The following is a 110384-nucleotide window of genomic DNA, read 5'->3' as shown; positions in this document are numbered from 1 at the left end:
GAGGAAAGCGCGTATGCGGATCCTGTTACTGTGGAGCGTTGCCTGGGCCCTGACCGGGTGCACCGGCTCAACAACCTACGTTGAAGGCGCAGACCCCTGCGCGCGCCCGGTGTCGCTGCCAGCCGGGTATCTGAACGATCGCCAGGTCGAGCTACTGTGGTCACGTGATCGCAAGGCGCTTCTGGATTGCGGCGATAAGGTCGAGGTCCTGAGCGGACGAGAAGTCAATTCAGATCCCGAGTGACGGGATGCGCGGCGGGTCGCTCACCCGTCTCTGATTTAGAAAGGAGAGCCCTTCTGAATCAGTGTTTCACGCTCCTAACTGGCCCCGCTTCGGCGGGGTCTTTTTTGTCGAGTGGGTGTCACGCGGCCCTATTTGCGCGTGACACTTTTCCCGATTTGTCTATTAAAAACAACGGCTTAGTTTTTTGGTGGTAGGCCCGGAGGGACTCGAACCCCCAACCAAAGCGTTATGAGCGCTCTGCTCTAACCAATTGAGCTACAGGCCCGACCTGAGGCTTTCGTAAGCACGCAGTCCCGGGGCGTCAAGGCTTTCAGATTGCACCGGGCAGGGGGATCGTCTAACGGAGTGGCGAATTCATCTGGAGGGCCCGAGATGACCGAGCGCAGGACTGGGATTACATATGCCGATGCCGGTGTGGATATCGATGCGGGCAACGCGCTTGTGGACCGGATCAAGCCTGCGGCCAAACGCACCAACCGCGCCGGTGTGATGGCTGGTCTTGGCGGGTTCGGTGGGCTGTTCGATCTGAAGGCAGCCGGCTACAACGATCCGATCCTTGTGGCTGCAACAGATGGCGTGGGCACCAAGCTGCGCATCGCGATCGATACCGGCAATGTGGATGGCGTGGGGATCGACCTTGTGGCGATGTGTGTCAACGATCTGGTGTGTCAGGGCGCCGAGCCGCTGTTCTTCCTGGATTATTTTGCCACTGGCAAGCTGGAGACGGACAAGGCCGCGCGCATTGTCGAGGGGATTGCCGAGGGCTGTGTGCGGTCGGGCTGTGCGCTGATCGGGGGAGAGACCGCCGAGATGCCGGGCATGTACCCGGAGGGGGATTTCGATCTGGCGGGCTTTGCCGTGGGTGCTATGGAGCGCGGCGCGGACCTTCCGGCGGGCGTCGCCGAGGGCGATGTTCTGCTGGGGCTGGCGAGCGATGGCATTCATTCCAACGGCTACAGCCTTGTGCGCAAGCTGGTCGAGCTGTCGGGTCTGGGCTGGCAAGATGCCTGCCCCTGGGCCGAGGGCACGATGGGAGAGGTTCTGCTGACTCCGACGCGACTTTATGTGAGGCAGGCGCTGGCAGCGGTGCGGGCCGGGGGCGTGCATGCGCTGGCGCATATCACCGGTGGCGGGCTGACCGAGAACGTGCCGCGTTTCTTGCCCGAGGGTCTGGGCGTCGAGATGGATCTGGACGCATGGGCGCTGCCGCCGGTCTTCGAGTGGTTGCGCGAGCAAGGCGGCATGGAGCAGGCCGAGATCCTCAAGACCTTCAATTGCGGGATCGGGATGGTGCTGGCGGTCGAGGCGGACCGGGCCGAGGCGCTGAGCGCGCTGCTGCGCGAAGAGGGTGAGACTGTTTATCAGCTGGGCCGCGTCACCGCGACCGAAGGGGTGGCCTATACGGGGCGTCTTGGGTGACCAAACGCGTCGCGATCCTGATTTCCAGGGGCGGCTCCAACATGGTGTCGCTGGTTGACAGCATGACCGGCGATCACCCCGCGCGCCCGGTGCTGGTGCTTGCCAATAGCGCAGATGCCGGGGGGCTGGAGAAGGCCCGCGCGCGCGGCGTGCCGACCGCAATTGTCGATCATCGGCCCTTCAAGGGCGACCGGTTTGGGTTCGAGGCGGCGTTGCAGGAAGAGCTTGAGCGACACGCGCCGGATATCATCTGCCTTGCGGGCTTCATGCGGGTGTTGACCGAAAGCTTTGTGCGTCGGTGGCAGGGCCGGATGCTGAATATTCACCCCTCGCTTTTGCCCAAGTATCGGGGGCTGAACACCCATGCCCGCGCGCTCGAGGCGGGCGATGTGCAAGCAGGATGCACGGTGCATGAGGTGACGGCGGAACTGGACGATGGTCCGGTGCTGGGACAGGCGCGGGTCGAGGTGCTGCCGGACGACACGCCCGAGACGCTGGCAGCCCGGGTTCTGCAGATGGAGCACGCACTTTATCCGGCCGTGCTGCGCCGGTTCGCGGGTGGCGACCGCCGACCCGTCATGATGCCCTGACAGATGCAAGGGCATTTCATTTTCCCCCGGCTTTGTCTTATACCGGACGAACGGCCCGGAGCAGGAGCAGATAAGATTTCATGAAAACGCTGACGACAACCGAGCAACTCGAACAATTCTGCACCCGCGCCCGCCAGTTTGACTATGTCACCGTGGATACCGAGTTTCTGCGCGAGCGCACCTATTATTCCAAGCTGTGCCTTGTGCAGCTTGCCGTGCCGGGCACTGGTGCGGAGGATGCGGTGCTGGTGGACCCGCTGGCAGGCGATCTGTCGATGGCGCCGCTTTACGATCTTTTCCGCGACGAGTCCGTGGTGAAGGTGTTTCACGCGGCGCGGCAGGATCTGGAGATTTTCTTTGTGGATGCCGGTGTCATTCCTGCGCCCCTGTTCGATACGCAAGTGACCGCGATGGTCTGCGGATTCGGCGAGCAGGTGGGCTATGAGACACTGGTGCGCAAGATCGCCAAGGAACAGTTGGACAAGACCTCGCGCTTCACCGACTGGTCGCGCCGCCCGTTGACCGATGCGCAGAAGAAATACGCGCTGGCGGATGTGACCCATCTGCGCGACATCTATGAGTTTCTGGCACGCAAGCTGGCCCAGTCGGACCGGCAGAAATGGGTGACCGAGGAATTGCAGGTGCTGACCGCGCCGGAAACCTATCGGGTGAGCCCCGACGAGGCATGGAAGCGGGTCAAGACGCGCAACGCTTCGGGACGATTTCTGGCCATCGTGCGAGAGTTGGCGCGCTTCCGGGAGGAATACGCGCAGGCCCGCGACGTGCCGCGCAGCCGGGTCTACAAGGACGATGCGCTGGTCGAGCTTGCCTCGACCAAGCCTGCGACGCATGAGGATTTGTCCCGGTCTCGGCTGCTGTTGCGGGAGGCCCGCAAGGGCGAGATCGCGGATGGAATCCTCAAGGCGGTGCAGGCCGGGCTGAATTGCCCGCCCGAAGAGATGCCGAAGCTCGACAATTCGGCGGCCAAGATGCAGGTCAACCCAGCCTTGGCGGATCTGCTGCGGGTTCTGCTGAAGGCCAAGAGCGAAAGCTTTGGCGTGGCCTCGAAGTTGATCGCAAGCGCGTCCGATCTTGACATGATCGCGGCGGGCGAGCGCGATGTTCCGGCGCTGAGCGGGTGGCGGGCCGATGTGTTCGGTCTGGATGCGATACGGCTGTGCGAAGGCAAGATCGCCCTTGCGGCCAAGGGCAATGATATCTGCACTGTCGAGCTGTGAGGGTGGGGGGCGCTAGCGCCCGGTGGTCATCACGTTGCGCGCACCGATCACCCGGATGGTGGTGATCGCTTCTAGATCCGTGGCCGATAGCGCGCGCCCGGTCGTGACCGTCCGTGACCGTTCAGGGCCTTGCGGCGTGTCGTCGGGCTGGAGCGCTGCGAGGGTCAGTTCCAGAACGCCGTTCACAGGCTCGCCTTCGGTCTCCGAAGTCAGGCGCACGTCATAGGCGCCTTGGCGCAGGGTCACGCCTTCGACGCGAATGATGGCGCCGATGCTGGTGCGTTCGACGGTGAGCGCGGTGATCTGATCGACGGGTGTGCCGTCATACACCTCTTCGACAGCGCGGCGCCGGAAGATACTATTGGTCTGCTCGGGGATCAGCGGATTGGTCTGGGCCGGGCTTTCGGACACAGGCTCGGACCGGCTGTTGCCGAACCAGTTGGAGGGGTTGACGCGCGAGTCGCGCCAGCCGCCACATGCCGACAGGGTCATCGAAACGATCACAAGACCTGCAAGAGATTTCCGCATCACAACCGCCCTTCTGTCTTTCTTCCCGGTTATCCTATCCGGGCTGCGTTGAAAAGGTGCAAGCTGGGTCTGGACCTTGCCGGCCTGTCTGCCTAGGTCTTGGGCGACAGGATTGGAGCAGGTCATGGCAGCTGAAGCTTTTGAGGATATCGTTGCGGATTTCGAGTTTCTCGACGATTGGGAGGACAGATACCGCTATGTGATCGACCGGGGCCGGTCGATGGAGGCGCTGGACGATGCGTTGAAGGTGCCGGCCACCAAGGTGGATGGCTGCGCAAGCCAGGTCTGGCTGCATCCGAAGATCGAGGACGGGCGGTTCAGTTTCGAGGGTGACAGCGACGCGATGATCGTTCGCGGCCTGATCGCGGTGCTCAAGGCGCTCTATAACGATATGCTGGTGGTGGAGGTGACCAAGGTCGACGCCCCCGCGGAATTGGCGCGACTGGGGTTGAACGACCATTTGTCGGCGCAAAGATCCAACGGCTTGCGGGCAATGATCGAGCGTATTCGCAGCGTCGCCGCCGAGGCGGCGTGATCGCGCGGGTCAGGCGCCTGTCGCCTGACGCTGCAATGCCGTGGCAAGATCGCCATATCCCGTGAACCGGTACTCAAACTCGAGCCCCAGCCGATCCGCGCAGGCGCGCGCCTTGGCGAGAAGGGCCGGGTCTTCGGTCTGGGCCTGATAGACCAGCTTGGTGTAATTGCCGAACAGCATGTCGCGCAGCTCGGGGTGGCGGTCCAGCCCCATGGGTTTCCACACGAAGGCGTCGAACTGCTTGACGAGAAAATCGGTGAGGTAGAAGGCGGTGATCTCGTCCTCGGCATGGGCGGCGAAGGCCTCATTACCCTCCAAGAACGCATAGCAATGCGGGCCGGGGATCATCTCGACCCCCAGAGCGTCGCACCGCGCCTGCAAGAGGCCGCCCGTGCCGCAATCGGCATAGACCACGAAAATCAGGTCATAGCGGTCGCGGTTGCGGCTGACCGCGTCGTCCACGGCGGACACGATGCGGTCGGGATAAAGATGCAGCTTGGCGGGCAGGCATTGCAGGTCGAGGTGCTCCCAGCCGTTGATCCGGATCAGGGCGAGGATCTCACGCGCGAGGGCACCGCAGGCGATCAGCAGGATGCGACCCGCGCCGCGCCGCAGATCGGCGCCGGTTTCGGTCAGGGTCGTGTCATCAGGCAGATCGGTCATGGCATCCCCCCTAAACGGCGAACGGCCCGCGCGAGGGGCGGGCCGGTGCCATCGATGGTTCGGCGCGCCAGCACGCTCAGGCGGTGGCGGCCTGATTGTGCTTGCGCTTGACGTATTCCTTGGCAGTTTCCACAGCCACGGCGGCATCCCGGCAATAGGCGTCCGCGCCGATCGCCTTGCCGAATTCCTCGTTCAGCGGAGCGCCGCCCACAAGAACGATATAGTCGTCGCGCTTGCCCTGTTCGACCAGCGTGTCGATCACCACTTTCATGTAGGGCATGGTGGTGGTCAGCAGCGCCGACATGCCCAGGATGTCCGGCTTGTGCTCATCCAGCGCCGCGAGATAGTTTTCCACCGGGTTGTTGATCCCGAGATCGACCACTTCGAAACCCGCGCCTTCCATCATCATCGACACGAGGTTCTTGCCGATATCGTGGATGTCGCCCTTGACGGTGCCGATCACCATCGACCCCATGCGAGGAGCGCCGGTTTCGGCCAGCAGCGGCTTGAGGATGAACATCCCGCCTTTCATGGCGTTGGCAGCCAGCAGCACTTCGGGCACGAAGAGGATGCCGTCCCGGAAATCCTTGCCGACGATGGTCATGCCCCCCACCAGAGCCTCGGTCAGGACGCGGTACGGCGCCCAGCCACGCTCCAGAAGGATATTGACGCCTTCCTCGATCTCTTCCTTGAGGCCGTCATAAAGATCGTCCCACATCTGTTCGACGAGCTCCTCGTCGCTGAGATCCGCCAGGATGATTTCGTCTTGGTCTTCCGACATGGCCGGTTTCCTTGCTCTGGTGGCGCTTGCGCGCACGATTGGCTATTGTCTGGGCGCAGCTATCGTCAATTTGTCGCATATGGACTTTCCGAATTGCGACACTGGCCGCCCTTGTACCGACCTATAGCCGGGAATTGGAGGCTTTGGTCTTGAAAACTTGTCATGAACTATATGCTGTTGTTGCAAATGTTCCCCATATGTTCCATTTTCTGGCGATGGAGCGAGAGACCAGCATCAATCCGGGCCAAAGGGTGATCGGACGGGGCGCCACGGACAATGCCGCGGGGCGTCATGAACGGCATGTTCGGGTCTTTGACAGCGACGGATGGGAGCCGCGGGCGCAGGACGAGGATACTTCGGTGCTGCGCACCGAAATACGCGCAGAGCTGCCGCGGCGGATCATCACCTACAACCGCTCACCCGATCTGCCGTTCGACCGCTCGATCAACCCTTATCGCGGTTGCGAGCATGGCTGTGTTTATTGCTTTGCCCGGCCCAGCCATGCCTGGCTGGGCCTGTCGCCGGGGCTGGATTTCGAGACGCGGCTGGTGGCGCGGCCCGAGGCGCCGCGCGTTCTGGTGCAGGAATTGCGCAGCCGGTCCTACAAGGTGGCGCCGATCGCCATCGGCACGAATACCGATCCCTATCAGCCGATCGAAAAGGAGCAGCGTATCACGCGCGCCTGTCTGGAGGTTCTGGCGGAGTGCGGTCATCCGGTGGCGATCGTGACGCGCGGCACGCTGATCGAGCGCGATATCGACATTTTGTCGGTCATGGCGGCGCGGGGACTGGTGCGGGTGGGCGTGTCGGTGACCACGCTGGATGCGGGCCTTGCACGCCGGATGGAGCCGCGTGCACCGTCGCCCACACGGCGTCTGGCCACGATCTCCCGGCTGAGTGCGGCGGGTATTCCGGTGCGGATCATGGCCGCCCCGATGGTGCCGGGGCTGAGCGATCACGAGCTTGAGGCGATCTTGCAGGCGGGCGGGCAGGCGGGGGCGCAAGCGGCAACCTGGATCATGCTGCGTCTGCCGCTGGAGGTGGCGCCGATGTTCCGGCACTGGCTCGAGGCGCAATACCCGGACCGTGCGGCACGCGTCATGGGGTTGGTGCGCGAGATGCATGGGGGGCGCGACTATGACCCTGCATGGGGGCGCCGTATGCGTGGCACGGGGGCTTATGCGCAGATGGTTGCGCAGCGGTTTCGCGTTGCGGCAAGGCGGCTTGGACTAGACCGGCCACAGCCTGACTTGCGCTGCGATCTCTTCCGGCCGCCGGAGCGGCCGGGGGATCAACTGGCGCTGTTCTGAGTCGGGTCAGCCGCGACGGCGGCCACGCCGTTCGCGCTTGGGCCCGTCATCGTCATCGCCGGTGCCGTCAGCCGCGGATGAGAACGGACCGAGTGCTTCGGTGATCTGCTCGAGGGTGGGGCGTTCGCCGCGCGGGCGGGTCGACAGGGCCTCGTGCATCTTTTCAAGATGCTCGGCTGTGGTGCCGCAGCAGCCGCCGATGATGGTGGCGCCGCTGTCGCGCGCCAGAACCGCGTAATCGGCCATCAGCTCGGGCGTGCCGTCGTAATGGATGTGCCCGTCGTGATATTTCGGGATCCCTGCATTGCCCTTGGCGATGATCGGGCGGTCGGTGCCTTGGGCTGCAAAGCCGAGAACGGTGCGCAGAAGGTCGGACGCGCCTACGCCGCAATTGGCGCCATAGCCGAGTGGCGGATTGGCCAGACCTTCGACGACGTTGACCATGTCAGCCGAGGTTAGGCCCATCATGGTGCGCCCGGCGGTATCGAAGCTCATCGTGCCGCACCACGGCATGCCGGCCAGCTTGAACGCCTCGGCGGCGGCCTTGTATTCCTCGGGGGCGGAAATTGTTTCGAGCCACAGCACGTCTGCGCCGCCCTCTTTCAGCCCTTCGGCCTGTTCATGGAAGATCTCGACCGCCAGTTCATGGGTCAGGGCGCCCATAGGGGCCATGATCTCGCCGGTAGGGCCGACCGAGCCCGCGACGATCACGGTGCGGTCGCGCTTGTCGGCGACCTCGCGGCCGATTTCGGCGGAGATGCGCGACAATTCGCGGGCGCGTTTTTCGGCGCCGTGCAGCTTGAGACGCGCGGCATTGCCACCGAAGGAATTGGTGAGGAAGATGTCGCTGCCCGCATCCACCGCCATCGTGTAAAGCCGCGTGATCCGGTCGGGATGTTCGTCATTCCACATCTCGGGCGCGTCGCCGGATTCGAGCCCCATGTTGAACAGATTGGTTCCCGTCGCACCGTCGGCCAGAAGCCAGTCACGGGTTTTCAGCAATTTGGACAGGGCATTGGTCATCGATGGGGCTCCTTGATAAAGCGTTTCGCGAAAAACCTGACTTACTGGTTTTCGTGAACTGCACTGCTCCGTTCAATCGTTGTCGGCGCTCCGTCTTTGGCTGATGCCTCAGGTTAAAGGCGGAACGCTTCAGGTTGCGCGTGGATGTCTCATGTTTGGCAGATATGCGCAAATTCATTTTGCTCAACTCGGACCTGAGCGGCAGTCCGATTGGCAGGGCGATTGAAGGGAATGGCGCACAAAGAAAAACGGGCGCGCCCTGTGTGGCGGGCGGCCCGTCGGGAACTTTTAAGGCATGAGAAAGCGGTCAGACCTCTTTCATCAGCTGGTCTTTGGCGATGAGCATAAGCTGGTCCATCTTGCCGCGGATCGTGTCGGCATCGGCCAGATCACCCAGATCACCGGCGACCTTGCGCACGACATCCTCGTGGCCGGCTTCTTCGAAATCGGACAGCACGACTTCTTTGGCATAGGCGTCGGCATCCGCGCCGGTCTTGCCCAGAAGCTCGGCGGCCCACAGGCCCAGAAGCTTGTTGCGCCGCGCCTCGGCGCGGAATTTCATTTCCTCGTCATGGGCGAATTTGTTCTCGAATGCGTTTTCGCGATCGTCGAAAGTGCTCATTGGCGGGTTTCCTCAGCAGGCGTTGGCGTTTGCCAAGGTATGCAACTCAATCCGCGCAAGGGCAAGGGCCGAACGCGTTCTTGCGACAATCGGAGGCATAGACTAAGACAGCGCTGAGATCAGTGGGGAGTCGGCCCCGGTCCAGAGATGGAGGCTGCATGGCGCGGCGCAAGAAAATCTACGAAGGCAAGGCCAAAACGCTCTATGAGGGTCCCGAACCGGGAACCATCGTCCAGTATTTCAAGGATGACGCGACCGCCTTCAACGCCGAGAAACGGGCCGTGATCGAGGGCAAGGGTGTGCTGAACAACCTGCTGTCGGAATATTTCATGCTCGGATTGTCCAATATCGGCATCCCCAACCATTTCCTGAAGCGGCTGAATATGCGCGAACAGCTGGTACGGGCCTGCGAGATCGTGCCGCTCGAGATCATCGTACGCAACTATGCCGCGGGCACCATGGCCAAGCGTCTTGGCATGGACGAGGGCACGCAACTGCCGCGTCCGATCGTGGAATATTGCCTGAAGGACGACAAGCTGGGCGATCCTCTGGTCACCGAGGAACATATCGCCGCCTTCGGCTGGGCCAGCCAGCAGGACATGGATGACATCCTGAGCCTTGCGCTGCGCGTCAATGATTTCCTGTCGGGTGTCATGTATGGCGTGGGCATTCGTCTGGTGGACTTCAAGATCGAGATCGGCCGCGTCTATGAGGGCGATTTCCAGCGGCTTATCGTGGCTGACGAGATCAGCCCAGACAGCTGCCGGCTTTGGGATATCGAGACTGGTCAGAAGCTGGACAAGGATGTGTTCCGCCGCGATCTGGGCAGTCTGACGGATGCCTATACCGAAGTGGCCAACCGGCTTGGCGTGATGCCGAAAGGGGCCACGCCGATGAACCGACCGACGCTGATCAACTGATCGCGCGGCCAAACTGGCGGCGGCGCGGGGCGCTGCCCGAAGAGACGGGAAGACGACGATGAAGGCACGAGTGCATGTGATGCTGAAGAACGGTGTTCTGGACCCACAGGGCGAGGCCGTGCGGCACGCGCTTGGCCAGCTTGGGTTCGACGGTGTGGAGGCGGTTCGGCAAGGCAAGGTGATCGAACTGGATCTTGCCGAGACCGATGCCGAGGCGGCCCGCGCCAGCGTCACCGAGATGTGCGAGAAGCTGCTCGCGAATACCGTGATCGAAAGCTACAGCGTGGAGATCGCCTGATGCACGCGGCTGTCATCGTCTTTCCGGGATCGAACTGCGACCGGGACATGGCCGTCGCCTTCGAGAAGGCCGGGGCCAAGGTGTCGATGGTCTGGCACAAGGATACCGCGCTGCCGAAAGATGTGGATATCATCGGTGTTCCGGGTGGCTTTTCCTTCGGCGATTACCTGCGGTGCGGGGCGATCGCGGCCAATTCGCCGATTTGCCAGTCGGTCGTGGCCCATGCCGAAAGGGGCGGTTATGTCCTTGGCATTTGCAATGGGTTTCAGGTGTTGACGGAAACGGGCCTGCTGCCGGGCGTGCTGCTGCGCAACGTGAACCTCAAATACATCTGCAAGCCGGTGCGCCTTCGGGTCGAGACCGCCGACAGCGCCTTTACGGCAGGCTATCAGTCGGGGCAGGAGATCACGGTGCCGATCGCGCATCATGACGGCAATTATTTCGCCGATGGCGAGACGCTGAAGCGTCTTCATGGCGAGGCGCGCGTGGCCTTCACCTATTGCGACAATCCGAACGGGTCGGTCGACGATATCGCGGGCGTGCTGTCTCAGAACCGCCGGGTTCTCGGCATGATGCCGCATCCCGAACGCATGGCCGAACCGTTGCAGGGCGGAACCGATGGCGCGGCGATGTTCCGTACGCTTGTGGACCAGCTTGCCGAGGCATGACCGCTTGAGCGAAGTCGCGCTGCGTCGTAGACTGCGGCAATGAGCAAAAAACGACCGTCGGCCCGTCTCAAGGTGTCAAATACCACCACCTGGCGTCTGCGCCTGGTGTTCATTGTGTTGGTCGCGCTGGCGGTGGCGGTGGTGTTCGTCACCAACCGTCTGCTGACCGACAGGTTCACCGAATCCACGCGCAACCGCGCGGAATTGCGGCTGGTGCTCTATTCCGGCAACCTGCTGAGCGAGCTGCGCCAGAATGCCATCGTCCCGCAATTGCTGGCACGCGACCCGTCGCTGATCCTTGCGCTGGAATCGGGTGATTTCAGCCAGTCGAGCCAGCGGCTTATTTCCTTTCTTGACGAGATCGGCGCGGCGTCGCTGACGCTGCTGGACAGGGACGGTCGGGCGGTGGCGGTGACGGACCGGAACCTGTTGGGCAAGAACCATCGGCAAGCGCCTTATTACGTGGACGCCTTGCGCTCGAGAGATACGGTTTTCAAGGTACTTGAGGACGAAACGGGCGCGTATCGGTTCACCTATTCGCGGCGCGTGGAACGCCAGAACCAGGTTCTTGGCGTGATCGTGGTCGAGGTGGATCTGGCCAAGTATGAGCGTGCCTGGTCGGGTATATCTGATGCGGTTCTGGTGACCGACAGCGAGGGGCGGATCATTCTTGCGACAGAGCCGCGCTGGCGCGGGCTGAGCGAGGAAGAGGCGCTGCGCCGAGAGCCGGTGGACACTGCGATAGAGCGGGCCATCCAGGCGACTGCAGGCTGGACCGCGCTGCCTGCGGATGCCTATGTGCGAGGCGAGGCGGTGATGCGGGTCGAGGGCAGGGTGGCGTTTCGTGGCTGGAGGATCGCCAGCTTCACCACCTATGCCAGTGTACGCGAGAAGGTGAACGGGTTTCTGGCGCTCGAGATCATGGGATTCGCGATTCTTCTGGCGCTTGCGTTCTGGGTCCTGAACCGCCGCACGACGCTGCGCATGGCATTGTTCCAGCGAGAGTCGGCAGAGCTTCGCGCATTGAACGTGCGCCTGCAGCGGGAAATCGCCGAACGCGAACGCGTGCAGGAGAACCTTGCCGTGGCCGAACAGACCCTTGCGCAAAGCTCGAAACTGGCGGCCTTGGGAGAGATGTCCGCCGCCGTCAGCCACGAGTTGAACCAGCCCCTGGCGGCGATGAAGACCTATCTTGCGGGCGCGCGGTTGCTGCTCAACCGGAACCGGCCGGACGAGGCGCTGTCGTCGTTCCAGAGGATCGACGATCTGATCGAGAGGATGGGGTCGATCACGCGGCAGTTGAAATCCTATGCCCGTCAGAGCGGTGACACGTTCGCGCCTGTAAATCTTGGTGATGCGCTGTCTTCGGCGCTGTCGATGATGGAGCCGCAGCTGCGCCAGCGGCATGTCAATATCACCCGGACCCTGCCTGAAGAGCCGGTGCTCGTGATGGCCGATAGGGTGCGGGTGGAGCAGGTGATGATCAACCTGTTGCGCAATGCGATGGATGCCACGGAAGGCACCGACGATGCCTCGATCGACATTCTGCTGGCTGCCGGTGAAACGGCGGTTCTGACGGTGCGCGATAACGGGCACGGGATCGAGGATTTCGACAATCTCTTCGAGCCGTTCTACACCACCAAGCAGCCCGGTGACGGGGTCGGCTTGGGGCTTGCCATTTCCTCGGGTATCGTGAACGACCTTGGGGGTCGCCTGACGGCGAGAAATGCGTCGGGCGGGGGGGCTGTATTCGAGGTGCAGCTTCCTATCTTGACCGAAGAGACCCGTGCAGCGGAGTAACGTTACATGCCGAGCGCAATGAAAATCGCGATCATCGACGACGAAAAGGACATGCGGCAGTCGATTAGCCAGTGGCTGGCGCTGTCTGGATACGACACAGAGGCCTTCCCGAGCGCCGAGGAGGCGTTGAAGGTGCTTGGGCCGGATTATCCGGGGATCGTGGTGACAGACATCAAGATGCCGGGCATGGACGGGATGCAGTTTCTCAAGAAGCTGATGGGCAACGATTCCAGCCTGCCGGTCATCATGATCACAGGCCATGGGGATGTGCCCATGGCAGTCGAGGCGATGCGCATGGGCGCCTATGATTTCCTGGAAAAGCCGTTCAACCCCGACCGGATGAGCCAGTTGGCCAAGAAAGCCACGACCGCGCGGCGCATGACGCTGGACAGTCGCGCGCTGCGTCGCGAGTTGTCGGATGGTGGCCAGCTGATGAAAAAGCTGATCGGCGCGAGCCCGGTAATGGCGCGCCTGAAGGAGGATATCCTCGATCTGGGGCAGGCGGATGGCCATGTGCTGATCGAGGGCGAAACCGGGACCGGCAAGACGCTGGTGGCGCATGCCCTGCACGCGGTCGGATCGAGGGCGGGCAAGAAATTCGTTTTGGTGTCATGCTCGGCCCATGAGGAAGAGGCGCTGATGAAGCGGCTTTTCGGCCCGGTGCAACCCGAGGACAGCCGCCTGCCGGCGGTCGAGGAGGCACGGGGCGGCACGCTGGTGCTCGAGGATATCGAGGCGCTGAGCGAGGCCGCGCAGTCGCGGCTCTTGACCTTCATCAACGATGAGGGCACGCCGCCCGAGACGCGGATCGTGGCGATCTCGAACATGCAGGAACAAGACCGCACCTGTGAGGACGCGATGCGCCCCGATCTGTTCTATCGCTTGGCCAGCCTGCGGATCACCGTACCGCCGTTGCGCCAACGGGGTGAGGATATCCTGACGCTGTTTACCCGTTTTTCCGAACAATTCGCTGATGATTATGGCTGCGAGGCGCCGCAGGTCTCGGCGCAGGAGGCGGCACAGCTGTTGCAGGCGCCCTGGCCCGGCAATGTGCGCCAGCTTTTCAATGTGGCCGAACGCGCCGTGCTGCAGGAGCGCCGCGGTAGCGGCACCATTGCATCGCTGCTGATGTCGGATCATCAGGACATGCAGCCGGTGATGACTACCGAGGGAAAGCCGCTCAAGGAATATGTCGAGGCGTTCGAGCGGATGTTGATCGACAACACGATGCGGCGTCACAAGGGATCGATTGCCTCGGTGATGGACGAATTGTGCCTGCCGCGCAGAACGCTGAACGAGAAGATGGCCAAATACGGTCTGCAGCGCTCCGATTACCTGAGTTGACGGGGCAGGCGGGATGATCCGTCAAAATTTCGACATATCGTCTTTCGGCCTTGGATACCCCGTGAATGAGGGTTTCGTCGTTCGAATTTACCAATGGCTGAGTGTGGCTTGAACGATTAGCCATTGTCACTTGGGGTCAAATACCTCTATCTAGAGGGTAGGATATCCGCCGTCGTCAGATTGCGGATCCTGACAACAGAGTTTCGCTGTTTGAGGCTGAGCGGTATGTGACATCGTCCGCCGTCCCGACAGACCGATCAGGCCCCGCTTTGTCGGGCCGCATACAAGCCTGCCCGGCGATACGCCGGATCGACAGGCGCAGAGTTGGCCCTGTTTCGGGCCGGAGACCAAGAACCGCGATGCAACGCGCACAACGGACATATCACAGAGCAGGCCCCGCAAGTGGCGCCTCAGCCCGTGTGACCGTCATCGCCCCCAACATATACCCGCCGCAGACGTCCGCCCCGCCGGGGCGCGATGCCATGCGCGGAGCAAACGGAAAACATGGCCAAGAAAATGCTTATCGATGCCACCCACGCGGAAGAAACCCGCGTCGTGGTGGTGGACGGAAACAAGGTTGAGGAATTCGATTTTGAGTCCGAAAACAAACGGCAGCTCGCCGGAAACATCTACCTCGCAAAGGTAACACGGGTCGAACCGTCGCTGCAGGCGGCCTTCGTCGATTACGGCGGAAACCGCCACGGGTTCCTGGCGTTCGCGGAAATTCATCCGGATTACTACCAAATCCCGGTGGCTGACCGCGAAAAGCTGATGGAGGAAGAGCGCGCCTATGCCGAGGCGATGCGCGCCAAGGAAGACGACGACGAAAAGCCCAAGTCGCGGCGGCGCAGCCGGTCACGTTCCAAGGCTGAGGCGGTCGAGGACAAGGATGCCGTGATCCGCGACACGAGCGGCGACGTTGCCGGCATGGAGACCATCGATCTCGACGACGAGGTGCCCGAGGGCACCTCGCCGATGGAGATCGTCGGCGAAACGCCTGTCGAAGAACCCCAGGACAGCGCCGATCTGTCCGAGGATGACGATCACCATGACGACGAGGACGAGCGCCGCTCGGATGCGTCTTTCAAGGACGATTCGATTGAGTCGGTGGCCGATGACGACGACCACGAGGATATCCGCCCGCAGCACAAGCCGCGGCCGCGGAAATACAAGATTCAGGAAGTCATCAAGGTGCGTCAGATCCTTCTGGTGCAGGTGGTCAAGGAAGAGCGCGGCAACAAGGGTGCTGCGCTGACGACATATCTGTCTCTGGCGGGCCGCTATTGCGTTCTGATGCCCAACACCGCGCGCGGCGGCGGCATTTCGCGCAAGATCACCAATGCTGTAGACCGCAAGAAACTCAAGGAAATCGCCAACGAGATCGACGTGCCGCAGGGCGCGGGCCTGATCGTTCGCACGGCGGGTGCCAAACGCACCAAATCCGAGATCAAGCGCGATTACGAATATCTGCAGCGACTTTGGGAACAGATCCGCGAGTTGACGCTGAAATCCATCGCGCCGGCGAAGATCTATGAAGAGGGCGACCTCATCAAGCGGTCGATCCGGGATCTGTACAACCGCGATATCGACGAGGTTCTGGTCGAGGGCGAGCAGGGATACCGCATCGCCAAGGACTTCATGAAAATGATCATGCCGTCCCACGCCAAGAACGTGAAGCATTACGCCGACACAATGCCGCTTTTCGCGCGGTTCCAGGTGGAAAGCTATCTCAGCTCGATGTTCAACCCGACGGTGCAGCTGCGCTCGGGCGGGTATATCGTGATCGGGGTGACCGAGGCGCTTGTGGCGATCGACGTGAACTCGGGCCGGGCCACCAAGGAAGGCTCGATCGAGGAAACCGCGCTGAAGACCAATCTCGAGGCAGCCGAGGAAGTGGCCCGTCAGTTGCGGTTGCGCGATTTGGCGGGTCTGATCGTGATCGATTTCATCGACATGGACGAGCGCCGCAACAACGCAGCGGTCGAAAAGCGGTTCAAGGACAAGCTGAAGTCGGATCGCGCGCGCATTCAGGTGGGCCGCATCTCGGGGTTCGGCCTGCTGGAAATGTCGCGCCAGCGTCTGCGTCCCGGCATGATCGAAGCCACGACACAGCCCTGTCCTGCCTGTCATGGCACAGGCTTGATCCGGTCGGATGACAACCTGTCGCTGTCGATCCTGCGCCAGATCGAGGAAGAAGGCGTACGCCGCCGGTCGCGCGAGGTGCTGGTCAAGTGCCCGGTGGCCGTGGCCAATTACCTGATGAACCAGAAACGCGAGCATGTGGCGCAGATCGAGCTGCGCTATGGCCTGTCGGTGCGGATCGAAGGCGATCCTATGCTCATCAGCCCGGATTTCTCGTTGGAGAAGTTCAAGACGGCCACCCGCAGCGTGCCCGAGGCCGTGGCGCCGGTGGTGTCGGTCGACAGTTCGTTGATGGATGATGTGGACGACGCGATCGAGGACGAGATCGACGACGATGTCGAGGCCGATACCGTCAGCGATGCTGACGGCGATCGGACACAGGACGACGATCAGGAAAACGGCGAGGGAAAGCCCAAGAAGCGGCGTCGCCGCCGTCGTCGCAGCCGCTCGAAATCCAAGGGCAATGGCGAGAACGCGGCCGCCAACGGTGACGAGGCCGAGGATCAGGGTGCGGATGATGCGCCCTCCGAGGCGGCGAAGCCTGCGGATGAGGGTGCCGCCGAAGTTGTCGCGGGTTCCGATGAGGTGAAGGCGGATCAGCCTGCCGAGGAGGACGCGCCGCAAGCCGAGGCCAAGCCGAAATCCCGTTCGCGCTCGCGCAGCAAGAAGAAGGACGCGCCTGTTTCGGAGCGTGCCGAGGCGGCTGAGCCTGTAGCTGAGACGGCCACAACGGCTCAGGCAGAGCCTGCAGGCGAGGCGGAGCCCGAGGCCGAGGCAAAGCCTGTGGCCGAGAAACCCAAGAGGGCCCCGCGCAAGCCATCGACCCGCAAGAAACCTGAGGCTGCAAAGGCCGAGGCTGTTGCGGAGGCAGAGGCCGAGGTGCCTGCCGCAGAGGCCGACGCGCCGGTGGCAGAGGAAAAAAAGAAGCCTGCCCGAAAGCCCGCTGCGAAGAAAACCAAGGTGGTGACCGAGGAGCCGGCCACTGTTGCGCAGGACGAGCCGACCCAAGCGGCGGAGCCAGCCGACAGCGTCGAGACGGTCGAAAAAGCCCCGGCCATGGCTGGCGGCGACGAGACGTCAGAGCAAAAGGCCGAGGCTGCACCCAAGCCCAAGCGCCGCGGCTGGTGGTCGATCGGCCGCTGACGGAGCTATCCTGAAGATGAAAGCACCGCGCCCCTGTGGGGGTGCGGTGTTTTTGTTTTGGGGTCAGGCCGCAGGATTTGCAGCGCGATTCACGCCTTGGCCGCCTTGCGCACCAGATAGACCTGCACGCCATCGCGGGTGTCGGTCGAGACAAGCTCATGCCCTGCCTCGGCGCAGAAATGCGGCACGTCGATCACGGCGGCGGGATCGTCTGCCAGCATCTCGATGCACTGGCCCGGAGCAAGCGCCCCGATCCGCTTGCGCAGTTTCAGGACGGGCAGGGGACAGAGCAGCCCGGTGGCGTCGATATGGTCCTGTATCTCCATGTGCTGCGACATAGTCGCCTTGTTACAGCCTGTCCACAAGGATGTGACATCGCGTGGCGTGACGCGGTGCGCGCGATTGTCTATGTCTCGGTTATGTTCGGATTCGAAATCATAGATGCGGCCCTGATCCCGGCTATGGCCATTGCGCTGTTTGCCGGTGTTATCTCGTTTCTCAGCCCATGTGTGCTGCCGATCGTGCCGCCGTATCTGGCCTATATCAGCGGTATTGCATTGTCGGATCTGACCGACGAGCGGACGGCGCGCGCGCGTGCTGTCATGCCTGCGCTGTTCTTCGTGATGGGGCTGTCGACGGTGTTCCTGTTTCTGGGTTTCACTGCGTCGGCCATAGGAAGCCTGTTCCTGCAGTATCAGGGATGGTTCAACACCTTTGCCGGGATCATCGTGATGATTTTCGGGGCGCATTTCGTCGGTGTGTTCCGGATCGGATTTCTGGACCGCGAGGCGCGTATGGATGTGGGCGACCGAGGCGGGTCGTCCTTTGGCGCCTATGTGCTGGGGCTGGCCTTTGCCTTTGGTTGGACGCCCTGTATCGGCCCGCAACTGGGGGCGATCCTGTCGCTGGCGGCCTCGGAGGCCAATGTGGCGCGCGGTACTCTGCTGCTGGCGGTCTACGCGGTGGGTCTGGGCGTGCCTTTTTTGCTGGTGGCGGCGTTCCTGCCGCGGCTTGGTGGGTTGATGGGCTGGATGAAGCGCCACATGGAGCGGATCGAGCGCGTCATGGGGCTTTTGCTGTGGACCATCGGCCTTTTGATGCTGACGGGCGGGTTTTCCGACCTGTCCTTCTGGCTGCTCGAAACCTTTCCGTCACTGGCGGTCCTTGGTTAGGACTTACTCTTGCCAAACCTCTGGGCTATCGTATCACGCCACATGACGTGAGGGTTCGACAGTTTGACCAGTGATCCGGTTCATCGCAGGCGCGTGTTTTATGTACCGGGCTATGATCCGGTCCATGCGCGGAAATATCGCGAGATGTACCGCAAGGAGGGCGCTGAACAGGCGGCCATCTGCGGCTATGAGATCGCCTTGTCGCCGGGCAGGACAAAGGGCCGTTTCGGCTGGCATGTCGAGGCGCGGATCGATGGCGCCGAGGTGCAGGCGGATGTCGAGGTTTTGGTCTGGTCCGATATCGTGCGCGGTAGCATGGCGCAGGGCGTTCTGGCGACCTATGGCCAATTGCTGCAGACCGCCTGGGTCTATATCGCATCGGGCGCGTTGTTTCCGCTGATAGGCCTGCGAAAAGGCCCATTTCTGGCCGTGCTCTATCCTGTCGGGTTCCTGTTGCTGCAATTGGTGCTGGCGGTGCTGGCGGCGTTTGGGCTGGGGTCGGTGCTGGGGTTGATCCATCCCTGGCTCGCTTGGGGCGGGCTGATCGCGCTGCCGGTCGTGCTGGAATGGTTTCGGCGCAATGACAACCGCTTTCTGGTCTATTACCTTATGCATGATTACGCCTATTCGGCGCGGTATCGCGGGGCCAATCCGCCCGAGCTTGAAGCGCGGATGGCCGAATTCGGCGATCTGATCGCGCAGGCCCTGTCGGAGGATGTGCAGGAGGTTCTGGTGGTCGGTCATTCTTCGGGGGTGCATCTGGCGGTGTCGATCCTGTCCGACCTCATCCGGGCGGGGAGGGTACCCGCGAATGGGCCGGCTCTGGCGTTTCTGTCGCTTGGACAGGTGGTGCCAATGGTCTCCTTTCTGCCCAAAGCCAGCAGGCTTCGGGGAGATCTGCGCTATCTCAGTACCCGGGACGAGCTGACTTGGGTGGATGTGAGCGCACCGGGCGATGGTTGTGCCTTTGCACTTTGTGATCCGGTGGCTGTAACCGGGGTCGCCCCAGAGGGCAAGCGCTGGCCGCTGGTTCTGTCCGCGGCGTTCCGGCATACGCTCAGCCCTGAGCGGTGGAAGCTGCTGCGGCGGCAGTATTTTCGGCTGCATTTCCAGTATATGTGCGCCTTCGATTATCCGGGCGATTACGATTACTTCCGCATCACCGCCGGGCCGCAGACTCTGGCCGCGCGATACCGGGGGCGTACCCCGTCCCCCAGCCGGATCGAACGGCCGGTTTCAAGATATACCGGGGTCTCGACATGACCCTTCCGCCGAAGCCCCCGGCGCGCGAAGAGGGCAGGGTGTCCCTGTGGCGGTATACGCGGCTGTTTCGGCAGGATATCCTGTCGGCGCAGCCCGCCCGGCTTTATCGCGCGTGGATGGCAGAGTTTCGCACGCCGTTCTTTCGATCGTACCTGTGCAACCAGCCCGATCTGGTCGATCTGGTTCTGAAGCAGCGCCCCGATGATTTTCCGAAATCCGACCGGATCCGCGAGGGTTTGGCGCCTCTACTGGGCAATTCGGTCTTCGTCACCAATGGCGAGACTTGGAAGCGGCAGCGCCGGATCATCGATCCCTCTTTCGAAGGCGGACGGCTGCGCGACACGTTCCCCGCCATGCTGGCCGCCGGTCAGGGCGCGGTGGCACGCCTGCAGGGCAAGGCGGATGGAGAGCCGATCGAGATCGAGGCAGAGGCCAGCCATGCCGCCGCAGATGTGATCTTTCGCACGCTGTTTTCCATTCCGATCGAAGATGAGGTCGCAAGCGCGGTGTTCCACAAGTTCCGAGAGCATCAGCGCGCCCAACCAGTGCTGAACCTTGGTGCTCTGGTGCCTTTGCCGCGTTGGTTCCCGAGGTTTCACCGCCGCGGCGCGCGGCGGACCGCCAAGGAAATCCGTGCGTTGATTACCCGGCTGACCGCCCATCGCATGACCGAGATCAAGGCTGCACGCGCACCGGATGATCTGGCGACGAAGATCATGACAACCGCCGATCCGCTCACGGGCGAACGCTTCGACACCGAAGAGATGGTGGATCAGGTGGCGATTTTCTTTCTCGCCGGTCATGAGACCAGCGCTTCGGCTCTTGCATGGGCGCTGTATCTGCTCGCGCTTTATCCGGAATGGCAGGATCGGGTCGCTGTCGAAGTGCTGGCTGCAATCGGGCAAGAGGCGCCGGACTTCTCGGATATCGCCCGGTTGCGGCAGACCCGCGATGTGTTCCGCGAAACTCTGAGGCTTTACCCGCCCGTGCCGATGATGGTGCGCGAGACGACTTGCCCCGAGCGATTGCGTGATCGCGATGTGCCGCCGCGCGCCCAGATCGTGTTGAGCCCATGGCATCAGCACCGGCACGAAAGGCTGTGGGACAAGCCTGATGCGTTCGATCCCGAGCGCTTTGACACGCCCGACGGGCGAGAGGCTTTGCGCTGTGCCTATATGCCTTTCTCCGCGGGACAGAGGGTGTGTCCGGGGGCCGGGTTCGCGATGATCGAGGGCGTGCTTTTGCTGGCGCTTCTGGTGCGCGCCTATCGCTTCGACATCGTGCCCGATCGCCCGGCGATGCCCGTGGCGCATCTGACGGTGCGGGGGCGCGATGGGATCTGGCTGCGGATCACGCCTCGCGGCCGTGCTGCTTGAGTCGGGCGTGAAGCGCGGCAGCAACCGGTGCGCCAGCCTCGAGCGCGAAGACATAGGCATGGGTCAGGAAGAAACAGGACGCATCCACATCGTTCACGCTGTCGGCGGCTTCCGCGTAGAGCTCGATCAGCGCAGCCCGGTCCTGCGCCGCGTGGGCGCAGAGCATTCGGGCGTGCAGATCCTTGGTCATTCGGCGGCCTTTGCCTTGGCCCGGTGGATTTCGACCTTGTCGGCAACCCAATGATGAAAACAATGGGTCGGGCTGTCCATCACCGGTGAGAAGCGGCCACCGTCGAATTGCGCGGCATGGCGGCCCTTCTGCATGCCTTCGACCACGAAAATGTCTTCTTCGAATACGGTCTTCCAAAGCTGACTGTTGCGCATCCGCAGCCCTTCGTCGCTGTCAGGCACGGAATAGTACAGATGCACATGCTCGACCGTGCGTTCGGGGCCTTTGGGTTCGAGGATGATGGCAAAGGCGTGATCGCGATGTGTGCCCAGAAGGACATTGGGATAAACGGCGATATATTCGGCCCTTTCGTTCCAGCGGCTGCCCACCTCTTCGAAATCGGGGAATGTGTCGCCATTCTCGTTAGACAATTGCCGGTAGACCAATGTGCCCTGACCGGAATATTCTCCGGGCTTTTCGATATTGTAGTGATCTTCGAGTCGGGAATAGCTGTTCAGCCCGGGATGGACCCAGGGCAGGTGATAGCTTTCGCAGTAGTTTTCGATCGCGAGTTTCCAGTTGGTGTTCACGTCCAGTGTAAACCGGCTGTCGTGGCCGCCATGATAAAGTGGCAGCTCGAATTCGCGCCAACGCTGCATCGCGTCCGACATCGCATCCTCGAAAGCAGGCGCATCGCCGGAGATGTTGATCCAGACGACATCGCGCCACACATGGCTGCGCACTTCGATCAGGCCGAGTTCGTTGCGCTTGATCGCATCATGGGTGTTCTGACCCGGTCCGCCCACATGCGGGGTCGCCACCAGATCGCCCTTGGTTGAATAACACCACGAATGATAGGGGCAGCGGATCGCGCCTTCGATCTTGCGGGGGGTCTCGACAAGGATCATGCCGCGATGGCGACAGATATTCTGAAACACCCGCACATCGCCATCCTTGTCCCGGATCAGCAGAAGCGGCATCCCGACGAATTCCAGAGGCACGGCATCGCCCGGTTCGGGAACATCCGCCGCGACCGCAAGCCCGGCCCATTGCGAAAACAGCAGGGCCTGCTTTTCCTCGTCATAGATGACGGGGTCGATGTAATGGGCATTGGGCAGCCCGTTCGCGCGGCTGACATCTGCGCGCACGTTGGACAGGTCTGTTACGGTCTGCGTCATTGCGGGTCTCCGTTCTCTGATCCCTCTTGCTCAGAACAGGAAATCCCCGTCCTGGACCGACAATTCGCGACCAGAATTTGCCCAAGGCGACACGCTTACCTGAATTCCTCCTCGAGGCGTAGGAGGTTGATGTGATAGGCTGGAAGCTCGGACGCTGTGGCAAGCCCGGCCTGTCTGGCAGTTTCGAGGATCAGGGTCCGATTGCTTCCAAGATGTTCGTAGATCATGCGCGTGGCACGACGTCCTGTCATCCTTTCGGGGACAGTGCGGGTGGCGTAGCCTTCCCATAGTCCATGCTGGAAGGTGCGTTCTGGCGTCAGGAAGTTGAACGAGCTTGAATGCGAGCCGCGATGCGCAACGATTGCCATGACGCCGTCCTGCTGGCGCATCACGACACCGCGAAACTCGCGTTCGCTCGGCCCCATCGAAATGCCCTGATGGCGTAGGGCGCTGCGTGGTTCGTACCCGCGCAGGAATGTATATCCTGCTTGTCGGCTGACATGGACCAGACCCACGGCAAACAGGTCCTGATTCATGAAGCTTCGCCGGATGAAGCGGAAAAACCCCGAAGGAAAAACGGATTGCGGCACGTCGGTCGGCGCCCGGCCGAAAAACTCCTGGACCATCGGGTGATCGAGCAGTCCTGTATCCCTACGATTCAGGCTTTCGACAGGCTCCAGCAGGACGCGCGCATCCACCGCGAAGAAGAGGCATATCCGGTGCAGGACATCCGGTCTGGGAAAGCTTTCGCCGGATAGATACCGGTTGAATTGCGTTCGATTGATCCCAAGCTCTCGGCACAGGGCCGCTATAGACGCATACGGCGCACTCAATAGTCGCAGGTTCCGACCGAAGATCCCGCGCAGCATGGCGGGATCAAGCTCTGAATGATTTTGTCGCAACGTGACCCAACTTGTAAAACCGCGGTTCCGCACAAGGCTGTTGGCCTTTTATGCGATCTTGACAGGAAATCTGGTCTAAATTCTGCAGATTGCCAAGACACATGGCCAAGCCTGACGCCAAATAGCGTCAGAACTGTTGCAAATTGATACAAGTTTGCGGCTTGCGTCCTGTCAGTTTGCGTGTCCTGCTAAGGGTATTGTGACGCAGCAGTAAAGCGGTTCGAAGAGGTTGTGACATGTACGGAGTGGTTTTGTGGAAAGACATCGAGGGTAGTCGCGCCGTAATCTGGTGTGAGGACCAGGGTGATCTAGCGTTTCTGTCGGCGGAGGAGGGGATGCACTCGGGCGCTGATCTGGACGCGGGCGACCTGATCCATTTCGATGTCATGTGGGACGGCGCATTGCGACGGGCCAACAATGCCAAGCTTGTGGCGTCACATGCGTTTCCCACATTGCCGAAAGACCTGGTCGCTTGTTCTGCCACCCTGCTGAAATCCGAGGGTCAGGCCGGGGCCTGTGATGGCCCAAACGTGGTGTCTTTTCCCGCGACGAGACAGGTCGAGACACCACGCCATGAGGCGGCCCCGCCGGTCGAGGCCGGGCGCAAGGCGGTTTAGACGTCGGTTACGCTGCCGCGGCGCAGGGCTGCGACACCGGTACGGGCGATTTCGACAAGGCCGAGGGGGCGCATCAGGTCAGCGAAGGCGTCGATCTTGTCGGGCGTGCCGGTGATCTCGAACACGAAGCTGTTCAACGTGCTGTCCACAGCGTTGGCGCGGAATATGTCTGCAAGGCGCAGGGCCTCGACCCGCTTGTCGCCGGATCCCTCAACCTTGAGCAGGGCCAGTTCCCGCTCGACCGCCTTGCCTTCCACCGTGAGGTCATGGACTTCGTGGACAGGCACGATGCGACCCAATTGGGCCTTGATCTGTTCGATTACCTGCGGGGTGCCGGTGGTGACGATGGTGATGCGGCTGGTATGGCCGGTATGATCGACCTCGGCCACGGTCAGGCTGTCGATATTGTAGCCACGGCCCGAAAACAGCCCAATGACCCGGGCCAGCACGCCGGGTTCGTTGTCAACGATCACCGCCAATGTGTGCGATTCCACCTCGTCCGAGAAGGTCGGGCGCAGGTTATAGGCCGAATGCTTGGATGAGCCTTTTTTGATTTGTAGAGGCGACATGACGTTTCCTTGGTGATGACCGTGCCACGCGGCACGTCTTGCAGTTCAGGCGGAGGGCGCGAGGGCAGGGCACGCGCGCCCTCATGCGGTCAGACCAGCACCGCGCCTTTTGATCCGATGGCGTCTTTGGTCGAGGCGTTCTGCCCCAGAAGCATCTTGTTATGTGGCTCGCCCGACGGGATCATCGGGAAGCAGTTCTCGTGCTTTTCGACGAGGCAATCGAAGATCACCGGCCCATCATAGTTCAACATCTCCATGATCGCGTCGTCGAGATCTGCGGGGTCCGAGCAAAGGATACCCTTGGCGCCAAACGCCTCGGCGAGTTTCACGAAATCAGGCAGTGCCTCGGACCAGCTGGAGGAATAGCGCTCGCCGTGGAGAAGTTCCTGCCACTGGCGCACCATGCCCAGACGTTCATTGTTCAGGATGAACTGCTTGACCGGCAGGCGATATTGCACGGCGGTGCCCATCTCCTGCATGTTCATCAGCCAGCTTGCCTCGCCCGCGACATTGATGACCAATGCATCGGGATGGGCCATCTGCACGCCGATCGACGCCGGGAAGCCATAGCCCATGGTGCCAAGGCCGCCCGAGGTCATCCAACGGTTGGGATCGTTGAAGCCCAGATATTGAGCCGCCCACATCTGATGCTGGCCGACTTCGGTGCAGATGTAGCGGTCATGATCCTTGGTCAGCGCTTCGAGCCGTTCCAGCGCATATTGTGGCTTGATCGACTTGCCCTCCTGTTTGAAGGAAAGACAATCGACCTTGCGCCACGTCTCGATCTTGGACCACCATTTCTTGATCGCGTCGCGGTTCACCTTGCGGCCACGCGACTTCCAGACATTGAGCACGTCTTCGAGCACATGGGCGATATCGCCGATGATCGGAATATCGGTCTTGATCACCTTGTTGATGGATGACGGGTCGATGTCGATATGCGCCTTTTTCGAGCCGGGGCTGAACGCGTCCAGACGCCCGGTGATCCGGTCGTCGAAGCGCGCGCCGATGTTGATCATCAGGTCGCAGCCATGCATTGCCATGTTGGCCTCGTAGAGGCCGTGCATCCCCAGCATCCCCAGCCAGTGCTGCCCATTGGCCGGATATGCGCCCAGTCCCATCAGGGTCGAGGTGATGGGGATACCGCTGGCTTCGACCAGCTCGCGCAGAAGCTGGCTGGCGGCGGGACCGGAATTGATGACGCCGCCGCCGGTGTAGAAAATCGGACGCTCAGCCACTTCCAGGGCCTCGACCAGTTCGATGATCGTGGCCATGTCGCCCTTGACCTGCGGCTGGTAATGGCTTGTCTTGGCCTTTTGCGGCGGGGTGTATTCGGCTGAAGCGAATTGCACATCCTTGGGAATATCCACAAGAACCGGGCCAGGACGCCCCGCGGTGCAGACGTGAAACGCCTGATGCAGGATCTCGGAGAGGTTCTTGGTGTCGCTCACCAGCCAGTTATGCTTCGTGCAGGGGCGCGTGATGCCGACGGTATCGGCCTCCTGGAAGGCGTCGTTGCCGATCATGAAGGTCGGCACCTGACCGGTCAGCACGATGATCGGGATGGAATCCATAAGCGCATCGGTGAGGCCGGTCACCGCATTGGTGGCGCCGGGGCCGGATGTCACCAGAACCACACCCGGTTTGCCGGTGGAGCGGGCATAGCCTTCGGCGGCATGGACCGCACCCTGCTCGTGCCGGACAAGAACATGGCGGATGTCGTTTTGCTGAAAGATCTCGTCATAGATCGGTAGCACCGCACCGCCGGGATATCCGAATACGACGTCCACGCCCTGATCCTTGAGGGCCTGAACCACCATTTTCGCTCCGGTCATCTGACGTGTCATCGCTTTGCTCCGTTCATGACGTCAATTCACTGTTCTAAGCATAAAAAAGCCCCCGGTATTCCGGGGGCGCATGGGGACCATTATGGCGTCCGTTACCGGCCCATGCGCCTGTTGCCTACGATTACGACTAGCGGTGCCATTCAAGGCGACTCCCTTACTGCGTGGGCGGGACATTAGGTTGCACTGAGGGGGGCGTCAACCACATTTCAAAGAAAAGATTTCGTGAAGCCGGGGGGATTCTTTCCATTTGTTGCGCCCGGAGGCGGCTGCCCGCAATCGGACCGTGACAATGACGGGTTTTCTGTCACAGCCGTGCCATTGTGCCGCCCTGCAGCACACCGTGCTCCAGCGCATAGCGCGTTAACCCCGCGGTCGAGCTGATGCCGAGCTTGCGCTTGATGTTCTTGCGGTGAGTTTCGACGGTGCGCACCGAGATATCGAGCGTGTGCGCCACGTCCTTGTTCGACTTGCCTTGTGCCAGCTGCAAAAGGATCGTCTGTTCGCGGTTGGTCAGCTGCTCGCGACCGGGCCGCTGATAGGGTTCAAGCGAGCCTTTGGCGCCCGTGCAGAGATAACGCTGGCCGGTCATCACCGCATCGATCGCATGTTTGATCTCTTCGGTCGGCACATCCTTGAGCACATAGCCCACCGCGCCGTGACTGAGCGCCGACGTGATATATTCCGGACTGTCATGCATGGACAGGATCAGGATGCGCGTCTCGGGGCGCCGTTCAAGGATGATTTCTGCCGTGGACAGTCCGCCGATGCCTGGCATGTTGAGATCGAGAAGGATCACATCGGGTTGCAGTGCCTCGACCCGCTCGATGATCGCCTCGCCGCTCGACAATGAGGCAATCACCTCGATGTCGTCATAGCTTTCCAGGATGGTACGCAGGCCTTGCGCGACCATCGGATGATCGTCGACGATTGCGATGCGGATGGGGGCAGGCTGTGGGTCTGTCATGCGGTGGCTCTTGTCTCTTCACCAATGCGATCCTGTGGGGGCAGAAGATGGGTGAGGGGCACATTGGCCTCGATCAGGGTGCCGCCGTTTCGCGACGACTGAATACGCAGCGTGCCGTTCAATTGCTCGACCCGTTCCTGCATGTTGCGAAGGCCCAAACCTGTGCCATGGGCGTTGGCCGGATCATCGGGGTGAATGCCGCGGCCATTGTCGGAGATCCTCAAGGTGGCGCCCCGGCTGTGGCCGCGCAGGTCGATCGCCACATGGGTCGCACCGGAATGACGCTCGATATTGGTCATGGCTTCCTGGGCGACGCGGTAGAGAGCGATCTTTGCCTCTTCATCAAGGCGGTTGCGGAACACGACAGTATCGAACGAAACCTCGATTCCGGTGCGCTGACCGAAATCTTCCGACAAAGTCCGGATCGCGGGGCCAAGCCCCAGATCGTCCAGCACCCCGGGGCGCAGATCGCGGCTTATGCGGCGCACTTCCTGAATCGCGCCGGACAGGTGTTCTATGCCTTGTCCAAGGTTGTCGCTGCCGGCACTGTCCCCATTGGCCAGCCGACGTTTTGCGATTTCCAGCGAAAAGCGCACACCAACGAGGATCTGGCTGATCCCGTCATGCAATTCCCGCGCAACCCGACGGCGTTCCTCTTCCTGTGCGTCGAACACGCGTTGAGTAAGTTTCTTGAGCTTCGCATCGGCCAAGCGCCTGTCACGGATGTTGATGAACAACCCGCTGGTGAACACGAGCAGCAACGCAGCCAGCGTAATCCCCCCGATATAGAGAAATGTCCGCTGCACCCGGGTTTCCACCTGTTCGCGGGACGCGGCCACGGTGGCCACCACATCGTCGATGAAGACGCCCGTGCCGATGGCCCAACGCCAGTCCTGAAAGCCGATCACATAAACCGCCATGCGAGCGATCTCGCCGGTCGAGGGCTTGGGCCAGTCATAGGTGTGATAGCCGCCGCCCGTGCGTGCCAGACGGATCAATTCGTTGGTGATCTCGATCCCGTTTGGATCGGTCATTCCGCTCCAGTTGGCGCCGATCAGATCGGTCTTTCGGGGGCTGACAAGGTTGTTGCCGTCATAATCGAAGACAAAGAAATATCCGTCTTGACCATAGAGCATCGCTGCGAGGGTGCGCGTTACTTCAAGCTTGGCCGCAGCGTCGTCGGGACCCGCGCGGCCATAGATGTTGATGACGGCATTACGGGCCAGCGACAGGTAGTTCTTCAATTCGGCCCGTTTGGCCGCGATCAGCTGCTCTTCGAGTTGCCGGATTTCGCGCTCGGCGAGCTGGCGGGACTGCAGCGTGACCAGAACCGATATCGCGACTGCCGCCAGGATCAACGGCAGTGTTGCGGTAAGAAAGAGTTTTTGGCCGTAATTCATGCAGGCACTGTCAATCAGGGACGTTTACGCGCCCGGTTAGCTTGAATTGACGGAAAATCCTAGTCCGCACTTATGCTCCGTGTGTGCAGAGGCGTCCGGGCGGCGGGTCTCATTTTTTGGCCTTTTTGATGCAATCTACGCATTAGTTGGTATTTGCGTCCGTCGCATCACACGCTAGGTTCCTGCTACTTTAACCGAGTCTTGCGCCGACGGAGGATTTGGCAAAGGCTCATATCCAGGAGGAGATACCTATGGATCGTCGTTCATTTCTGAAGAATTCCGCGCTTGGCGGCACTGCAGCCGCCGCTGCTGGTCTGGCCGCCCCTGCCTATGCGCAGGGCAAGCGCACCCTTACATTGGTGACCACCTGGGGGCGCGGCCTGGCTGGGGTCCATGACAGCGCGCAATATTGTGCCGATGCGATCACCGCGATGAGCGACGGTCAGTTGACCGTGGATCTGAAAGCCGCGGGCGAACTGGTCGGCGCCTTCGAGGTATTCGATGCCGTGACCGCCGGACAGGCCGACCTGTTCCACGGTGTGGATTACTATTTCCTCAGCCAGCACCCTGCGCTGTCGTTCTTCAGCCAGGTGCCTTTCGGGATGACGTTCCAGGAATTCAACAACTGGTTCGATCACGATGGCGGCCGTGAGCTGGCCGACGAGCTGTATTCGATCTTCGGCCTCAAGAGCTTTCCGGCGGGCAACACCGGCCCGCAATCCGGGGGCTGGTATGCCAAGGAGATGAACGCGGTCGAAGACTTCCAAGGCCTGCGGTTCCGGATGCCGGGGCAGGGTGGCCAGGTGATGGGCAAGCTAGGCGCCTCGGTGCAGAACCTGCCGGGTGCCGAAGTGTATCAGGCGCTGGCCTCGGGTGCGATCGACGGCACCGAGTGGATCGGTCCCTGGGCGGATGAAAAGGCCGGTTTCCAGGAAATCACCAAGTTCTATTACACCGGCGGCTTCCACGAGCCGGGTCCGAACCTGAACCTGAACGTGAACCTCGAAGTCTATGAAAGCCTGACGCCCGCGCAGCAGTCGATCATCGAGAATGCCGCGCGCGCCTCGAACCTGTGGACCATGTCGTTGTTCATGGCCAACAACTCGGCGGCCCTGACACGTCTGCAGTCGAGCGGTGTGAAGCTTCTGAGCTTCTCGGACGCCATCTGGGATGCGTTCGGCGCCGCGTCGAAAGAGGTGGTCGAGGAATCCCTGAGCGACGAGATCTACAAGACCTGCTACGACAGCTACATGGCGTCGCTGGCAAGCTCGGCGTCCTGGGCCAGCCGCTCGGAAGGCGAATTCGCCGCGCAGCGTAACCGCGTGATGGGCCTCTAAGCTCGGCTTCAAACATCGGCCGTGTCCCCCCTCTTCCGGGGGCACGGCATCTTCTGCCGGCCAGCCTTGCAAGAGCCTGCCTGAACGACCGACGCGTAAACGGGGCCATGATTTGCAGACCATTCGGGGATTGTCGTGATGAATGATACTGCCACAACCGGCGGGCTTGATGCCGTTCTGGATGGCATCCTTTGGCTTGTTCAGAACATCGCCATGGCTTTCTACAATTTGGGCTATGCGATCAGCCATCCGCATCTTTGGCTCGACTGGTCGGACAAGGAAGCGATCATGCGGTTCGTCTATTACGGCGGATCGGTGGAATTCTTCTTCGTGGTCTTCACGGTGTTCCTCGTCTGCACGGGCATCGGCCTGTGGCGCAACGGGTTCATGTGGGGATGCGTGCGCGTTCTCGAAGGGTTTGCCAACACCGTCGGGCGGTTTTTCGCATGGGCCGGGCTTATCATGGTGATCCAGCAGATCATCATCGTCTTTCTGCAGCGTATCTTCGCGCGCCCCGAAATCGTGATCGGCTTTGGCATTCCGCTTGAGATGGATATCAGCTGGTGGTCCGAGGAACTCAAACTCTACAACGCTCTGGTCGTGTCGCTTTGCGCCACATACACATTCGTTCAGGGCGGGCATGTGCGTGTCGATCTGATCTATTCCGCGGTCAGCTTTCGTACCAAACGGGTCATCGATATGGTCGGATCGTTGCTCTTCATGATGCCAATGGCGGTCATCATCTGGCTCTATGGCTGGTTCTTCATGTGGCGCCATCTGATCGTGCCCAACCCATCGGCCAGCGAGTCCCTCGATCGTCTCTTGATGAAGTCGCGCGCGCTGCGCTGGAACGTTGAGACGATCGGCTTTTCGCCCAACGGGTTCAACGCGTATTTCCTGTTCAAGATCCTGCTGGTCGCTTTTGCGGGGATGGTCTTCATCCATGCGGTGGCGTTCTTCTACCGGTCTTTCCTCGAGTGGCGCGAGGGACCGGAAAGTGAAAACAAGTATCTCGACAAGGATAGTCTTGGCGAGGGCCAAGAAGCCTTCGAAGGCACACATTAAGGGGACGGGCAGCCATGTTATTCGGACTTGACGGAGTCGAGATCGGCCTGATCATCGTGTTCCTGTGTCTTTTCGGCGGGATCCTTTCCGGGTTTCCGGTGGCCTTCGCCATCGGCGGTGCCGGCATCCTGTCCTTCGGGATCATAGCAGCACTTGATAGCGCGGGTCTGCTGATTCATCAGGCGATCGACACATCGAGCCAGGCCTATGATGCGCTGATCGCATCCGGCATCAGGCCCGAGACGATATCGATTTTCCGATATCCCGAATTGCCGCGTATCGGCGAGCCGGTCTTTCCGCAGGGTTGGGAAGTGGCTCTTGATCGCAATGTCAGTTTCATCGTCAACCGGATCAATGAGCGTGTGCTTGCGGGGCAATCTATCGAGACCCTGCTGGCCGTTTTGATGTTCGTCATGATGGGGATCACGCTGGAACGCTCAAAGATCGCCAATGACCTGCTGACCACCATGGCGCGGGTCTTCGGCCCGCTTCCGGGCGGGCTGGCGGTGTCGGTCGTGGTCGTGGGGGCGTTTCTGGCGGCATCGACCGGCATTGTCGGGGCGACGGTCGTCACGATGGGGCTTTTGTCGCTGCCCACCATGCTGCGCAACAATTACAGCCCCGAGATTGCGACCGGCGTCATCGCTGCAAGCGGCACGTTGGGGCAGATCATCCCGCCATCCATCGTGATCGTTCTTCTTGGGACACTCGCGGGAGATCTTTATTCCACTGCCCAGGAAGCGCGCGCGCAGACAGCCGGCTGCTCCGATGCTCTGACCTATCTGGGTGAACCGGCCGTCGTCTCCGTGGGGACGCTGTTTCAGGCTGCATTGCTGCCCGGTATCATGTTGGCGCTGCTCTATGCGCTTTATGCCTTCGGATATGCGCTCTTCAATCCCAGCCGGGCGCCTGCGGTGGAGCTGGGCCGGGCCAATGCCGAGCCTTTGACGCGCAACGAGGCCTTTACGTGGTTCGTGGGGGTTCCGACCGCGCTGGTCGCGGGGATGCTTCTGCTCAGCCAGGTGAATGTCATCGGCTCACAAAACCTGCAGGTCGACAGCTTCTCGGACCGTGGGGCATCTGCATCGCTGCGCACCAATGTCAGCGATGCGTGCAAGGTTTCCATGATCGAACTGCACGGCCAGGAGGCTTGGGATGAGGCGGTGGCCGAACAGAAAGCCATCGACGAGGCCGGCGGGCAGACGGAGAGCACGCGCCTGACGCCCGAGCAGATCGCCGAGCTTGTCGCCGAGAAAGAGGCGAATGCCGCCCCGATCGGAACCGGTGTCGCGACCATCCTGCTTCTGCTGTCGCTGATCCTAGTGGTGGCGCGTGGTGTGCGCCCGACGGCTGAGCAGGCACCACTGCTTGTCGGGGCACTCGGGATCGTGCTGGCCCTGATCGCGGATGTGCTGCTGATCGCACCCTCCACCAGCTCCGGGCTCTCGCTGCTGATCCTTGCGATTCCCTATGCCCTGGCGCTTTATGGCTGTTCCCATGGGGTGGTGCGACTTGCGCAGAACGAGTTGATCCGCGTGGTCTTTCCGCCACTGGTCTTGATCGTGGCGGTGCTGGGCTCGATCCTCGGGGGGATCACCAACCCAACGCCCGCCGCCGCCCTCGGTGCGGGTGGTGCGATCATGCTGGCCGCTTATCGCCGTTTGCGGGACGAGGACCGCTCGGGCATGGTCATCATATACTCAACGCTGGCGATCATCGTGTCGATCCTTTTTGGCGTCAATTTCGACCTGCGCATCACTCAGGAACATGTGCCTCTGGAAAGCTGGCTGGCCTTCTTGGGCGCCTATGCCGCTTACCTCTATGCGGCATTCGGACTGCTTTATGCATGTTGGGTGTTGTTCGCGGGTGGGGTTCTGACGCCAGTCGTGCGCGAGACCGCCAAGGTCACGTCCATGGTCTTCACCATCCTGATCGGCTCGCAATTGTTGAACCTCGTGGTCATCTCTTTCGGCGGAGAGCACTATATCCAGCAGTTCCTGCGCAGCTTCGACAATGAATACAAAGTGTTCCTGATCGTGATGCTGGTGCTGTTCATTCTGGGCTTCGTTCTGGATTTTCTCGAGATCATCTACATCGTCATCCCGATCGTGGGGCCGGTGATCTATGGGGGGACGTTCGATCCGAAATGGGTGACCATCATGATCGCCGTCAACCTGCAGACGAGCTTCCTGACACCACCTTTCGGCTTTGCGTTGTTCTATCTGCGGGGGGTGGCGCCGAAAGAGGTGACGACCGGGCATATCTATCGCGGTGTGCTTCCGTTCGTGTTGATCCAGGTTGTCGGTCTGGGGATCTTGTTCCTCTTTCCGGCGATCGTGACGATCGTGCCGGCGCTGATCGGCAACTGATCCCACATCACCGTCGCGCAGAAAAACGCAAACGGCCGCCCCGTTGGGGCGGCCTTACTACGTGGTAAAAGCGTCGCTTCAGCGGACCAGATCGCGCATCGCCTGATCGATCCCGCGCAGGGTCATCGGAACCATGCGCCCCTCGAAGATCTCCGAGATCATGCGGATCGAATGGGTATGCCCCCAATATTGCTCAGGCACCGGGTTGATCCAGACATGGCTGGGCCATTGCTGTCGCGCGCGTTCCAGCCAGACCTGACCGGCTTCGGCGTTCCAATGTTCGTTGGCGCCTCCGGGATAGGCGATTTCGTAGGGACTCATACTGGCATCGCCCACGAAAATACATTTGTAATCAGAGCCATAGGTGTGCAGCACATCCCATGTCGGCGTCTGCGCATCCCACCGGCGGTGGTTGTCGCGCCAGACACCCTCGTAGAGACAATTGTGGAAATAGAAATATTCCATGTATTTGAATTCGGCGCGCGCCGCGCTGAACAATTCCTCGACCACTTTCACATGCGGGTCCATCGATCCGCCCACATCCAGAAACAGCAGCACCTTGACGGCATTGCGCCGCTCGGGGCGGGTTTGAACGTCGAGATAGCCATGCTCGGCTGTGGCGCGGATCGTGCCGTCCAGGTCCAGCTCGTCCGTCGCGCCGCTACGGGCCCATTGCCGAAGGCGTTTGAGCGCCACCTTGATGTTGCGGGTGCCCAACTCGACATTGTCGTCAAGATTGCGGAATTCCCTTTTGTCCCAGACCTTGACCGCGCGGCGATGAAGGGATTGGTCCTGTCCGATGCGCACGCCTTCGGGGTTGTAGCCATAGGCGCCAAAAGGGGAGGTGCCCGCCGTACCGATCCATTTGTTGCCGCCCTGGTGGCGGCCCTGCTGGTCGCGCAAGCGTTCCTTGAGCGTCTCCATCAGCTTGTCGAACCCGCCGAGGGCTTCGATCTCGGCCTTCTGCTCTTCACTCAGATGCTTTTCCGCCAGTTTCTGAAGCCATTCAGCCGGCAGATCGACCGCGTTCAGCACATCCGCCGCTGACAGCTCATCCAGACCTTGGAAACTGGCGGCGAAGGCGCGGTCGAAACGGTCGATCACCCGCTCGTCCTTCACCATTGACGCGCGCGCCAGATAGTAGAATCCCTCCAGGTCATAAGTGACCAGATCCGCCGTCATCGCCTCTAGAAAGGTGAGGTATTCGCGCAGACTGACGGGAATACCGGCCTTGCGAAGATTTTCGAAGAACGGCAGGAACATGCGCGCCCCCTCAGATCGAGGCGCGGTGGATGATCAGCGTGAGGAACAGACCGGCCAGCGTGAAGACCAGCGCATAGACAAAGGCGTATTGGAGGACATCGGCCAATTTGCCTTTGCGGCGCTTGGCGATCATGGCTCCGATAGTGGCGCCCAGAATGGCTCCGACGATGATGATCATGTGCTCGTTTTACCCGTCTGATCCCCTGATCGGGTTGAGCATGGTGATTTCGCGCAGCTTCGCGCGCACCGCCCAATCCGCACCGAACCCGTAACGCGCCCAGCCCAGACTGTCCAGCCGAACGGCATGTGCTTCGGTGACGCGGCCGACCTGATCGAGCGCCTCGGCCTGCAGCATCATGAGTGTGGCCAGAAGGGCCGCGTTTTCATGGCTTCTGGCCACGGCCATATGCGGCTCCACCAGTTTGAGTGCATCATTTCCCCGTCCCTCGCTGATGGCATAGGCGGCCAGCTGCGACGCGGTATAGGCACGGTGCAGGTCCGTTCCGGGCGACTGGCGATAGATGCGATCGGCGATCAGGAATTGGTCATGGGCGAAATCCGGGTCCGTGGACTGGCTCAATCGGCCAAGTGCGAAATGGCTGAAGGCAAGCCTGTGATCCTGCCAGCCGACCGCTTGCGCGATTTGCAAAGCCTCGAGTGCGGCCTCGCGTCTTTCTGGGGGGCGCGCACCGGGACCAAGCGCCGTCTGGATGGCGCGCACCCAGGCGCGTGGTGTGCTGCTGCTGTTGCGCGGCGCGATCGTATCACCGATTGGATTGAGCCGGCTCAGAATGCCGGGCAATCGCGCGGCCACTTGCGCGCGCGTCATGCCGGAGCGCAATTCTGGTGCGTAATAGGCGCGCAGGATGAGCATGTCGAACCCGGTGAGCACCGTGTGCACGTTGTCGTCATTGAACACCGAGTCGGGCAGCCTGTAGAGATCGTTGAGCGGCCCTATCGCCTGCGCAAGCTCTTCGTGCAGGCAGTCGCGCACTTCTTGTGGCGAGGCATCGTTGGGCAGGAAAACCGCCAGCCTTTGGCGTTCTGTCAACAGGCTCCAATTCGTGGCGCGCGTATGGCGAGCTTTGCTGTATTCAGCGAGGCTCGAGATATTGGGAACCACGAAACAGGCGGCCTGTGGCAAATGACGCCTGATATCGGATCGGGACACCGCCTCGATCGTAATATTGGCGTCGCCGCCTCGCACGGCCATGACATCTATACCGGCCTCAGTGCGCAGTCGGTTCACCACACGGTTGAGGTCGGGCATCAGGGTCGGGGGCGGAGAACCGGTCACTCGAATCGTGATCGGTCCATCGAAGCGTGAGAGATAGGGCAGGGTGCGCCCCGATTCCAACTGGAACGCCAATTCCAGAAAGTCCCGCTCGATATCGCGGTTGGATCGCGCGGGGGGCATCGGTTGCGGACTGCCGAACATTTTCATCGCCGGCATGGCGCTTTCTTCGTGCGTTGCTGCACGCGACGGCATTTCACTCGCTGTATTGGGCACGCAGGCCCCGAGCGCCAAGCAAAGTGGTACTATTATACGGCGCATCATGCCTCCGAAACCTGAACCCAACACCAACTCGAACGGGGCGTTACCGCCCCGCACAGGAGTTCCGTGGCTGTGTCGCTCAGGCAATCCGGAGCCATGGCAGGCCGGATCATCACCTTGGCGACCCGCGCCAGCAATGGAACCTGACCTGTAAACCCAAGCTTGCTGTCCAAGATAAGGAAGGCGGGGGGCAAAACTGTGACCGGTGCGTTTTTCCGCATCCCTTGCATGGCAAGGCGCCGTTTTATGTCGGAAAAACAGTGTCATGCCGCTCACATCTTGTTCAGCGGGATCGCCGCGCCATGAAGGCGAGCCGCTCGAAAAGATGTACGTCCTGTTCGTTCTTCAAAAGGGCTCCATGCAATTTCGGCAGCGCATCCGCCCCGTCGCGCTTGAGGTCCTCATGGCTCAGATCCTCGGCCAGAAGCAGTTTGAGCCAGTCCAGTACTTCGGAGGTGGAGGGCTTCTTTCTCAGGCCAGACTGTTCGCGGATCTCGTAGAACTGCGTCAGTGCGGTTGTCAGAAGCTGGTCCTTGATCCCTGGATGATGCACCTCGACGATCTGGCGCATCGTGTCCATGTCGGGAAACCGGATATAGTGGAAAAAACACCGTCTCAGGAACGCATCGGGCAGTTCTTTTTCGTTGTTCGAGGTGATGATGACGATGGGCCGGTTGCGCGCGCGGATCGTCTCGCCGGTCTCGTAGACATAAAACTCCATCCGGTCGAGCTCTTGCAGCAGGTCGTTCGGAAACTCGATATCCGCCTTGTCGATTTCGTCGATCAGCAGCACGACCTTTTCATCGGTTTCGAAGGCCTCCCATAATTTGCCTTTGCGGATGTAGTTGCGCACATCGTGCACTCGCTCATCCCCAAGCTGGCTGTCCCGAAGACGTGATACCGCATCGTATTCGTAAAGCCCTTGCTGGGCCTTGGTAGTGGACTTGATGTTCCACTCGATCATCCGAAGTCCAAGCGCCTGCGCCACCTGTCGCGCAAGTTCTGTCTTGCCCGTGCCTGGCTCGCCCTTGACCAGCAAAGGACGTTCCAACGTGACGGCCGCGTTCACGGCAACGGTCAGATCGTCAGTCGCGACGTAAGAGTCCGTCCCTTCGAATTTCATGTCGGCTTCGCTCCTTTGCGCGGGCATGCAATCTGCTGAAGATGGCACAGTAAGCCCATATACAAAACACATCAATGCAGCGTGATTGCCTAGTGACATTCGCAGTCTCGGAGTGTAGTTCCTGCGCCAAGGAAGCGCCGCGATCTGAGGAGACTTTCATGCCAGACGTTGGCCTTGATGAGGGGAACAAAATGAAAGCCGAAGTCTTTCTGCCCGAGGATTATCACCCGGCCGAAGATGAGCCGTTCATGAATGACCGGCAACTTGAGTATTTCCGTCGCAAACTTATTACCTGGAAAAATGAATTGCTGGAGGACAGCCGCGACACGATCGAAGGGTTGCAGGATGGCACACGCGCCATTCCCGATGTGGCCGACCGCGCCAGCGAAGAAACCGACCGCGCGCTCGAGCTGCGCACGCGCGACAGGCAGCGCAAGCTGGTGACCAAGATCGATGCCGCGTTGCGCCGAATCGACAATGGCGAATACGGGTACTGCGAGGTCACAGGCGAGCCGATCAGCCTCAAGCGGCTTGACGCGCGCCCCATCGCGACCATGAGCCTCGAAGCGCAGGAGCGTCACGAGCGTCGGGAGAAGGTTCATCGCGACGACTGAAGCTTAAGATCACAATCAATCATGAACGCCGGGGCTTTCGCTCCGGCGTTTTTCGTTCCAATAGAAGACCATGAGTTTGCAGGACACGAAGATACTGGTGATCGGCGCAGGCATTGGCGGCCTGACGGTCGCGCGTGCTCTGGCGTTGCGGGGCGCGGATGTCACCGTGCTCGAACAGGCGCCCGAAATCACCGAGGTCGGAGCAGGGCTGCAGGTCAGTCCGAACGGAGCCGTCGTGTTGCGCGCGCTTGGTCTGGAGGCGGCGCTAAGCGCGTGCGCGCTCGAGGCGCAGGCGGTCAGCTTGCGCGATTATGGTGGGGCGTCTGTGGTCCGGATCGACCTCACACAGCTTGACATGCGGGGCTATTATTTTGTCCATCGCGCCGATCTGATCGACATTCTGGCCGATGGTGCGCGCGATGCCGGCGCCCGTTTGCGGCTCTTGCAGAAGGTTGTCGGGGTCACGCCGGGGGATCGTCCGCGTGTCGATCTGGCAAATGGCGCGTCGCTCACCGCCGATCTGGTGATTGGTGCCGACGGGTTGAAGTCCACCGCGCGTGCGGCCCTGAACGGGGCGGCCGCCCCCTTCTTTACCCGGCAGATCGCATGGCGCGCGGTTGTGCCAGATGATGGCGCATCCCCGCGCGAGGCACAGGTTTTCATGGGACCGCATCGGCATCTGGTCAGCTATCCGCTGCGCGACGGTCGCCAACGGAACATCGTGGCCGTCCAGGAGCGCGCGGCATGGGCCGCCGAAAGCTGGTCGCAGGAAGACGATCCCATGGCCTTGCGTGCAGCATTCGGAGATTTCTGCCCCGAAGTGCAGGATTTCCTAGGCCGTATCGAGAAGGTCCATCTTTGGGGGTTGTTCCGTCATCCGGTGGCAGAAACCTGGCATGGCGGCGGCATCGCCTTGATGGGCGATGCCGCGCATCCCACCTTGCCCTTCATGGCCCAAGGGGCCTGCATGGCGCTGGAAGATGCCTGGGTGCTCGCGGATGAGCTTGATAGGACGGACACGCTGGATGCGCGTCTGGCGCGATACCAGTCCCGCCGCCGGGATCGGACCCAGAGAATTGTCAGCGCTGCCAATGGAAACGCGTGGAAATATCATCTGTCCTTTGGCCCCCTGAGATGGGCCGCGCATACGGCTATGCGGCTTGGCGGAACACTTGCGCCAGAAAAGATGGCGCGCCAGTTCGACTGGATCTATGGGCATGATGTCACCCACCCGCCGGACATCGGCTGAGCGGGGACTCATTCACGCGTCGAGCGTGATCCAGATCGGGACGTGATCGGATGGTTTCTCGCGGTCGCGAATGTCGCGGTCGATCTGGCAGTCGCCCAGCAGATCTGCGGCTTGTGGCGTCAGCAGGAAATGGTCGATCCTTATTCCATCGTCGCGGTTCCACGCGCCTGCCTGGTAATCCCAGAACGTGTAATGGCTCGGCCCCTTATGAAAGGCGCGGAACGCCTCTGTGAACCCCAGATTCACGATCCGGCGGAACGCCGCGCGGGTTTCGGGCAGGGCGAGGGCATCCTTGCGCCAAGCCTCGGGGCGTTTGGCGTCCTCGTCCTGGGGAATCACGTTGTAATCCCCGGCCATGAGTGCTGGTTCCTCGGCGGCCAGCAGCGCCTCGGCGCGGGCCTTGAGCCGCTCCATCCACGCAAGCTTGTAGTCATATTTCGGCCCCGGCGCCGGATTGCCGTTGGGAAGATAGAGCCCACAGACCCGGACGGCGGCCTTGTCTCCGATCACGGTGCCTTCGATCCAGCGCGCCTGTTCGTCCTCATCGTCGCCGGGCAAGCCGCGTGTGACATCCTCCAGGGGCAGCCGCGACAGGATCGCCACGCCGTTGAAGCTTTTCTGGCCATGCGTTTCCACCCGGTAGCCACGATCCTCGAAAAGCTCACAGGGAAAGCCCTCATCGACCGACTTGATTTCCTGCAGGACGACGACATCAGGCTGCGCCTCGTCCAGCCAATCGGTAAGGGCCTGCGCACGGGCCTTGATGCCGTTGATGTTGAAACTGGCGATTTTCATCTGGTCGGCCCCCGCTTGTCCGTCCCCTCTATTGCGCAGCTTACCGCCCGAGGCAAGTGTCGGACCGGTCCGCGCGATATGGAATCACGCATAGGTTGATTCGGAGGTCTTCGGGCGGAACCGCGCCAAAATCCACGACATCTGGGGGGTGTGGATAAGTTTATATACAACATTTAGGCAGCCGGATTTTCTGAACAAATTCAGGATTTTGCTGCACCCTATTCGGGAACGCAGCCTGTGGAAAGCTCGGTTAAGTAGAAATTCTAATTGAAAAACAATTTAAACGTGCAATCGTCAGGAGGCTGCAACCTAACCTGGGAGAATGACATGCTTGCTTTGAAAACCCTCGAAATCGATACCTTGGCCGATGTCGCCGAAACGGGCGCCAACCCGCATGACGGCTCCGCCGTCGAGGCATTCACCTCGTCGATCGGTCCGGTGACAAGTGCCAATATGTTCGCCGGCGATGCGGTCGACGTGTTCACGTCGTCCATCGGCCCGATCACCACCGGCGAAGCCATCCGTGGTGACGCGGTCGAGGCGTTCACCTCGTCCATCGGTCCCGTCACCTCGGGCGAGGCCGCGCTTGGCGATCTGGTTCAGGCGTTCACCTCGAGCATCTGAGCCATGGGCGAAACGGATCCTTCATCAACCTGCCTTACAAGGGATAGAGCCCATGGGAGATATCGTTCGACTGAATGTTCCGTTTCGCCAACCCGCCAAGATGTCGGGACAGGCGGCGCTTGTAACGACCTTCGCAACGCAGCGCCGCCACCGAGACGACGTTTTCTGGATGAAGGAAAACGCCGAATTACTCAACGTGCTCGAGACAACCGGCTCTCTGCGCGAGCCAGACGCGCTTGCGCTTCATCTAGCCTTTTATGAAGACATCGAAAACCGTCTTGGGTTTTTTCCGCAATATTACCGTTTCTTGCTGTCCATCTGCCTTGATCTCGAAGACCTCGGAATTGGCGGGGCAAAGAGCGAAAAGCTGGTCCACTGGGTCGTGACAGAGGGGCTTGCCGAGGCCGAGCTTTCAGACCTCCAGCGCGCCGAAGCTCGGCGGCTTTGCCTGCGCCGCGGGATTGATCCGCTGCCGCATGATGCCGGTTTGAACGACCGGCTGCGGGGCTTTGCGCGGCGTTCGGCAACATTTGCCATGCCCAACAAGAAAGCAGCCTATGAGCTGACGCATATCGTATTCTACCTCTCCGAATATGGCCGCCGCGATCCCGGACTGGATGAGGTGTTCCTGGATAGCCTGGTCTTTGCCGGAACGCTGGCCTTCCTGGACATGAACCTCGATCTTTTGTCCGAAATTTGTATCGCGCTGCGCTTTGCCGGGGCCACTCCGCCGGACATATGGGAGCGTTGGATCCGCGATCAGGCGGCGCGGTTCCGTATCAACTCTGTCGACGCCGCGACCGCGCCGGACGATTATCACTCGTTTCTGATGGTCAACTGGCATCTGGCGCTGGCCGGGCAGGGTGGGTTCTCGCTTGCTGTGCCCGAAGGCCCGCTTGCGTTTCGTCATATCCCTTCGGGGCAAGGCCCGTTGCGGGAATTGTCCGAGTGCATGTATGGCTTGGGCGACAGGCGCAGCGCAGACTGGCTCGTGATGAAAGCGGCGATCCATGACAAACTCTCGTCCGAAGCCCGGTCCGTCCTTGCCCTTGCCGAGGCGGCAACCGACAGGTTCGATGCCTTCTTCGCCGGATTTGCCCGCACGGGTCTGGCCGGTCTCGGCGGAGATCGGTCTTGAAGCGCGTGCTCTTGGCCGCTCCCGCCGCGATCGGGGCGGGGTTGATGCTGCTCTACACGCTGCTGATCACGGGTGCTGATGCGATCACCAAGGCTTTTGCCGCCTCCTATGCCGCGCCGCAACTCTTTGCGGTGTCGGGCGGCATCGTTGCCGGGCTGAGCCTTTTGGCCACGCGCGTCTTGCGTGATGATAGGGGCGTGCGCACGGATGCACCGCGCGCCATGGCGCTACGCTCGGTGGCAACGGTGGCCGGGGCGGTGGCGTTTTTCCATGCCTTTCGGCTTTTGCCGTTCGCCGAGGTGTTCCTGTTCATCGCGCTCATCCCGATCTTTGCCGGCATTCTGTCCGGTCCTGTCCTGTCCGAGCCGGTGCGCCCGCAGGCATGGGGCGGTCTTGCGCTGGCCAGCATGGGGGTCTTGGTCCTCTTCCCCTCGGGCCTGTCGTCTATTGGCCTTGGGCATCTCGTGGCGCTGCTTGCGGCCTTGCTTGGCACGGTGTCGTTGTTGGCGGCGCGCTATATCTGCCGGATCGAAAGCAATCTTCTGGCGCAGGTCTTCTATCCCAATGCCGCATTGATGGTGGTGATGGCGCTGGCCTTGCCCTTCGTGTTTCAGCCCATGCCGTTGGAGGATTTGGCTTGGGCCTTCAGCTACGGCGTGATTCTTTTCGGGGCTCGGTGGGTGCTTGTGGGCGCGATGCAGGTGATGCCCGCCTATGTGGTCACACCGCTCATCAACCTGCAGTTCCTGTGGATGGTGCTGTTCGGCATTCTGTTCTTCGCAGAGACACCCGCCGCATCCGTCTTTCTGGGGGCCGGATTGATGATCGTGGCAAGCGCCATTCTGATGCGCGATCAGTTGCGCGTGCGCCCGATGCCTGCGTCACGCCCTGAATCCGTGGTCCCGGCCGAGTGAAAGCTTGCCGAAGGCGACATGAGCTTTCGTTCGCAAGCCATTCTTATTACATCGAAAAAGACGTTCCGCAGCCGCAAGAGCTGCTGGCATTTGGATTGTTGATCGTGAACCGCGCGCCGATCAGTTCCTCGGTGAAGTCGATGGTGGCACCAGCTAGAAACGGCAGGGATACGCTATCCACGACCACCTTCTGCCCCAATCCTTCGAGAACAAGATCGTCCTCGGCGGGCTGGTCCAGCCGGATGTCATACTGAAAACCCGAACATCCGCCACCTTCAACGGCGATGCGAAGAGCCCGACCCTCATCGCCGGCACCTATTTCGCAAAGGCGGGAGAAAGCGCGCTCTGTCACTGTCGGGGGCAATTGCATCTTGGTCTCCTGACGGTTCCGTTATCCTGTTGCTTGCAATATATGGGAACGGGACAAAGCCGACAAGGATGGCCGACATGCAAATGCCATATGCCTCGGACCCGGCGCGCACACGCGGGCGTCTGGTGCCCGAGGAGGAAAGCGCGTTCCGCTCCTGTTATCAGCGCGATCGCGACCGCATCATTCATTCCAGTGCCTTCCGCCGCCTCAAGCACAAGACGCAGGTGTTTGTGGAACACGAGGGAGATTATTTCCGCACGCGCCTCACCCATTCCATCGAAGTGGCACAGGTGGCGCGGACGATCTCGGGCGCGCTCGGTCTGAATTCCGAACTGACCGAAGCGGTGGCGCTGGCGCATGATCTGGGCCACACGCCTTTCGGTCACACCGGCGAGGATGCGCTCGATGCGCTGATGCAGCCCTATGGTGGGTTCGATCACAATGCCCAGGCGTTGCGCATCGTCACGTCGCTGGAACGGCATTACGCGGAATTCGATGGGCTGAACCTGACCTGGGACACGCTGGAAGGCATCGCCAAGCATAACGGCCCGGTCACCGGCGATCTGCCCTATGCGCTGCACGATTACAATGCGCGCCACGATCTCGAACTCGACACCCATGCCAGCGCCGAGGCGCAGGTCGCAGCCCTCGCCGATGATATCGCCTACAACAATCACGATCTGCATGACGGTCTGCGTGCGCGGCTTTTTACCGAGGCCGACATTCAGGGGCTGCCCATCATCGATGCCTGCTATGCCGAGGTCGATGCCGCTTATCCGGGCCTCGATCCCTATCGCCGCCGCCACGAGGCGCTGCGGCGGGTTTTTGGCGTCATGGTCGGCGATGTGATCGAAACCTCACGCTGGCACCTGGCCCAAGCCGCGCCGCGCGATGCCGCCGATATCCGGCATCTGGGGCGTCCGGTGATCCGCTTTTCGGACACCATGTGGCGCGATCTGCGCCAAATCCGCGCCTTTCTGTTCGCCCGCATGTACCGCGCGCCCGTCGTCATGGAGATGCGCGCCAAAGTCACCCGCGTCGTCGAAGAGCTGTTTCCGTTCTACCTCGGCTCACCCGAGCATCTGCCCGAACGCTGGCGAGACGATGTTGCACAGGCCACCGACGACGTCGCGCTGGCCCGCTTGGTCAGCGATTACATCGCCGGCATGACCGACCGATATGCCTTGCAGCAACATGCCCGGCTTCTTGGCGGACCCGGTGGCGCCGGAGCATGGGGCGGGACATGAACCATGGCGATTGACGCGGCAACGACCGGGGCGCTGGCCCCAGTGATGAGTTTTGCACTGGTCGGCGCGCTTGGCGTCGGTGCGCAATGGCTGGCGTGGCGGCTGCGCCTTCCGGCGATCGTGCTGATGCTGGTGGCCGGTCTGATGATCGGGCCGGTGACGGGCCTGTTCGACCCAGGCCGCGATATCGGCCCGCTGATGGGTCCGCTGATTTCGATCGCGGTCGCCGTCATCCTGTTCGAAGGCGGCATGACCCTCAGCGTGCAAAGCCTGCGCGGGGCGGCCGAAGGCGTCAGGCGGCTGGTTTTCGTTGGCGCGCCGCTTGGCTGGTTGCTCTCGGCTTTGGCGCTGCACTACGTGGCGGGGCTTGGCTGGGCGTCATCGGCTGTGTTCGGCGGGATCATGATTGTCACCGGCCCCACCGTGATTGCGCCGCTCTTGCGTCAGGCCCGGCTCAGGCGGCGCCCGGCGCAATTGTTGCAATGGGAGGCCATCGTCAACGACCCGATCGGCGCGCTGGCCGCCGTTCTCGCCTTCGAGGTGGTGCTTGTGCTGCAAGCAGCCGAATCCGCGGGCGACGCGGTGCTGGACATTGCCCGCGGTCTGGTGGTGGCCTCGGTTCTTGGGGTCGCGTCGGGATGGGCGATTGCGGAATCCTTCCGCCGCGCATGGGTGCCGGAATACATGAAAGTGCCCGTGCTCTTCACCCTGCTTCTGGGGGTGTTCGCCGTGTCTGACACCGTGCTGCATGAAAGTGGCCTGCTGGCGGTCACGGTGATGGGCATCTGGATCGCGAATGCCGATCTGCCCAGCTATACCGAGCTGCGCCGCTTCAAGGAACATGCCACGATCCTGCTTGTGTCGGGCGTGTTCATCCTGCTGGCCGCCAATATGAAATTCGACACACTGGCCCTGCTGAACTGGCAAGCGGCGGCATTCGTCGCCGTCGTGATCCTGATCGTACGTCCGCTGACGGTGCTGATCTCGCTTCTGGGCACCAAGCTGCCGATGCGCGAGCGGCTGCTGGTGGGGCTGACGGGGCCGCGCGGCGTCGTGCTGGTCGCCGTTGCGGGACTTTTCGCCGAGCGTCTGGTTGCCGAAGGCATTGAAGATGCGGCTCTTCTGACGCCTTTGGCCTTTGCTCTGGTGGCGGCGACAGTCGTGTTGCATGGATTTTCGCTGCGTCCCATGGCGCGGGCCTTCGGACTGGCCGGGGCCGCCATTCCCGGCGTGATCTTCGTGGGCGGATCGCGCTTTGCCATGGCTTTTGCCAAAGCCCTGCAAGAACGCGACGTGCCAGTGCTGATTGCCGATTCCAATCGTGCACGCCTGCGCAGCGCGCGCGAGGCCGGGGTGCCGGTCTTTTTTGGCGATATCCTTTCTGAAGCGGCAGAACATGGCGTCGAGATCATGAGCTATGGGCAGGTCATGGCGATCAGCGACAACGATGCCTACAACACCCTTGTCGCCACCGATCTCGCGCCGGAATTCGGCCGCGAGAACGTCTTTCAACTCAAACGCGCCAAACAGGACAGCAAGCGTCATGCGCTCCCGGCCACTCTTGGCGGGCGTATCACCGCAGGGGGGCTCACCTATTACGAGCTTGCAACGAAGATGAGCGACGGCTGGAGCGTGCGCAGCACCGACCTGACCGAGGAATTCACACTCGAGGATTGGGCCGCGCACAATCCCGAGGCCATCTTGCTGGCCAGCTATGATGAAAGCGCCGGGCTGACTCTGATTGAGCATGAACAGACGCCGAAAAAACTCTCAGGTGTTCGTGTTCTTGCGCTTGCGCCCCAAAAACCGGATCAGACCGAAGTACCTCAGACCGAGCGTTGATTACCCGCCGCTCCGATGATACCCCATGCCGGTGGTGCTTGTGTGAGTGGCTTGTTTGCGTGGCGTGGAGTTTTCTGGCAAGACCGTGGTGATCGCGGGCGCTGGCTGTGAGGTTGGCATCGCACTTGCGCATGGTTTGGGCCGCATGGGCGCGCGGATCGTGCTCATGGACCGCGAGGAATCCACGATCCTCGAAGTGGCGACCCTGGCGCGTGACCGGATCGAGCCGCTGGCCCTTGATCCCCTGCGCGCCGATCTGAGCGCGCAATTCGGCGAAATCTGGGCCGATGAACCGCTCGACATTCTGATCCATCTGCAGCCCTTGCGCCATCCCGATCATCTTGCGGCGGCCATGTCCTCCATTCCCGCATTGACGCGGGACCTGGCGCGCGCCTTGAAAGCCGGGCAGGGCAGGGTGCTCGTGCTGTTTTCCGCGCCCACGCCGCTGGCCGGGATCGACCGCGCGCTTCTGGACAAGGCGCTCTGCGCGCTTCCTGGCATGCTCCATGACAAGCTGGGGGTGCATGGTATCTGCTGCAATGGATTGCGCCTTCCGGCGAGCGTCGGTGACATCTGGTCGATGGAGGCTCTGGTCTCGACGGTGATGTTCCTGTGTGGGCCGCATGGCGGTGCCATCGGAGGGGCGCTTTTGCCGCTTTGGCCGCGTTCCGATTGACGCGGGCACTGGCAATGATAAACCGGCCCGCGACGAACAAGGGATGATCCGATGAATCTGTTCACCGAAATCCACGGGCTAGTGCTGGCCGAACTGGGCCGCCTTCAGGCCGAGGGCAAGCTGCCCGAAGCGCTCGATTTCGCGAATGTGGCGGTCGAGCCGCCGCGCGATCCGGCCCATGGCGACATGGCGACCAATGCCGCGATGGTGCTGGCCAAGCCCGCCGGTCTGCAGCCGCGCGCCATTGCCGAGGATCTGGCCGCCCGCCTGCTCGAGGATGACCGGATCGAAAGCGCCGATGTGGCTGGCCCCGGCTTCCTGAATCTCAGGTTGTCGTCGGGTATGTGGCACGCGGTCGTGCGCGCAGCCCTGCAAGACGGCGAAGCGTTCGGCCGGTCCGCGATGGGTGCCGGCAAGAAGGTCAACGTGGAATATGTCAGCGCCAACCCGACCGGCCCCTTGCATGTCGGCCATACGCGTGGCGCAGTGTTCGGCGATGCGTTGGCCAGCCTTCTGGATTACGTCGGCTACGAGGTCACCCGCGAATACTACATCAACGATGGCGGCGCGCAGGTCGATGTTTTGGCGCGCTCGGTCTACCTTCGGTATCTCGAGGCGCATGGGCAGGCCGTGGCCTTCGAGGATGGCACCTATCCCGGCGACTATCTGATCGAAGTGGGTGAGGCGCTCAAAGCCGAGGTTGGAGCCGCCTATGTCGATCAGCCCGAAGACGTCTGGCTGGCCGAAGTGCGCAGCTTTGCCACCGACCGGATGATGGACCTCATCCGCGACGACCTCAAATCCCTCGGCGTCGAGATGGATGTGTTCTTCTCGGAGAAGTCGCTTTACGGCACGGGGCTGATCGAAAAGGCGCTCAAATCGCTCGAGGATCGCGGCCTGATCTATGAAGGCGTGCTGGAACCGCCCAAGGGCAAGACCCCCGAGGATTGGGAACCGCGCGAACAGACGCTCTTCCGGTCGACCGATTACGGCGATGACGTGGATCGCCCCGTCAAGAAATCCGATGGCAGCTGGACCTATTTCGCGCCCGATATCGCCTATCACTATGACAAGATCACGCGTGGCTTCGACAAGCTGATCGACGTCTTCGGCGCCGATCATGGCGGCTATGTCAAGCGGATGAAGGCCGCCGTGGGCGCGCTGAGCGACAATCGTGTGCCGCTCGACATCAAGCTGTGCCAGCTCGTCAAGCTCTACAAGAATGGCGAACCGTTCAAGATGTCCAAGCGGGCAGGGACGTTTGTGACCCTGCGCGATGTCGTCGATCAGGTCGGCCCGGATGTCACCCGTTTCGTGATGCTGACCCGCAAGAATGATGCGCCTCTGGATTTCGATTTCGACAAGGTGCTCGAACAGTCCAAGGACAATCCGGTTTTCTACGTGCAATATGCCAATGCGCGGGTGAATTCGGTGCTGCGCAAGGCGCGCGAGGCGGGCATCGACGTGGAGGATGCGACACTGGCCAAGGCGGATCTGTCGGGGCTGGTCCACGAGGTCGAGCTGGCGGTGGCCCGCAAGCTGGCGGAATGGCCGCGCATGGCCGAGCTTGCCGGTCGCACGCACGAGCCGCACCGGGTGGCCTTCTATCTCTACGATCTGGCCTCGGATCTGCACGCGCTCTGGAATCGCGGCAATGACGAACCCGCCTTGCGTTTCCTGCAAGAGGACAACCCTGCAACAAGTCAGGCCAAAATCGCCCTCGCCCGGTCCGTGACCGTTGTTATTTCCTCAGGTCTTGGTATTCTGGGCGTCACACCGGCAGAAGAGATGCGATAACAGTCGCACATATGCGCCGGGGCAGGCAGTAAACAAACCCCGGCGGCCAAGTATCGCCGGAGTGCAAACGAGGCGAGACATGGCAGACAGGCAAGACGTGCAGCATTCCGCTGCGCCCGGGCAGGGCAACAGTATCGCGAAACTCACCAATTTTGCGGGCGCGGCGATATCGCTGGCGCTCGTTGTCGGGATCGGTGTCTGGGGATACAAGCTTCTTGTGCGTGATGTCAGCGGTGTGCCTGTCGTGCGCGCCGCCGAAGGCCCGATGCGCGTGCAGCCCGCAGATCCCGGTGGTCGACAGGCTCCGCATCAGGGGTTGGCCGTGAACGCCGTGGCCGCCGAAGGCACCGCAGAGCGACCCGCCGACAAGCTGATCCTCGCGCCGAGACCACTGGAGCTGACCCTCGAAGACATCCCGCAAGCCGAACTTTCCGCCCTTGTGCAGGCGCCTGCGGACACCGCCGACGAGGCCGAGACGGTCGCCGATGCCGAACCCGCCCCCGAGATGGACGAGCGGTTGACCGATGAGGACCGCGCCGTGCAGCTTGTCGCGGTCGAGGCCTTGGCCGCGCGCATGGCCGACGGTGTCGCACCGCTACAGGCGCTCGAAGAGCCCGCACCAACCGCCACCCCCGAGCCGATTGCCGCAACTGTTACGACATCTGCGGACGGGATCGGCCGGTCCTTGCGCCCCAAGCAGCGCCCCGCTTCACTGGGTGAGGTGAAGCAGGCGTCCTTGACCATCGCAAGCGGCTCTGGCTCCCCGCGTGAGATCGCGCCCGAAGATATCCCCGTTGGCACACGCCTTGCCCAGTTGGGCGCGTTTTCCTCGCCCGATATCGCCCGCAAGGAATGGGACCGTCTGGATGGGCGTTTCGGCGAATATCTCGACGGCAAGGATCGCGTGATCCAGAAGGCGCAAAGCGGCGGACGGACCTTCTATCGCCTGCGCGCCATGGGCTTTGCCGATATCAACGATGCGCGGCGCTTCTGTTCCGCACTTGTGGCCGAAAACGCAGAGTGCATTCCGGTGGTTACAAGGTGAGTACGCCATTCGGGGCCTGCATCCTCGATGCCGAAGGCCTGCGTCTGACGGCCGAGGAAAAGCGCTTTTTCGCGGATGCCGATCCTTTCGGCTTCATTCTTTTCGCGCGCAATATCGACACGCCCGATCAGGTGCGCGCGCTCTGCGCCGAGATGCGCGATGCCGTTGGCCGCGACGCGCCGATCACCATCGATCAGGAAGGCGGGCGCGTGCAGCGTCTGCGCTCCCCCATATGGCGCGATTGGCTGCCGCCTCTGGAGCATGTCGCCGTCGCCGGACCGCACGCCGAAGAGGCGCTTTATCTGCGCTATCGGATCATCGCCTCGGAACTGCGCGATCTTGGGATCGACAGCAATTGCGCGCCTTTGGTGGATGTCGCTGGTCCCGAAACGCATGATTTTCTGAAAAACCGCTGCTACGGGTTCGATCCCGGCACGGTGGCCCGCCTTGGGCGGGCCGTGGCGAATGGCCTGATGGATGGCGGCGTGCTGCCAGTGCTCAAGCATATCCCCGGCCATGGCCGTGCGGTGGTCGACAGCCATCTGGACTTGCCGGTGGTCGGTGCAGCACATCGTGATCTCTCCGAGGTGGATTTTCTGCCGTTCAAGGCGCTCAACGATCTGCCGATGGGGATGACCGCGCATCTGGTCTATTCGGCGATCGACGACCGGCCCGCCACCACCTCTCCGGTAGTGATGCGGATCATTCGGGACGAGATCGGATTCAACGGTCTCGTCATGACCGACGATATCTCGATGAAGGCACTCAAAGGGTCGCTCACGGATATCGCGCGCGCCTCGCTCAACGCAGGCTGCGATGTGGTCCTGCTGTGCAATGCCACGCTCGAGGAGCGCCGCGCCGTGGCCGATGTCTCGGGCTGGCTGTCTCCGGCGGGGCTTGCGCGTGCCGAACGCGCAATGGAGGCCCGCCGCATACCGGACGAGGTTGACATTCGCGCCCTTGAGGCAAAGCTTGATCAGCTGATAAATGGACGCGGTGATGGCTGAAGACGATTTCGAGGATCAGGGCGGGGCGCAAGTGACCCCGGTGGCCGACCGGATGGCGGCCGAAGCCCTGATCGTCGATATCGACGGCTTCGAAGGTCCGCTTGACGTGCTGCTCATGCTTGGCCGCACCCAGAAGGTCGATCTGCTGAAGATCTCGGTGCTCGATCTCGCGCGGCAATACCTTGCCTTCGTCGAGCGCGCCAAACAGCTCCGGATCGAGCTGGCGGCGGATTATCTGGTCATGGCGGCTTGGCTCGCCTTTCTCAAATCCCGCCTTCTGCTGCCCCCCGACCCGACCGAAGAGGGCCCGTCCGGCGAAGAACTGGCCGCCCATCTGGCGTTCCAGCTCGAACGCCTGCAAGCGATGCGCGAACATGCGGCCAAGCTCATGGCGCGCGATCAGTTGGGCCGGGATTTCTTTGCCCGCGGCATCCCCGAAGACATCACCCGGATCAAGCGCGTGACCTATACCGCGACGCTTCTTGACCTGATGCAGGGCTATGCGCGCATCCGCACCAAGGATGAATTCCGCCCCTACGCGATGGACCGCGAGGCAATCTTCACCATGGAACAGGCGCTCGAGCGTATGCGCGGCCTGATCGGTTTTGCGGGGACATGGACCGATATCTCGACCTATCTGCCCGAGGGGTTCACCACCGATCCCGCGCGCCGTCGCTCGGCCACGGCCTCGACCTTCGCCGCCTCCCTGGAACTGGTCAAGGAAGGCAAGATAGTGATCCGACAATCCGACACATTCGCGCCGATCGAAGTGCGGCGCAAGGATTAGGAATATGGCAGAAGACACTGAGAAAAAAGAAGAAAGTCTCTTTGATGCGCCACCCATAGCCGAACAGGAGCGCATGTGCGAAGCAATCCTCTTCGCCACAGCCGAGCCTTTGACGATCAAGGAGATGGAGGCGCGCATGCCGCATGGCTGCGACGCGGCCGAGGCGCTGGTCTATGTGCGCAAACGCTACGAGGGCCGCGGGGTGAACCTTGTGAAGGTGGGCGACGCCTGGGCGATGCGCACTGCGCCGGATCTTGGCTTCCTGATGCAGAAAGAGACCGTTGAGACCCGCAAACTCAGCCGCGCCGCGGTCGAAACCCTTGCCATCATCGCCTACCATCAGCCCGTCACCCGCGCCGAGATCGAAGAGATCCGCGGCGTCTCCGTCAGCCGTGGCACGGTGGATCAACTGCTTGAAATGGAATGGATCCGCTTTGGCCGCCGCAAGATGACGCCCGGTCGCCCGGTGACCTTCGTGGTCACTCAGTCCTTCCTCGATCATTTCGGCCTCGAATCGGCCCGCGATCTGCCGGGCCTCAAGGAACTGCGCGCCGCGGGTTTGCTGGAAAACCGTCCTGCTCCCGGCGCCATGCCCCAAATGGGCGAGGGCGACAGCGATGCGGACGAGCAATCCTCCGAGGGTCAAAGCGAACTATTCGAAGATTGATGAGGCTCTTGGGCTCTAAGCCCTGAAAACGCCGTGATTTCATGTTATATCATGGACCACGGGTACATTGAAACACGAGTGAGGTAGTTATGAACGTCAACAGCATCATCACGATGATCGTGCGCATGGTCATGCGAACCGTCGTCAGCAAAGGCATGAATGCGGGCATCAACGCCATGAGCAAACGCAATGACGCCGATGGAGCATCGGCACCGGGGCCGGACACCCGCAAGACGCAGGCACGTGCCCGTCAGGCGCTCAAGATCGGCCGTCGCTTCGGTCGGTTCTGACCCCTTTTCCCGCCGCTCAAACCGCTCGGAAATGCTTGCTGAGCTTAAGGCCCTGTCCCTGATAATTCGACTTGATGCCTGATCCATAAAGCTGGTCAGGCACCTCGCTCATGCGTTCGTAAACCAGCCGCCCGACAATCTGCCCATGTTCCAACACGAACGGTGCCTCGTGGCAGCGCACTTCGAGCACGCCGCGTGACCCGGCGCCGCCCGCTGCATCGTGGCCGAAACCGGGATCGAAAAAGCCCGCGTAATGCACCCGGAATTCACCGACCATAGCCAGGTAGGGGGCCATTTCAGCGGCATAGGCCGGCGGGATATGCACCGCCTCGCGGCTGACAAGGATATAGAACGCACCGGGATCAAGGATGATGCGCCCCTTGCTCGAATGCACCTCTTCCCAGTATTCGGCAGGATCATAGCCGCCGATCCTGTCCAGATCGATGATTCCGGTGTGGGGTTTGGCGCGATATCCCACCAGACTGCCCGCAGCCGGCCTAAGATCGACCGAAAACCCCAGACCGTCGCTGATGACGGCGTCGCCATCGACAAGCGGGGTATCCTCATGCAGCTGGCGCAATGCGGCGTCATCCAGCACGGCCTGACCCTCGCGAAAGCGGATCTGGTTGAGCCGCATACCGGGCCGCACCAGAACGGAAAACGAGCGCGGACAAATCTCGGCATAAAGCGGGCCAGAATAGCCCATCGGAACGCGATCGAACTCGGTGCCGCCATCGGTGATCGTCCGTGTCAGCAAATCCAGCCGCCCGGTCGAGGATTTTGCATTGGCCACCGCCTGTAGGCTGTCGGGCAGGTCCAGCGATTCCATGAGCGGCACGACATAGACACAGCCTTTCTCCAGAACCGCGCCTTGCGTCAGATCGATGCGGTGCATCTCGAATTCGGGCAGCCGGTCGGCCACCGTGCATCCGTGACCGGCCAGAAACGACGCGCGCACGCGGTAGGCCACATCGCCAAGACGCAAATCAAGGCTGGCCGGTTGAATCTGTTCCGGGGAAACGCCTGTTGTCGCTGAAATTCGTCCATCGGCAATCAGAGCCGAAATCTGCTGGCTGGCCAAAACACCGGTCATCTCGTCCCCTCTGATTGCCCGTGCCGAACAGTACCGGGCAGAATGCGCGCCGATGGTCAGCGTCGACAAGCAAGAGTGGGGACGGATTATTTGGTCGGGCTAGCAGGATTCGAACCTACGACCTCCCGTCCCCCAGACGGACGCGCTACCAGACTGCGCTATAGCCCGACTTGGAGTGTTACATACCTGTTTTGAGAATGGGAACAAGAGGAATTTGGAATTTTCCTCTCAGCTATCGCGCCTATTTGCCGGGCGGTCCGCGACCTCGCGCAGACGGGCCATCAGGGTCCTGATCCGGTGGCGTTTTTCCTCGGTGGCGGGCGGGCTCAGCGTGGCCAATCGAGACAGAAGGCCCGCGTCAGCGGCCATGTCGTCCGCAGGATCGTCGGGTAGGGTGATCACAGCCGGTTTGGGTGTGGGTGGGGCAGGAGGCTCCGGCGCTGTCTCGGCAGGCGCGCCATGGTCGATCTCAGCCTCCACATCATCTTCAGCTTCAGCTTCAGCTTCAGCCACAGCCACAGCCACAGCTTCAGTCTCAGCCTCCACTTCAGCCTCCGCCGTCTCGTCAGCGTCCTCAACATCCCTGCGCTGGCTGAAGCTGGGCATGACGGGGGCCGCTGCGTCGATTTCTTCGCGCGTCGTCTTGGGCGCGTCCTCGGCAACCGCCGCGGCGTCTTGCTCGCTGTCCTGCGCTGGCGTGTCGGGCACCTCGGCCACTGGCTCATCTGGCTCGACGCTCACGGATGTAATTTCCTCGGCGGCAGGTTCGCGATGCGCGGCCTCGGCATCCTCAATGTCGGGCGTCATGGCCACCAGATGCTCGCTGTCCTGTGGGCGTTCGTCAGGCGCCTCATCATAGGCCGTGGCGTCAACATACCCCTCATGATCGCCATCCACAGGTTGGGACAAAGCTGCCACATGCCTCACGCCTTCTTCGCGCAGGATTTTCTGCACGCCCTTGATGGTCATGCCGTCATCATGCAGGAGCTTCTTGATCCCCCCCAGAAGCTCCATGTCCGCGGGTCTGTAATACCGCCGCCCGCCAGCCCGTTTGACGGGTTTCACCTGGCTGAACTTGCTTTCCCAGAAACGCAGAACATGCGCTGGCGTCTCCAGCCAGTCGGCCACTTCGCTGATGGTGCGGAAAGCGTCGGCGGATTTGGCCATATCCCGCTTTTATCCTAGCTTTTGTTGCCGTCCGAGACCCGATCTTTCATCAGATGAGAGGGACGAAAGGTCAGTACCCGGCGGGGGTTGATCGGAACCTCTTCTCCGGTCTTTGGATTGCGACCGACGCGCGCCGATTTTTCGCGTACGGAAAATGTTCCGAAGGACGAAATCTTGACTTGTTCGCCACGGACCAAGGCATCCGACATATGGGCCAACACGCTTTCCACAAGCTCTGCGGAGTCATTTCGAGACAGCCCGACTTCGCGGAACACTGCCTCGCTCAGGTCCATTCTGGTAAGTGTCTTTTCGCTCATCTCTATCCCTCTGGTTTGCAATGACTGTAGGTCGGAAGGAATTTCCGAGTCAATCTCAACTACTTGAAGAGGTATCTTTAAGCGGATATCGCACGATTTGCCATCACCAGCGCAGGACAACCGCGCCCCAGGCGAGCCCCCCTCCGATGGCTTCCGACAGCACGAGATCGCCGCGCTTGATCCGGCCTTCGGCCACCCCCACCGACAAGGCGAGCGGAATCGAGGCCGCCGATGTGTTCCCGTGATCCTGCACCGTCACGATCACCTGCTCCATCGACAGACCCATTTTCTTGGCCGTACCCTGAATGATGCGGATATTGGCCTGATGCGGCACGATCCAGTCCACATCGGTTCCCGTCAGCCCGATCTTCTCCAGCGCAGTCTCGGCGGTGCTGGTCAGCTTTTCCACCGCTTGCCGGAACAGCGGGTTGCCCTGCATCCGCAATTTGCCGGCATGTCCCGTGCTCGATACCCCGCCATCAACATAGAGCATGTCGCGATACCGACCGTCGGAATTCAGGTCCGCCGACAGAATACCACGATCCGCCTTGGTGCCGTCACCTTCTTGCGCGCGCAGCACCACCGCGCCCGCGCCATCTCCGAACAGCACGCAGGTCGAGCGATCGGTCCAGTCTATGATCCGGCTGAAAGTCTCGGCGCCGATCACCAGCAGACATTTGGCCTGTCCGGCGAGAATCAGCGCGTTTGCATTGGTCAGCGCATAGATGAAACCCGCACAGACTGCCTGAACGTCGAAACCGAAACCGCGTGTCATGCCAAGATCACGCTGCACCATGGTCGCCACCGACGGAAAGGTCAGATCCGGGGTCGAGGTGGCGACGATGATCCCGTCTATCGCATCCACATCCAGACCCGCATTCTCCAGCGCCGCACGCGCCGCGCGCGCCGCAAGATCCGAGGTCGTCTGACCCTCTGCCGCGAAATGGCGCCGCTCGATGCCGGACCGCGTTCTGATCCACTCGTCCGACGTGTCCAACGTCTTTTCAAACTCGGAGTTCGGGACGATACGGTCCGGCAGGTAGTGCCCGACGCCTTCAACGACGGCACGAAGCGTCATTCGGTTTCACCGTTATTTCTTGTTTCTGCTGGGGTATCTTGGTCAAGCATGTTGGCGGATGCAACCCTTGCAGCCAGCTTTTCCGAAAAGCCCTTCTGCGCCAACTCATAGGCCAGCTTCACCGCCGACGAAACTCCCGTCGGATCGGCCGATCCGTGCGATTTCACCACCGTTCCGTTCAGCCCGAGGAACACGCCGCCATTCGCGCGGCGCGGATCGATCCGCTTTTTCAGCCGCCGCAGCGACGTATAGGCCAGCACCGACGCAAGCTGCGACAGCGGCGAATACCGGAACGCTTCGCGCAGCAGCTGCGAGATCAGCTGCGCGATCCCTTCGCCGGTCTTCAGAGCCACATTGCCGGTGAACCCGTCGGTCACGATCACATCGCACACGGTGCCCGGCAGATCGCGCCCCTCGACGAAGCCCACGAAGTCGAAATCCGCATGACGCGCATTGGCGGAGATGAGGTCATAGGCCTCTTTCAGCTCGGCGCGGCCCTTGTGCTCTTCGGTGCCCACATTCAGCAGACCGACCCTCGGCCGCTCCAGCCCGAATCCATTGCGCGCATAGGAGGTTCCCATCAGCGCATATTGCATCAGGTCCTTGGCATCGGCCCGGATATCCGCACCCCCGTCCAACATGATGTTGAACCCTTGCGGATTGCGCGAGGGCCACATCACCGCGATGGCGGGCCGGTAAATTCCGCCCAGCTTGCGCAGCCGCATCACCGACAGCAGCATCAGCGCGCCGGTATTGCCACACGACACACAGACCGTCGCCTCACCGTTGCGCACGGATTCCAGCGCCGACCACATCGAGGTCTCGCGCCCGTTGCGCAGCACGTGGCTCGGCTTGTCCTCCATCTCCACGACATTGGCGGCATGCCTGATCTCGCAGCGCCCCGCAAGGTTGCTCCGCTTGGCCACCAGAGGTTCCAGAAACTCTTTCGGGCCATGCAGGATGAAGCCAATATCAGGGTTTTTCTTTGCCGAAAGCGAAATGCCGGCAACAACGGTTGCCGGCCCTTCATCGCCACCCATGGCGTCTACGGAGATAATGGTGCGTCCGGCGCGCGCGCGAGAATGGTCCATTCCTGCGGTCATGCGGACGTCCGCCCCCTGGATGCTCAGGCTGCGTCGTCGTCCAGATCGACGTCATCAACCATCGCGACCACTTCACGATCTGCGTAATGGCCACAGGCCGCGCAGATGTGATGCGGGCGCTTCAGCTCGCCGCAATTGGGGCATTCGTTGGGGTTGGCCGCAACGAGCGCGTCATGAGCGCGGCGATTGTTGCGGCGCGATTTCGATACCTTGTTCTGTTGGACAGCCATGTCGCAACCTCAATTTCCTGTGGGCCAGACCAGCCCTGTTTCACGAGTGTCCGCGGCTCATAATCCGTAGTGAGCCAGCGGTTCAACCCCAAATTCCGGTGGAAGCGCGAAAATACAGTGAATCGCCATCAGGGCAAGCCGTTTTTTGCCTGCTCAGCCTTTGTCTTCGAGTTTCTTTTTCAGCTCGGCAAGTTTTGCAAAGGGTTTGCGTTCTTCGGGGGCGATCGGCTCCGCGTCCGGCGGGGTGATCTCGGCCCCCTCAAAGCTGGCGGCGTCGCTGCGCGGATAGTCGGGCAGGGCCAGTGTCAGCGCCTCGATCATCACCGCGGCCACATCGATCACATCCCCCAACGGCTCTTGCGTGTCGTCTTCCGGCATTTCCTGCTCTTCGGCGAGTGCTTCAACCGGCATCTCGGCCAGGAACAGCCGGGTGATGTCCTCGTCCAGCCGCGTCTTCACGGGCTCCAGCGTGACCACGCATGGCTGCACGACCGTCGCCCCGAGTCGCGCGTCAAGCTGCCAGTCGCGCCGCCCGACCGAACGTAGCTCGCCTGTGAATGACAATTTGCGCAGCCCCAGCAGCCCCAGTTGCCCGCAGATCGCATCAGTCTTGTCCCTCGAAGGGCGTAGATTGAACTGCGTCGGGCTGTGGGACGAAAGGTCCTTTACGCGGTAAACCGTCTTGTTGGAGACATTGTCTTGCGTCAAGGCACTCTCTTCCTTTCTTGAACCTGTGGCCCACCTTGTTGTAAGCGGGATAAAAGGCAAAGCGTGCCAAGATCAAGAGGGCGGACATGATTGCTATCAGACAGCGACTGCGCGGCACCATGCTTGCGCTTGGCGTTCTTGCCCTCTCCGCCTGTTCCGCGACCTACCAGAACCATGGCTATATCCCGCCCGAGGAAGACCTCCAACAGCTTGTCGTCGGCGTCGACACGCGTGCGACCGTCGATGACGTGATCGGCCCGCCCTCTACCTCGGGCGTTCTTGAACAGGGCGATTACTACTATGTGCGCAGCCGGATCCGCGAATACGGCATGTACCGCCCCGAGGTGGTCGAGCGCCAGGTGCTCGCCATCAGCTTCGACAGTACCGACACGATCGCCAATATCGAGCGGTTCGGTCTCGAGGATGGTGTGGTCGTGCCGCTCTCACGCCGGGTGACCGAATCTTCCGTGGTCGACAACAATTTCCTGCGCCAGTTGCTCAGTAATATCGGCAATATCGATCCGGGCGACATCTTCAACTGATGTCCGTCATGCCTGCGTCGCGACTTGTGTGATACGCGATACCCAAGTAGCTTTCGGCGTGACTTGGGGTTTGGCCTGATGACGGCATTGAACAAGGGGCGCTACTCGGCACGGATCGCACAGAGTGCGGCCGATCTGGTTGCCTGCCAGCGGCTCAGGGCGCTGACCTTTCTGAAATCCACCGATCCCGACCGGCTGGACTGCGATCCGTTCGACGCGACCTGCTCCCATTTCATGGTCGAGGAGCAGGATAGCGGCCGTCTGGTGTGCTGCTTTCGTCTGCTGCATCTGACAGGCGGCGCCGAGATCGAACGCAGCTATTCGGCGCAATTCTATGAATTGTCGGCCTTGTCCGCCTTTGAGGGTCCGATGATTGAACTGGGGCGATTCTGCATCCATCCCGACATGCGCGATCCCGATATCCTGCGCGTCGCATGGGGGGCCATGACGCGCTATGTCGATCAGCATGGGGTCGAGATGCTTTTTGGCTGTTCTTCCTTTCAGGGGGTCGATGCCGAGACCTATCAGGATGCCTTCGCGATGCTTGCCGCCCGCCATATCGCGCCGCGTCGATGGCTGCCCCGGATCAAGGCGCCCTTGGTCTTTCGATTCGCGCAAAAGCTGGCCCGTCGTCGGCCTGACACAAGGTTGGCCATGCTGCGGATGCCGCCATTGCTGCGGACATATCTCTTGATGGGCGGGTGGGTCAGCGATCACGCCGTGGTCGATCGTCAGCTGGATACGTTGCATGTGTTCACCGGGCTGGAAATCGCCACCATTCCGGATGCGCGCAAGCGGCTGTTGCGCGCCGTGGCGGCCCCCTCCGGCGACCCCCTGATGCACCGACGCGATACCGACGTGATACCGACGTGATACCGACATGCGTTTTCGCGCCACCGCTTGACGCCACCTTGGCCGCGGGATAGCCCGCTTTCATGGCACGCGCACCGCTTCTCCAGCTCTCGGATATCTCGCTCACCTTCGGCGGAGGGCCGATCTTCGACGGGGTCTCTTTGGTCATTCAGCCGGGGGATCGGGTGGCCTTGGTGGGGCGGAACGGATCGGGCAAGTCGACGCTGATGAAGGTCATGGCCGGGCTGGTTGAGGCGGACAAGGGCGAGCGTGTGGTGCCCCCCGGAACAAGTGTTGGATACATGGAGCAACACCCTGAAATGACAGGGTTTTCCACGTTGGGCGAGTTTGCCGCCAGCACGCTTGATCCGGCCGAGCACTACCGGGTCGAGATGGCGGCGGAGGGTCTCAAGTTCGACCCCTCGACCCCTGTCGCAACCGCCTCGGGCGGCGAGAGACGGCGGGCCGCGCTGGCCAAACTGATGGCCGAGGCCCCGGACCTGATGCTGCTGGACGAGCCGACAAACCATCTCGACATCGAAGCGATCGCCTGGCTCGAGGCCGAGTTGACGCAAACCCGCGCCGCCTTTGTCCTCATCAGCCACGACCGCGCGTTTTTACGTGAACTTACCCGCGCAACCCTCTGGATAGACAGGGGAAAGATACTACGTCAGGAAAAAGGTTTCGACGCGTTCGAGGCCTGGCGCGACAAGGTATGGGACGAAGAGGACCAGGCCCGCCACAAGCTCGACCGCAAGATCAAGGCCGAAGCCCGTTGGGCAGTCGAGGGAATCAGCGCCCGCCGCAAACGCAATCAGGGCCGCGTCCGAAACCTTCAAGCCATGCGCGCCGAGAGATCGGCCCAGATCAGGCGTCAGGGCGCCGCCGCCATGGGGCTGGAAGCGGGCCAGAAATCCGGCAAGCGCGTCATTGAAGCACGTGGAATTTCAAAGGTTTACGATGGAAAGCCGATCCTGTGCGATTTCTCGATCCGTATTCTGCGCGGCGAGCGTCTGGCCTTTGTCGGACCCAACGGGGTGGGCAAGACCACCCTTCTGAAGATGCTTCTGAAAGAGGTTGAGCCGGATACCGGCACGGTCGAGCATGGCACCAACCTAATGCCCGCCGTCTTCGATCAGGCGCGCGCACAGCTTGATCCCGAAATGACCCTCTGGGACAGTCTGACCGGTGACAAGGACATGCGCGTTTCAGGCCAGGCGGATCAGGTCATGGTACGTGGACAGCCGCGGCATGTGGTGGGCTATCTCAAGGACTTCCTGTTCGATGAGCGGCAAGTAAGAGCGCCTGTTAAGTCCTTGTCTGGCGGGGAAAAAGCGCGTTTGCTTCTGGCCAAGTTGATGGCGCGAGAAAGCAATCTTCTGGTGCTGGACGAACCGACCAACGATTTGGATATCGAAACGCTCGATCTATTGCAGGAACTCTTGGACGATTACGATGGGACGGTCCTTCTGGTCAGTCACGACCGCGATTTCCTTGACCGGATCGCGACCACGACCATCGCGATGGAAGGCGACGGGCAGGCGACGGTCTATGCCGGGGGATGGTCGGACTACCGCGCCCAAAGGGCTGAGGCCATGGCCGGGAAAGAACCCCTGACAGAGCAAAAAAAGCACATAAAAACAACGGCAAAGCAAGAGACGCCCGCCCCGCGAAACTCTGCCAAATCCAAGCTGTCCTTTACTGAAAAGCACAGGCTCGAGACGCTGCCCGACGAGATCGCGCGACTGGAAGCCGAGATCGCCAAGCTGGAGAGCCTGCTGGCCGATCCGGAGCTTTTCACCCGCGAACCGGTCAAGTTTCAAAAGGCGACCGATGCCTTGACCAGCCGTCAGGCGGCGCTGAGTGCCGCCGAGGACGAGTGGATGGCGCTTGAGGAAAAAGCCGAAAATCTGGGCTGAATCGGCGTGTCGGTCTTGCGTCGGTATCACGTCGGTATAACGTCGGTGCTGTCATGACGGAAAACAGGTCACTTCAAGACGAGGTCAGGCTGCTTTACGAGGGTCGCAGCAAGCGCGCCACGCGGTTCCGCTATGGGCTGCTGATCTTCGATTTTGTCACGATCCTGTTCTTTCTGGCCACGGCCTCCATGGCCTTTGCCCCGTGGATTCTTATGGCGGATATCGTGATCGGCCTTCTGATCGCGCTGGATCTGGGCGCGCGTTTCTGGATTTCAAAAGATCGTCTCCGGCTGCTGCGGCGGGTCTATATCTTGGTGGACATCGTTGTGCTGGCTTCGTTGGTGGCGGCGCCTTTCGTGGGACAGGGGCTGGCGGTGCTGCGCGTGCTCAGGTCACTGCGCTTGATCCATTCCTATCATCTGCTGCGCGATCTGCGCCGCGATGTGCTGTTCTTTCGCCGACACGAGGACACGATCATCGCGGCGATGAACCTGACGGTCTTTATCTTTGCGATGACAGCCTTGGTCTTTGCGCTGCGCGGCGGGGATGAGCCGGGCCTCAATACCTATGTGGATGCGCTCTATTTCACCGTTGCGACGCTGACGACCACGGGGTTCGGCGATATCACCATGACAACCACTTTGGGACGGTTGCTGTCCGTGGGGATCATGGTGGTGGGGGTTGGCCTCTTCCTGCAACTGGTCAGGGCGATCTTTTCACCTGCGAAGATCAAGCACAAATGCCCGAATTGCGGACTGCTCAAGCATGATGTGGATGCGATCCACTGCAAGCATTGCGGTGAAGAGCTGAATATCGAGACGGAAGGCGCAATTTGAGGCGGGCTGCGGTCACTGCATCCTCAAGCCGCCGTCAAGGCGGATCACCTCGCCGTTGAGATAGTCGCATTCCACGATGAAGCGGGCGAGGGCGGCATATTCCGCCGGATCGCCAAGACGCTTCGGAAAGGTCACATCCTGCGCCAGCTGGTCCTGCACCTCTTGCGGCAAGCCCTGCATCATCGGAGTAAGAAATATCCCCGGCGCGATGGCCATCACGCGAATGCCCTCACGCGCCAGATCGCGCGCCATGGGCAGGCTGAGGCCAACGATGCCGCCTTTGGACGCGGCATAGGAAGCCTGACCTTTCTGGCCATCGAAGGCTGCGATGGAGGCGGTGTTGATGATGACGCCGCGCGCGCCATGGGGACCGGGGGCGTTTTGCGCGATTTCGGCGGCGGCAAGGCGGGCCACGTTGAAACTGCCGATCAGGTTGATGTCGATGGTACGCCGGAACGCCGCAAGATCATGCGGCCCGTTTTTGCCGAGGGTCTTTTCGCCGCTCACGATCCCGGCGCAGTTCACCGCTGCTGTGATTTGTCCCATATGGGCCTTGGCGGTGGCTATGGCATGGGCGACCGAGACCTCGTCGGTGACGTCGGTTTCCACGAATGTCGCGCCGATCTCGCTGGCGGTGGCGGCGCCGCGTTCGGCATCACGGTCAAGGATGGTGACGTGTGCGCCGTGCTGGCGGAAATGGCGGGCGGTTGCTTCACCGAGGCCCGAGGCGCCCCCGGTGATGATGGCTGAGGTCTGGTCGATGCGCATTCCGGAAGGTCCCCGCTTGCATTAAATGAACGTTTGTTCAGATATCGCAGGTGGCGCGGTCTGTCAAAGGTGACGGCGCAGCAGGCGTCCTATGAGCGAAAGGCCGATGACTGTCACGAGGATGCGCCAGATGTGATGTAGCGTCACGAGCGCGGGGTTGGCTTGCAGCGACAGGGCGACAAGCGCCATTTCCGTGACGCCGCCGGGGGCGAAGCTGATGAGCATGACATCGAACGGCTCGCCCATGAACAGATGCAGTGCCTCGGCAAAGACCGCCGCCATCAAAAGCATGCCCCCGACCGAGATGAGCGACAGGCGCGCGCCGCGCAGGATCACCGCAGGCCCAAGCCCGGTGAAGCGCATGCCAAGCGCCGTGCCGACCACGATCTGTGCGATGTTCACCAGCCATTGAGGCATGTCGATATGGTAGAGATTGCTGACCGACAGGGCCGCTGCGACAGCCATGGGGCCGGTCAGTTGCCGCGCAGGCAGGCGGAGCAGGTGTCCGACGACGATACCGGCAAGACCGGCCAGCGCGATCAGAGGCAGGCTGGACCATGGCACGACATCCCGCGCGAATGTCATTCCGGCGGAACTTCCGATCGGCGCCCCGATCCAGAGCGACAGGCCGATGGGCAGCAGCGTCACCACAAGAATGACGCGCAGGAATTGCTGCAGGATCAGGCGGGCCGGATCGGCCCCCGCCTCCTCGCCCATGGCAAGCGCTTCGAAGAGGCCCCCGGGTGAGGCGGAGTAGAAGGCTGTGGCCTTGTCATAGCCGCCCAGGCGGCGGAATACGGCGTAGTTGAAGCCATGCGACAGCACCACGAACAGCGCCAGAGCAGAGAAGCTGACGCCCAGCAGGGGCAGGGTCTGAAAAAGATCGGCGGTGACCTGTGCGCCGATAATCAACCCGATCACCGTGATGAACGTCACCCTGAGCCAGTTCGGAAAGCCATACCCCACAGGCAGGAGCCGGCCACCGGCGGTGGCGATTGTCGCGCTGACCAGCAGGGGGCCGATCAGGAACGGCAGCGGCAGGCCCGCCCATTGCGCGGCAAATGCGCCGATGGAGCAAAGGCATAACAGGGCGGATGTGGTGACCGGGTGCTGCATACCACCATGAAGCACCGCGCGCGGGGCAGGGCAAGCCCTTGACCGTCAGACGAAATCGATATGTCGGTTGAAGGGCATGTCACGCAGGCGCTGTCCGGTGGCGGCGAAGATGGCATTGGCGAGCGCCGGGGCGGCGGGGGGCACCGGGGGTTCGCCGACGCCGCGCACTTGGCTGTCGTTCTCAAGCCCGCGCACGGTGATCTCGGGGCATTGATATTGGCGCAGGAACGGGAAGCTGTCGAAATTGCGTTGTTCAATCTGGCCATCGGAAAAGGTGGTTTCGGCCATGATGGCATGGCCAAGCCCCCAGATCACGCCGCCCTGCACCTGATTTTCGAAATTGACCGGGTCGATCACGCGGCCCACTTCGGCGGCGACAAAGACCTTGTCAATGCGGATGCCGTCCTGTGTGGCGGTGAGTTCGACCACCTCGGCGCAGGGCACGCCGAAGGACAGGCAATAGGCGACGCCGCGCCCGCGGCCTTGCGGCAGTGGCGATCCCCAGTTCGACATCTCGCCGACCGCTTCGAGCACCTTTCGCGAGGGGGCGTGCGTGCACAGGCGCAGGCGTTCCTCCAGCGGGTCGGCGCCGGCGGCATGGATCAGCTCGTCGAGAAAGCAGTCGTGGAAAAACCCGTTGGTCGAAGCGCCGACGGATCGCCATGAGCTGATCGGGGCAAGCGCGGGCGCACGGTAGCCGGTGACGCGGTAGTGGGGGATCGCGAAAGGCTGATCCCAGGCGCCTGCCACGATCTGCAGGTCCGGTCCGGCCACCGGCAGGCCAAGGCGCCCCATCTGCGAGGCGATCACCGAGGGCATGGCGATGCCCAGATCGCAGGCTACCACACGGCCACCTGCAACGGCGCCGCGCCCACGCGCCAGAGCGATCTGGCGGGGGTAGTCATGGGCCATGTCCTCTTCGCGAGAGAGCGTCAGTTTGACCGGACGGCCGGGTGCGGCCATGGCGAGTTCTGCCGCCTGCCGCACCACCAGATCCTCGAGCCGGTGACCGAAGCTGCCGCCGGCCATCTGCACGTGGACATGCACATCGGCGGGGTCATGGCCGGTGATCTCGGCCACATGGGTCTGCATGAACCGGGGGATCTGCGTGGCGGTCCAGACATCGACACGCTCTGGCGTTACGCGCACGGTGGCGTTGACGGGCTCCAGCGGGGCATGGGCCAGATAGGGCGCGCGGTATTCGGCGGAGACCTGATCGGACGTGGCAAGGGCCGCGTCGATGTCGCCGTCGTCGCGGTTGCGGCTGTCGATCCGGTCGTCGGTGAAGCTGTCGGCGAGCGCCTGCCAATGCGCGTCCATCTCGGGCGGGAACGGGGCAGGGCCCCAGTCGATCTCGATGGCTTGCACCGCCTGCATCGCGCGCCAGCTGTTGTCGGCCAGAACGCCGATGCCCCCGGTGATCGGGACGATCTGCTGCACGCCGCGCATCGCGCGCGCAGCGGTGGCGTCATGCGCCAGCATCGCACCGCCCGGACGCGGATTGCTGCGCACGGCGGCATGCAGCATGTCGTCGAATCGCAGGTCGATGCCATATCCTTGGGTGCCGGTGGATTTGGCCACGATATCAAGGCGCTGCATATCCTGTCCGATCAGGCGCCATTGCGCGGGATCGCGAAGGACGACATCTGTCACCGGCTCAAGTGCGGCGGCCTCTGCAGCCAGATCGGTATAGGGCAGGCGGCTGCCATCCGGCAGGATCACAGCGCCATTTTCGGTCCGCATCGCGGATCGTGGCGTGCCGGTCCTGACCTCGGCGGCGACCTTGAGCGTTTCGCGCGCCACCGCGCCGGCATGGCGCAGTTTTTCCCATGCGTCTGGCACGGTGGTGGAGCCGCCGGTGATCTGGATGCCCATGAATTTCATCGGTGCGTCCATCACCGCGCGGCTGGTCCGGGCGAGAAAACCGTCATCGGTGGCCGGGAACGGCACGGCGTCGCCTGCGAGTGCGGTGTTGTAATAGGCCGGATCGGGCGGGCCGGGATCGACGGTGACCTGATCGAGCGCCACGTCGAGTTCCTCGGCGATCAAGGCGGCTTGCAGGTGATAGGCCCCCTGGCCAAGATCGGCGCGTGGCGTGATCAGGGTCACGCCGTCGGTTGTGACAAGCACATAAGGCGTCAGGGCGGCCTGTCCGGGCTCTAGCCGGTCCAGCAAGGGATTGTCATGGGGGCGGCGGTACAGGACCACCCCGAAGGCCACGCCGCCGGCGACGGCGGCCGAGCCGATCAGGAAGCTGCGGCGCGCGATCTTTGCAGCGCGGCTCATTTCGAGGCCTCTGCCAGCGTGGCGGCGGCGGTTTTGACGGCGGCGCGGATGCGCGGATAGGTGCCGCAGCGGCACAGGTTGCCGCTCATCGCGTCGTCGATATCGGCATCTTTGGGCGCGGGTGTCGTGGCCAGAAGGGCCGCGGCCTGCATGATCTGACCGGACTGGCAGTAGCCGCATTGCGCCACTTGATGCGCGATCCATGCGGCCTGCACGGCGTGGAGCGTCTCTGGGGTGCCGAGCCCGTGAATGGTGGTGACAGGACCCCAGACATCGCCCGCGGCAACCTGACAGGAGCGCACGGCCTGCCCATCGATATGCACCGTGCAGGCACCGCATTGGGCGATCCCGCAGCCATATTTCACACCGGTGAGGCCCAGTTCATCCCGCAAGACCCACAAAAGCGGCATCTCGGTTTCTATGTCGAGCTCGTGGTCGGTGCCGTCGACGGTTAATTTCATGCGCAAGCCCCGGTCAGATGTGGTTATCACCCTAGGTAAGCGGTGATGCCGCGTTTTCCAGAAAGGGTGACGTTAGGGCAGATGGAATATGGGCTGTGGCAACGCGCGAGAAGCCGCCGCCTTGTGGCATATGGGTCCAAACGCGCTCAGCACATCGCGCCCGAGCCACATCATCGTCTGCTATCGGAGGGTAAGTGGCGGACCGAGGAGGATTCGTACCCCGACCCCCTGACACTACAGCATAGTGCCCAAGCGTTTCAAAATAATGATAAAAAACAGATATTTGCTATTACATTGGTAGTTACTTGTTCCGTAGCGGTCTTGACGTTTCCGCCACCATCCACAAATAAAAAGTGGGTGGATAGAGGTGTGAAAGTCATGGCGGACGGAAGTCAAGGCACAGTCAGGTGCGGCGGAAAGCCTAAGGGACCGCATCAAAAGAACCGATTGAGCGCGGTCTTTGTGAAGTCCGCGCCTCCCGGTCGGCATTTCGACGGGAACGGGCTTTTCCTGCTGGTCGAGAAGAACAAGGCGCGGCGTTGGTATCAGCGATTGACGATCCACGGCAGACGTAGGGAGGCGGGTCTAGGTGCACCTCCCGTGGTCACTTTGGCCCAAGCCAGAGAGCAGGCCATTGAGAACCTGCGCTTAGCCCGTGAAGGCCGTGACCCCATCGAAGAACGCAAAGCGAATAAAGAGGCGCTTACATCGGCCAGACGCACTCCCACGTTCGCTGAGGCGGTCGAGGGGTGCATGGAAAAGAAAGCGCCGGAGTTCACCAGCGAGAAACACGAAAAGCAGTGGCGCTCGACATTGGGCCGTTATGCCGTCCCAGTGATTGGCAAGCGTCGGGTGGATGAAATCGACGCAAACGACATTCTCGCCATTCTCAAACCGATCTGGATGGATAAGACCGAAACGGCCAAGCGGCTACGCCAGCGCATAGAGGCCGTGCTTAGGTGGGCAACTGTGGCCGGATACCGCGAAGGGGAGAACCCCGCCCGGTGGAAGGACAATTTGGCTGAACGTCTACCAAGCCCGAACAAGATTGCGAAAACACGGCACCAACCGGCGCTTTCATTGTCCGAGGCGTCTGTTTGGTTCGCCAAGCTGAAAGAGCGCGAGGGCAACAGTGCGCGGGCGTTGGAGTTTCTTGCCCTGACCGCTGCGCGGTCGGGTGAAGTCAGGGGCATGACTTGGGCCGAGGTTGATTTGGCGAATGGCCTTTGGACTGTACCAGCATCGCGCATGAAGATGAACCGAGAGCATCGGGTTCCACTGACCGAAGGCGCGGTGACGCTTTTGCGCGACCTGCCAAGGCACAAAACGTCTGACTTCGTTTTCTTTGCCCAGCAGGGCGGCAAACTGTCGGATATGAGCGTCTCAGCCGTGATGAAGCGGATGCACGAGGCTGAAAAGCGGGCAGGGGGCGAGGGGTTCTTGGATAGGACGAGCCAGCGCCCCGCCGTGCCGCATGGTCTGAGGTCCACATTCAGGGATTGGGTGGCCGAGCAGACCAGTTACCCCGGCGAATTGGCAGAAATCGCGTTGGCGCACAAAGTTAGCAATTCGGTCGAGGCCGCCTACCGGCGGGGCGACCAGTTGGACAAGCGGCGACAGATGATGGCGGCTTGGGCCGGGTTCCTGTTGGGCGAAAGCGGCAAGGTCGTGCCCGTGGAATTTGGGCATGGGTGACGTGGTTAGAGAACACGCTCATCGGGCGTCGCGCGCTTATTGGACAGAGCGACATGCTGAACATGAGTTGTGCTTGGTCCGTGCGGCAAAGAAGGCAATCAAATCAGGCCAAAAGACGCCATCAAAAGAAGAAGCGATGGAATTGATAAGCCGTTCGCCGCTAGTTGAGGCGGTGGAAATGATGGGGCCCGAAGAAATCGGTAAAATGTTCGATCAAAAGGGAACAGGCGGCGCAACACTTCTTGGAAAAGTGCCTCTGGAAATCGTGATCGAGTATGCGGCTGAAGAAGCCCGCGAAACCACTGACTTCTCGTCGTTGTTCTCGCGGGCTGTTTCTGATCCATACATTTATGACGCGCTCGATGGTCTCGTGAAAGATGACGCGAAAAGGCCCGGCCCCCCGAACAAGTCGCTATTAGACTGGATGGCCTGCAGGCCAGACAAGCGCCCCTCTGCGAAAACTGGTAAACGTGCTCAGCTGAAATGGCGCGATGCGCTTTTGGTCTGGTTGCTCAATGATGCTCGAACACTTGGCTTTCCGGTGGAGGGTGGGCGCTTCTTGAAAAAATCCAAAGTTGTTACTGCTCGCGAAGTTGTTCGTGAGGTAGTGAATAGATTTTTAGGTATGGAAGTTTCCGAGCGCCAGCTTTTGCGGATTTGGGAGAATAACAAAGAGCGCATCCCAGAGTTGTATCGACAGTGAACATTTGGGTGAGGATATAATTTTTCCTTCGTGGTCCTGTCAGTCACCACAAACCGTTGGAGACTGAAAAGATGCAGGAACAACTGATCCGCCGCCATGATGTTGAGGCCGCCACGAGCCTCAGCCGAAGCGCGATTTACGCGATGATGGATGAGGGGAAATTCCCCCGTCCGGTCCGCATCGGCAAGCGCGCTGTCGCTTGGAAGAAATCCGAAATCGAAGAATGGATGGCAAGCCGCGAGGCCGCCTAAAGCAACCCCCACCCGGAGGACCGGGCGGGGTATGCAGCGTATCAGCGTGAAATGGAATGGGGCCGGGTTCTGTTCGGCCCGATGGTGGCGTGTACGTCCCGGTGAAAGGTGACTTGGCGGTAGATGCGTTGCCGATGATAAAAGTCTCTTCTGTGGCTTGGGTGACCCTAATGAACCATATGCACTCGTGCTCTATTTGAGGCTTCTTGACTTGCATGGGCATAATCCGGCCCGAGAGTTTCCATTAGACTACGAGGCTATGAAGAAAGCAGGTCATACGAAGAATTTGTCACGACGCCAGTTCAAGGCGGCACGAGATACGTTGCTGGAAATAGGCGTTCTAGAAGTCGCTCAAAACCATGTCGCGGGAAAGCGTAAAAGGACCTATAGGCTGAAGCAGTTTCGGGCCGAGTTGCCAGAAAACGTGACCGAATTGCGATGACAAAGTTTCTCGCAAGGGGCTGGGGGGGAAGGGGGGAGGGGTTTATTAATTACTTATGTTGACCAGTTCTGGCAAACATAAGGGAAACGGCGGCAGGTGTCAGACCTCCCCCCTCCATGTCCTGCTGACATATCGCGCGGAGCGTGTCAGAGTGAAATGCGCATTTGATTGATACTTTGGGAGGACTGCACGTGAAACGTTTTGTTGGCACGGCGCTCGCGATTATCTCCGGCTTTGCGCTTGCTGCTTGGTTTGTCCTGTTTTTCTTTTGGTATGGCTTGCCACATGAAGGCATCAGAAACCTGTTTGGTTGGAGCGTTTTCGCCAGCATGTTTACCGCAGGAGTTTCGCTACTTATCCCCGTGATTGGCTGGCTTGCGATACTTGTCTTTTCGGTATTTGTCTTAACGAATATTTGGGGCTTAGGGCTTTTTGCGGCCATCGCCATAATGTTTGTGTTTCCAGCGCTTGCTACGGCCCTTTTCGGCATGGCTTGACTGCTGACTTTACGTCTTCGGTCGGGCAAGATCTTCCTGCAAAGCGTAGGAATTTCGAGATGAACGAGAAAATTGAAGCTTGGTCGATGGATGATGTGGTCGATAATACTCTTGAGTTGGTGAATGGGTTCAGGCTTCTACGACCGCATACATGGGAAACGGTGTTCGCTCATGCACTTCGTGAACACTTCGATACAATCGTTGGCTGGAAAAAGTATGGCGTTAACGTCTTTACTACGAAAGGCCGCGCATCATTGCCGCATAGTGTGCAAGCTAAGCAACGCCGCGACGCTGCGCTTCATCGCGAGCATGTGGTTCCCATTAAGGTACTAGTGCGCGGCGCGATGAACGCTGTCAGCGTCGATGAGATGAACATGATACTTGATGCATACAGCCTTTCAATCATTACGGCGGACGAACACTCAGCACTTTCGCATGCTTATCCACACGCTAGGGACGAAATGCCAGATGGTTGGAAGTTCGGCGACGATCCTTTGGAGCGTTATCGGCGGGCGGGCATCGAGATGCATAGCCCAACGGGAACCTAGCCAAACTCATGCTGCGCTGTGAGGTTCGTAAGTGCCTATCTGATGTTTTGATAGGCGTCGGTTCGGAGTTAAGAAGTGACGACGGCTTGCCATCGGGCATGCCAAGCGTTGAAGGTTAGGACATCAGAGAGCCGCCAAACCAGCGCTGCAGCGTATAGTGTCTGCGTTTCCTGCTTTGCGATGTTAGGTAAAGCTTCCAGCAGTTCCGTCTGCTGCTGCCACGACATCGTCTCCCATGCAGCCTTGCCTTCCAGATACCGATCTTGCTCCTCGTAATAAGCGCGTATTTTTCCTGTCATGAAGCGCCGAACGTTATGAGGGTGGTTTGGAACCTCCACTCGACCTCCATGCTTGATGCACCGCGTAGCGCCCCTCATGGCGGGGTTCTTGCAGCGGGAACTGGACTTAGTGTTGGATCGGCATCTGAGCGCCTGCAGGCCCTTCTTGCGGCCATCCTCGGTCAGATTGGCAGGAGTAGGCCGTCCATGCGCGCAGTCAGGCAAAGTCACACCAAAAGCGACAAGGCTAAGAGGGCGTCAGCCCTCTGGATGACTAAAACAAATGGATTTGTGTTGGTGCTCGTTTTGGTGCTCGCGCCAAAAGCACCAAGGGAAAACGTGATTGGCTGTAACAAACGCTCGGAGAGTGGACCCGCTCCACAGCAAATTTGAGGGGTGAGCAGGTGGGTACCGCAAGCCAAAACCCGCTAACTATTTGATTTTGTTGGGGCAGGTGGCGGACCGAGGAGGATTCGAACCCCCGACCCCCTGATTCGTAGTCAGGTACTCTATCCAGCTGAGCTATCGGTCCGTTGAGGCCGGGATGTAGACTTTGCCGCCCGGCAATGCAAGGGGGGGCCGGCAGAAAAACTCAGGTGCTTTCCAGACCGCCCTTGGGAAGCGTTATCTTGAACACCGTGCCGGTTTTGTCGGAGCGTTCCAGCGTCAGTTCGCCGCCATGGCCGCGCACCAGCTCGGAGGCGATATTGAGGCCCAGACCGCTGCCGCCCTTGGTGGCTCGGCCATGAAACGGCTGAAACAGGAATTCACGCGCCTTCGGAGGAAGGCCCGGGCCGGTATCGGTGATGCGGATGATCCAGTCGGCTTCGGTCTCTAGGGCGGCGATGTTGATTTCGCCCGGCGTGCCGCTTGAGACAAGGGCTTGTCGTGCATTGCGCACCAGATTCGAGATCACGCGATAGATCTGTTCGGCATCGGCGCGGATCGTCATGGCGCCGGGGATATCCTCGGAAAAGCTGACCTCGCCATCGCCCACGGAGAGCCTTTCGCTGTCGATCACATCGCTCACGATATCGGCCAGATAGGCGCGCCCAAGGGTGGGGCCGGGTTCTTCGGCACGGCCATAAGCGAGGGTGGATTCGCACAGATGAACGGCGCGGGTGATCGAATTCACAAGCTTGGGGGCCATGCGCTTGACCGTCGGATCCTCGCTCATTTCCAGACGGTCGGTGAAAAGCTGCGCCGATGTCAGGATGTTGCGCAGATCATGGCTGACCTTGGCGACGGCGGCACCCAGTTGGGCCAGACGGTCCTTTTGCTTGAGAGAGCTGGTCAGCTGGGTCTGCATGAGCTGAAGCGTCTCTTCGGCTTCGCGCAATTCGGTGACGCCTGCCGAGGGGGTAATGACGCGGCGCCCGTCTTCTGGGGCGGCGGCATAGGATTGCATATGGCCCACGACGCGCTTGATCGGTTTCACCAGAAGGCTGCGCACGGCCAGAAAAAGCAGGATTGCCGTGACCGCCGAGATGACCGCCGACAGCAAAAGAATGCGCAAACCGTAATCGATCATCGCGTCGCGCAACTCGCGTGTGTCCAGCGTTACCTCGATCAGGATGCCTGCCATGCGCACCGGATTGCCGATTACCCGGATCACCTGTGGTTCGGGCGTGGCGAGCCGGATCATCGCATCGCGGATCAGTTCGAGCGCGGTGGCGTCGCGCAGATCATAAGTGGCGGTGATGGGTGCGGGGATGGGCGAGGACAGGACCAGCTGTCGGGCCTCGTCGCGGCGCAGCACCACGTTGAAAACACCGGCATTGCGCAGCAATTCGTCCTGCAGTTCGGGGCTGATATCCTCTTTGGCCAGCAGAGCCAGCGACGCGATCTGCGACCGGTCCAGACGGGAGATAAGAAAATCCTCACGGTAGCGCGCGATAGAAGGCACGAAGATCAGCACTTCGGCCAGCATCACGAAGAGCACCGTCAGAATGAGGAACCGCCCCGATAATGATTTCAACCATCGCATCTTGCGCGCCCGTATCAAGGGAGCCAGCGCTGCACCAGCCCCACGACTTTCTTTACCTTAGGATTATCAAACAGCTTGGGCGAGAAATAGGCACCTGCGGCGCGTTTGTTCAACTCCCCCAATGTTGGATAGGGCGCGACCATATTGGCCACGTGTTTCATCTTGAGCCTGTTGGCGAGGGCAAAGGCCCATAGATTGATCAGCTCGCCCGCCTGTTCGCCGACGATCGACACGCCCACGGGGCGGCCACGGGTGACCATCACCTTGATGAGCCCGGATGTCTTGCGTTCAGCGATGGCGCGGTCGTTCTGGGAGTAAGGAAAGCGGATCACCTCGAGATAGATGCCATGCTCGCGGCGGGCCTGCTCTTCGGTGAGGCCCACCTGCGCCAGTTCAGGCGCCGTGTAGGTGACCCAAGGGATATGGGTGGTGCTGGCCTTGGCGGGCAGGCCGAACAGCGCCGAGCGGATGACGATGCCGGCGTGATAGCCGGCGACATGGGTGAATTGCAGCCCGCCTGCCACATCGCCAATGGCATAGACGCGGCGATTGGTGGTCTTGAGGGCGGCATCGACCTTGATGCCGGTACGGGACGTTTTGATCCCGGCGACGTCAAGGTTCAGGCGGTCAATATTGGCCTTGCGTCCGACGGCGACAAGCAGATGTGTGCCCTTGAAGAGGCGGCCGTCTTCGGTTTCGATCTCGATCGCACCTGCCGTTCCGCGCACCTCTTTCGCAAGGGCGTCTTCGGCGATGTCGATCCCTTCGGCGCGCAAGGCGTCCAGAAGCACGCCTGCGGTTTCGGGATCGTCGCGGCCGAGGGCGCGCGCGCCTTCGATCACTGTGACCTTGCTGCCAAGGCGCCTGTGGGCCTGCGCTATCTCCAGCCCGATCGGGCCGCCGCCGATCACCAACAGGTGCTCGGGCCGTTCGCGCAGATCAAACAGGGTTTCGTTCGTCTCGTAAGGCACTGACTCCAAGCCGGGAATAGGTGGCACGAGTGGCGAGGACCCGGTTGCGATCACGATGCGCCTTGCGGTGATCCTGTGTGCGCCCGCCTGAACCTGGGTGGGGGACAGGAAGCTGCCGTAGTCGCTGATGACGCGCACCCCCAGACCCTCAAACCGCTCGACGCTGTCATGCGGGGCGATTTGCGCGATCACGTCGTGGACATGGTCCTTGGCGGCGGCGTAATCCACCTGCGGGGTGATGCTGGACACACCATAGGCGGCGGCATGGGCCTGCGCATGGGCCGCCTTGCCAGAGGCGATCAGCGCCTTGGAAGGAACACAGCCGTAATTCAGGCAATCGCCCCCCATCTTGTGGCCTTCCAGCAGGATAACATCGGCGCCCATCTGAACTGCGCCGGCGGCCACCGACAGTCCGCCGGACCCGGCACCTATGACCAGCAGGTCGGTTTTAAAATCGCTCATGGGTCAGATATCCTTGCGGCCGCGAAGGGCCTTGATGACGAGGGGAAGGGCCGCCAGCAGGCACAGCCCGAGGATCGGCGCCAGCACCTGAGGCTCCCACAAAAGCGAAAGGTCAGGGCGCTCGCCCCGGTCGAAGACCTCGCCCAGACCGACGCCGATCCAGGTAAAGACGATCGCGCCCGGGATGATGCCCAAAACCGTGGTGAGCGCGAAGTTGACAAAGCACACACCGACCAGAGCGGGAAGCAGATTGGCCACGAAAAACGGCACGGCGGGAACAAGGCGCATGAGGAAAAGCACACTGATTTCATTATCATGCAGGCCGTTCTTGAGGCGCTTGAGCGTGCCGTCCGACGTCTCGATCCGGGCGGCAAGCGTCTGCCCTAGCCCAAGACGCGCGGCCCAGAAGATCGCGAATGCCCCAAGCGAAGCCGAGAGCACGTTGAACACGGTGCCAAGGCCCAGACCAAAGAGAAACCCGCCCGTGACCGAGGCGACGGCGGCGCCGGGCAGGGAGAAGGCCACGATCACGATATAGATGGCGATGAAAGCGAGAGCCAAGCCTGCGAAATTGGCGTCGCGGAAGGCCAGAAGCGCCTCGCGATTGTCGCGCAACGTGTCGAAATTGATCAGATCGCCAAGGGTGAAGGCGCCCAGGACGGCCACGCTCAGGATGGCGGCAAGCGGGGCGTGGCGCCACAGGCTGGGCCGCTGGTCAGGCTTGTCGCTGTCGGATATGTCATTCATGGGGTTTGATCCATCGGGCTTGTGTCATGCGCCAAGATGCGGGGCGCGCGGGGACTTGGCCATAGGGTTCACGCGGGGGTGATGCAGGGTGATTGAAAAACCTCGTTTTGCGCTTGTTCGGACGGGATTGTGACAGGCCGGGGTGGTCGGTTGCATGTTTTTGTTTCAAAAGGCGCGAGGCGGGTTTGACTTGCGCCAAAGGGGCCACTATAGACCGGGCCTCAAACCTATACACGGGTTGGCCGCGATTCCCGCAAGGCGCCGCCCGACAAGACCGGAGACGGAGCGATGAAACGCACCTACCAACCCTCGAACCTGGTTCGCAAGCGCCGCCATGGTTTCCGCGCGCGTATGGCCACCAAGGCTGGCCGCAAGATCCTGAACGCACGTCGTGCGCGCGGGCGGAAATCGCTGAGCGCCTGATCCACGGGTCAAGGACAACGAACATGGTACCGCCGGGGGCCCCCGACCGCGATGCGGGGAACCAGCCCCCGGCGGTTTCCGTTTGTCTTCAGACACTTGTGGAGCGCGCTGATTTTCTCAGGGCGGCGCGCGCGCAGTGGAAGGCGATGCCCTCGATGGTGGTGCAGGCCCGCGACCGCAAGGACGGGGAGGCCACTGTGAGGGTAGGCTTTACCTGTTCCAAGAAGGTCGGCAACGCCGTGGCGCGCAACCGCGCCAAGCGCCGGTTGCGGGAAGTGGCGCGCGCGGTGTTGCCGGATGCGGCAAGGCCGGGCTGGGATTATGTGCTGATCGGGCGTGCCAACGTCACCGGTGCGCTGCCCTTCGAGACGCTGAAATCCGATTTGCGAACGGCGCTAACCCATTTGCACAACAAGACAAAATGACACCGCTGGCGCGCATTCTGTCATGGCCGGTCAAGGCCTACAGGCTGATCTTTTCGCCATGGGTCGGGCATAATTGCCGCTATCAGCCGACCTGCAGCCAATATGCGCTCGAGGCGCTTGAGACCCATGGCGGGATCAAGGGCGGGTGGCTGGCGCTGAGGCGCATCCTGCGGTGCAACCCCTGGGGCGGGTGCGGCTATGATCCGGTGCCCGAGGGCAGGGACAAGGACCGCGCAGCGCCCCCCGATCGTTAACGGGTCGTCGAATCACCCTCTTTCGCCTTGGTTAACGGTACAAAACCCGTTCGGTACCGCGTCGGTATCACGTCGGTATAGCGTCGGTATCGGGGCCGATCAGGCCATCGGTGAACAGGGCGCGCGTTGCACGGCAGGCGGAAAGGCGGGAGCCGGGGCTTTTCAGCCTGTGACGGCCCGGCTATGAGAGCCGCAGAGCCGCGAGGAGAGATCACCATGCCCACCGACACGCCACAGCCCGCCTTTGTGCTGGTGCGCCCCCAGATGGGCGAAAATATCGGCGCGGCGGCGCGGGCGATGTGGAATTTCGGGCTGGACCGGATGCGGCTTGTGGCGCCGCGCGACGGCTGGCCCAACCCCAAGGCGGTCGCGATGGCGAGCGGCGCGGGGCGGCTTCTGGACGAAGCGCAGCTGACGGCGGATGTGGCCGAGGCGGTGGCCGATTGCCATTTCGTCATGGCCACGACGGCGCGCGCCCGGGGGCTGACGAAGCCGGTCTTCAGCCCCGAACACGCGATGCAGGTCGCCGCCGAGCGGATTGCGGCGGGAGAACGGGTCGCGGTGCTTTTCGGGCCGGAACGCGCCGGGCTTGAGAACGAGGATATCGCCAAGGCCAATGCGATCATCAACGTGCCGGTGAACCCGGACTTTCCCAGCCTGAACCTTGCGCAATGCGTGCTGCTGACGGGATATGAATGGCGCCGCGCGCAAGGCGCGATCACGCCCGAGCGCGTGGACATGGCGCGCGCCGACTGGGCCGAACAGATCGAGATCGAGAAGCTGGCCGATCACTATGAGGCGCGGCTGAGCGAGGCGGGGTTCTTCTTTCCCGAGCACAAGGCGGAGGGGATGCGCCTGAACCTGCGCAACATGTGGAGCCGGATGCCGCTCACGCGGGCCGATGTGCAGATCCTGCACGGGGTGCTGCGGCAGATGGTCCGTTGGAAGGACCGCGAGGGCTGAGCGCGCTTGAAGGGCATGGGGCTGCGCACTATCGTGCACAGCGATCAGGCAAGGATGATGCAGATGGGTGAAAAACGCAGCATTTTCGAAGATGTAGCCGAGGCTGGACCGCGGCCTGAGGGGCCGAAGGGCGGCATGATCGACGCCGGGCGCAGGGGCGCGCGCGGGCTGGTGCGGGCATGGCTCATCGTGCTTTTTGCGCTTGTGGTGCTGATGATCGGGGTGGGCGGGCTGACGCGGCTGACCGATAGCGGGCTGAGCATCACCGAATGGAAGCCGGTGACCGGCGCGCTGCCCCCCATGTCTGCGGCGGAATGGGAGGTTGAGTTGGAGAAATACCGGCAGATCCCCGAATACCAGTTGCAGAACAAGGGCATGAGCATGGCCGAGTTCAAGGTGATCTATTGGTGGGAATGGGGCCACCGGCAGCTTGGGCGGGTGATCGGGCTGGTTTGGGCCGCGGGCTTTTTCGGGTTCCTGGCGACGCGGCAAATCCCGCCGGGCTGGACCGGGCGGCTGTTTTTCCTTGGGGTTCTGGGTGGTGCGCAGGGCGCGATCGGCTGGTGGATGGTCAGTTCGGGGCTGCAAGGCGAGATGCTCGATGTGGCCTCGTACAGGCTTGCGACGCATCTGGGTCTGGCCTTTGTCATTCTGGGCCTGATCGCGTGGTATGTGATGGCGCTTGGCCGCGAAGAGCGCGAGCTGTTGCAGGCAAGGCGCGGCAAGGAAGCCAAGCTTTACGGCCTGTCGACCGGCTGGCTGCATTTCGCGTTTGTGCAGATCCTCATCGGTGCGCTGGTGGCCGGGATCGATGCCGGGCGCAGCTATACCGACTGGCCGCTGATGGCGGGGGGTATTCTGCCGCCTGATTTCTGGATGGCCGATCTGGGCTGGCGGAACTTCTTCGAGAACCCCGGACTTGTGCAATTCGTGCATCGCACGGTGGGCTATGTGCTTTTGGCCTTCTCTGTCGTGGTGTGGCTGAAGGGGCGGCGCAGCGCCAACGCGGCCACGCGGACAGCGTTCAACGCGGCCTTTATCGCGCTATGCGGGCAAATCGTGCTGGGAATCATCACTGTTCTTTACATCGCTGCATGGCAGGTTGCTATCGTGCATCAACTTCTGGCTGTGCTATTATGGGTGTTGATCCTGCGGGCACGGTTCCTGAGTCTGTATCCGCGGGCGCAATCCGTAAGAGGGTAAGATATGGCGGCGTTCGATGATCTGATGGCGTTCACCCGCGAGACCGAGGCGCTGGCGCAGGTGGCGGGGCGGCTGTCATGGGATCAGGAAACGGTCATGCCGCGTGGCGCGGGCGCGCAACGGGCCGAAGAAATGGGGGCCATGGAAAGTGTGCTGCACGCGCGGCGCACCAACCCGAGGGTGGCTGATTGGCTGGCGCAGGCGCAGGCGCCGGACGAGGCGGGTGCGGCACAGCTGCGGCTGATCCGGCGGAGTTACGAGCGCGCGGTGCGCGTGCCGGCCGATCTGGCCACGGCGCTGGCGCGGCTGACCAGCCGGTCGCAAGGTGTGTGGGCCGAGGCGCGTGCAAACAATGATTTTTCGGCTTTCGCCCCGGTCCTGACCGAGGTTCTGACGCTCAAGAGGGAAGAGGGCGCGGCGCTGGCGGATGGTGGCGATGTCTATGATGCGCTGCTGGATGCGTTCGAGCCGGATGCCAAGGCGGCCGAATTGCAGGCGATGTTCGACGAGATGCGCGAGGGGCTGGTGCGGCTGCGGTTGCGCGCGCTGGAGGGGCCGGAGCTGAGGGCGATCAGCGGTACGTTCGATGAGGCGGCGCAGATGCGGCTGTCGCGCGAACTGGCCGAAAGGTTCGGCTATGATTTCACGCGGGGGCGGATCGACAAGGCGGTGCATCCTTTCTCGTCCGGATCCGGGGATGATGCGCGGATCACGACGCGCACCAGTGCGGATGATCCGTTCAATTGTCTGTATTCGACGATCCACGAGGTCGGTCATGCCTGTTATGAGCAGGGGATCGACAGCGACTGGCATCTGACGCCAGTGGGACATGGCGTGTCGATGGGCGTGCATGAAAGCCAGAGCCGCATCTACGAGAACCAGTTGGGTCGGAGCCGGTCGTTCTGTCATTTCCTGTACGGGCGGATGCGGGATGCCTTTGGCGAGATCGGGGTGCAGGACGAGGACGCGTTCTATGCCACGGTGAACCGGCTGCACCGGGGCTATATCCGGACCGAGGCGGATGAGGTGCAGTACAACCTGCATATCATGCTGCGTTTTGATCTGGAGCGGGCGCTGGTGTCGGGCGATCTGCAGGTGCGCGATCTGGAGGCGGCGTGGAATGACCGCTTTGCCGCCGATTTCGGCTATCCGGTGGACCGGCCTGCGCATGGTGTGCTGCAGGATGTGCATTGGTCGGTGGGGCTGTTCGGGTATTTTCCGACCTATAGTCTGGGCAATGTCTATGCCGGGTGTCTGCACGAGGCGCTGCGGCGGGCGGTTCCGGATCTGGACGACCATCTGGCACAGGGCGATCCAACCCCGGCGACGGAGTGGCTGCGCGCGGCGGTGCAGCGGCATGGCGGTTTGAACAGCCCGCGCGAGACGATCACCCGGGCCTGCGGCGGGCAGGACCCGTCGGCGGCGCCGCTGATGACCTATCTCGAAGAGAAATTCGGCGATCTTTATCCCGGGTGACGGCAGGTTGGAGCCAGAGGCTCGAGACGGTTTGCACCAAAAGCCACAGATCGACCCACAGGCTGGCATGGCGCGCCCAGAGAAGATCGAGCCGCGCCTTGCGCGCGATGCAGCGGGTGGCATAGACCTGTTCGGTTTCATGCGCCGTGCGACAGCACGAGAGCAGCCGATCCTCGATGCGGTGAAAGCGCAGTGTCGCAAGGCCGGTGAGGCCTGGGCGGTTGCGCAGGACGCGGGCATAGAGGCTGCGATGATCGTTGACATGGCGGCGCAGGGGCGGGCGGGGGCCGACAAAGCTCATGTCGCCGCGCAGGATGTTTAAAAGCTGCGGTAGTTCATCAAGACGGGAGCGGCGCAGGGTGCGGCCCAATGGGGTGATGCGCGCGGCCTTGTCGCCCCCGGTGGCCCCATCGGGTTCGGAACTGGGGCGCATGCTGCGGAATTTCCAGAGGATGAAGGCATGATCGAGGGTTTTCATACGCTCGGAGCGGTGGAACACCGGCCTGCCGTCGCAAAGGGCGATCAGCGCGGCGATCAGGCCCATCACCGGCAAAAGCGCCAGCACCAGGACCAGAGCGAGGAGCAGATCGAAGATCCGTTTGGCGGGCGTCATGCCGGGGCCATGCCCCGGTGCCTGTGCGCGAGGCGCGTTTGAGCGTCCAAGACGGCGCGCAGGTGCCACTGGCTGACAAGGCGCCAGCCTGCTGCCGAAGAGCAGATGCGGCGTTTCGAGCCGGTCAGGTGGATCAAGGGCTGATGTGACATATCCGGCATGGTCGACGCTTGCTCCAAGCGAGGGACAGCTAAAGAGGGTTTCTTTTGCGGTTCTGTGGTGTCTAAGATTGTGCCGTGGTGAGCATGTGTTTGGGGTGAGTGCCTTGGTTCGGATCCGGTTCGTTGTGATGCAGCTTGTCTGCGCGGCTCTTTTGTCGGCATGTGCCCTGCCGCGCGGTGCGGCGCTGCAATCCGAGATCCTGACCGAGCAACAGTCCGAAACCCCGGGGTTTCAGGTGGTCGCGGTGACCCGCGAGACCAGCCCGCTGCTGGCGCAATGGCCTGTCACGGGCTGGTCGGGGCATTATCATTGGCTGCCCAAGGACAAAGGCCCGGATTCGGGCGTGATCCTGACCGGTGACGCGCTGGACATGGCGGTTTGGGAATCGCAGGAAAATTCGCTTCTGGCGGGGATCGGCAGCAAGATGACCGAACTGCCCCGGATGACCGTGTCCGAAAATGGCACGGTCTTTGTGCCTTATGTCGGCGATGTGGAGGTGCGCGGCATGACCACGGGGGCTGCGCGCAACCTGCTGCAATCGCGGCTGGAAGAGATCGCCCCGTCCGTGCAGGTGCAGCTTTCCGTGGAGCCGGGGCGCAACAATGCGGCCGATCTGGTGGGCGGTGTGGCATCGCCGGGACGATATCCGCTCGACAGCCGCGCCACGACGATCCTGAGCGTGATCGCGCAAGGCGGAGGCATAGATCCGGGGCTGCGCAACCCGCTGGTGCGCTTGCAGCGCGACGGTCGGGGCTATGACATATTGGCGGCCGACTTGCTGCGCACGCCCGCGCGCAATGTGCGCCTGCGCGGTGGCGACCAGATCACGATCATCGAGGATGACCGCAGTTTCAACGTGCTGGGGGCCGCGGGCACGCAGCAGCTGGTGTATTTCGAGCGCGATGGGATGAGTGCCATGGAGGCGCTGTCGGTGATGGGCGGGCTGCAGGCGTCGCGGGCCAATCCGAAAGGCATTCTGGTGCTGCGCGACTATCAGGCAAAGGACTTGAAACCCGGCATGGCCGGGCCGGACATGCGGCAGGTGGTGTTCACATTGGATCTGACCAGTGCCGACGGGCTGTTTGCGGCGCGCCAGTTCCAGATCCATCCGGGCGACACCTTGCTTGCGACGGAATCGCCGGTATCGGCGGTGCGTTCGATCCTCGGGCTTCTGGGGACGCTCGTGGGGGTGACGGGAACGGTGGAGACCCTGTGAGGCCGGGAGACGCGCACGCAAAACTGCCGGCACACAGGCCGTGCTGACGGACAGGGCCATCAGATGAGCGCCACACGTTCGGCGCGTTCGGGATCGGGGAAGGGGCGATAGAGCGCCATATCCGCCTGACCCACATGGTCATGCACCATCGCATAGAGCCGCGCGGTGTCGTCGTCTCGCCGGCCTGCGAAGCGAAACGCCTGTTCGAGCTGCGCAAGGTCGTTCACGTCGATTTCCAGCAGGAAATCGCGAAAGCACTGGGAGGCGAGGTTCAGCTTGCGACGTTTGAGGCGCCAGGAGCGGATCACCCCCTGAGCTTTGAGATGGGACATCCACGCATCAAGTGCCGCGGCGAAAGACAGCGCCTTGGCCGTGTCGCGCAGATCGATCAAGCAGATATAGGTCGTCATGGCGCCTGGCCCCCGTTTCGGTCATCGCTCGATGATGACTCAACGGAATTTCCAGACCCTTAACGCCAGCCGTTTTTCCGGCGCCCCCCAAAAGGGCGCGCCGGGCTGATGGCTTAGCTGGAGATGCCTTCCTCCGACGTCTCGGACGGGCTGGCGGCATCGTCGTCCTGATCGCCTTTTTCTGCGATCCAAGCGACCGAGACCACTTCTTCGCCCTTGCGGGTGTCGAAGACCTTGACGCCGCCTGCACTGCGCGAGCGGAACGAGATACCGTCCACGGGCACGCGGATCGACTGCCCACGGGAGGTGGCCAGCATGATCTGATCGTCGATCTCGACCGGGAAGGAGGCTACCAGATCCCCGCCGCGCATGGCCTTGTCCATGGCCTGCACGCCCATGCCGCCGCGTCCGCGCACTGGATAATCGTGGCTGGAGCTGAGCTTGCCGGCGCCCTCTGTGCTGATCGTGAGGATCAGGTTTTCGGCGGCCTGCATCTCTTCGAACCGGTCGGGCGTGATGTCGCCGGCGGCGGCCTCGGGCTCTTCCCCGTCATCGGGCGCGCCGGCCAATGCGCGGCGCATCTTGAGATAGGCGGCGCGCTCGTCTGCGGAAGCGTCGAAATGGCGGATCACGGACATCGACACCACACGGTCGTCGCCTTGCAGGCGGATGCCGCGCACGCCGGTGGATTTGCGGCCCTTGAAGACGCGCACTTCGGTCGTGGGGAAGCGGATCGCGCGGCCCGAATTGGTCACCAGCATGATGTCGTCGCCCTCGTCGCAGATGCGCGCGTTGACCAGTTCGATCCCATCGGGTAGGTCCATCGCGATCTTGCCGTTGCGCTTGACGTTGGTGAAATCGCTGAGCGCGTTGCGGCGCACGTCGCCTGCGGTGGTGGCGAACATGACCTGCAGATCGTCCCATTCCTCCTCGGGGCGATCCACGGGCATGATCGCCGCGATCGACACGCCTTGGGGGATCGGCAGGATATTGACGATCGCCTTGCCCTTGGAGGTGCGCCCGCCAAGCGGCAGGCGCCATGTCTTGAGCTTGTAGACCATGCCGTCGGTGGTGAAGAACAGCAATTGAGTATGGGTGTTGGCCACGAAGAGCGTGGTGACCACATCCTCTTCCTTGGTTGCCATGCCCGACAGCCCCTTGCCGCCGCGTTTCTGGGCGCGGAAATCGGCGAGGGCCGTGCGCTTGATATAGCCGCCTTGGGTGACGGTCACGACCATGTCTTCGCGTTCGATCAGGTCTTCGTCGTCCATGTCGCCCGACCAGTCGACGATCTGGGTGCGGCGCGGCACGGAGAATTGCTCTTTGACCTCGCGCAGCTCGGTGGAGATGATCTCCATGATGCGCTCGCGGCTGGCGAGGATGGCGAGATATTCCTTGATCTTGGCGGCAAGCTCCTGCAGCTCGTCGGTGACTTCCTTGACGCCCAGTTGCGTCAGACGCTGCAGACGCAGATCGAGGATCGCGCGGGCTTGAGTCTCCGAAAGGTTATAGGTGCCGTCGTCATTGGCGGTATGGGTCGGATCGTCGATCAGCGCGATATATTCGAGGATATCGCCGGCGGGCCAGCGCCGTGTCATCAGCTTGTGGCGGGCTTCGGCCGCATCGGCCGAGGCGCGGATGGTGGCCACAACCTCATCGACATTCGACACCGCGACCGCCAGACCGCAGAGCACATGGCTGCGATCACGCGCCTTGCGCAGCTCGAAGGCGGTGCGCCGCGCGACGACCTCTTCGCGGAAGGTGATGAAGGCACTGAGAAAGCCGTGCAGGGTCAGCTGCTCGGGGCGGCCGCCATTGAGCGCCAGCATGTTGCAGCCGAAATAGGTCTGCATCGGCGTGAAGCGGAAGAGCTGGTTGAGCACCACCTCGGCCGTGGCGTCGCGCTTGAGCTCCACCACGACCCGCACGCCGTGCCGGTCGGATTCGTCCTGCACATGGGCGATCCCCTCGATCCGCTTCTCGCGCACCGTTTCGGCGATCTTCTCGATCATCGCGGCCTTGTTGACCTGATAGGGGATCTCGTCGATGACGATGGCATAGCGGTCCTTGCGGATTTCCTCGATCCGGGTTTTTGAGCGGATCACGACACTACCGCGCCCCTCGATATAGGCCTTCCGCGCGCCTGAGCGGCCCAGCATGATGCCGCCGGTGGGAAAGTCCGGCCCGGGGATGTATTCAATCAGGTCTTCCGAACCGAGATCGGGATTCTCGATCAGTGCCAGCGTGGCATCACAGACCTCGCCAAGGTTATGGGGCGGGATATTGGTGGCCATGCCGACGGCGATGCCGCCCGCGCCATTGACCAGCATGTTGGGAAACCGGGCCGGCAAAACGGTGGGTTCGAGATCCTTGCCGTCGTAATTGTCCTGAAAATCGACGGTGTCCTTCTCGATATCGGCCAGCAGGGCTGCCGCGGGCTTGTCCATGCGCACTTCGGTATAGCGCATCGCCGCGGCGTTATCGCCATCCATCGAGCCGAAATTGCCCTGGCCGTCCAGCAGCGGCAGCGACATCGAGAAATCCTGTGCCATGCGTACCAGCGCGTCATAGATCGCGCTGTCGCCATGGGGATGGTATTTGCCCATGACATCGCCCACCGCACGGGCCGATTTGCGATAAGGCTTATCATGCGTGTTGCCGCCTTCATGCATCGCATAAAGGATGCGGCGATGCACCGGCTTCAGACCATCGCGCAGATCGGGAATCGCCCGGCTGACGATCACCGACATGGCGTAATCCAGATAGGACGTCTTCATTTCGTCCTCGATCGAAACCGTGGGCCCGCCGTATTGCGGGCGTTCTGGAGTATTTTCTTCCATGTCTTCAGGTGGTTGCGGCGTATCGTTCACGTGCTGGCCCGTCCTGTCCTGTATGCTCTAGATGTTGTTGTCAGAACTATATCAGAGCGCGGATATTGGGTGCAATGCCTGTTCCCGCCCGCCTTTGGCAGCCAGCATATGCATGTGCTAACATACTGTTTTTATTGAAAAGTAAATTTTTCAGGCATGATTCCCGTACAATCAAGAAACGGCGACCAGCAGGAGCAGATCCATGGCGATGAGCGAGACCGAAATGATGCTGAAGGGCTACGGGCTGACCACGGCGGAATTCTATTACCGCATGCCCGATTACACCCATGTGCTGAACACCTTCATCTGGCAGGATTACGACACGGCCCCCGATCATCCGCGCCTGTTCAAATTCGTCGAGTTCTGGCAGGACGAGATCGAAGGCCCGCTGCATTCGGTCAAGTTCACCCATCGCAAGCTGATCGCGCCGGGAGAATGGCGCCAGGTCGTGGGGGAATTTACCCTGCATTAGGCGCCGCGCCCGGCGTTTCTTCTGGCCTGAAATATCCCGGGGGAGGCGTTGAAATCCCCCTTGAGGGATTTCAACGGCGGGGGCAGAGCCCCCAAGCCTTTCTTGACACCCGACGGATCAGGGGCGGATCAGGGGATGATGCGCGTATATTTGATGCCTTCGAGCGATGCGCCGGCCATGGCGCCCGCCTGACCGAAGATCACCGCGACCACGGGGGCTGTGCTGGTGGTCGTGTCGGCGCGGATATTTTCGCCGCGATCGTTGAAGACATATTCGATATCGGCACCGGCCACCCAGCCCGAGGACCGGCGGAACCGCTCCAGCGCGTCTTCGGTCATGAAGAACAACACATGGGCGAATTGCTGCGCGCCGATCTGCAGCCCGACGCTGCCCTTGGTGGCGGAATAATAATCCACGGTGGTGTTGTTGATCCGCAATGCGCCGCGGCCATAGCCGCCACCGAACAGAAAGCCCGCTTCGGTGACCAGCGGCATTATCAGCATCCCGGTCGATTTCGAGGCCAGATCGCGGGTATTGGGATACTGCGTATAGAGGTAATTCAGCGTGGTATCGACGCGGGCGTCGATTTTCTGCGCGTTGTTGGAACCTACGCCGTTGCCGCAGGCAGCCAGAAGGGGCGTGCCTGCCATAGCGCCGAGCGTGAAGGCGCGTCGAGTGAGTTTGCTCATGGTGTTGCCTGTTCGTTGCCTGACATCAATCCGGTCTTCTTCTGCGCCGGTGGTGCGAACTATAGGCCGGTTCTTGCCGCATGTCACGCCTCAACCCCGCTGGCCGTGCGTCCGCGCAGCTTATCGCCCGTTTTGCATGAGGCGCGCAGCCGCCGGGGCGAAATAACTCAGCACGCCATCGCAGCCCGCGCGCTTGAAGGCCATCAGGCTTTCCATCATCGCGCGCTCGCCGTCGATCCAGCCTTGCATCGCCGCGGCCTGGATCATCGCGTATTCGCCCGACACCTGGTAGGCAAAGGTGGGGGCGGCGAATTCGTCCTTCACGCGGCGGCAGATATCCAGATAGGGCATGCCCGGCTTTACCATGACCATATCGGCGCCCTCGGCCAGGTCGCGGGCCACGCAGCGCAGCGCCTCGTCGGTATTGGCGGGGTTCATCTGATAGGTCTTCTTGTCGCCCTTAAGCGCCCCTGACGCGCCCACGGCATCGCGGAAGGGACCATAGAAGGCGCTGGCGTATTTCGCGGCATAGCTGAGCAGCATGACGTTCTGATGGCCCTCGGACTCGAGCGCGGTGCGGATCGCGCCGATCCGGCCATCCATCATGTCGGAGGGGCCGATGATATCGACCCCGGCCTGCGCCTGCGACAGCGCCTGACGCACAAGTGCCTCGACTGTCTGGTCATTGACGATCTCGCCATCCACCACAAATCCGTCATGGCCGGTGTCCGAATAGGGATCGAGCGCCACATCGGTCATCACCACGATATCGGGCACCGCGTCCTTGATCGCGCGCGTCGCGCGGTTGGACAGGTTGTCGGGATTCCAGGCTTCGGCGCAATCGGCGGTGCGGTTCGCCGCACCGGTATAGGGAAAGAGGCAAATGGCCGGAATTCCCAAGTCATGCGCCTCGCGGGCGGCCTCGACCACCTTGTCGACGCTGCGGCGCATCACGCCGGGCATGGACGGCACCGGCTCTTCGACAGCGTCGCCGTCGCGCACGAAGACCGGCCAGATCAGATCGGCCGGGGTCAGCGTGTTTTCCGCAACAAGGGCGCGGATGGCGGGGGTGGACCGTGTGCGGCGCAGGCGGGTGGCGGGAAAGGCGGCTTGGGTGGGTTTCATGGACCTGTCCTGAAGAAAACTCTGTTCCTTGAGTGGCACGTAAATTCGCGCATCTCAAGGGTAGGAATTGCCCGAGGGCGGCGCTAAGACTGTTCGGCGAATTAAGGTGGAATGATCTATTGGATTGGTACGAGACCGTTTTCGAACTCATCGACATGCGCAGTTTCAGCAATCTGTGGTTCTGGATTGCCCTTGCAGTGCTGTGGTCATCGACAAGTCATTGGGTGCTTGGCGTGCCGTGGGATGTGGTGATCCGGGCGCGCAAGGCCAAGGGCCCGGAGGACGCGCAAACCGTGATCGACCTGCATGATCTGGTGCGCATCAACGCCAATCGCATTCTTTATATCGCGCGGGAATCCGGGCTGTTGCTGGCGGCGTTCGTGTGTTTCACCATCACGGTCGCCTTCCTGCTGGGATTTGTCTATCACAAGGAATTCGCGCAGGCGCTGTTTCTGCTGGGCTTTCCGATGAGTATCGTGGGGCTGTTGTCCTTGCGGACCGCCCGCAAGATCAAGGTCCGCGCATTGGAGGGCGACGCGCTTTACAAGCAGCTCTATCGCCACCGGCTGCTCACGCAGGTGATCGGCATGATCTCGATCTTCGTGACGGCGATGTGGGGCATGTTGCAGAACATGACCATCGGCGTTCTGGGTGGCTGAGGCGGCACACAGCGGCGGTTGCACCCTGCGCACGCTGATTGTATCGGGCAGGGCATGAGCGGATCCGATCATATCACCATAGGCGGCGCGCCCGAGGGTTTCGACGCGCGCCTCATCCTGAACGAAGTCGAACGGCGCGACGCGCCAGTGGCCCATGTGGCGCGCGACGACAAGCGGCTGGCGGCGATGGCCGACGCGCTGCGCTTTTTCGCGCCCGACATGCCGGTGATCCGCTTTCCCGGCTGGGATTGCCTGCCTTATGACCGGATCTCGCCAAATCCTGATATCTCGGCGGCGAGGATGGCGACGCTGGCGGGGCTGATCCACGGGATGCCGCGCCATTTCGTGTTGCTGACCACGCTGAACGCGGCAACGCAGCGCGTGCCGGCGCGCGAGGTGCTGAAAGAGGCCGCTTTCATCGCGCGGGTGGGCCAGCGCATCGACGAGGCGGGGCTCAAGGCGTTTCTGGTGCGTATGGGCTTCAGCCAGGCGCCCACGGTGATGGAGCCGGGCGATTACGCGGTGCGCGGCGGCATCATCGACATCTACCCGCCGGGGGAAACAGGCCCGGTGCGGCTGGATCTGTTCGGTGACGTGCTGGATGGTCTGCGCCGCTTCGATCCCGCGACGCAGCGCACCACCGACAAGCTGGAGCAGATCGAGCTGGCCCCGGTCAGCGAGGTGATCCTTGACGATGCCGCGGTCACGCGCTTTCGGCAGAATTACCGGATCGAGTTCGGTGCCGCGGGCACCGACGATCCGCTTTATGAGGCGGTGAGTGCGGGACGCAAACATGCCGGGATCGAGCATTGGTTGCCGTTCTTTCATGAAAAGCTCGAAACCCTGTTCGATTATCTGCCCGATGCGACGATCACGCTGGACGATCAGGTGACCGCCGCGCGCCTGTCGCGGTGGGACAGCATCGCCGATCAATATGACACCCGCGTGCATGCACTGACTCAGAAAAGCCGCGAAGGCACGCTCTACAAGCCGGTGCCGCCGGGACTTTTGTATCTCGATGATTCAGGCTGGCAGGCGGCGGTGGGCACGCGGCGTGTCATGCAGTTCAATCCCTTGCCGCAGGCGACCGGACCGGGCGTGATCGACGCGGGCGGCCGGATCGGGCGCAATTTCGCGCCCGAGCGCCAGAACGAGTCGTTGAGCCTTTTCGGGGCGCTGAAGGACCATATCGAGACCAAGCTGGCGGCTGGACCTGTGCTGGTGGCCAGTTACTCGGACGGGGCACGCGAACGGCTTGAGGGGCTGTTGGAAGATGAGGGGCTGATCGGCGCGGTGCCGGTTGCCAATGCCACCCGGATCGGGGCGCGCGGCCTGCATCTGGCGGTCTGGGCCTTGGAGCATGGGTTCGAGGCGCCGAACCTGACGGTGATCGCCGAACAGGATGTGCTCGGCGACCGGTTGATCCGCGCCCCCAAGAAACGCCGCCGCGCCGAGAATTTCCTGACCGAGGCGCAAAGCCTGAGTCCCGGCGATCTGGTGGTGCATGTGGATCACGGGGTGGGCCGGTATCAGGGGCTCGAGGTAATCACGGCGGCAGGGGCCGCGCATGAATGCCTGCTGTTGGAATATGCCGAAGGATCAAAGCTTTATCTTCCGGTTGAGAATATCGAGCTGCTGAGCCGGTTCGGCCATGAAGAGGGGCTTCTGGACAAGCTGGGCGGCGGCGCATGGCAGGCCAAGAAAGCCCGCCTGAAAGAGCGCATCCGCGAGATGGCCGACAGGCTGATCCGGATTGCCGCCGAGCGGGAATTGCGCCGTGCCCCGGTGCTTGAGCCGGAACACCACGCGTGGGAGGAATTCTCGGCGCGCTTCCCCTATACCGAGACCGATGACCAGTTGCGCGCCATCGAGGATGTGCTGGCCGATCTGGATGCCGGTCGCCCGATGGACCGGCTGATCTGCGGCGATGTGGGCTTTGGCAAGACCGAAGTCGCGATGCGCGCGGCCTTTGTGGCGGCGATGTCGGGAGTGCAGGTGGCGGTTGTGGCTCCGACCACGCTGCTGGCGCGCCAGCATTACCAGAGCTTTGCCGAACGGTTCCGGGGGTTTCCGGTCACGGTGCGGCCGCTGTCGCGGTTTGTCTCGCAACGTGACGCCAACCTCACGCGCGAGGGATTGGCCAGTGGCACTGTGGATATCGTGGTGGGCACCCATGCGCTTCTGGCCAAGAACATCCGGTTCAAGAACCTCGGGCTGCTTGTCATCGACGAGGAGCAACGCTTTGGCGTGGCGCATAAGGAGCGGCTCAAGCAGTTGCGCTCGGATGTGCATGTGCTGACGCTGACGGCGACGCCGATCCCGCGGACGCTGCAATTGTCGCTGTCCGGCGTGCGGGATCTGTCGATCATCGGCACGCCGCCTGTCGACCGGCTGTCGATCCGGACCTATGTGAGCGAATTCGACCCGGTGACCATCCGCGAGGCGCTGTTGCGCGAGCATTACCGGGGAGGGCAAAGCTTTTTCGTGGTGCCGCGCATCGACGACCTGCCGGAGATCGAGGCGTTCCTGTCCGAGCAGGTGCCGGAAGTGTCCTATGTCATCGCGCATGGCCAGATGGCCGCGCGCGATCTGGATGACCGGATGAACGCGTTTTACGACGGCAAGTATGACGTGCTTCTGGCCACGACGATCGTGGAGTCGGGGTTGGATATTCCGACGGCCAACACGATGATCATTCACCGCGCCGATATGTTCGGGCTGAGCCAGCTTTATCAGATCAGGGGCCGGGTCGGACGCTCGAAGACGCGGGCCTATGCCTATCTGACCACACGGCCGCGCGCGCGGCTGACGCCGGCTGCCGAAAAGCGCCTGCGGGTTCTGGGGTCTCTGGACACGCTTGGGGCAGGATTCACGCTGGCCAGTCAGGATCTGGATATTCGCGGCGCGGGCAACCTGCTGGGCGAGGAACAGTCCGGGCAGATGCGCGATGTGGGCTATGAGCTTTATCAATCGATGCTCGAAGAGGCGATCGCAAAGATCAAATCCGGTGAGTTGGAAGGGCTGACCGAGGATGATGGGCAGTGGGCGCCGCAGATCAATCTGGGCGTTCCGGTTCTGATCCCCGAAGAGTATGTGCCCGATCTGGATGTGCGCCTTGGCCTCTATCGCCGGCTGAGCGGGCTGAGCAGCAAGGTCGAGCTGGAAGGCTTCGCCGCCGAGTTGATCGACCGGTTCGGCAAGCTGCCTCGCGAAGTGAACACCCTTCTGCTGATCGTGCGCATCAAGGCGATGTGCAAGAAGGCCGGGATTTCGAAGCTGGATGGAGGGCCGAAAGGGGCGACGATCCAGTTCCACAACGACAAGTTCGCCACGCCCGAGGGGCTGGTGGATTTCATCCGAGACCAGAAGGGTCTGGCCAAGGTGAAGGACAACAAGATCGTGGTGCGGCGTGACTGGCGCAAGGAAAGCGACAAGATCAAGGGCGCCTTCGCCATTGCCCGCGATCTGGCGGAAAAGGTCGTGGCCGAGCGCAAGAAAAAGCAGGTCGCCAAGGATGCTTGAGGACGGGCTGCACGATGTGCCGGCGGGGCATACCGCGTCGGTGGTGACCTATCTCGAGATGTTGAGCGAGGCGCCCGAGCGCGCGTGCGCAGATGTGCCGTTGCGCCTGCAGCGGGTGATGCGGCCCGATCCTGACTGGTATCTGCGGCTTTTTCGGCGGGTGGGCCACCCGTGGCTCTGGTTCGGGCGTCTGGAGATGGCGCGCGCCGATCTGCAAAGGCTGCTGGATGATCCCTTGGTGCATGTCCATGCGGTGATGGAAGGTGAGGCCGAGGTCGGATTGCTGGAGCTGGATTTCCGTGTGCAAGGCCAGTGCGAGCTTGCCTATTTCGGGCTGGTGCCGGGTATGGTCGGGGCCGGTGCAGGGCGCTGGATGATGAATCGGGCGATCCGGATGGCTTGGGTGGAGGGAATCAGGCGGTTTCACGTGCATACCTGCACGCTGGATCATCCCGCCGCGCTTGAGTTCTACCGTCGCAGCGGGTTTGTGCCCTACAAACGCGAGATCGAGATCGCGCCCGATCCAAGGCTGATCGGGCTGATCCCCGAAGACGCCGCGCCACATGTGCCGCTGATCCGGGGATGAGTGCTTGTCCGGCATGACGGCCGGTCGCGCTTGGTGCCTCAGCCGTGACGGGCGAACCAAGCTTCGATCTGTGGCGCGATCCACTCCCAAAGGGCCGGCGCGCCGCGCTGTATCGGCTGTCCGACCCGGTCGCTCACCTGATCCAGTGTCGCGCCATGTGCGCGCCAGCTGACCCCGTCCGTGGCAAGGTTCAGGTTGGGTGGCTGGAACCGGTCGAGCGCCTTGGCGAAGCGGGCGTCGGCCGTATGGGCGGATTCGAATTCATCCCAGAGGGCGCGCATGTCGCGCCCCTGATCGTCAGGCAGAAGCCCGAAGATACGATCCGCCGCCGCGATTTCCGCCTGCGCGATGGCGGTGCGGTCGGCCACGGCATAGATCGGCGTGTCGCCGGCGTCGATTTCAACGAGATCATGCAGCAAGAGCATCCGTGTCACCCGCGCCGGGCAGGCGCCATCGGGCGCATGATCGGCCAGAACCTGCGCGAAAAGGGCGAGATGCCAGCTGTGCTCGGCGGAATTCTCATGGCGCGATCCGTCGCAGATCGGTGTGGCACGGGTGACGGATTTGAGCCGGTCGGCGGTGGCCAGAAACGTGATCTGGCGCGCCAGCGCGCTTGAGGGCAGCGGCGCGCCGTGGCGCAGGGCGTGGAGGCAGGCGGCCATGTCGGGCCAGTCGGTGACGACCCACCGGGCGCGGCCGGTCGTAAGATTGTCGGTCACGACGCCCAGATGATCCGGGCGCGGCCTCTCGGCGCAGAGCACTTGCAGGATCGGGTGAAGGTGATCGACCGCCCGCGCCAGTCGGGCAGCCGGGCTTCGCCCTGCGCAGAATTCGGCCCATAACGCCTGCAGAGCGGCCCCCTGATCGGAGGGCAGCAGTGCAAACAGCCGTGCTGCTGCGGCCTCTTCGTTGGCGCGCAGCGCTTCGGGATCGTGGGGCAGGTGGATGGGCTGGTCGCCGGTGTCGATCTCGACCAGATCATGCACGACAAGCATGGCAATGGCGCGATCACGGCTTTGCGGCGTCACCTGCGCCACGGCGGAAGGCGGGGTCAGGATGAGCGCGCAGAGCGCCACATGCCAACTGTGTTCTGCGACGTTCTCGGGGCGCGAGAGATCGATCAGATCATTTCCGCGGGTGATGGATTTGAGCCTGCACGCCTCGATCAGGAAGGCCATTTGGGACTCGAGCGGCGTCGGGCTCATCCGGCGTCGGAGGCTTTGTCACCCTGTTCCAGCCCGGCTTGGAATTTCTTTGCGCGATCCAGCAGCAAGGCGCGGGCTTTCTTGTTTGCACGACGCACGCGCAACGACGTCAGGAAAGCCTCTTCGGCCGTCTGGGATGTGGCGCCCAGCAATTTGACCACGTCCGAGACGATCTGCTCGTCGCCCGTAGCGTCGATGTATTTGAGCACATCGAGCGCCAGTTCGTCGGCCAGATCCTCGGTCACGCCCATGATGTCACCGGGTGTTTTCGGTCAGGCGCCGTTTCACATAGCTGGTCACGGTGTCGATCATCGTGTCCATATGCGGCTCTTTGAAGAAGTGATCCGCGCCCTCGACCTGTTCGTGGGTGACGGTGATCCCCTGCTGCTCGTGCAGCTTATTCACGAGCGCCGTGGTGTCGGCGGGCGGGGCGACGCGGTCCGCGGTGCCGTTGATCACCAGACCCGAGGACGGGCAGGGTGCAAGGAACGAGAAGTCATACATGTTTGCCGGCGGCGAGACCGACACGAAGCCCGTGATCTCGGGGCGGCGCATGAGAAGCTGCATCCCGATCCAGGCGCCGAATGAAAAACCCGCGACCCAGCAATGCTTGGAATTGCTGTTCATGGATTGCAGATAATCGAGCGCCGAGGCCGCATCGCTGAGTTCGCCGATACCCTGATCGTATTCGCCCTGCGACCGGCCCACGCCACGGAAATTGAACCGCAGCACGGTGAACCCCATGTTATAGAAGGCGTAATGAAGGTTGTAGACGACCTTGTTGTTCATCGTCCCGCCGAATTGCGGATGGGGATGCAGCACGATCGCGATCGGGGCATCCTTTTCACGCTGCGGGTGGTAACGTCCTTCAAGACGGCCTTCGGGACCGGGAAAGATAACCTCGGGCATGGGGCCTGTATCTCCGTGGTTTGGGTGTGCGACTTTCTTGACGAAATCGATCAAGCACCTTAGAACTATTCTAAATTTCCCGCCGGAGCCGGAAGTTTCAGCCGAGATAAGCCCTGCATGGCGTCACGTCAATCTATTCAAGGGGATTTGCCTGATGAAGCTGAGTACGAAAGGCCGCTATGCGATGGTGGCGCTCGTGGATATCGCCCTTCAGGACGGCGAGTCCCTGGTCACGCTCAGCGAGATTTCGAGGCGGCAGGACGTATCCTTGCCGTATCTGGAGCAGCTTTTCGTCAAATTGCGCCGCGCGAACCTCGTGACCTCGGTGCGTGGGCCGGGCGGGGGCTATCGGCTGGCGCGGTCTGCATCCGAAATCCGCGTGGTGGATGTTCTCGCGGCGGTGGATGAAACGGTCAATGCCTTGCAGAAGGGGGCCGGGGCCTCGGGGGCGGCGAGCGGATCGAAAGCGCAATCCATGACCAACAGGCTGTGGGAATCGCTGAGCGCGCAGGTCTATGTCTTCCTGCACCAGACCCGGTTGAGCGATGTGGTGTCCAACACGCTGGCGCCATGCCCGGCGGTGCCGACACTGTTTTCGGTGGTGGACGAAGAGTGATGCGCGCCAAGGCGATCATGGCGCTCTGTCGGTGTGAACCCAAAAGGAGGGCGGTGCAGTGAGCCGCGTCTATCTTGACCACAATGCCACAACGCCACTTCGGCCCGAGGCGCGTGATGCGATGATCGCGGCGATGGAGGTCGTGGGAAACCCCTCGAGCGTGCATGCCGAAGGGCGCGCGGCCAAGGCGGTTGTCGAACGCGCGAGAGAACAGGTCGCGGCGGCGTTCGGGGCAGAAGGCGCCGACGTGATCTTCACCTCGGGGGCGACGGAAGCGGCAGCACTGGCCTGTGCAGGGCGCGGGCTGCATGGGGCGGCGGTCGAGCATGATGCGGTCAAGGCATGGATCGAGCCGGATCTTTCGGTCGATGCGCAGGGGCGCGTTATGGTCAAGTCGCCCGGGCAATCCGTCCTGCAGAAGGCCAATTCCGAAACCGGGGTGATTCAGGACTTGCCCGAGGGGCTTGAAGTCAGTGACATGACGCAGGCATTCGGCAAGCTGCCCGTGGCGTTCAACTGGTCGGGATGCCGCATGGCGCTGAGTGCGGCCCATAAGCTGGGTGGGCCAAAGGGTGTGGGGGCCCTGATCGTGAAGCGCGGCACCGATCTGGAAGCGCGGATCCGGGGCGGCGGGCAAGAGATGGGGCGCAGGTCCGGAACCGAAAATGTTATTGGAATCGCGGGGTTTGGAGCCGCAGCTAAAGCGGCGGTCGAGGATATTGCCACAGGGACATGGGACCGGATTGCCGAATTTAGAAAGATTCTAGAAAATATCATTGCAGCTGGCTCAAATGAGACTATTTTTGTCGGGAAAGACAGCGCTCGGTTGCCCAACACGTCGTGTTTCATCACTCCGGGATGGAAGGGTGAAACGCAGGTGATGGCGATGGATCTGGCGGGTTTCGCGATATCGGCGGGGTCAGCCTGTTCCAGCGGCAAGGTCAGAAGCAGCGGCGTGCTGCAGGCCATGGGCTTCAGCGGGGCGGATGCGGGATGCGCCGTGCGTGTTTCGCTTGGGCCGGAAACGACCCGCAACGACGTGACACGCTTCGCCGAAAGCTGGTTGAAGCACCTGAACAGACATCGCGCCCGTGCGGCGTAATACATCAAGGAGGGGGCCACTATGACGGCACTGGATGACATGCAGGTCAAGGAAGGCGTCGACAAGGAAACCGTCGATGCCGTGCGCGAGATGGCGGGAACCTACAAACACGGTTGGAACACCGATATCGAGATGGATTACGCCCCCAAGGGTCTGACCGAAGATATCGTGAAGCTCATCTCCGAAAAGAACGGCGAGCCGGAGTGGATGACCGAATGGCGTCTGCAGGCCTATGAACGCTGGCTTCAGATGAAAGAGCCGGAATGGGCGATGCTGGATTATCCCGAGGTGGATTTCCAGAATCAATATTACTATGCGCGCCCCAAAAGCATGGCGGTCAAGCCCAAGTCATTGGACGAGGTCGATCCCAAGCTGTTGGAAACCTATGAAAAACTCGGGATCCCGCTGAAGGAGCAGATGATCCTTGCCGGTATCGAAGGCGCCGAGGATGCGCCCGCCGAAGGGCGAAAGGTGGCGGTGGATGCGGTGTTCGACTCGGTTTCTGTCGGCACCACATTTCAGAAAGAGCTTGAGAAGGCCGGCGTGATCTTCTGCTCGATCTCCGAGGCGATCGAGAAGCACCCAGAGCTGATCAAGAAATATCTTGGGTCGGTCGTGCCGGTCAGCGACAATTTTTATGCCACGCTGAATTCCGCCGTGTTCTCGGACGGCTCGTTTGTCTATGTGCCGCCCGGCGTGCGCTGCCCGATGGAATTGAGCACCTATTTCCGCATCAACGCCGAAAATACGGGGCAGTTCGAGCGGACGCTGATCATCGCGGACAAAGGCTCGTATGTCAGTTACCTCGAAGGCTGCACCGCGCCGCAGCGCGATGAAAGCCAGCTGCACGCGGCGGTGGTCGAGATCGTCGTCGAGGAAGACGCCGAGGTGAAATATTCGACTGTTCAGAACTGGTTCCCCGGCAACGAGGATGGCACGGGCGGCATCTACAACTTCGTGACCAAGCGGGCTGATTGCCGCGGCGATCGCGCCAAGGTGATGTGGACCCAGGTGGAAACCGGGAGTGCCGTGACCTGGAAATACCCCTCGTGCATCCTGCGCGGCGATGACAGCCAGGGCGAGTTCTATTCGATCGCCATCACCAACAATTTCCAGCAGGCCGACACCGGCACCAAGATGATCCATCTGGGCAAGAACACAAAGTCGCGCATCGTTTCCAAGGGGATCAGTGCGGGCAAGGCGCAGAATACCTATCGCGGGCTGGTGTCGATGCATCCCAAGGCGACCAACAGCCGCAACTACACACAGTGCGACAGCCTGTTGATCGGCGATAAATGCGGGGCGCACACGGTGCCTTACATCGAGGTCAAGAACAACTCGAGCCGTGTCGAGCACGAGGCCACAACCTCGAAGGTGGATGACGACCAGCTCTTCTATTGCCGCCAGCGCGGTATGGACGAGGAAGAAGCGGTGGCTCTGGTGGTCAACGGGTTCTGCCGGGACGTTCTGCAGGCGCTGCCGATGGAGTTCGCCATGGAAGCGCAGCAGTTGGTGGCGATTTCGCTGGAAGGATCGGTGGGCTAAGGCCCGCCGGTAGGCTTTGTCCGGGGACGGCGTCATGATTATCACCACCACGCATGGCATCGAAGGTCGCAAGATCACAGAGTATCGCGGCATCGTCGTGGGCGAGGCGATCATGGGGGCCAATGTGTTCCGCGATTTCTTCGCGTCGGTCACCGATATCGTCGGAGGCCGGTCGGGCGCTTACGAATCCAAGCTTCAGGATGCCCGGGATACCGCGATGCACGAGCTCGAGGCCCGCGCCAGAGCGCTTGGCGCGGATGCGGTCGTGGGAGTCGATCTGGATTACGAGGTGGTGGGCGACTCGATGCTGATGGTTTCGGCAAGCGGCACGGCGGTGGTGCTGGACAGGGCATGACGGAGACCGGCACCATATCGCGGCCCGAGCTGACCCTGCCCGAGGCCGAGGCGGCACGGTTGCGCGATGCTTATGAGCAAGCGGGCGTGATCCTCGAATATGGCAGCGGCGGGTCCACCGTGATGGCGGGAGAGATGCCCGGAAAGCGGGTGTTCACGGTCGAGAGCGACCAATCCTGGGCCGAGATGATGCGCGCCTGGTTCTATCAGGCGCCGCCCGCCACCAGCACCGAGGTGGACATCATCTGGTCCGATATCGGGCCGACCAAGGAATGGGGCTACCCGGCCGGAAACAGCGAGTGGCAGCGCTATGCGCGCTATCCACTTGAGGTCTGGGAGCTGCCCGAGATGCGCCAGCCGGATGTGGTGCTGGTGGATGGACGGTTTCGCGCCGGTTGCGTGCTCGCGGCGGCGTTCAGGACGAAAGCCCCGGTGAGGGTGTTCGTGGATGATTACGCAAGGCGCCGACATTACCACCGTGTCGAGGCCTTTGTCGGTGAACCGAGGATGACCGGGCGTATGGCAGAATTCGACGTGATGCCGATGGCCGTACCCGGAGATCGGCTGTTGTCGATCATTGAAATGATGACGCGGCCCTGAGCCGCGTCGAGGACTGAAAGCGAGGAGCTGAATATGCTGGAAATTAAGAACTTGCACGTCGATCTGGAAGACGAGGACAAGACCATCCTCAAGGGTGTGGACCTGACGGTGGAGGCCGGCAAGGTTCATGCGATCATGGGCCCCAATGGATCGGGCAAATCCACGCTCAGCTATGTTCTGGCGGGGCGCGACGGTTATGAGGTGACCCAAGGATCGGCGACGCTGGAGGGTGTGGATATCCTCGAGATGGAGCCCGAAGAGCGCGCGGCGGCAGGTCTGTTCCTGGCCTTCCAGTATCCGGTCGAAATTCCGGGTGTCGGCAACATGACCTTCCTGCGCACGGCGCTGAACGCACAGCGCAAGGCCAAGGGCCTCGAGGAAATGAGTGCGACGGATTTCCTCAAGCTGGTGCGCGAAAAGGCGGCGACGCTCAAGATGGACAATGACATGCTCAAACGGCCGGTCAATGTGGGCTTTTCGGGCGGTGAGAAAAAGCGCAACGAAATCCTGCAGATGGCGCTTCTCGAACCAAAGATGTGCATTCTCGACGAGACGGATTCCGGGCTTGACGTGGACGCGATGAAACTTGTCGCAGAAGGCGTGAACGCCTTGCGCAACGAAGGACGCGGCTTTCTCGTCATCACGCATTACCAGCGTCTGCTGGATCACATCAAGCCGGACGTGGTTCACATCATGTCAAATGGCCGCATCATCAAGACTGGCGGGCCGGAGCTTGCGCTCGAGGTCGAGCAGAATGGCTATGAGGATATCAAGGCGGAGGTGGCATGATGGCTTTGCCCCAGGCGAAACTTGACGCGACCGAAGCGCGCCTGTCCGGCGTGACGCGCCCGGACGGTGCGGCCTGGTCAAACGCGGCGCGCGATGCCGCGCTTGCGCGGGTTCGCAACGCGGGTTTGCCGCATCGGCGGGATGAGTATTGGAAATACACCAATCCCGAAACTCTGGTGCAGGCAGATGCGCCCGAAGCTGCATTATTCCAATCGGACGACACGCCAATTTTCAACGGCATTGACCGGCTGAAGATCGTGTTCGTGGACGGTGTTTTCGATGCCGAGGCGAGCGATGATCTGTCGCTTGAGGGCGTGAAGATCGAGCGGCTTTCGGATGCGGCATCGGTCGATATCCACTGGGCCAAGGATCTGTATGGCGTTCTCGAAGAGCGCGGTCAAACGCCTGTCGCCCGGCCGCTTGCCGCGCTGAACACTGCGTTGGCCACCGACGGGGTCGTGATCCATGTGACCGGCAAGGTCAGCAAGCCTGTGAACCTGATTTATCATCACCGGTCGACCTCTTCTGATGCGATTCTGCATCACGTCATCAAGATGGATCCCGGCGCCGAGATGACCGTTCTCGAAAACGGTCCTGCGGCGGCGCGGTTCAACAAGGTGATGGAAGTCGAAGTTGCGGACGGGGCGCGTTTTCATCACGTCCGTGCCCAGGGCCGCGATCACGAGCGGCGTGCGGCGACGCATGTCTTTACCCGTCTGGCCGAGGAAAGCGTGTTCAAGTCCTTCACGCTGACCGCCAATGGCGTGCTCACCCGAAACGAGTGCATCATCGAGCTGACGGGCGACAACGCCAAGGCGCATGTCGCGGGCGCCTGTGTGGGCGATGGGGATTTCCTCCACGACGACACGGTGTTCATCACGCATGATGCGGTGAATTGCGAAAGCCGTCAGGTCTTCAAGAAAGTCCTGCGCAATGGCGCGCGCGGCGTGTTTCAGGGCAAGATCCTCGTGAAGCCTGGCGCACAGAAAACCGATGGGTATCAGATCAGCCAATCGCTGCTGCTCGATGGTGACAGCGAGTTCGACGCCAAGCCGGAGCTTGAGATCTATGCCGATGACGTGGCCTGTTCACATGGGTCCACATCAGGGGCGATCGACGAGGAGGGGCTGTTTTATCTGCGCGCCCGAGGCGTGCCGCGTGACATAGCCACCAACCTTCTGACGCTGGCCTTTCTGGCCGAAGCAGTCGAGGAGATCGAGGACGACGGGCTGCGCGATGAAATCGTCGGCCGGCTGGAAGGCTGGCTGGAGCGTCGGCGCGGCTGATGCCCGTCACATCAGATATCGCGGCCAGCTATCGCAGGCCGCGCGCCGTCATGCGCCGCCTGCTGTCCTTGTCCGAAAACGAGGGCAGGTCGCTGGCGATCGCCATGGCGGGCTGTGTCGTGGTATTTGTTGGCCAATGGCCGCGTCTTGCGCGCGAGGCGCATATGTCGGGACAGGAGCTGAACTCGCTGCTGGCAGGGGCTTTGCTGGCTTGGGTGTTCATTGTGCCGCTGGTTCTTTATGTTCTGGCGGCGCTCAGTCTGCTGGTGCTCAAACTGTCCGGCGCGCGCACAACGGGGTACCGGTGCCGGCTTGCGCTGTTCTGGGCGTTTCTGGCGGCGAGCCCTCTTGTGTTGCTCAATGGTCTTGTCGCCGGGTTTGTCGGCCCCGGAGCGGGGTTGCAACTGGTGGGTTTCTTGTGGCTCGTGGTTTTTCTTTGGTTCTGGCTGTCGAACCTGCGTGAAGCGGGGTGGGGCGAAACATGACGGCGTCTGCACTTGTATCCTTGTTCGTGCTGACTTTGCGCAATCCGCGCGAAGCGGGGGAGTATATCCTGAGTTTGCGCCTGCCCGCGCAGGCGCTCTGGATTGGCCTGTCGCTGATTTCAGTGATGACCTCTTTGGTTTTCTCGGGCCTGATGCGCGTGGGCCCTTTGCCTCAGGATCAGTTCGGCGAGATCATCTCGGGCTCGCCGGCCTATAGCGCGCCGCTGGTCTTTGCCTTGATGCAATGGGGCAGGGCGATCCTGACTGTGTTTGTCTTTTTCTGGGTCGGCCGGATGATGGGCGGCCGTGGTCCACTCGAAGATGTACTGGCCGTGCTGACGTGGCTGCAGGCGGTCACTTTCGTGATCATGCTGGGCTTGCTTGTGGGAGGGCTCGTTCTACCCTTCCTCACATCGCTGATGATCCTCGCTGCGTTCGTCTGGTGGCTATGGGCCGTGACCACGCTTTTGAATGTGGCGCATGGGTTCGATAGCCCGATGAGGGCCGTGGGCGTGCTGATCTTATCGCTGCTTGGCGTGACCATCGGCTTGTCGCTGTTCTTCGGGGCTGTTGCCGGCCTTTTCATGGGGGTATCCTAGGATGCTGGACATCAATAAAATCCGGGCCGATTTCCCGATCCTCAGCCGGGAAGTGAATGGCAAGCCGTTGGTCTATCTGGACAATGGCGCCTCGGCCCAGAAACCGCAGGTGGTGATCGACGCGATCACCACGGCCTATTCGCATGAATATGCCAATGTCCATCGGGGTCTGCATTACCTGTCGAACCTCGCCACCGAGAAATACGAAGCCGTGCGCGGCACCATCGCGCGCTTTCTGGGGGTCGCGGATGAAAACCAGATCGTGCTGAATTCCGGCACGACCGAGGGGATCAACATGGTCGCCTATGGCTGGGCCATGCCGCATATGGAAGCGGGTGATGAGATCATCCTGTCGGTGATGGAGCATCACGCCAATATCGTGCCATGGCACTTCCTGCGCGAACGGCAGGGCGTGGTTCTGAAATGGGTGGATGTGGATGCCACCGGGGCGCTTGATCCGCAAAAGGTGCTGGATGCCATCGGGCCGAAAACCAAGCTGATCGCGGTCACGCATCTGTCGAATGTGTTAGGCACCAAGGTGGATGTGAAGGCGATCTGCGAGGGTGCCCGCGCCAAGGGCGTGCCCGTTCTGGTGGATGGCAGTCAGGCTGCGGTGCATATGCCGGTCAATGTCGATGAGATCGGGTGCGATTTCTACGCTATCACGGGTCACAAGCTTTATGGACCGTCAGGATCGGGGGCGATCTTCGTAAAGTCAGAGCGGCTCGCGGAAATGCGTCCTTTCATGGGCGGCGGCGACATGATCCGTGAGGTCAGCAAGGACGCTGTCACCTATAACGATCCGCCGATGAAGTTCGAGGCCGGAACACCCGGTATCGTGCAGACCATCGGTCTGGGCGTGGCCCTCGAGTACATGATGGATGTCGGCATGAACGATATCGCCGCACATGAAGACGCCTTGTCGTCCTATGCGCAACAGCGCCTTACAGGTCTCAACTGGTTGAATGTGCAAGGTACGACGCCGGACAAGGCGGCGATCTTCTCGTTCACGATGGACGGGGCGGCCCATGCGCATGACATCAGCACCATTCTCGACAAGAAGGGCGTCGCGGTCAGGGCCGGGCATCACTGCGCCGGGCCGCTCATGGATCATCTGGGCGTGACGGCCACCTGCCGCGCGAGTTTTGCGATGTACAACACCACCGACGAAGTGGATGCCTTGATCGATGCGCTCGAACTGGCGCATGATCTGTTCGGCTGACGCTCAGCCCGGTCCGAGAAGCCGGTCGATCGGCGCATAATCATCCGTCAGGATCACCGGGGACTTTGCGGCGACAAGCGACTGGATGAAGCCGTCGGCGAGCACGCCGTAGCGCGTGGGTTCGGGCGAGGGCAACTCGAGGCTGTCGAACATCCCTGGACCAGCCGACGCCGCCAGCACAAAGACCATGCGTTCTTCCGGCTCAGGGCGGCGTTGCTCGGTCCAGACTTCCACATGCGGAAATACGCTGTCCATGGTGGCGTAAAGGGCGGCCAGCGTGTCCATCCGATGCTCGAAATCGATGACATTCATCAGGAATAGCCCGTCGGGGGAAAGTCTGTCGCGCACCAGCTCGAAAAACTCCTGCGTCACGAGATGCGGCGGCACGGCGATATCGGTGAAGGCATCGCCAATGATCACATCATATCGGGCCTCGGGCCGGATCAGAAGGGCGCGGCGCGCATCCTCGTGCAGGACCGTGGCTGATTGGGGGGCGAACCAGAAATCACGGGCGGCGATCTGTGTGACTGCGGGATCGATCTCGGCCACCGTGAGCGGGCCAATGCCACGATCCGCCCAGGCTCTTGGGATCGAAAATGTCCCTCCGCCCACAAAGAAGGCCGAGAACTGCCTGTCGCCCATCCGCATCCGGGCGATGCCGTCCAGCATGGCGGAATAATCCCCGAACATCACGCGCGGCAGATCCCGGGCACTGATGCCATGAGCCAGATGATCCAGCACCATCAGGTTGACCGGGTTGTCGGCGTTCGCGGCGATATCCTCGGTCCGGATGCAGAAATAGCGGCTTTCGCGGTCACATGGGCTGGACAGTGTCGCACCGAAGCCCGCCAGCACAAGCGCGATAGCCGCGGCGCCAACCGTCAACCCGCGTTGGACATACCCGGCCAGCCCAAAGCACATGAGCGCCGCGATGACATAGCAGATAGCCACGATCGTCAGCGTAAGGGCGCTGCCAAGCCACGAGATGAACAGAAAACCAGCCAGCAAGGTTCCGGCAATTGCCCCGATCGCCCCTGAGGCGAACATCGCGCCAAGCGCGCGACCGGCGCGATCCGATGAGGTGACGGCGATTTGCGCAAAGACCGGCGCGGGGACGCCGGCGAAGAACGAGGGGGGGAAGAACGCCACGGTGCAAAGAACGGTGATGGCCCATACAGGATGGGTGAACACCGCAAGCAAGGGACCGGCGCTGCCGCGCAGCAAAAGGCCCGCAACGGCAGTGGTCAAAGCCGCAGCCATCAGCGCCCAACCGGTCTGGCGCAGGGCTTGATCGGCGGGGCGTTCCGCGATCCGCCCGCCCCACCAGTGGCCTGCGGAAAACCCGGCCAGAACCACGGCGATCACGGCGGTCCATGTGTACAAGGACATGCCCACATAAGGCGCCAACATCCGGCCCGCCACGATCTCGACGACGAGGCTGGCGGCCGAGACGGCCCCCTGCAGGAAGATCAACAGCGTCAGGGGGGCTTTGGTCATGGTGAGGCCTTATCTCGTTTCACAGGCATAAGGACCGGATGAGGCGGATTGTGCAAGCCGATCTTCCAAGGGCGGGATTTTGGATTGCAGGGCGATGTGCTTTGACCTATACGCCGGGTCGTGCGCTTGTGCGGATGGATCGGCTGGACATTTGCTGTTCAGGCGGGCGTGGCAAAAGGGCATGACGTGCACGGGGCTTTGGTCCAACACGGTAGAACAATGGTTTGCGAGGCTGTTGTTCTATGCTTTAAACTCGCAGACAGATCGCGTAAACACTGCGCAAGCAGTAGGCACCCATAGCTCAGCTGGATAGAGTGTCGCCCTCCGAAGGCGAAGGTCGTAGGTTCGAATCCTACTGGGTGCGCCACTGCTTTTCCCACAAATCCCGACGTGTTGACGTGTGCTGTGATGCGCGGCCCGATCCCATGTCGCTGGATCAGGCCCGTCATGTCTTGGTAAATCAACCGATGCAGACGTTTACGCGAAAAGGAAGGCCCAGGGATCGTTTGCGGTCGTGCCTTCGGCTTCCTTGTCCATCTGCTCCTGTGCTGCGGTTTCCAGCTGTCCCCCAGTCATCTCCATGAAGAACAGCTCTAGTGACGCAGCGCCGGTCTCGGCTGGCTCTTGAATCAGCAAGCTGCTAAGCGAGTCCGGCTCATCTTCGGGGGAGGATGACGCGCCAAATCCGAAGATCTGCTGAAAATCAGCCACTGACGGATCGCCCGGGATTTGCGCAGTGACGTTTTTCAAGATCACCGTATGATCTTCGCTCAGCCTGATCTCGAGGTTTTTGCCGCGAATGCTGACATTGTCGAGCATGAACTCTTCCCGAGACTGCGGGCCATTCTCATCGTCGAAATCCAGTCCGTCGATCTCGAGAAAATCCTGTCCCAAAGTGAAGCCATGCACGATATCGGTCTCGACAGGGCCGAATGGCGCATCATTTTTGGTAAACGACAGGATCGTGGTCTCGGCCCCGGCTTCCAGCGTGTCGTTGCCTGCGCCGTCTGCAAGGAAATCCTTTTGTCCCGATGCGACAAGCCGGTCATTGCCGTTACCTCCGAACAGGCTGTCGGACCCGTCACCGCCGAAGATCGTATCATCTCCGCTGCCGCCAAACAGGATGTCATCGCCCCAATCGCCCGTCACACGGTCATCGCCGGACCCGCCATCGACTCGGTCGTTGCCCCAGCCGCCTTTGACTGTGTCGTTTCCGGCTCCGCCTGAAATCGTGTCATCACCAAGCTCGCCATTGAGCTGATCGAAAGTCGCGCTGCCGGTCATGACGTCATTGCCTTCACCGGCATGGATCCAGCCATGCGGTGCCTGGGGCACCTCTTCGATACTTGCCGTGCTGGCGGCGTTCGAGCCCCCGAAAATCTGCTGAAAATCGACACTGTCCGACGTGCTGGGAAGCTGCGAGACCAGATTCTTCAGCACAACGGTATGGCCCTCGCTTAGAGCGATCTCTAGATTGTTTCCGCGAATGCTCGCATGCTCACGCAAGAAGTCTGCACTCGAGAACCCATCGTCGCGATCCGAGAAATTCAATCCGTCTATTTCGATGACATCCTGACCCAAAACGAAGTCATGGACAGTATCGACTTCCTGTCGAGCGCCGATGGTCTGACCTGTGGTGAATTTGAGGATCGTGGTCTCGGCCCCGGCAATGAGCGTGTCATTGCCGGCACCGCCGTCCAGAATGTCGAGCCGCCCCGTGGCGACAAGACGGTCGTTACCTGCGCCGCCAAACAGGACATTGTCGCCTGTGCCGCCGAAAATAACGTCATTGCCATCCCCGCCGAACAGCTGGTCATTGCCCCAGTCCCCGGTGACCTTGTCATCGCCAGCGCCACCATCGACAATGTCGTCGCCCCAGCCACCTTTCACCGTGTCGTCTCCGGCGACGCCCCAGACCGTGTCATTGCCGAGCTTGCCATTGATCCGGTCGGCCGCATCGGTCCCGAGCAATAAGTCATCCCCTGGCGCGTCCGAGGCCGAGGCCGGGGTCGAAACCGCAGCCGCAGCCGAGGCCAGAAGCATCTCGACAGGCGCCAGCTCGACAGGCGCATCCAAAACGAGCGTTTCAAACGTCACTGGCTCGGATTTCTCGAGCACAATGCGCACAACCTCGTAATCATGCTCGAACGTGACATCGAGGCTCGAGGGGCTATCGGATGCCATCAGGTCGATCGTGTAACTGAGCGAGTCGCCAAAACTTCCGATCAGCTCGCCATCGCCTGGATGAAACAGTTGCTCCCCGGTGGCCCAGAGATGCGTGATCTCGGCGTTAAGGAAACTTTCGTCGAACTTGAGACGGTAATCCAGCTGCTCTCCGGTAAAGTCGCTGGCCGCAAGAAAGACGGTCACCTCGGTGTCATTGCCATACACATAGCTGTTTACATGGTTGCCGCCGATATAGGACCTCCCAAGATCGGCCACGTTCGAGATATTGTCCTGAAACCCGTCATAGAGAAATTTGCCGGGGATGCTTTCGCCCATCAGGTCGAACAATTTGCCTCCCACAAGCAGCTCCTCTCGCCAACCAAGAGAGCCGCCATTGCTGTGACCGATGGCATAGACCGTCCCGACATCCATGCCCGCGGCCAGAAACTGGGCATTCACCTGCAAGAGGTTGGTCAGACCCGGCGCACCGTATTCAAGCCGCTCTTCGGAACCGGCCGAGGGAGAAAGATACCCTCCCAGAAACTCGAACTCCTTGCCGCCGCTGGCCTGTTCCCAAAGGGCAAAGGCATCATCCAGACGATAGCCGTTTGCATCTTCATCCATGCCGCGGCTGATATTATCGAAGGTTGGCGTGTACTTGTGGAACAGAAGCGTATCGACCTTGTCGATGGCGCCGGTGTCGATGAACGCCTCGATGAAATCTATGTTATCCGAAAAATCGCCGCCATTTTGGCTGGGATCGGCCTGATGGCGCGCCAGTTGAACGGCCAGCTTGACCTCGGTTCCATTGACGTTGAGGGTGGGGTCGGCGAAAACTTCGCCCATTTCATCGACGACTGCGGCAAAGACCTTGCCGAACTTTTCGGCAAGCGGGCCGGGATCCTTCTGATAAGGCCGCCCGCTTTCGTCTGATGTCATCTCTTTCCAGATGCCGGTGGCATAATATTCGCTGCCAACTTCGATGGTGAACCCCGCAGGCACTGCGCCGTATTCTCCGGCGACCAGCTTTTCCGCGAAGATGCGCGCGTCGGCGCGGGCCTCGGCAAGGCCGGCCTCGTCGCCTTGCTTGAACATTTTTTCCACGTAGCGCGCCGTGGGGGTCACCATCGCAAAGGTGGCGCTGGTCTCGTTGGCATAGGCGAACATCTCCTTGATGCCTTCGCGCGGGTCGCCATTGTTTCGATCCCATTCAACCAGATTGTCGAACTTCAGATCGAAGACATGCTCTCTGGACCCATCCGCGCTTCCATCGACATTGATACCTTCTTCAACCGGAATCCCACCGGGCCAGCGAATATGCGGCAGGTTCAGTTCCTGATTGCGCGCCACAAAATTCGAGAACGGTTCCCATCCAAGAAACTCGGCGCCAAAGGCGCTGGCAGGAATGACCTCGTCGGGATTGACATAGGTCTTTTCGGTCGTGTTGATCGCCATGGTGTACCGCATGGCTCAACCCCCGAACGCCATCAGGGCCGCGAGGGGCAGGGGCGGCACGACCACCGGGGGCGTATCGTTCGATGCCGCTAGAGGAATTGGCGCTTCCATGACACTTTGCCTTCTGCAAGGTTGGGTTGTGCGGACCGATGCAGATTTCGTGCCAATCCCGGATCGACCCTGTGGCGACGGGGCCGGTGCATAGGGGACGAAGGTGAAGGCGGGCAGGGGGAACCGTGCTGTTTCGCAGTCGCAAGGCGCAGGTGATGCGGGCACCCGTGACCTGGTCCGAAGACCCGAGTCCCGGGTTTCCCTGACGCCTTGACGCAATCAAAAACTGATGATGATATCAGTTTCGGTATTCAAGAGGCATCTCATGAGTCCGAACCAGAAAATCACCACCCAGAATGGCAAGCCGGCAGACGGGTTTTGCGAATGGCTGGCCCAAGGCCGCGACGCGCTGCGCAAGGGGGACAGAACGCGGATCGATCTGCTGATCGCCGGCAGCAGGTTTCTTTCGCACAATCCGCTGGAGCGGTTGACGGTCTCTGCGATCTGCAAGGTGGCGGGCGTGGCGCACGGCACCTTTTATCTCTATTTCAAGGACAGGAACGATCTGGTGGGCGCGGTTCTGGGGGCATTTGTCGATTATGTGCAGCTTCAGATGCGTGCGGCGGCGCGATGTGTCGGGGATACGACGCGAAACACGACAGACGCCTATATGCTGGTCTTCGAGGCGCACCCGGCCCTGATGAAAAGCCTCGTGGCAGCAGGAGACGCGTTCCCAGAGGCGCGCGCTGCGTTCCAGCGGCTCAACCATGACTGGATCGAAGCTGTGGTCGGCAATGCGATGCGCTCCGACAAGGGGGCGCTACGCTCGAGACCTGATCTCATGCGCCGGGCTTATGCGCTTGGCGGCATGGTCGATCAATATCTGACAGCGCTTTTCGTGACCAATGATCCATGGGTGCGGGACCTGTCGCAGGACCGCTCCGAAGTGGTCGATATGCTGACGGATCTTTGGAAACGAGGGATGGCGCAATGAGCCTGGTTCACGATGGTCACTGCATCGCTCTGCGTGTTCTTGCGTCCCACAGACGTGAGGCCTGGGCGCGGCAAAGCGCCCATGTGGCGGCCCATTCCGCTTTCTACCAACGGCTTTGGGACGGCAAGGTGCCCCCTGCGGCTCTGGAAGACCTGCCCGAGTTGCCCTTGTCGGACAAGGCAGGGCTTCGGCTGTCGCAACCCGCGCATCCTCCTTACGGAGATTATCTGGCTGCCCCCTGCGAACAGGTCTCGCGCATGCACCGCACATCCGGCACCACCGGGCAAGCGATGAACCTTGCGATGAGCGCCCGCGATTGCGAGATCACCGAAATCGTCGGCGCCCGCGCGCAGGCGCTTGCCGGTCTTGGTCCGGGCATCACGGTGGTGCATTGCCTGAATTACCAGATGTGGATGGGCGGGCTGACCGATCACATGACGCTTGAGCGGACCGGCGCCACGGTCGTTCCTTTCGGCGTGGGCGCGACGGAGCTTTTGGTGCGCACCATACAGGAGGTTGGAATCAACGCGATTTCCTGCACACCGTCCTATCCTTCTGTGCTGGAGCGGGTGATCGCAGAGAAATTTCCAAACCTCTCTCCTGCCGATCTTGGGTTGAAACTGGGGCTTTTCGGGGGAGAGTCGGGGCTGGACGATCCCAGCTATCGCCAAAGGTTTCGAGACACCTGGGGTATGGAGCCACGCAATTCGAATTACGGTGTATCGGACGTGTTCTGCAATTTCGCAGCACAATGCGCGCATGACACCGCGCTGCATTTCGTGGCGCATGACGTCTTGCATGCCGAATTGATCGACCCCGAAACCACCGACCCCATCCAGATCGCATCTGGTGCCACGGGCGAGCTGGTGTTGACGCATCTGGCAC

The 110384-nt window shown here is 61.6% G+C and carries 109 protein-coding genes and 4 tRNA genes (1 of these 113 cut by a window edge); 66 read left to right on the top strand and 47 right to left on the bottom strand.

Annotation, left to right across the window (positions count from 1 at the left end; genetic code table 11):
- Window positions 1-13 precede the first annotated feature (13 nt).
- On the top strand, window positions 14-244 hold the full coding sequence (locus RAZWK3B_RS21465) for a hypothetical protein (RefSeq protein WP_198133285.1): 231 nt from the start codon (window positions 14-16) through the stop codon (window positions 242-244).
- A 188-nt stretch (window positions 245-432) separates the two neighbouring features.
- Here RAZWK3B_RS21465 and RAZWK3B_RS12510 read toward each other — a convergent pair.
- A tRNA-Ile gene (locus RAZWK3B_RS12510) sits at window positions 433-509 on the bottom strand.
- Window positions 510-616: 107 nt separating this feature from the next.
- Between RAZWK3B_RS12510 and purM the strand changes: the two genes are divergently transcribed.
- The 3 genes from purM to rnd all read left to right on the top strand — a co-directional run bounded on the left by purM (window position 617) and on the right by rnd (window position 3491).
- The gene (gene purM, locus RAZWK3B_RS12505) at window positions 617-1663 is read left to right on the top strand and encodes a phosphoribosylformylglycinamidine cyclo-ligase (RefSeq protein ID WP_007815643.1); all 1047 of its coding nucleotides are present in this window, start codon (window positions 617-619) and stop codon (window positions 1661-1663) included.
- Window positions 1660-2253, top strand: coding sequence for a phosphoribosylglycinamide formyltransferase (gene purN / locus RAZWK3B_RS12500; RefSeq protein WP_007815640.1), 594 nt, complete (start codon window positions 1660-1662; stop codon window positions 2251-2253). Before purM ends, purN begins: the two co-directional genes overlap by 4 nt.
- Before the next feature lie 80 nt (window positions 2254-2333).
- The gene (gene rnd, locus RAZWK3B_RS12495) at window positions 2334-3491 is read left to right on the top strand and encodes a ribonuclease D (RefSeq protein ID WP_007815638.1); all 1158 of its coding nucleotides are present in this window, start codon (window positions 2334-2336) and stop codon (window positions 3489-3491) included.
- A gap of 12 nt (window positions 3492-3503) precedes the next feature.
- Here rnd and RAZWK3B_RS12490 read toward each other — a convergent pair whose 3' ends face one another.
- Window positions 3504-4019, bottom strand: a complete 516-nt coding sequence (locus RAZWK3B_RS12490) for a hypothetical protein (protein ID WP_007815637.1) — start codon at window positions 4017-4019, stop codon at window positions 3504-3506.
- A 124-nt stretch (window positions 4020-4143) separates the two neighbouring features.
- Here RAZWK3B_RS12490 and RAZWK3B_RS12485 point away from each other — a divergent pair, with 124 nt between their 5' ends.
- Window positions 4144-4554, top strand: coding sequence for a SufE family protein (locus RAZWK3B_RS12485; RefSeq protein ID WP_007815636.1), 411 nt, complete (start codon window positions 4144-4146; stop codon window positions 4552-4554).
- Window positions 4555-4563: 9 nt separating this feature from the next.
- Here RAZWK3B_RS12485 and RAZWK3B_RS12480 read toward each other — a convergent pair whose 3' ends face one another.
- Entirely contained in the window at window positions 4564-5217 is a 654-nt protein-coding gene (locus tag RAZWK3B_RS12480) for a DUF1638 domain-containing protein (protein ID WP_007815635.1), read from the bottom strand.
- 76 nt (window positions 5218-5293) lie between these two features.
- Window positions 5294-5998 carry a cobalamin B12-binding domain-containing protein gene (locus RAZWK3B_RS12475; RefSeq protein WP_007815634.1) on the bottom strand — a complete coding sequence of 235 codons (705 nt, stop codon included), beginning with the start codon at window positions 5996-5998 and terminating at the stop codon, window positions 5294-5296.
- 197 nt (window positions 5999-6195) lie between these two features.
- On the opposite strand from RAZWK3B_RS12475, the gene RAZWK3B_RS12470 reads away from it, so the two are divergent.
- The gene (locus RAZWK3B_RS12470; RefSeq protein WP_007815633.1) at window positions 6196-7308 is read left to right on the top strand and encodes a PA0069 family radical SAM protein; all 1113 of its coding nucleotides are present in this window, start codon (window positions 6196-6198) and stop codon (window positions 7306-7308) included.
- Window positions 7309-7314: 6 nt separating this feature from the next.
- Here the strand turns inward: RAZWK3B_RS12470 and bmt are convergent, their stop codons facing one another.
- Window positions 7315-8331, bottom strand: coding sequence for a betaine--homocysteine S-methyltransferase (gene bmt / locus RAZWK3B_RS12465; RefSeq protein WP_007815632.1), 1017 nt, complete (start codon window positions 8329-8331; stop codon window positions 7315-7317).
- 307 nt (window positions 8332-8638) lie between these two features.
- Window positions 8639-8953: a DUF1476 domain-containing protein gene (locus RAZWK3B_RS12460; RefSeq protein WP_007815631.1), complete on the bottom strand. Its 315-nt coding sequence runs from the start codon at window positions 8951-8953 to the stop codon at window positions 8639-8641.
- Window positions 8954-9111: 158 nt separating this feature from the next.
- On the opposite strand from RAZWK3B_RS12460, the gene purC reads away from it, so the two are divergent.
- The 6 genes from purC to RAZWK3B_RS12430 all read left to right on the top strand — a co-directional run bounded on the left by purC (window position 9112) and on the right by RAZWK3B_RS12430 (window position 17268).
- On the top strand, window positions 9112-9873 hold the full coding sequence (gene purC, locus RAZWK3B_RS12455; RefSeq protein WP_007815630.1) for a phosphoribosylaminoimidazolesuccinocarboxamide synthase: 762 nt from the start codon (window positions 9112-9114) through the stop codon (window positions 9871-9873).
- 58 nt (window positions 9874-9931) lie between these two features.
- Complete coding sequence (gene purS, locus RAZWK3B_RS12450) at window positions 9932-10171, top strand: phosphoribosylformylglycinamidine synthase subunit PurS (protein ID WP_007815629.1); 240 nt, start codon at window positions 9932-9934, stop codon at window positions 10169-10171.
- On the top strand, window positions 10171-10839 hold the full coding sequence (purQ, locus tag RAZWK3B_RS12445) for a phosphoribosylformylglycinamidine synthase subunit PurQ (RefSeq protein WP_007815628.1): 669 nt from the start codon (window positions 10171-10173) through the stop codon (window positions 10837-10839). Before purS ends, purQ begins: the two co-directional genes overlap by 1 nt.
- A gap of 39 nt (window positions 10840-10878) precedes the next feature.
- Window positions 10879-12639 carry a sensor histidine kinase gene (locus tag RAZWK3B_RS12440; RefSeq protein WP_007815627.1) on the top strand — a complete coding sequence of 587 codons (1761 nt, stop codon included), beginning with the start codon at window positions 10879-10881 and terminating at the stop codon, window positions 12637-12639.
- Between the two features lie 6 nt (window positions 12640-12645).
- Entirely contained in the window at window positions 12646-13983 is a 1338-nt protein-coding gene (locus RAZWK3B_RS12435) for a sigma-54-dependent transcriptional regulator (protein WP_037295736.1), read from the top strand.
- A gap of 504 nt (window positions 13984-14487) precedes the next feature.
- Window positions 14488-17268: a ribonuclease E/G gene (locus RAZWK3B_RS12430; RefSeq protein ID WP_007815625.1), complete on the top strand. Its 2781-nt coding sequence runs from the start codon at window positions 14488-14490 to the stop codon at window positions 17266-17268.
- Window positions 17269-17357: 89 nt separating this feature from the next.
- Here RAZWK3B_RS12430 and RAZWK3B_RS12425 read toward each other — a convergent pair whose 3' ends face one another.
- Window positions 17358-17606, bottom strand: coding sequence for a sulfurtransferase TusA family protein (locus RAZWK3B_RS12425; RefSeq protein ID WP_007815623.1), 249 nt, complete (start codon window positions 17604-17606; stop codon window positions 17358-17360).
- Between the two features lie 81 nt (window positions 17607-17687).
- Between RAZWK3B_RS12425 and RAZWK3B_RS12420 the strand changes: the two genes are divergently transcribed.
- The 3 genes from RAZWK3B_RS12420 (at window position 17688) to RAZWK3B_RS12410 (ending at window position 21079) form a co-directional block, all read left to right on the top strand.
- A complete protein-coding gene (locus tag RAZWK3B_RS12420; RefSeq protein ID WP_037295734.1) occupies window positions 17688-18440 on the top strand; it encodes a cytochrome c biogenesis CcdA family protein in 753 nt (250 codons plus the stop codon).
- A 144-nt stretch (window positions 18441-18584) separates the two neighbouring features.
- A complete protein-coding gene (locus RAZWK3B_RS12415) occupies window positions 18585-19703 on the top strand; it encodes a hypothetical protein (RefSeq protein ID WP_007815620.1) in 1119 nt (372 codons plus the stop codon).
- Entirely contained in the window at window positions 19700-21079 is a 1380-nt protein-coding gene (locus RAZWK3B_RS12410) for a cytochrome P450 (RefSeq protein WP_007815617.1), read from the top strand. The genes RAZWK3B_RS12415 and RAZWK3B_RS12410 overlap by 4 nt, the downstream gene beginning before the upstream one ends.
- Here RAZWK3B_RS12410 and RAZWK3B_RS12405 read toward each other — a convergent pair.
- The 3 genes from RAZWK3B_RS12405 to RAZWK3B_RS12395 form a co-directional block, all read right to left on the bottom strand.
- On the bottom strand, window positions 21054-21269 hold the full coding sequence (locus RAZWK3B_RS12405; RefSeq protein WP_007815615.1) for a hypothetical protein: 216 nt from the start codon (window positions 21267-21269) through the stop codon (window positions 21054-21056). The genes RAZWK3B_RS12410 and RAZWK3B_RS12405 overlap by 26 nt on opposite strands.
- Window positions 21266-22426 carry an aromatic ring-hydroxylating oxygenase subunit alpha gene (locus tag RAZWK3B_RS12400; protein ID WP_007815613.1) on the bottom strand — a complete coding sequence of 387 codons (1161 nt, stop codon included), beginning with the start codon at window positions 22424-22426 and terminating at the stop codon, window positions 21266-21268. Before RAZWK3B_RS12400 ends, RAZWK3B_RS12405 begins: the two co-directional genes overlap by 4 nt.
- A 95-nt stretch (window positions 22427-22521) precedes the next feature.
- Entirely contained in the window at window positions 22522-23295 is a 774-nt protein-coding gene (locus RAZWK3B_RS12395) for a helix-turn-helix domain-containing protein (RefSeq protein ID WP_050774232.1), read from the bottom strand.
- 269 nt (window positions 23296-23564) lie between these two features.
- On the opposite strand from RAZWK3B_RS12395, the gene RAZWK3B_RS12390 reads away from it, so the two are divergent.
- Complete coding sequence (locus tag RAZWK3B_RS12390; RefSeq protein ID WP_157132244.1) at window positions 23565-23945, top strand: hypothetical protein; 381 nt, start codon at window positions 23565-23567, stop codon at window positions 23943-23945.
- Here RAZWK3B_RS12390 and ilvN read toward each other — a convergent pair.
- The 4 genes from ilvN to RAZWK3B_RS12370 form a co-directional block, all read right to left on the bottom strand.
- Window positions 23942-24514, bottom strand: coding sequence for an acetolactate synthase small subunit (gene ilvN / locus RAZWK3B_RS12385; protein WP_007815606.1), 573 nt, complete (start codon window positions 24512-24514; stop codon window positions 23942-23944). The genes RAZWK3B_RS12390 and ilvN overlap by 4 nt on opposite strands.
- An 89-nt stretch (window positions 24515-24603) precedes the next feature.
- Complete coding sequence (locus RAZWK3B_RS12380; protein WP_037295729.1) at window positions 24604-26361, bottom strand: acetolactate synthase 3 large subunit; 1758 nt, start codon at window positions 26359-26361, stop codon at window positions 24604-24606.
- Window positions 26362-26665: 304 nt separating this feature from the next.
- Window positions 26666-27325, bottom strand: coding sequence for a response regulator transcription factor (locus RAZWK3B_RS12375; RefSeq protein ID WP_007815602.1), 660 nt, complete (start codon window positions 27323-27325; stop codon window positions 26666-26668).
- A complete protein-coding gene (locus RAZWK3B_RS12370) occupies window positions 27322-28725 on the bottom strand; it encodes a cache domain-containing protein (RefSeq protein ID WP_007815601.1) in 1404 nt (467 codons plus the stop codon). The genes RAZWK3B_RS12375 and RAZWK3B_RS12370 overlap by 4 nt, the downstream gene beginning before the upstream one ends.
- 251 nt (window positions 28726-28976) lie before the next feature.
- Here RAZWK3B_RS12370 and RAZWK3B_RS12365 point away from each other — a divergent pair, with 251 nt between their 5' ends.
- The 3 genes from RAZWK3B_RS12365 (at window position 28977) to RAZWK3B_RS12355 (ending at window position 33496) form a co-directional block, all read left to right on the top strand.
- On the top strand, window positions 28977-30062 hold the full coding sequence (locus tag RAZWK3B_RS12365; RefSeq protein WP_007815599.1) for a TRAP transporter substrate-binding protein: 1086 nt from the start codon (window positions 28977-28979) through the stop codon (window positions 30060-30062).
- A gap of 138 nt (window positions 30063-30200) precedes the next feature.
- Window positions 30201-31127 carry a TRAP transporter small permease subunit gene (locus RAZWK3B_RS12360; RefSeq protein ID WP_007815596.1) on the top strand — a complete coding sequence of 309 codons (927 nt, stop codon included), beginning with the start codon at window positions 30201-30203 and terminating at the stop codon, window positions 31125-31127.
- A 14-nt stretch (window positions 31128-31141) separates the two neighbouring features.
- On the top strand, window positions 31142-33496 hold the full coding sequence (locus RAZWK3B_RS12355; RefSeq protein ID WP_007815593.1) for a TRAP transporter large permease: 2355 nt from the start codon (window positions 31142-31144) through the stop codon (window positions 33494-33496).
- 78 nt (window positions 33497-33574) lie between these two features.
- Here RAZWK3B_RS12355 and RAZWK3B_RS12350 read toward each other — a convergent pair whose 3' ends face one another.
- The 4 genes from RAZWK3B_RS12350 to RAZWK3B_RS12330 all read right to left on the bottom strand — a co-directional run bounded on the left by RAZWK3B_RS12350 (window position 33575) and on the right by RAZWK3B_RS12330 (window position 37437).
- Window positions 33575-34759 (bottom strand): vWA domain-containing protein, encoded by a 1185-nt coding sequence (locus RAZWK3B_RS12350; protein WP_007815591.1) that lies wholly within the window; start codon window positions 34757-34759, stop codon window positions 33575-33577.
- A 10-nt stretch (window positions 34760-34769) separates the two neighbouring features.
- Window positions 34770-34937 (bottom strand): hypothetical protein, encoded by a 168-nt coding sequence (locus RAZWK3B_RS21460; protein WP_007815589.1) that lies wholly within the window; start codon window positions 34935-34937, stop codon window positions 34770-34772.
- Window positions 34938-34946: 9 nt separating this feature from the next.
- Window positions 34947-36314, bottom strand: coding sequence for a DUF2927 domain-containing protein (locus tag RAZWK3B_RS12340; protein ID WP_037295768.1), 1368 nt, complete (start codon window positions 36312-36314; stop codon window positions 34947-34949).
- A gap of 283 nt (window positions 36315-36597) precedes the next feature.
- Window positions 36598-37437, bottom strand: a complete 840-nt coding sequence (locus RAZWK3B_RS12330; RefSeq protein WP_007815584.1) for an AAA family ATPase — start codon at window positions 37435-37437, stop codon at window positions 36598-36600.
- Between the two features lie 158 nt (window positions 37438-37595).
- Between RAZWK3B_RS12330 and dksA the strand changes: the two genes are divergently transcribed.
- Complete coding sequence (dksA, locus tag RAZWK3B_RS12325; protein ID WP_007815583.1) at window positions 37596-38051, top strand: RNA polymerase-binding protein DksA; 456 nt, start codon at window positions 37596-37598, stop codon at window positions 38049-38051.
- Window positions 38052-38121: 70 nt separating this feature from the next.
- Entirely contained in the window at window positions 38122-39300 is a 1179-nt protein-coding gene (locus RAZWK3B_RS12320) for an FAD-dependent oxidoreductase (protein WP_007815582.1), read from the top strand.
- A 12-nt stretch (window positions 39301-39312) separates the two neighbouring features.
- Here the strand turns inward: RAZWK3B_RS12320 and xth are convergent, their stop codons facing one another.
- Entirely contained in the window at window positions 39313-40095 is a 783-nt protein-coding gene (gene xth, locus RAZWK3B_RS12315) for an exodeoxyribonuclease III (protein ID WP_007815581.1), read from the bottom strand.
- Between the two features lie 327 nt (window positions 40096-40422).
- Between xth and RAZWK3B_RS12310 the strand changes: the two genes are divergently transcribed.
- From RAZWK3B_RS12310 to RAZWK3B_RS12300, 3 genes are read left to right on the top strand one after another with little or no spacing between them, the layout of a single operon-like run.
- Window positions 40423-40719 carry a DUF6749 family protein gene (locus RAZWK3B_RS12310; RefSeq protein WP_007815580.1) on the top strand — a complete coding sequence of 99 codons (297 nt, stop codon included), beginning with the start codon at window positions 40423-40425 and terminating at the stop codon, window positions 40717-40719.
- A gap of 52 nt (window positions 40720-40771) precedes the next feature.
- Entirely contained in the window at window positions 40772-41857 is a 1086-nt protein-coding gene (locus tag RAZWK3B_RS12305; protein WP_007815579.1) for a DUF6902 family protein, read from the top strand.
- Window positions 41858-41862: 5 nt separating this feature from the next.
- On the top strand, window positions 41863-42771 hold the full coding sequence (locus tag RAZWK3B_RS12300) for a DMT family transporter (protein ID WP_232279529.1): 909 nt from the start codon (window positions 41863-41865) through the stop codon (window positions 42769-42771).
- Window positions 42772-42817: 46 nt separating this feature from the next.
- Here the strand turns inward: RAZWK3B_RS12300 and RAZWK3B_RS12295 are convergent, their stop codons facing one another.
- Complete coding sequence (locus tag RAZWK3B_RS12295) at window positions 42818-43141, bottom strand: HesB/IscA family protein (protein ID WP_007815577.1); 324 nt, start codon at window positions 43139-43141, stop codon at window positions 42818-42820.
- Window positions 43142-43218: 77 nt separating this feature from the next.
- On the opposite strand from RAZWK3B_RS12295, the gene RAZWK3B_RS12290 reads away from it, so the two are divergent.
- The 9 genes from RAZWK3B_RS12290 (at window position 43219) to RAZWK3B_RS12250 (ending at window position 52499) form a co-directional block, all read left to right on the top strand.
- On the top strand, window positions 43219-44388 hold the full coding sequence (locus tag RAZWK3B_RS12290) for a deoxyguanosinetriphosphate triphosphohydrolase (protein WP_037295767.1): 1170 nt from the start codon (window positions 43219-43221) through the stop codon (window positions 44386-44388).
- Between the two features lie 3 nt (window positions 44389-44391).
- Complete coding sequence (locus RAZWK3B_RS12285) at window positions 44392-46230, top strand: cation:proton antiporter (protein WP_007815575.1); 1839 nt, start codon at window positions 44392-44394, stop codon at window positions 46228-46230.
- Window positions 46231-46276: 46 nt separating this feature from the next.
- A complete protein-coding gene (locus tag RAZWK3B_RS12280) occupies window positions 46277-46906 on the top strand; it encodes a Rossmann-fold NAD(P)-binding domain-containing protein (protein WP_198133284.1) in 630 nt (209 codons plus the stop codon).
- 51 nt (window positions 46907-46957) lie between these two features.
- A complete protein-coding gene (argS, locus tag RAZWK3B_RS12275; protein WP_007815571.1) occupies window positions 46958-48703 on the top strand; it encodes an arginine--tRNA ligase in 1746 nt (581 codons plus the stop codon).
- A 79-nt stretch (window positions 48704-48782) separates the two neighbouring features.
- Window positions 48783-49748: an SPOR domain-containing protein gene (locus RAZWK3B_RS21665; RefSeq protein ID WP_007815569.1), complete on the top strand. Its 966-nt coding sequence runs from the start codon at window positions 48783-48785 to the stop codon at window positions 49746-49748.
- Window positions 49745-50755, top strand: coding sequence for a beta-N-acetylhexosaminidase (nagZ, locus tag RAZWK3B_RS12265; RefSeq protein WP_232279523.1), 1011 nt, complete (start codon window positions 49745-49747; stop codon window positions 50753-50755). Before RAZWK3B_RS21665 ends, nagZ begins: the two co-directional genes overlap by 4 nt.
- On the top strand, window positions 50748-51542 hold the full coding sequence (locus RAZWK3B_RS12260) for a segregation and condensation protein A (RefSeq protein ID WP_037295765.1): 795 nt from the start codon (window positions 50748-50750) through the stop codon (window positions 51540-51542). The genes nagZ and RAZWK3B_RS12260 overlap by 8 nt, the downstream gene beginning before the upstream one ends.
- Before the next feature lie 4 nt (window positions 51543-51546).
- Window positions 51547-52209, top strand: a complete 663-nt coding sequence (scpB, locus tag RAZWK3B_RS12255) for an SMC-Scp complex subunit ScpB (protein ID WP_007815563.1) — start codon at window positions 51547-51549, stop codon at window positions 52207-52209.
- An 89-nt stretch (window positions 52210-52298) separates the two neighbouring features.
- Window positions 52299-52499 (top strand): hypothetical protein, encoded by a 201-nt coding sequence (locus RAZWK3B_RS12250; RefSeq protein ID WP_007815561.1) that lies wholly within the window; start codon window positions 52299-52301, stop codon window positions 52497-52499.
- A gap of 16 nt (window positions 52500-52515) precedes the next feature.
- Here RAZWK3B_RS12250 and RAZWK3B_RS12245 read toward each other — a convergent pair whose 3' ends face one another.
- The 8 genes from RAZWK3B_RS12245 to RAZWK3B_RS12210 form a co-directional block, all read right to left on the bottom strand.
- The gene (locus RAZWK3B_RS12245) at window positions 52516-53592 is read right to left on the bottom strand and encodes a 2'-deoxycytidine 5'-triphosphate deaminase (RefSeq protein WP_007815560.1); all 1077 of its coding nucleotides are present in this window, start codon (window positions 53590-53592) and stop codon (window positions 52516-52518) included.
- A 91-nt stretch (window positions 53593-53683) separates the two neighbouring features.
- A tRNA-Pro gene (locus RAZWK3B_RS12240) sits at window positions 53684-53760 on the bottom strand.
- A 60-nt stretch (window positions 53761-53820) separates the two neighbouring features.
- The gene (locus tag RAZWK3B_RS21660; RefSeq protein ID WP_007815558.1) at window positions 53821-54759 is read right to left on the bottom strand and encodes a MerR family transcriptional regulator; all 939 of its coding nucleotides are present in this window, start codon (window positions 54757-54759) and stop codon (window positions 53821-53823) included.
- A 14-nt stretch (window positions 54760-54773) separates the two neighbouring features.
- On the bottom strand, window positions 54774-55076 hold the full coding sequence (gene ihfA / locus RAZWK3B_RS12230) for an integration host factor subunit alpha (RefSeq protein WP_083799128.1): 303 nt from the start codon (window positions 55074-55076) through the stop codon (window positions 54774-54776).
- Between the two features lie 103 nt (window positions 55077-55179).
- Complete coding sequence (locus RAZWK3B_RS12225; RefSeq protein ID WP_007815555.1) at window positions 55180-56154, bottom strand: beta-ketoacyl-ACP synthase III; 975 nt, start codon at window positions 56152-56154, stop codon at window positions 55180-55182.
- Window positions 56151-57257, bottom strand: coding sequence for a phosphate acyltransferase PlsX (gene plsX / locus RAZWK3B_RS12220; RefSeq protein WP_037295724.1), 1107 nt, complete (start codon window positions 57255-57257; stop codon window positions 56151-56153). Before plsX ends, RAZWK3B_RS12225 begins: the two co-directional genes overlap by 4 nt.
- A 23-nt stretch (window positions 57258-57280) precedes the next feature.
- Window positions 57281-57487, bottom strand: a complete 207-nt coding sequence (gene rpmF, locus RAZWK3B_RS12215; protein WP_007815550.1) for a 50S ribosomal protein L32 — start codon at window positions 57485-57487, stop codon at window positions 57281-57283.
- A gap of 153 nt (window positions 57488-57640) precedes the next feature.
- Complete coding sequence (locus RAZWK3B_RS12210) at window positions 57641-58195, bottom strand: YceD family protein (RefSeq protein WP_007815548.1); 555 nt, start codon at window positions 58193-58195, stop codon at window positions 57641-57643.
- Between the two features lie 86 nt (window positions 58196-58281).
- Here RAZWK3B_RS12210 and RAZWK3B_RS12205 point away from each other — a divergent pair, with 86 nt between their 5' ends.
- The 4 genes from RAZWK3B_RS12205 to RAZWK3B_RS12190 all read left to right on the top strand — a co-directional run bounded on the left by RAZWK3B_RS12205 (window position 58282) and on the right by RAZWK3B_RS12190 (window position 62344).
- Complete coding sequence (locus RAZWK3B_RS12205) at window positions 58282-58737, top strand: outer membrane protein assembly factor BamE (protein ID WP_007815546.1); 456 nt, start codon at window positions 58282-58284, stop codon at window positions 58735-58737.
- Window positions 58738-58815: 78 nt separating this feature from the next.
- Window positions 58816-59610: a GNAT family N-acetyltransferase gene (locus RAZWK3B_RS12200; RefSeq protein ID WP_037295723.1), complete on the top strand. Its 795-nt coding sequence runs from the start codon at window positions 58816-58818 to the stop codon at window positions 59608-59610.
- A gap of 62 nt (window positions 59611-59672) precedes the next feature.
- Entirely contained in the window at window positions 59673-61508 is a 1836-nt protein-coding gene (locus RAZWK3B_RS12195; RefSeq protein WP_007815542.1) for an ABC-F family ATP-binding cassette domain-containing protein, read from the top strand.
- Window positions 61509-61561: 53 nt separating this feature from the next.
- Entirely contained in the window at window positions 61562-62344 is a 783-nt protein-coding gene (locus RAZWK3B_RS12190; RefSeq protein ID WP_007815541.1) for an ion channel, read from the top strand.
- Between the two features lie 12 nt (window positions 62345-62356).
- On the opposite strand, the gene RAZWK3B_RS12185 is transcribed toward RAZWK3B_RS12190, so the two are convergent.
- The 4 genes from RAZWK3B_RS12185 to RAZWK3B_RS12170 all read right to left on the bottom strand — a co-directional run bounded on the left by RAZWK3B_RS12185 (window position 62357) and on the right by RAZWK3B_RS12170 (window position 66975).
- A complete protein-coding gene (locus RAZWK3B_RS12185; RefSeq protein WP_007815539.1) occupies window positions 62357-63112 on the bottom strand; it encodes an SDR family NAD(P)-dependent oxidoreductase in 756 nt (251 codons plus the stop codon).
- 63 nt (window positions 63113-63175) lie between these two features.
- Entirely contained in the window at window positions 63176-64228 is a 1053-nt protein-coding gene (locus RAZWK3B_RS12180) for an AbrB family transcriptional regulator (RefSeq protein WP_007815537.1), read from the bottom strand.
- Between the two features lie 45 nt (window positions 64229-64273).
- Window positions 64274-66514 (bottom strand): xanthine dehydrogenase family protein molybdopterin-binding subunit, encoded by a 2241-nt coding sequence (locus tag RAZWK3B_RS12175; protein WP_007815535.1) that lies wholly within the window; start codon window positions 66512-66514, stop codon window positions 64274-64276.
- Window positions 66511-66975: a (2Fe-2S)-binding protein gene (locus RAZWK3B_RS12170; protein ID WP_007815533.1), complete on the bottom strand. Its 465-nt coding sequence runs from the start codon at window positions 66973-66975 to the stop codon at window positions 66511-66513. The genes RAZWK3B_RS12175 and RAZWK3B_RS12170 overlap by 4 nt, the downstream gene beginning before the upstream one ends.
- 378 nt (window positions 66976-67353) lie before the next feature.
- On the opposite strand from RAZWK3B_RS12170, the gene RAZWK3B_RS12165 reads away from it, so the two are divergent.
- From RAZWK3B_RS12165 to RAZWK3B_RS12145, 5 genes are all read left to right on the top strand, one after another.
- Window positions 67354-68670 carry a tyrosine-type recombinase/integrase gene (locus tag RAZWK3B_RS12165; protein WP_083799143.1) on the top strand — a complete coding sequence of 439 codons (1317 nt, stop codon included), beginning with the start codon at window positions 67354-67356 and terminating at the stop codon, window positions 68668-68670.
- A complete protein-coding gene (locus tag RAZWK3B_RS12160; protein WP_157132241.1) occupies window positions 68663-69373 on the top strand; it encodes a hypothetical protein in 711 nt (236 codons plus the stop codon). The genes RAZWK3B_RS12165 and RAZWK3B_RS12160 overlap by 8 nt, the downstream gene beginning before the upstream one ends.
- A 71-nt stretch (window positions 69374-69444) precedes the next feature.
- The gene (locus RAZWK3B_RS12155) at window positions 69445-69624 is read left to right on the top strand and encodes a helix-turn-helix transcriptional regulator (RefSeq protein ID WP_007815528.1); all 180 of its coding nucleotides are present in this window, start codon (window positions 69445-69447) and stop codon (window positions 69622-69624) included.
- 633 nt (window positions 69625-70257) lie between these two features.
- On the top strand, window positions 70258-70563 hold the full coding sequence (locus RAZWK3B_RS12150) for a hypothetical protein (RefSeq protein WP_037295721.1): 306 nt from the start codon (window positions 70258-70260) through the stop codon (window positions 70561-70563).
- Between the two features lie 59 nt (window positions 70564-70622).
- Window positions 70623-71111 (top strand): hypothetical protein, encoded by a 489-nt coding sequence (locus RAZWK3B_RS12145; RefSeq protein ID WP_007815524.1) that lies wholly within the window; start codon window positions 70623-70625, stop codon window positions 71109-71111.
- A gap of 68 nt (window positions 71112-71179) precedes the next feature.
- On the opposite strand, the gene RAZWK3B_RS12140 is transcribed toward RAZWK3B_RS12145, so the two are convergent.
- The 5 genes from RAZWK3B_RS12140 to RAZWK3B_RS12120 form a co-directional block, all read right to left on the bottom strand.
- A complete protein-coding gene (locus RAZWK3B_RS12140; RefSeq protein WP_198133283.1) occupies window positions 71180-71449 on the bottom strand; it encodes a hypothetical protein in 270 nt (89 codons plus the stop codon).
- A gap of 395 nt (window positions 71450-71844) precedes the next feature.
- Window positions 71845-71921 (bottom strand) — tRNA-Arg (locus RAZWK3B_RS12135).
- Between the two features lie 60 nt (window positions 71922-71981).
- Complete coding sequence (locus RAZWK3B_RS12130; protein ID WP_007815520.1) at window positions 71982-73376, bottom strand: sensor histidine kinase; 1395 nt, start codon at window positions 73374-73376, stop codon at window positions 71982-71984.
- Between the two features lie 14 nt (window positions 73377-73390).
- On the bottom strand, window positions 73391-74809 hold the full coding sequence (locus RAZWK3B_RS12125) for a dihydrolipoyl dehydrogenase family protein (protein WP_007815518.1): 1419 nt from the start codon (window positions 74807-74809) through the stop codon (window positions 73391-73393).
- Window positions 74810-74812: 3 nt separating this feature from the next.
- Window positions 74813-75556 (bottom strand): TVP38/TMEM64 family protein, encoded by a 744-nt coding sequence (locus RAZWK3B_RS12120; protein WP_007815517.1) that lies wholly within the window; start codon window positions 75554-75556, stop codon window positions 74813-74815.
- A 288-nt stretch (window positions 75557-75844) separates the two neighbouring features.
- Between RAZWK3B_RS12120 and rpmH the strand changes: the two genes are divergently transcribed.
- The 6 genes from rpmH (at window position 75845) to RAZWK3B_RS12090 (ending at window position 80300) form a co-directional block, all read left to right on the top strand.
- Window positions 75845-75979 carry a 50S ribosomal protein L34 gene (gene rpmH, locus RAZWK3B_RS12115; protein WP_005980833.1) on the top strand — a complete coding sequence of 45 codons (135 nt, stop codon included), beginning with the start codon at window positions 75845-75847 and terminating at the stop codon, window positions 75977-75979.
- 23 nt (window positions 75980-76002) lie between these two features.
- On the top strand, window positions 76003-76404 hold the full coding sequence (gene rnpA / locus RAZWK3B_RS12110) for a ribonuclease P protein component (RefSeq protein WP_007815492.1): 402 nt from the start codon (window positions 76003-76005) through the stop codon (window positions 76402-76404).
- Complete coding sequence (gene yidD / locus RAZWK3B_RS12105) at window positions 76401-76658, top strand: membrane protein insertion efficiency factor YidD (RefSeq protein ID WP_007815490.1); 258 nt, start codon at window positions 76401-76403, stop codon at window positions 76656-76658. Before rnpA ends, yidD begins: the two co-directional genes overlap by 4 nt.
- A 216-nt stretch (window positions 76659-76874) precedes the next feature.
- Entirely contained in the window at window positions 76875-77621 is a 747-nt protein-coding gene (locus RAZWK3B_RS12100) for an RNA methyltransferase (RefSeq protein WP_007815488.1), read from the top strand.
- A 63-nt stretch (window positions 77622-77684) separates the two neighbouring features.
- Window positions 77685-78824, top strand: coding sequence for a heme A synthase (gene ctaA, locus RAZWK3B_RS12095; protein WP_037295759.1), 1140 nt, complete (start codon window positions 77685-77687; stop codon window positions 78822-78824).
- Between the two features lie 3 nt (window positions 78825-78827).
- Window positions 78828-80300 carry a carboxypeptidase M32 gene (locus tag RAZWK3B_RS12090; RefSeq protein WP_007815484.1) on the top strand — a complete coding sequence of 491 codons (1473 nt, stop codon included), beginning with the start codon at window positions 78828-78830 and terminating at the stop codon, window positions 80298-80300.
- On the opposite strand, the gene RAZWK3B_RS12085 is transcribed toward RAZWK3B_RS12090, so the two are convergent.
- Window positions 80212-80913 carry a sugar transferase gene (locus RAZWK3B_RS12085; protein ID WP_007815480.1) on the bottom strand — a complete coding sequence of 234 codons (702 nt, stop codon included), beginning with the start codon at window positions 80911-80913 and terminating at the stop codon, window positions 80212-80214. The genes RAZWK3B_RS12090 and RAZWK3B_RS12085 overlap by 89 nt on opposite strands.
- Before the next feature lie 289 nt (window positions 80914-81202).
- Here RAZWK3B_RS12085 and RAZWK3B_RS12080 point away from each other — a divergent pair, with 289 nt between their 5' ends.
- Window positions 81203-82291 (top strand): polysaccharide biosynthesis/export family protein, encoded by a 1089-nt coding sequence (locus RAZWK3B_RS12080; protein WP_007815476.1) that lies wholly within the window; start codon window positions 81203-81205, stop codon window positions 82289-82291.
- 59 nt (window positions 82292-82350) lie between these two features.
- On the opposite strand, the gene RAZWK3B_RS12075 is transcribed toward RAZWK3B_RS12080, so the two are convergent.
- Window positions 82351-82701, bottom strand: a complete 351-nt coding sequence (locus RAZWK3B_RS12075) for a DUF6614 family protein (protein WP_007815474.1) — start codon at window positions 82699-82701, stop codon at window positions 82351-82353.
- 113 nt (window positions 82702-82814) lie between these two features.
- Window positions 82815-85541: a DNA gyrase subunit A gene (gene gyrA / locus RAZWK3B_RS12070; RefSeq protein ID WP_007815472.1), complete on the bottom strand. Its 2727-nt coding sequence runs from the start codon at window positions 85539-85541 to the stop codon at window positions 82815-82817.
- Window positions 85542-85773: 232 nt separating this feature from the next.
- Between gyrA and RAZWK3B_RS12065 the strand changes: the two genes are divergently transcribed.
- Window positions 85774-86043 (top strand): usg protein, encoded by a 270-nt coding sequence (locus RAZWK3B_RS12065; RefSeq protein ID WP_007815470.1) that lies wholly within the window; start codon window positions 85774-85776, stop codon window positions 86041-86043.
- A 128-nt stretch (window positions 86044-86171) separates the two neighbouring features.
- Here the strand turns inward: RAZWK3B_RS12065 and RAZWK3B_RS12060 are convergent, their stop codons facing one another.
- Both RAZWK3B_RS12060 and hemB read right to left on the bottom strand, forming a co-directional pair.
- Window positions 86172-86732, bottom strand: a complete 561-nt coding sequence (locus tag RAZWK3B_RS12060; RefSeq protein ID WP_037295716.1) for a lipid-binding SYLF domain-containing protein — start codon at window positions 86730-86732, stop codon at window positions 86172-86174.
- A gap of 120 nt (window positions 86733-86852) precedes the next feature.
- Window positions 86853-87857: a porphobilinogen synthase gene (hemB, locus tag RAZWK3B_RS12055; protein WP_007815467.1), complete on the bottom strand. Its 1005-nt coding sequence runs from the start codon at window positions 87855-87857 to the stop codon at window positions 86853-86855.
- A 119-nt stretch (window positions 87858-87976) separates the two neighbouring features.
- Between hemB and RAZWK3B_RS12050 the strand changes: the two genes are divergently transcribed.
- Genes RAZWK3B_RS12050 through RAZWK3B_RS12040 form a run of 3 tightly spaced genes read left to right on the top strand, consistent with a single transcriptional unit; the run spans window position 87977 to window position 92624 of the window.
- Window positions 87977-88516 (top strand): hypothetical protein, encoded by a 540-nt coding sequence (locus RAZWK3B_RS12050; protein ID WP_007815465.1) that lies wholly within the window; start codon window positions 87977-87979, stop codon window positions 88514-88516.
- 54 nt (window positions 88517-88570) lie between these two features.
- Window positions 88571-92038: a transcription-repair coupling factor gene (gene mfd, locus RAZWK3B_RS12045; protein ID WP_007815464.1), complete on the top strand. Its 3468-nt coding sequence runs from the start codon at window positions 88571-88573 to the stop codon at window positions 92036-92038.
- A complete protein-coding gene (locus tag RAZWK3B_RS12040) occupies window positions 92031-92624 on the top strand; it encodes a GNAT family N-acetyltransferase (protein WP_007815461.1) in 594 nt (197 codons plus the stop codon). Before mfd ends, RAZWK3B_RS12040 begins: the two co-directional genes overlap by 8 nt.
- 38 nt (window positions 92625-92662) lie before the next feature.
- On the opposite strand, the gene RAZWK3B_RS12035 is transcribed toward RAZWK3B_RS12040, so the two are convergent.
- The 3 genes from RAZWK3B_RS12035 to RAZWK3B_RS12025 are packed head-to-tail and all read right to left on the bottom strand — an operon-like array spanning window position 92663 to window position 94738.
- On the bottom strand, window positions 92663-93829 hold the full coding sequence (locus RAZWK3B_RS12035) for an HD domain-containing protein (RefSeq protein ID WP_157132240.1): 1167 nt from the start codon (window positions 93827-93829) through the stop codon (window positions 92663-92665).
- Window positions 93826-94080: a hypothetical protein gene (locus RAZWK3B_RS12030; protein ID WP_007815458.1), complete on the bottom strand. Its 255-nt coding sequence runs from the start codon at window positions 94078-94080 to the stop codon at window positions 93826-93828. The genes RAZWK3B_RS12035 and RAZWK3B_RS12030 overlap by 4 nt, the downstream gene beginning before the upstream one ends.
- A gap of 4 nt (window positions 94081-94084) precedes the next feature.
- On the bottom strand, window positions 94085-94738 hold the full coding sequence (locus RAZWK3B_RS12025) for an alpha/beta hydrolase (protein WP_007815456.1): 654 nt from the start codon (window positions 94736-94738) through the stop codon (window positions 94085-94087).
- A 154-nt stretch (window positions 94739-94892) separates the two neighbouring features.
- Between RAZWK3B_RS12025 and iscR the strand changes: the two genes are divergently transcribed.
- From iscR to RAZWK3B_RS11975, 10 genes are read left to right on the top strand one after another with little or no spacing between them, the layout of a single operon-like run.
- Window positions 94893-95354: a Fe-S cluster assembly transcriptional regulator IscR gene (gene iscR, locus RAZWK3B_RS12020; RefSeq protein WP_007815453.1), complete on the top strand. Its 462-nt coding sequence runs from the start codon at window positions 94893-94895 to the stop codon at window positions 95352-95354.
- 58 nt (window positions 95355-95412) lie between these two features.
- The gene (locus tag RAZWK3B_RS12015) at window positions 95413-96456 is read left to right on the top strand and encodes a cysteine desulfurase family protein (RefSeq protein WP_007815451.1); all 1044 of its coding nucleotides are present in this window, start codon (window positions 95413-95415) and stop codon (window positions 96454-96456) included.
- A 21-nt stretch (window positions 96457-96477) separates the two neighbouring features.
- Window positions 96478-98001, top strand: coding sequence for a Fe-S cluster assembly protein SufB (sufB, locus tag RAZWK3B_RS12010; protein WP_007815450.1), 1524 nt, complete (start codon window positions 96478-96480; stop codon window positions 97999-98001).
- Between the two features lie 34 nt (window positions 98002-98035).
- The gene (locus RAZWK3B_RS12005) at window positions 98036-98356 is read left to right on the top strand and encodes a heavy metal-binding domain-containing protein (protein WP_007815449.1); all 321 of its coding nucleotides are present in this window, start codon (window positions 98036-98038) and stop codon (window positions 98354-98356) included.
- On the top strand, window positions 98353-98955 hold the full coding sequence (locus RAZWK3B_RS12000) for a hypothetical protein (protein WP_007815448.1): 603 nt from the start codon (window positions 98353-98355) through the stop codon (window positions 98953-98955). The genes RAZWK3B_RS12005 and RAZWK3B_RS12000 overlap by 4 nt, the downstream gene beginning before the upstream one ends.
- A 33-nt stretch (window positions 98956-98988) precedes the next feature.
- Complete coding sequence (sufC, locus tag RAZWK3B_RS11995) at window positions 98989-99744, top strand: Fe-S cluster assembly ATPase SufC (RefSeq protein WP_007815447.1); 756 nt, start codon at window positions 98989-98991, stop codon at window positions 99742-99744.
- Complete coding sequence (sufD, locus tag RAZWK3B_RS11990; RefSeq protein WP_007815446.1) at window positions 99744-101030, top strand: Fe-S cluster assembly protein SufD; 1287 nt, start codon at window positions 99744-99746, stop codon at window positions 101028-101030. Before sufC ends, sufD begins: the two co-directional genes overlap by 1 nt.
- A complete protein-coding gene (locus tag RAZWK3B_RS11985) occupies window positions 101030-101515 on the top strand; it encodes a histone H3 family protein (protein WP_007815445.1) in 486 nt (161 codons plus the stop codon). The genes sufD and RAZWK3B_RS11985 overlap by 1 nt, the downstream gene beginning before the upstream one ends.
- Complete coding sequence (locus RAZWK3B_RS11980) at window positions 101512-102114, top strand: Yip1 family protein (protein WP_083799125.1); 603 nt, start codon at window positions 101512-101514, stop codon at window positions 102112-102114. The genes RAZWK3B_RS11985 and RAZWK3B_RS11980 overlap by 4 nt, the downstream gene beginning before the upstream one ends.
- A 1-nt stretch (window position 102115) precedes the next feature.
- Window positions 102116-103336 carry a cysteine desulfurase gene (locus RAZWK3B_RS11975; protein ID WP_007815443.1) on the top strand — a complete coding sequence of 407 codons (1221 nt, stop codon included), beginning with the start codon at window positions 102116-102118 and terminating at the stop codon, window positions 103334-103336.
- Window positions 103337-103339: 3 nt separating this feature from the next.
- Here RAZWK3B_RS11975 and RAZWK3B_RS11970 read toward each other — a convergent pair whose 3' ends face one another.
- Window positions 103340-104833, bottom strand: coding sequence for a fused MFS/spermidine synthase (locus RAZWK3B_RS11970; protein ID WP_007815442.1), 1494 nt, complete (start codon window positions 104831-104833; stop codon window positions 103340-103342).
- A gap of 290 nt (window positions 104834-105123) precedes the next feature.
- Between RAZWK3B_RS11970 and RAZWK3B_RS11965 the strand changes: the two genes are divergently transcribed.
- Window positions 105124-105200 (top strand) — tRNA-Arg (locus RAZWK3B_RS11965).
- A gap of 110 nt (window positions 105201-105310) precedes the next feature.
- Here RAZWK3B_RS11965 and RAZWK3B_RS11960 read toward each other — a convergent pair.
- Window positions 105311-108466, bottom strand: a complete 3156-nt coding sequence (locus RAZWK3B_RS11960) for a calcium-binding protein (RefSeq protein ID WP_007815439.1) — start codon at window positions 108464-108466, stop codon at window positions 105311-105313.
- Window positions 108467-108830: 364 nt separating this feature from the next.
- Between RAZWK3B_RS11960 and RAZWK3B_RS11955 the strand changes: the two genes are divergently transcribed.
- Complete coding sequence (locus RAZWK3B_RS11955; RefSeq protein WP_007815438.1) at window positions 108831-109499, top strand: TetR/AcrR family transcriptional regulator; 669 nt, start codon at window positions 108831-108833, stop codon at window positions 109497-109499.
- Window positions 109496-110384: the 5' portion of a phenylacetate--CoA ligase family protein gene (locus RAZWK3B_RS11950; protein WP_007815436.1), read on the top strand. It continues 416 nt past the right edge of the window; 889 of the gene's 1305 nt are visible here — the first part of the coding sequence; its start codon is at window positions 109496-109498; its stop codon lies beyond the right edge, outside the window. Before RAZWK3B_RS11955 ends, RAZWK3B_RS11950 begins: the two co-directional genes overlap by 4 nt.

Origin of the sequence: Roseobacter sp. AzwK-3b (assembly GCF_000170875.1) — a bacterium.
Classification (GTDB): Bacteria; Pseudomonadota; Alphaproteobacteria; order Rhodobacterales; family Rhodobacteraceae; genus Roseovarius; species Roseovarius litoreus.
The sequence above is the reverse complement of the archived record's forward strand: the minus strand, read 5'-3'. Positions and strand labels throughout refer to the sequence as shown.

Coding starts and splice junctions, on each gene's coding strand:
- RAZWK3B_RS21465 (WP_198133285.1), top strand. CDS start 14: ATGCGGATCCTGTTACTGTGGAGCGTTGCCTGGGCCCTGACCGGGTGC.
- purM (WP_007815643.1), top strand. CDS start 617: ATGACCGAGCGCAGGACTGGGATTACATATGCCGATGCCGGTGTGGAT.
- rnd (WP_007815638.1), top strand. CDS start 2,334: ATGAAAACGCTGACGACAACCGAGCAACTCGAACAATTCTGCACCCGC.
- RAZWK3B_RS12490 (WP_007815637.1), bottom strand. CDS start 4,019: ATGCGGAAATCTCTTGCAGGTCTTGTGATCGTTTCGATGACCCTGTCG.
- RAZWK3B_RS12485 (WP_007815636.1), top strand. CDS start 4,144: ATGGCAGCTGAAGCTTTTGAGGATATCGTTGCGGATTTCGAGTTTCTC.
- RAZWK3B_RS12480 (WP_007815635.1), bottom strand. CDS start 5,217: ATGACCGATCTGCCTGATGACACGACCCTGACCGAAACCGGCGCCGAT.
- RAZWK3B_RS12475 (WP_007815634.1), bottom strand. CDS start 5,998: ATGTCGGAAGACCAAGACGAAATCATCCTGGCGGATCTCAGCGACGAG.
- RAZWK3B_RS12470 (WP_007815633.1), top strand. CDS start 6,196: ATGTTCCATTTTCTGGCGATGGAGCGAGAGACCAGCATCAATCCGGGC.
- bmt (WP_007815632.1), bottom strand. CDS start 8,331: ATGACCAATGCCCTGTCCAAATTGCTGAAAACCCGTGACTGGCTTCTG.
- RAZWK3B_RS12460 (WP_007815631.1), bottom strand. CDS start 8,953: ATGAGCACTTTCGACGATCGCGAAAACGCATTCGAGAACAAATTCGCC.
- purC (WP_007815630.1), top strand. CDS start 9,112: ATGGCGCGGCGCAAGAAAATCTACGAAGGCAAGGCCAAAACGCTCTAT.
- purS (WP_007815629.1), top strand. CDS start 9,932: ATGAAGGCACGAGTGCATGTGATGCTGAAGAACGGTGTTCTGGACCCA.
- purQ (WP_007815628.1), top strand. CDS start 10,171: ATGCACGCGGCTGTCATCGTCTTTCCGGGATCGAACTGCGACCGGGAC.
- RAZWK3B_RS12440 (WP_007815627.1), top strand. CDS start 10,879: ATGAGCAAAAAACGACCGTCGGCCCGTCTCAAGGTGTCAAATACCACC.
- RAZWK3B_RS12435 (WP_037295736.1), top strand. CDS start 12,646: ATGCCGAGCGCAATGAAAATCGCGATCATCGACGACGAAAAGGACATG.
- RAZWK3B_RS12430 (WP_007815625.1), top strand. CDS start 14,488: ATGGCCAAGAAAATGCTTATCGATGCCACCCACGCGGAAGAAACCCGC.
- RAZWK3B_RS12425 (WP_007815623.1), bottom strand. CDS start 17,606: ATGTCGCAGCACATGGAGATACAGGACCATATCGACGCCACCGGGCTG.
- RAZWK3B_RS12420 (WP_037295734.1), top strand. CDS start 17,688: ATGTTCGGATTCGAAATCATAGATGCGGCCCTGATCCCGGCTATGGCC.
- RAZWK3B_RS12415 (WP_007815620.1), top strand. CDS start 18,585: ATGTACCGCAAGGAGGGCGCTGAACAGGCGGCCATCTGCGGCTATGAG.
- RAZWK3B_RS12410 (WP_007815617.1), top strand. CDS start 19,700: ATGACCCTTCCGCCGAAGCCCCCGGCGCGCGAAGAGGGCAGGGTGTCC.
- RAZWK3B_RS12405 (WP_007815615.1), bottom strand. CDS start 21,269: ATGACCAAGGATCTGCACGCCCGAATGCTCTGCGCCCACGCGGCGCAG.
- RAZWK3B_RS12400 (WP_007815613.1), bottom strand. CDS start 22,426: ATGACGCAGACCGTAACAGACCTGTCCAACGTGCGCGCAGATGTCAGC.
- RAZWK3B_RS12395 (WP_050774232.1), bottom strand. CDS start 23,295: ATGCTGCGCGGGATCTTCGGTCGGAACCTGCGACTATTGAGTGCGCCG.
- RAZWK3B_RS12390 (WP_157132244.1), top strand. CDS start 23,565: ATGTACGGAGTGGTTTTGTGGAAAGACATCGAGGGTAGTCGCGCCGTA.
- ilvN (WP_007815606.1), bottom strand. CDS start 24,514: ATGTCGCCTCTACAAATCAAAAAAGGCTCATCCAAGCATTCGGCCTAT.
- RAZWK3B_RS12380 (WP_037295729.1), bottom strand. CDS start 26,361: ATGACACGTCAGATGACCGGAGCGAAAATGGTGGTTCAGGCCCTCAAG.
- RAZWK3B_RS12375 (WP_007815602.1), bottom strand. CDS start 27,325: ATGACAGACCCACAGCCTGCCCCCATCCGCATCGCAATCGTCGACGAT.
- RAZWK3B_RS12370 (WP_007815601.1), bottom strand. CDS start 28,725: ATGAATTACGGCCAAAAACTCTTTCTTACCGCAACACTGCCGTTGATC.
- RAZWK3B_RS12365 (WP_007815599.1), top strand. CDS start 28,977: ATGGATCGTCGTTCATTTCTGAAGAATTCCGCGCTTGGCGGCACTGCA.
- RAZWK3B_RS12360 (WP_007815596.1), top strand. CDS start 30,201: ATGAATGATACTGCCACAACCGGCGGGCTTGATGCCGTTCTGGATGGC.
- RAZWK3B_RS12355 (WP_007815593.1), top strand. CDS start 31,142: ATGTTATTCGGACTTGACGGAGTCGAGATCGGCCTGATCATCGTGTTC.
- RAZWK3B_RS12350 (WP_007815591.1), bottom strand. CDS start 34,759: ATGTTCCTGCCGTTCTTCGAAAATCTTCGCAAGGCCGGTATTCCCGTC.
- RAZWK3B_RS21460 (WP_007815589.1), bottom strand. CDS start 34,937: ATGATCATCATCGTCGGAGCCATTCTGGGCGCCACTATCGGAGCCATG.
- RAZWK3B_RS12340 (WP_037295768.1), bottom strand. CDS start 36,314: ATGCGCCGTATAATAGTACCACTTTGCTTGGCGCTCGGGGCCTGCGTG.
- RAZWK3B_RS12330 (WP_007815584.1), bottom strand. CDS start 37,437: ATGAAATTCGAAGGGACGGACTCTTACGTCGCGACTGACGATCTGACC.
- dksA (WP_007815583.1), top strand. CDS start 37,596: ATGCCAGACGTTGGCCTTGATGAGGGGAACAAAATGAAAGCCGAAGTC.
- RAZWK3B_RS12320 (WP_007815582.1), top strand. CDS start 38,122: ATGAGTTTGCAGGACACGAAGATACTGGTGATCGGCGCAGGCATTGGC.
- xth (WP_007815581.1), bottom strand. CDS start 40,095: ATGAAAATCGCCAGTTTCAACATCAACGGCATCAAGGCCCGTGCGCAG.
- RAZWK3B_RS12310 (WP_007815580.1), top strand. CDS start 40,423: ATGCTTGCTTTGAAAACCCTCGAAATCGATACCTTGGCCGATGTCGCC.
- RAZWK3B_RS12305 (WP_007815579.1), top strand. CDS start 40,772: ATGGGAGATATCGTTCGACTGAATGTTCCGTTTCGCCAACCCGCCAAG.
- RAZWK3B_RS12295 (WP_007815577.1), bottom strand. CDS start 43,141: ATGCAATTGCCCCCGACAGTGACAGAGCGCGCTTTCTCCCGCCTTTGC.
- RAZWK3B_RS12290 (WP_037295767.1), top strand. CDS start 43,219: ATGCAAATGCCATATGCCTCGGACCCGGCGCGCACACGCGGGCGTCTG.
- RAZWK3B_RS12285 (WP_007815575.1), top strand. CDS start 44,392: ATGGCGATTGACGCGGCAACGACCGGGGCGCTGGCCCCAGTGATGAGT.
- argS (WP_007815571.1), top strand. CDS start 46,958: ATGAATCTGTTCACCGAAATCCACGGGCTAGTGCTGGCCGAACTGGGC.
- RAZWK3B_RS21665 (WP_007815569.1), top strand. CDS start 48,783: ATGGCAGACAGGCAAGACGTGCAGCATTCCGCTGCGCCCGGGCAGGGC.
- RAZWK3B_RS12260 (WP_037295765.1), top strand. CDS start 50,748: ATGGCTGAAGACGATTTCGAGGATCAGGGCGGGGCGCAAGTGACCCCG.
- scpB (WP_007815563.1), top strand. CDS start 51,547: ATGGCAGAAGACACTGAGAAAAAAGAAGAAAGTCTCTTTGATGCGCCA.
- RAZWK3B_RS12250 (WP_007815561.1), top strand. CDS start 52,299: ATGAACGTCAACAGCATCATCACGATGATCGTGCGCATGGTCATGCGA.
- RAZWK3B_RS12245 (WP_007815560.1), bottom strand. CDS start 53,592: ATGACCGGTGTTTTGGCCAGCCAGCAGATTTCGGCTCTGATTGCCGAT.
- RAZWK3B_RS21660 (WP_007815558.1), bottom strand. CDS start 54,759: ATGGCCAAATCCGCCGACGCTTTCCGCACCATCAGCGAAGTGGCCGAC.
- ihfA (WP_083799128.1), bottom strand. CDS start 55,076: ATGAGCGAAAAGACACTTACCAGAATGGACCTGAGCGAGGCAGTGTTC.
- RAZWK3B_RS12225 (WP_007815555.1), bottom strand. CDS start 56,154: ATGACGCTTCGTGCCGTCGTTGAAGGCGTCGGGCACTACCTGCCGGAC.
- plsX (WP_037295724.1), bottom strand. CDS start 57,257: ATGACCGCAGGAATGGACCATTCTCGCGCGCGCGCCGGACGCACCATT.
- rpmF (WP_007815550.1), bottom strand. CDS start 57,487: ATGGCTGTCCAACAGAACAAGGTATCGAAATCGCGCCGCAACAATCGC.
- RAZWK3B_RS12205 (WP_007815546.1), top strand. CDS start 58,282: ATGATTGCTATCAGACAGCGACTGCGCGGCACCATGCTTGCGCTTGGC.
- RAZWK3B_RS12200 (WP_037295723.1), top strand. CDS start 58,816: ATGACGGCATTGAACAAGGGGCGCTACTCGGCACGGATCGCACAGAGT.
- RAZWK3B_RS12195 (WP_007815542.1), top strand. CDS start 59,673: ATGGCACGCGCACCGCTTCTCCAGCTCTCGGATATCTCGCTCACCTTC.
- RAZWK3B_RS12190 (WP_007815541.1), top strand. CDS start 61,562: ATGACGGAAAACAGGTCACTTCAAGACGAGGTCAGGCTGCTTTACGAG.
- RAZWK3B_RS12185 (WP_007815539.1), bottom strand. CDS start 63,112: ATGCGCATCGACCAGACCTCAGCCATCATCACCGGGGGCGCCTCGGGC.
- RAZWK3B_RS12180 (WP_007815537.1), bottom strand. CDS start 64,228: ATGCAGCACCCGGTCACCACATCCGCCCTGTTATGCCTTTGCTCCATC.
- RAZWK3B_RS12175 (WP_007815535.1), bottom strand. CDS start 66,514: ATGAGCCGCGCTGCAAAGATCGCGCGCCGCAGCTTCCTGATCGGCTCG.
- RAZWK3B_RS12170 (WP_007815533.1), bottom strand. CDS start 66,975: ATGAAATTAACCGTCGACGGCACCGACCACGAGCTCGACATAGAAACC.
- RAZWK3B_RS12165 (WP_083799143.1), top strand. CDS start 67,354: ATGGCGGACGGAAGTCAAGGCACAGTCAGGTGCGGCGGAAAGCCTAAG.
- RAZWK3B_RS12160 (WP_157132241.1), top strand. CDS start 68,663: ATGGGTGACGTGGTTAGAGAACACGCTCATCGGGCGTCGCGCGCTTAT.
- RAZWK3B_RS12155 (WP_007815528.1), top strand. CDS start 69,445: ATGCAGGAACAACTGATCCGCCGCCATGATGTTGAGGCCGCCACGAGC.
- RAZWK3B_RS12145 (WP_007815524.1), top strand. CDS start 70,623: ATGAACGAGAAAATTGAAGCTTGGTCGATGGATGATGTGGTCGATAAT.
- RAZWK3B_RS12130 (WP_007815520.1), bottom strand. CDS start 73,376: ATGCGATGGTTGAAATCATTATCGGGGCGGTTCCTCATTCTGACGGTG.
- RAZWK3B_RS12125 (WP_007815518.1), bottom strand. CDS start 74,809: ATGAGCGATTTTAAAACCGACCTGCTGGTCATAGGTGCCGGGTCCGGC.
- RAZWK3B_RS12120 (WP_007815517.1), bottom strand. CDS start 75,556: ATGAATGACATATCCGACAGCGACAAGCCTGACCAGCGGCCCAGCCTG.
- rpmH (WP_005980833.1), top strand. CDS start 75,845: ATGAAACGCACCTACCAACCCTCGAACCTGGTTCGCAAGCGCCGCCAT.
- rnpA (WP_007815492.1), top strand. CDS start 76,003: ATGGTACCGCCGGGGGCCCCCGACCGCGATGCGGGGAACCAGCCCCCG.
- yidD (WP_007815490.1), top strand. CDS start 76,401: ATGACACCGCTGGCGCGCATTCTGTCATGGCCGGTCAAGGCCTACAGG.
- RAZWK3B_RS12100 (WP_007815488.1), top strand. CDS start 76,875: ATGCCCACCGACACGCCACAGCCCGCCTTTGTGCTGGTGCGCCCCCAG.
- ctaA (WP_037295759.1), top strand. CDS start 77,685: ATGGGTGAAAAACGCAGCATTTTCGAAGATGTAGCCGAGGCTGGACCG.
- RAZWK3B_RS12090 (WP_007815484.1), top strand. CDS start 78,828: ATGGCGGCGTTCGATGATCTGATGGCGTTCACCCGCGAGACCGAGGCG.
- RAZWK3B_RS12085 (WP_007815480.1), bottom strand. CDS start 80,913: ATGACGCCCGCCAAACGGATCTTCGATCTGCTCCTCGCTCTGGTCCTG.
- RAZWK3B_RS12080 (WP_007815476.1), top strand. CDS start 81,203: ATGCAGCTTGTCTGCGCGGCTCTTTTGTCGGCATGTGCCCTGCCGCGC.
- RAZWK3B_RS12075 (WP_007815474.1), bottom strand. CDS start 82,701: ATGACGACCTATATCTGCTTGATCGATCTGCGCGACACGGCCAAGGCG.
- gyrA (WP_007815472.1), bottom strand. CDS start 85,541: ATGGAAGAAAATACTCCAGAACGCCCGCAATACGGCGGGCCCACGGTT.
- RAZWK3B_RS12065 (WP_007815470.1), top strand. CDS start 85,774: ATGGCGATGAGCGAGACCGAAATGATGCTGAAGGGCTACGGGCTGACC.
- RAZWK3B_RS12060 (WP_037295716.1), bottom strand. CDS start 86,732: ATGAGCAAACTCACTCGACGCGCCTTCACGCTCGGCGCTATGGCAGGC.
- hemB (WP_007815467.1), bottom strand. CDS start 87,857: ATGAAACCCACCCAAGCCGCCTTTCCCGCCACCCGCCTGCGCCGCACA.
- mfd (WP_007815464.1), top strand. CDS start 88,571: ATGAGCGGATCCGATCATATCACCATAGGCGGCGCGCCCGAGGGTTTC.
- RAZWK3B_RS12040 (WP_007815461.1), top strand. CDS start 92,031: ATGCTTGAGGACGGGCTGCACGATGTGCCGGCGGGGCATACCGCGTCG.
- RAZWK3B_RS12035 (WP_157132240.1), bottom strand. CDS start 93,829: ATGAGCCCGACGCCGCTCGAGTCCCAAATGGCCTTCCTGATCGAGGCG.
- RAZWK3B_RS12030 (WP_007815458.1), bottom strand. CDS start 94,080: ATGGGCGTGACCGAGGATCTGGCCGACGAACTGGCGCTCGATGTGCTC.
- RAZWK3B_RS12025 (WP_007815456.1), bottom strand. CDS start 94,738: ATGCCCGAGGTTATCTTTCCCGGTCCCGAAGGCCGTCTTGAAGGACGT.
- iscR (WP_007815453.1), top strand. CDS start 94,893: ATGAAGCTGAGTACGAAAGGCCGCTATGCGATGGTGGCGCTCGTGGAT.
- sufB (WP_007815450.1), top strand. CDS start 96,478: ATGACGGCACTGGATGACATGCAGGTCAAGGAAGGCGTCGACAAGGAA.
- RAZWK3B_RS12005 (WP_007815449.1), top strand. CDS start 98,036: ATGATTATCACCACCACGCATGGCATCGAAGGTCGCAAGATCACAGAG.
- RAZWK3B_RS12000 (WP_007815448.1), top strand. CDS start 98,353: ATGACGGAGACCGGCACCATATCGCGGCCCGAGCTGACCCTGCCCGAG.
- sufC (WP_007815447.1), top strand. CDS start 98,989: ATGCTGGAAATTAAGAACTTGCACGTCGATCTGGAAGACGAGGACAAG.
- sufD (WP_007815446.1), top strand. CDS start 99,744: ATGGCTTTGCCCCAGGCGAAACTTGACGCGACCGAAGCGCGCCTGTCC.
- RAZWK3B_RS11985 (WP_007815445.1), top strand. CDS start 101,030: ATGCCCGTCACATCAGATATCGCGGCCAGCTATCGCAGGCCGCGCGCC.
- RAZWK3B_RS11980 (WP_083799125.1), top strand. CDS start 101,512: ATGACGGCGTCTGCACTTGTATCCTTGTTCGTGCTGACTTTGCGCAAT.
- RAZWK3B_RS11975 (WP_007815443.1), top strand. CDS start 102,116: ATGCTGGACATCAATAAAATCCGGGCCGATTTCCCGATCCTCAGCCGG.
- RAZWK3B_RS11970 (WP_007815442.1), bottom strand. CDS start 104,833: ATGACCAAAGCCCCCCTGACGCTGTTGATCTTCCTGCAGGGGGCCGTC.
- RAZWK3B_RS11960 (WP_007815439.1), bottom strand. CDS start 108,466: ATGCGGTACACCATGGCGATCAACACGACCGAAAAGACCTATGTCAAT.
- RAZWK3B_RS11955 (WP_007815438.1), top strand. CDS start 108,831: ATGAGTCCGAACCAGAAAATCACCACCCAGAATGGCAAGCCGGCAGAC.